General features: G+C 38.4%; 74 protein-coding genes and 2 tRNA genes (1 of these 76 running past the window's edge). 28 read left to right on the forward strand and 48 right to left on the reverse strand.

Annotated features, from left to right (window positions below):
• Window positions 1–59: 59 nt before the first annotated feature.
• Together ACYVHJ_RS11605 and ACYVHJ_RS11610 are read right to left on the reverse strand one after the other, a co-directional pair.
• Complete coding sequence (locus ACYVHJ_RS11605; RefSeq protein ID WP_460514937.1) at window positions 60–920, reverse strand: dienelactone hydrolase family protein; 861 nt, start codon at window positions 918–920, stop codon at window positions 60–62.
• A 157-nt stretch (window positions 921–1,077) separates the two neighbouring features.
• The gene (locus tag ACYVHJ_RS11610) at window positions 1,078–2,628 is read right to left on the reverse strand and encodes a sulfatase family protein (RefSeq protein WP_460514939.1); all 1,551 of its coding nucleotides are present in this window, start codon (window positions 2,626–2,628) and stop codon (window positions 1,078–1,080) included.
• A 447-nt stretch (window positions 2,629–3,075) separates the two neighbouring features.
• Here ACYVHJ_RS11610 and ACYVHJ_RS11615 point away from each other — a divergent pair, with 447 nt between their 5' ends.
• The 3 genes from ACYVHJ_RS11615 to ACYVHJ_RS11625 are packed head-to-tail and all read left to right on the forward strand — an operon-like array spanning window position 3,076 to window position 5,880.
• Window positions 3,076–4,188, forward strand: a complete 1,113-nt coding sequence (locus tag ACYVHJ_RS11615) for a Re/Si-specific NAD(P)(+) transhydrogenase subunit alpha (protein ID WP_339903388.1) — start codon at window positions 3,076–3,078, stop codon at window positions 4,186–4,188.
• A 1-nt stretch (window position 4,189) separates the two neighbouring features.
• Window positions 4,190–4,507, forward strand: a complete 318-nt coding sequence (locus tag ACYVHJ_RS11620; RefSeq protein ID WP_014021957.1) for an NAD(P) transhydrogenase subunit alpha part 2 — start codon at window positions 4,190–4,192, stop codon at window positions 4,505–4,507.
• Between the two features lie 5 nt (window positions 4,508–4,512).
• Window positions 4,513–5,880 carry an NAD(P)(+) transhydrogenase (Re/Si-specific) subunit beta gene (locus ACYVHJ_RS11625; RefSeq protein WP_460515433.1) on the forward strand — a complete coding sequence of 456 codons (1,368 nt, stop codon included), beginning with the start codon at window positions 4,513–4,515 and terminating at the stop codon, window positions 5,878–5,880.
• Between the two features lie 96 nt (window positions 5,881–5,976).
• Here ACYVHJ_RS11625 and ACYVHJ_RS11630 read toward each other — a convergent pair whose 3' ends face one another.
• Window positions 5,977–6,600, reverse strand: a complete 624-nt coding sequence (locus tag ACYVHJ_RS11630) for a class I SAM-dependent methyltransferase (protein ID WP_460514942.1) — start codon at window positions 6,598–6,600, stop codon at window positions 5,977–5,979.
• 125 nt (window positions 6,601–6,725) lie between these two features.
• The gene (locus ACYVHJ_RS11635; protein ID WP_460514945.1) at window positions 6,726–10,487 is read right to left on the reverse strand and encodes a DEAD/DEAH box helicase; all 3,762 of its coding nucleotides are present in this window, start codon (window positions 10,485–10,487) and stop codon (window positions 6,726–6,728) included.
• Window positions 10,488–10,753: 266 nt separating this feature from the next.
• On the opposite strand from ACYVHJ_RS11635, the gene ACYVHJ_RS11640 reads away from it, so the two are divergent.
• Both ACYVHJ_RS11640 and ACYVHJ_RS11645 read left to right on the forward strand, forming a co-directional pair.
• Entirely contained in the window at window positions 10,754–12,673 is a 1,920-nt protein-coding gene (locus tag ACYVHJ_RS11640; RefSeq protein ID WP_460514947.1) for a hypothetical protein, read from the forward strand.
• The gene (locus tag ACYVHJ_RS11645; RefSeq protein ID WP_460514949.1) at window positions 12,670–14,565 is read left to right on the forward strand and encodes a receptor L domain-containing protein; all 1,896 of its coding nucleotides are present in this window, start codon (window positions 12,670–12,672) and stop codon (window positions 14,563–14,565) included. The genes ACYVHJ_RS11640 and ACYVHJ_RS11645 overlap by 4 nt, the downstream gene beginning before the upstream one ends.
• Window positions 14,566–14,753: 188 nt before the next feature.
• Here the strand turns inward: ACYVHJ_RS11645 and ACYVHJ_RS11650 are convergent, their stop codons facing one another.
• From ACYVHJ_RS11650 to ACYVHJ_RS11665, 4 genes are all read right to left on the reverse strand, one after another.
• On the reverse strand, window positions 14,754–15,083 hold the full coding sequence (locus tag ACYVHJ_RS11650) for an L-rhamnose mutarotase (protein ID WP_460514951.1): 330 nt from the start codon (window positions 15,081–15,083) through the stop codon (window positions 14,754–14,756).
• A 13-nt stretch (window positions 15,084–15,096) separates the two neighbouring features.
• Window positions 15,097–15,930 (reverse strand): amidohydrolase family protein, encoded by an 834-nt coding sequence (locus ACYVHJ_RS11655; RefSeq protein WP_460514953.1) that lies wholly within the window; start codon window positions 15,928–15,930, stop codon window positions 15,097–15,099.
• A 17-nt stretch (window positions 15,931–15,947) separates the two neighbouring features.
• On the reverse strand, window positions 15,948–17,033 hold the full coding sequence (locus ACYVHJ_RS11660; protein WP_339901067.1) for a 3-oxoacyl-ACP synthase III family protein: 1,086 nt from the start codon (window positions 17,031–17,033) through the stop codon (window positions 15,948–15,950).
• 366 nt (window positions 17,034–17,399) lie between these two features.
• Window positions 17,400–18,035 (reverse strand): peroxiredoxin, encoded by a 636-nt coding sequence (locus ACYVHJ_RS11665; RefSeq protein ID WP_339901068.1) that lies wholly within the window; start codon window positions 18,033–18,035, stop codon window positions 17,400–17,402.
• A gap of 230 nt (window positions 18,036–18,265) precedes the next feature.
• Here ACYVHJ_RS11665 and ACYVHJ_RS11670 point away from each other — a divergent pair.
• Both ACYVHJ_RS11670 and ACYVHJ_RS11675 read left to right on the forward strand, forming a co-directional pair.
• Window positions 18,266–18,337: transfer RNA gene (locus tag ACYVHJ_RS11670), tRNA-Glu, on the forward strand.
• Window positions 18,338–18,364: 27 nt separating this feature from the next.
• Window positions 18,365–18,436: transfer RNA gene (locus tag ACYVHJ_RS11675), tRNA-Glu, on the forward strand.
• 137 nt (window positions 18,437–18,573) lie between these two features.
• Here ACYVHJ_RS11675 and ACYVHJ_RS11680 read toward each other — a convergent pair.
• The 3 genes from ACYVHJ_RS11680 to ACYVHJ_RS11690 all read right to left on the reverse strand — a co-directional run bounded on the left by ACYVHJ_RS11680 (window position 18,574) and on the right by ACYVHJ_RS11690 (window position 22,788).
• The gene (locus ACYVHJ_RS11680) at window positions 18,574–20,421 is read right to left on the reverse strand and encodes a chloride channel protein (protein ID WP_460514956.1); all 1,848 of its coding nucleotides are present in this window, start codon (window positions 20,419–20,421) and stop codon (window positions 18,574–18,576) included.
• A 497-nt stretch (window positions 20,422–20,918) separates the two neighbouring features.
• Complete coding sequence (locus tag ACYVHJ_RS11685; RefSeq protein ID WP_460514958.1) at window positions 20,919–21,437, reverse strand: DUF4943 family protein; 519 nt, start codon at window positions 21,435–21,437, stop codon at window positions 20,919–20,921.
• Window positions 21,438–21,489: 52 nt separating this feature from the next.
• Window positions 21,490–22,788, reverse strand: a complete 1,299-nt coding sequence (locus tag ACYVHJ_RS11690) for an alpha/beta hydrolase family protein (RefSeq protein ID WP_460514960.1) — start codon at window positions 22,786–22,788, stop codon at window positions 21,490–21,492.
• A 233-nt stretch (window positions 22,789–23,021) separates the two neighbouring features.
• Here ACYVHJ_RS11690 and ACYVHJ_RS11695 point away from each other — a divergent pair, with 233 nt between their 5' ends.
• Entirely contained in the window at window positions 23,022–25,259 is a 2,238-nt protein-coding gene (locus ACYVHJ_RS11695) for a bifunctional SulP family inorganic anion transporter/carbonic anhydrase (protein ID WP_460514962.1), read from the forward strand.
• Window positions 25,260–25,337: 78 nt separating this feature from the next.
• Window positions 25,338–26,132: a 3-keto-disaccharide hydrolase gene (locus ACYVHJ_RS11700; protein ID WP_339901077.1), complete on the forward strand. Its 795-nt coding sequence runs from the start codon at window positions 25,338–25,340 to the stop codon at window positions 26,130–26,132.
• A gap of 5 nt (window positions 26,133–26,137) precedes the next feature.
• On the opposite strand, the gene ACYVHJ_RS11705 is transcribed toward ACYVHJ_RS11700, so the two are convergent.
• Entirely contained in the window at window positions 26,138–26,842 is a 705-nt protein-coding gene (locus tag ACYVHJ_RS11705; protein ID WP_460514965.1) for a LytR/AlgR family response regulator transcription factor, read from the reverse strand.
• A gap of 1 nt (window position 26,843) precedes the next feature.
• Window positions 26,844–27,878, reverse strand: coding sequence for a sensor histidine kinase (locus ACYVHJ_RS11710; protein ID WP_460514967.1), 1,035 nt, complete (start codon window positions 27,876–27,878; stop codon window positions 26,844–26,846).
• 198 nt (window positions 27,879–28,076) lie between these two features.
• On the opposite strand from ACYVHJ_RS11710, the gene ACYVHJ_RS11715 reads away from it, so the two are divergent.
• Window positions 28,077–30,449 carry a TonB-dependent receptor gene (locus ACYVHJ_RS11715; RefSeq protein ID WP_460514969.1) on the forward strand — a complete coding sequence of 791 codons (2,373 nt, stop codon included), beginning with the start codon at window positions 28,077–28,079 and terminating at the stop codon, window positions 30,447–30,449.
• 529 nt (window positions 30,450–30,978) lie between these two features.
• Here ACYVHJ_RS11715 and ACYVHJ_RS11720 read toward each other — a convergent pair.
• Genes ACYVHJ_RS11720 through ACYVHJ_RS11735 form a run of 4 tightly spaced genes read right to left on the reverse strand, consistent with a single transcriptional unit; the run spans window position 30,979 to window position 37,250 of the window.
• Complete coding sequence (locus tag ACYVHJ_RS11720) at window positions 30,979–32,370, reverse strand: efflux transporter outer membrane subunit (protein WP_460514971.1); 1,392 nt, start codon at window positions 32,368–32,370, stop codon at window positions 30,979–30,981.
• A 5-nt stretch (window positions 32,371–32,375) separates the two neighbouring features.
• Complete coding sequence (locus ACYVHJ_RS11725) at window positions 32,376–35,516, reverse strand: efflux RND transporter permease subunit (protein ID WP_460514973.1); 3,141 nt, start codon at window positions 35,514–35,516, stop codon at window positions 32,376–32,378.
• Window positions 35,517–35,522: 6 nt separating this feature from the next.
• Window positions 35,523–36,635 carry an efflux RND transporter periplasmic adaptor subunit gene (locus tag ACYVHJ_RS11730; protein ID WP_460514975.1) on the reverse strand — a complete coding sequence of 371 codons (1,113 nt, stop codon included), beginning with the start codon at window positions 36,633–36,635 and terminating at the stop codon, window positions 35,523–35,525.
• A 42-nt stretch (window positions 36,636–36,677) separates the two neighbouring features.
• On the reverse strand, window positions 36,678–37,250 hold the full coding sequence (locus tag ACYVHJ_RS11735; protein ID WP_339904972.1) for a TetR/AcrR family transcriptional regulator: 573 nt from the start codon (window positions 37,248–37,250) through the stop codon (window positions 36,678–36,680).
• 358 nt (window positions 37,251–37,608) lie between these two features.
• On the opposite strand from ACYVHJ_RS11735, the gene ACYVHJ_RS11740 reads away from it, so the two are divergent.
• Window positions 37,609–39,858 (forward strand): hypothetical protein, encoded by a 2,250-nt coding sequence (locus tag ACYVHJ_RS11740; RefSeq protein WP_460514977.1) that lies wholly within the window; start codon window positions 37,609–37,611, stop codon window positions 39,856–39,858.
• 92 nt (window positions 39,859–39,950) lie between these two features.
• Window positions 39,951–40,343, forward strand: a complete 393-nt coding sequence (locus tag ACYVHJ_RS11745) for a hypothetical protein (protein WP_460514979.1) — start codon at window positions 39,951–39,953, stop codon at window positions 40,341–40,343.
• On the opposite strand, the gene ACYVHJ_RS11750 is transcribed toward ACYVHJ_RS11745, so the two are convergent.
• Window positions 40,333–41,256, reverse strand: a complete 924-nt coding sequence (locus tag ACYVHJ_RS11750; RefSeq protein WP_339906124.1) for an ROK family protein — start codon at window positions 41,254–41,256, stop codon at window positions 40,333–40,335. The genes ACYVHJ_RS11745 and ACYVHJ_RS11750 overlap by 11 nt on opposite strands.
• 178 nt (window positions 41,257–41,434) lie before the next feature.
• A complete protein-coding gene (locus ACYVHJ_RS11755; protein WP_460514982.1) occupies window positions 41,435–42,262 on the reverse strand; it encodes a CvfB family protein in 828 nt (275 codons plus the stop codon).
• 613 nt (window positions 42,263–42,875) lie between these two features.
• Here ACYVHJ_RS11755 and ACYVHJ_RS11760 point away from each other — a divergent pair.
• From ACYVHJ_RS11760 to ACYVHJ_RS11770, 3 genes are all read left to right on the forward strand, one after another.
• Window positions 42,876–44,306, forward strand: a complete 1,431-nt coding sequence (locus tag ACYVHJ_RS11760) for an alanine/glycine:cation symporter family protein (RefSeq protein ID WP_339900980.1) — start codon at window positions 42,876–42,878, stop codon at window positions 44,304–44,306.
• Between the two features lie 528 nt (window positions 44,307–44,834).
• Window positions 44,835–47,132, forward strand: coding sequence for an acyl-CoA dehydrogenase family protein (locus tag ACYVHJ_RS11765; protein ID WP_460514984.1), 2,298 nt, complete (start codon window positions 44,835–44,837; stop codon window positions 47,130–47,132).
• 6 nt (window positions 47,133–47,138) lie between these two features.
• Window positions 47,139–48,908 carry an SLC13 family permease gene (locus ACYVHJ_RS11770; protein ID WP_339900982.1) on the forward strand — a complete coding sequence of 590 codons (1,770 nt, stop codon included), beginning with the start codon at window positions 47,139–47,141 and terminating at the stop codon, window positions 48,906–48,908.
• A 110-nt stretch (window positions 48,909–49,018) separates the two neighbouring features.
• Here ACYVHJ_RS11770 and ACYVHJ_RS11775 read toward each other — a convergent pair whose 3' ends face one another.
• The 6 genes from ACYVHJ_RS11775 to ACYVHJ_RS11800 form a co-directional block, all read right to left on the reverse strand.
• Window positions 49,019–50,608, reverse strand: coding sequence for a sulfatase (locus tag ACYVHJ_RS11775; RefSeq protein WP_460514987.1), 1,590 nt, complete (start codon window positions 50,606–50,608; stop codon window positions 49,019–49,021).
• Window positions 50,609–50,635: 27 nt separating this feature from the next.
• Window positions 50,636–52,096, reverse strand: a complete 1,461-nt coding sequence (locus ACYVHJ_RS11780; protein WP_460514989.1) for an arylsulfatase — start codon at window positions 52,094–52,096, stop codon at window positions 50,636–50,638.
• Between the two features lie 223 nt (window positions 52,097–52,319).
• Window positions 52,320–53,585, reverse strand: a complete 1,266-nt coding sequence (locus tag ACYVHJ_RS11785) for a mandelate racemase/muconate lactonizing enzyme family protein (RefSeq protein ID WP_460514991.1) — start codon at window positions 53,583–53,585, stop codon at window positions 52,320–52,322.
• A 12-nt stretch (window positions 53,586–53,597) separates the two neighbouring features.
• On the reverse strand, window positions 53,598–54,509 hold the full coding sequence (locus tag ACYVHJ_RS11790; protein ID WP_460514993.1) for an SMP-30/gluconolactonase/LRE family protein: 912 nt from the start codon (window positions 54,507–54,509) through the stop codon (window positions 53,598–53,600).
• A gap of 115 nt (window positions 54,510–54,624) precedes the next feature.
• Window positions 54,625–55,662, reverse strand: a complete 1,038-nt coding sequence (gene cydB, locus ACYVHJ_RS11795) for a cytochrome d ubiquinol oxidase subunit II (protein ID WP_460514995.1) — start codon at window positions 55,660–55,662, stop codon at window positions 54,625–54,627.
• Between the two features lie 6 nt (window positions 55,663–55,668).
• Window positions 55,669–57,051: a cytochrome ubiquinol oxidase subunit I gene (locus ACYVHJ_RS11800; protein ID WP_460514997.1), complete on the reverse strand. Its 1,383-nt coding sequence runs from the start codon at window positions 57,049–57,051 to the stop codon at window positions 55,669–55,671.
• A 278-nt stretch (window positions 57,052–57,329) separates the two neighbouring features.
• On the opposite strand from ACYVHJ_RS11800, the gene ACYVHJ_RS11805 reads away from it, so the two are divergent.
• Together ACYVHJ_RS11805 and ACYVHJ_RS11810 are read left to right on the forward strand one after the other, a co-directional pair.
• A complete protein-coding gene (locus ACYVHJ_RS11805) occupies window positions 57,330–57,647 on the forward strand; it encodes an antibiotic biosynthesis monooxygenase family protein (protein WP_460514999.1) in 318 nt (105 codons plus the stop codon).
• A 63-nt stretch (window positions 57,648–57,710) separates the two neighbouring features.
• On the forward strand, window positions 57,711–59,432 hold the full coding sequence (locus ACYVHJ_RS11810; RefSeq protein WP_460515001.1) for an amidohydrolase: 1,722 nt from the start codon (window positions 57,711–57,713) through the stop codon (window positions 59,430–59,432).
• A gap of 33 nt (window positions 59,433–59,465) precedes the next feature.
• Here the strand turns inward: ACYVHJ_RS11810 and ACYVHJ_RS11815 are convergent, their stop codons facing one another.
• Both ACYVHJ_RS11815 and ACYVHJ_RS11820 read right to left on the reverse strand, forming a co-directional pair.
• A complete protein-coding gene (locus ACYVHJ_RS11815) occupies window positions 59,466–59,864 on the reverse strand; it encodes a DUF779 domain-containing protein (protein ID WP_339900995.1) in 399 nt (132 codons plus the stop codon).
• Between the two features lie 64 nt (window positions 59,865–59,928).
• Window positions 59,929–61,455: an aldehyde dehydrogenase family protein gene (locus ACYVHJ_RS11820; protein WP_339900997.1), complete on the reverse strand. Its 1,527-nt coding sequence runs from the start codon at window positions 61,453–61,455 to the stop codon at window positions 59,929–59,931.
• 180 nt (window positions 61,456–61,635) lie between these two features.
• Here ACYVHJ_RS11820 and ACYVHJ_RS11825 point away from each other — a divergent pair, with 180 nt between their 5' ends.
• Both ACYVHJ_RS11825 and ACYVHJ_RS11830 read left to right on the forward strand, forming a co-directional pair.
• Complete coding sequence (locus ACYVHJ_RS11825) at window positions 61,636–62,568, forward strand: AraC family transcriptional regulator (protein ID WP_460515003.1); 933 nt, start codon at window positions 61,636–61,638, stop codon at window positions 62,566–62,568.
• Window positions 62,569–62,884: 316 nt separating this feature from the next.
• Window positions 62,885–65,194, forward strand: a complete 2,310-nt coding sequence (locus tag ACYVHJ_RS11830; RefSeq protein ID WP_460515006.1) for a ligand-binding sensor domain-containing protein — start codon at window positions 62,885–62,887, stop codon at window positions 65,192–65,194.
• A gap of 80 nt (window positions 65,195–65,274) precedes the next feature.
• Here ACYVHJ_RS11830 and ACYVHJ_RS11835 read toward each other — a convergent pair whose 3' ends face one another.
• From ACYVHJ_RS11835 to ACYVHJ_RS11850, 4 genes are all read right to left on the reverse strand, one after another.
• Window positions 65,275–67,485, reverse strand: a complete 2,211-nt coding sequence (locus ACYVHJ_RS11835) for a DUF5916 domain-containing protein (RefSeq protein ID WP_460515009.1) — start codon at window positions 67,483–67,485, stop codon at window positions 65,275–65,277.
• Between the two features lie 101 nt (window positions 67,486–67,586).
• Window positions 67,587–68,819 carry an alkaline phosphatase family protein gene (locus tag ACYVHJ_RS11840; protein ID WP_460515011.1) on the reverse strand — a complete coding sequence of 411 codons (1,233 nt, stop codon included), beginning with the start codon at window positions 68,817–68,819 and terminating at the stop codon, window positions 67,587–67,589.
• A gap of 98 nt (window positions 68,820–68,917) precedes the next feature.
• Window positions 68,918–70,714 (reverse strand): RagB/SusD family nutrient uptake outer membrane protein, encoded by a 1,797-nt coding sequence (locus ACYVHJ_RS11845; RefSeq protein ID WP_460515013.1) that lies wholly within the window; start codon window positions 70,712–70,714, stop codon window positions 68,918–68,920.
• Window positions 70,715–70,727: 13 nt separating this feature from the next.
• Complete coding sequence (locus ACYVHJ_RS11850; protein WP_460515015.1) at window positions 70,728–73,949, reverse strand: SusC/RagA family TonB-linked outer membrane protein; 3,222 nt, start codon at window positions 73,947–73,949, stop codon at window positions 70,728–70,730.
• Window positions 73,950–74,153: 204 nt separating this feature from the next.
• On the opposite strand from ACYVHJ_RS11850, the gene ACYVHJ_RS11855 reads away from it, so the two are divergent.
• From ACYVHJ_RS11855 to ACYVHJ_RS11865, 3 genes are all read left to right on the forward strand, one after another.
• Window positions 74,154–74,756 (forward strand): TetR family transcriptional regulator, encoded by a 603-nt coding sequence (locus tag ACYVHJ_RS11855; protein ID WP_339903396.1) that lies wholly within the window; start codon window positions 74,154–74,156, stop codon window positions 74,754–74,756.
• A 299-nt stretch (window positions 74,757–75,055) separates the two neighbouring features.
• Window positions 75,056–77,131, forward strand: coding sequence for a tetratricopeptide repeat-containing sensor histidine kinase (locus ACYVHJ_RS11860; protein WP_460515018.1), 2,076 nt, complete (start codon window positions 75,056–75,058; stop codon window positions 77,129–77,131).
• Between the two features lie 239 nt (window positions 77,132–77,370).
• A complete protein-coding gene (locus ACYVHJ_RS11865) occupies window positions 77,371–78,759 on the forward strand; it encodes an arginine decarboxylase (protein WP_460515020.1) in 1,389 nt (462 codons plus the stop codon).
• 1,003 nt (window positions 78,760–79,762) lie between these two features.
• Here ACYVHJ_RS11865 and ACYVHJ_RS11870 read toward each other — a convergent pair.
• Window positions 79,763–81,514, reverse strand: a complete 1,752-nt coding sequence (locus ACYVHJ_RS11870; protein ID WP_460515022.1) for a c-type cytochrome — start codon at window positions 81,512–81,514, stop codon at window positions 79,763–79,765.
• 232 nt (window positions 81,515–81,746) lie between these two features.
• Between ACYVHJ_RS11870 and ACYVHJ_RS11875 the strand changes: the two genes are divergently transcribed.
• Window positions 81,747–82,286 (forward strand): hypothetical protein, encoded by a 540-nt coding sequence (locus ACYVHJ_RS11875; protein ID WP_460515024.1) that lies wholly within the window; start codon window positions 81,747–81,749, stop codon window positions 82,284–82,286.
• A gap of 159 nt (window positions 82,287–82,445) precedes the next feature.
• Here ACYVHJ_RS11875 and argJ read toward each other — a convergent pair whose 3' ends face one another.
• From argJ to ACYVHJ_RS11930, 11 genes are all read right to left on the reverse strand, one after another.
• Window positions 82,446–83,657 (reverse strand): bifunctional glutamate N-acetyltransferase/amino-acid acetyltransferase ArgJ, encoded by a 1,212-nt coding sequence (gene argJ / locus ACYVHJ_RS11880; protein ID WP_339904691.1) that lies wholly within the window; start codon window positions 83,655–83,657, stop codon window positions 82,446–82,448.
• Window positions 83,658–83,672: 15 nt separating this feature from the next.
• Complete coding sequence (argC, locus tag ACYVHJ_RS11885; RefSeq protein WP_460515026.1) at window positions 83,673–84,716, reverse strand: N-acetyl-gamma-glutamyl-phosphate reductase; 1,044 nt, start codon at window positions 84,714–84,716, stop codon at window positions 83,673–83,675.
• Window positions 84,703–85,908: an aspartate aminotransferase family protein gene (locus ACYVHJ_RS11890; RefSeq protein ID WP_460515028.1), complete on the reverse strand. Its 1,206-nt coding sequence runs from the start codon at window positions 85,906–85,908 to the stop codon at window positions 84,703–84,705. The genes argC and ACYVHJ_RS11890 overlap by 14 nt, the downstream gene beginning before the upstream one ends.
• A 2-nt stretch (window positions 85,909–85,910) precedes the next feature.
• Window positions 85,911–86,735 carry an acetylglutamate kinase gene (gene argB, locus ACYVHJ_RS11895; RefSeq protein WP_460515030.1) on the reverse strand — a complete coding sequence of 275 codons (825 nt, stop codon included), beginning with the start codon at window positions 86,733–86,735 and terminating at the stop codon, window positions 85,911–85,913.
• A gap of 295 nt (window positions 86,736–87,030) precedes the next feature.
• On the reverse strand, window positions 87,031–87,798 hold the full coding sequence (locus tag ACYVHJ_RS11900; RefSeq protein ID WP_460515032.1) for a PhzF family phenazine biosynthesis protein: 768 nt from the start codon (window positions 87,796–87,798) through the stop codon (window positions 87,031–87,033).
• Between the two features lie 16 nt (window positions 87,799–87,814).
• Window positions 87,815–89,266 (reverse strand): TrkH family potassium uptake protein, encoded by a 1,452-nt coding sequence (locus ACYVHJ_RS11905; protein ID WP_460515034.1) that lies wholly within the window; start codon window positions 89,264–89,266, stop codon window positions 87,815–87,817.
• A gap of 2 nt (window positions 89,267–89,268) precedes the next feature.
• Entirely contained in the window at window positions 89,269–90,615 is a 1,347-nt protein-coding gene (gene trkA / locus ACYVHJ_RS11910; protein WP_339903411.1) for a Trk system potassium transporter TrkA, read from the reverse strand.
• A 114-nt stretch (window positions 90,616–90,729) separates the two neighbouring features.
• Window positions 90,730–92,730: a 1,4-alpha-glucan-branching protein gene (locus ACYVHJ_RS11915; RefSeq protein WP_460515037.1), complete on the reverse strand. Its 2,001-nt coding sequence runs from the start codon at window positions 92,728–92,730 to the stop codon at window positions 90,730–90,732.
• 46 nt (window positions 92,731–92,776) lie between these two features.
• On the reverse strand, window positions 92,777–94,195 hold the full coding sequence (locus ACYVHJ_RS11920) for a Ca2+-dependent phosphoinositide-specific phospholipase C (protein ID WP_460515039.1): 1,419 nt from the start codon (window positions 94,193–94,195) through the stop codon (window positions 92,777–92,779).
• Between the two features lie 44 nt (window positions 94,196–94,239).
• On the reverse strand, window positions 94,240–95,220 hold the full coding sequence (locus ACYVHJ_RS11925) for an endonuclease/exonuclease/phosphatase family protein (RefSeq protein WP_460515041.1): 981 nt from the start codon (window positions 95,218–95,220) through the stop codon (window positions 94,240–94,242).
• A 132-nt stretch (window positions 95,221–95,352) separates the two neighbouring features.
• Complete coding sequence (locus ACYVHJ_RS11930; protein WP_460515044.1) at window positions 95,353–96,630, reverse strand: DUF445 domain-containing protein; 1,278 nt, start codon at window positions 96,628–96,630, stop codon at window positions 95,353–95,355.
• 259 nt (window positions 96,631–96,889) lie between these two features.
• On the opposite strand from ACYVHJ_RS11930, the gene ACYVHJ_RS11935 reads away from it, so the two are divergent.
• On the forward strand, window positions 96,890–98,245 hold the full coding sequence (locus ACYVHJ_RS11935; RefSeq protein ID WP_460515046.1) for a sensor histidine kinase: 1,356 nt from the start codon (window positions 96,890–96,892) through the stop codon (window positions 98,243–98,245).
• Window positions 98,246–98,247: 2 nt separating this feature from the next.
• On the opposite strand, the gene ACYVHJ_RS11940 is transcribed toward ACYVHJ_RS11935, so the two are convergent.
• The 3 genes from ACYVHJ_RS11940 to ACYVHJ_RS11950 all read right to left on the reverse strand — a co-directional run bounded on the left by ACYVHJ_RS11940 (window position 98,248) and on the right by ACYVHJ_RS11950 (window position 101,901).
• Window positions 98,248–98,964 carry an NYN domain-containing protein gene (locus tag ACYVHJ_RS11940; protein WP_339902702.1) on the reverse strand — a complete coding sequence of 239 codons (717 nt, stop codon included), beginning with the start codon at window positions 98,962–98,964 and terminating at the stop codon, window positions 98,248–98,250.
• Between the two features lie 149 nt (window positions 98,965–99,113).
• Window positions 99,114–100,547: a sulfatase gene (locus ACYVHJ_RS11945; protein WP_460515048.1), complete on the reverse strand. Its 1,434-nt coding sequence runs from the start codon at window positions 100,545–100,547 to the stop codon at window positions 99,114–99,116.
• A gap of 106 nt (window positions 100,548–100,653) precedes the next feature.
• Entirely contained in the window at window positions 100,654–101,901 is a 1,248-nt protein-coding gene (locus ACYVHJ_RS11950) for a TolB family protein (protein ID WP_460515050.1), read from the reverse strand.
• Between the two features lie 559 nt (window positions 101,902–102,460).
• Between ACYVHJ_RS11950 and ACYVHJ_RS11955 the strand changes: the two genes are divergently transcribed.
• A complete protein-coding gene (locus tag ACYVHJ_RS11955; protein WP_339902699.1) occupies window positions 102,461–105,526 on the forward strand; it encodes a SusC/RagA family TonB-linked outer membrane protein in 3,066 nt (1,021 codons plus the stop codon).
• A 19-nt stretch (window positions 105,527–105,545) separates the two neighbouring features.
• Window positions 105,546–107,216 carry a RagB/SusD family nutrient uptake outer membrane protein gene (locus ACYVHJ_RS11960; RefSeq protein ID WP_339902698.1) on the forward strand — a complete coding sequence of 557 codons (1,671 nt, stop codon included), beginning with the start codon at window positions 105,546–105,548 and terminating at the stop codon, window positions 107,214–107,216.
• 142 nt (window positions 107,217–107,358) lie between these two features.
• Here the strand turns inward: ACYVHJ_RS11960 and ACYVHJ_RS11965 are convergent, their stop codons facing one another.
• Together ACYVHJ_RS11965 and ACYVHJ_RS11970 are read right to left on the reverse strand one after the other, a co-directional pair.
• Window positions 107,359–110,628, reverse strand: coding sequence for a VCBS repeat-containing protein (locus tag ACYVHJ_RS11965; RefSeq protein ID WP_460515053.1), 3,270 nt, complete (start codon window positions 110,626–110,628; stop codon window positions 107,359–107,361).
• A gap of 386 nt (window positions 110,629–111,014) precedes the next feature.
• On the reverse strand, window positions 111,015–112,607 hold the full coding sequence (locus tag ACYVHJ_RS11970) for an aminotransferase class V-fold PLP-dependent enzyme (RefSeq protein ID WP_460515055.1): 1,593 nt from the start codon (window positions 112,605–112,607) through the stop codon (window positions 111,015–111,017).
• 362 nt (window positions 112,608–112,969) lie between these two features.
• On the opposite strand from ACYVHJ_RS11970, the gene ACYVHJ_RS11975 reads away from it, so the two are divergent.
• Complete coding sequence (locus ACYVHJ_RS11975; protein WP_460515057.1) at window positions 112,970–113,578, forward strand: Uma2 family endonuclease; 609 nt, start codon at window positions 112,970–112,972, stop codon at window positions 113,576–113,578.
• Window positions 113,579–113,693: 115 nt separating this feature from the next.
• Window positions 113,694–115,343 carry the 5' portion of a heparinase II/III domain-containing protein gene (locus ACYVHJ_RS11980; protein ID WP_460515059.1) on the forward strand. It continues 258 nt past the right edge of the window, so 1,650 of the gene's 1,908 nt are visible here — the first part of the coding sequence; its start codon is at window positions 113,694–113,696; the stop codon falls past the right edge of the window.

Consider the following 115,343-nt stretch of genomic DNA (forward strand, 5'->3'; position numbering starts at 1 on the left):
CCTCCGCTTTATCGTGGTACTGTAAGTTAAATGAAACTTCTTAAAAATTAAAACACTTACTATATTTGAAAAACAAAAGTGTCAACCATTTTCAGGACGAGACCGTCGGTTGCACCCGCCCATAAGGCAGCTTTACCTAGCCTACTATGCCCCAAGACAGCCACCTTTTTATTGTCAACCCAATCTTCACTTTCAAGGAAATCCATCACCCTGGAAAGCCCCCATGCCCAGGCAGCAATACTGGCCCAGGAATTGGGTTTTCTTTTTTCTTCGGGATATAAAGCATGAACACCGTCTTTAAACCCATCTGCATAATCGGGGTCGATCTCTCCGTAATACATGGTCGCCAAACCATAGCCTCTGCCTAAAATTTCTTCATAAGGCCAATTGTCTATTCGTTGTCCTCTACCCTTTTCTGAAGCTTGATTGTTAAAACTCCCCATTTTCTCATTATTTCTAATCCAGGTTTCCGGAACAGCCACCTTATTATCTGAAGAAATGGTGTGGTTACCATAAAAATTAAGTCCTAAAAATACCGGCACTTTCTTTCCAGAATTGGGATAAAAAACCAATAGATTGAAATCTAAAGATTGTCTTCCCCTTTTCAAAGTCAATCTAACCACCTGTCTAGTGGCTTCACCATTTAGGTAATTCTTATCTTCCAAGATTACTTTACTTGAAATTTGACCATCCCATTTAGGGGATTTACCATAAACATGATTTTCAAAAAGCCCCAAGATTTCCTTTCTTCGCTCCTCCCACTGCTTTTTGTTGCTAACAGCTTTGCCATTTTTCATGGTGAATAATTCCGGCAAACTATATTCAGGAACTTTTTCTTCCTCATAATTGGGGGAAAAATCCTGACTAAAAGCAGGGATCACAATACTTAATAAGCAAACGATTACTATAATTGGCTTCATTCTATACTTTTAATTTCAATAGGTAAATTATTATATATATTCAACGTTTAGAAAAATCATTATTAATAAACATATTACTGTCGATCAAAGAATTTTATACTTAATTCTCTCTTTGTCAAAAACTACTATTTTATTTTTATCTTCTAAGAAGAATAAGCTATTTTTTTAAATGGACAGTACTTTCAGACGCTCGGTATTGTTCCAATAAACCTTTCAATTCTTGTACTTTACCAGGAAATTCATTGAATAAATTAACCCTCTGCTCCACATCTTTTTCCATATCAAACAGTAATCCCTCTGTCTCAAAATCGTTATACCCTTTTAGTGCCTTAAAAGATGTCGGTAACTTCCTATGACCTCCTGTGGAGTCATTGATATACAACCATTTTCCTTTTCTAATTCCCCAAGTATTGGCATAGGTATTATGAATTGTTGCTTCCCTCAAGGGAGATGAATAATTTTCAGACATTAAAACAGGGCTTATGTCGTAACTATCCGGTGCTGCCATTTCCGGAAGGCTTGCACCTGAAATTTTCACTAAAGTGGTCATTAAATCTACCTGCGAAATTGTTTCTGTAGCTATTGATCCAGCTTTAATTTTTCCCGGCCATTTTATTATAAAAGGAACATGGTGTCCTCCTTCCCATACATCTCGTTTCAGACCCCGCAAATTACCCATGCTAAAGTGCCCATACCTCTCAGCCCTTTCCCAAGCATAGGCTTCGGGTCCATTGTCAGCACTAAATATTACTATTGTATTGTCTTCTAAACCTTTATTTTTAATGGCCTGAATAATTTGCCCTGCTACCCAATCTGTTTGCACCATAAAGTCACCATATGCTCCTGCTTCAGATTTACCATCAAATTCATCATTTGGAATAATAGGAGCGTGTGGTGAGGGTAAAGCAAAGTACAAAAAGAAGGGCTTTTTGGGATCTCTGTTATTTATATATTCTACTGCATTCTCAGCAAGGTTTGGCAAAACCTCATAGGGATTCCAACCTTCAACTTTTGGCCCGGGCCTAAACTCCCAGTTCCCTTCTTTTGTAGCATATCCAATATTATCAATATCCATTGATGCATTAGGAATAACCGGTAACCGATCATTTTTCACCCAAGCATAAGGAGGAAAATTAATGGTACCGTCGCCATAATAATAATCAAAGCCTCTATCAATTGGCCCACCGGTAATTGGCTGACTCCAATCTACATCTTCCGGTAAATAAAATTTGCGCTTTTGTCCCCATTGCATAACTTCTCCCGAAGGTTCATTCTTGAACACCCAATTCCAACCCAAATGCCATTTCCCAATGCAGGCAGTCTCAAAACCATTGTCTTTCAAAACTTGAGGAAGGGTAATATCATTGTCATTAAAAAATGGTACTCCGAAAGCTCCTACAATTCCATGCTGACGTCTCCAATGGTAAGTTCCTGTGAGCAATGCATACCTGCTAGGCGAACAGATCCCGGATGAACTGTGGGCATCGGTAAAGCGCATACCTTCTTCTGCAAGCTTGTCCAAATAGGGAGTTGGAATTTTAGAATCAGGGTTCTGAACATTTAAATCCCCATACCCCATATCATCAGCATAAATAATAACAATATTTGGGGGCCTTTCATTCTCACTAATCCCACAGGAAAAAACAATTAGGCAAATAGCGATAAATAAAGCATTTTTTATCAGTAAGGTAGTCATTGGGAATATCATTGGACTGTATTTAATTCAATATAAAGTAAATATGGCTAAACGCTATTAACTAAACCATTTTAAATGCGTTTAATCTTTGTCATAATCCTAGCTTACAAAGGTTAATCAGATTGTGAATGAGGTAATAGCCAATAAAGGAGTAGGTGTTCTATTTCTAAAGATGTTCAGGTGTGATTTTAAAAAGTGATATACTCATGTTTATTGAAGCCACTTTCTAACCAACGATATAATATTAATTTTTTAAAGAAGCTTACCAAATTTAATAAAAAATTCAATTAATCCGTTAAAAACCGAAAGTTTTAAAGGACAATACGATAAAATCCGTAAAAAAGTGCTTTTTTTGCACTGCCAAAGTTAAATGTTATTCTGAAGGCTTATTTATATGAAGCGAAGTGATTATTTGATTTTGGAAACTCAATGTTTGGAATACATCAATAAACCACCATTATGATTTTAGGAATTTTAAAAGAACCTTCACCGGAAACTAGAGTTTCTCTACATCCGGAAGCAGTAAAGGTCCTAACAGGAACAGGCAATAAGGTCCTGATTGAAAAAGGGGCCGGTGCGTCCTCTTTCCTTTCTGATGCCACATTTTTGGAAGCGGGTGCTGAAGTTAAAGAACGCCAAGAAGTTTTAAAAGAGTCAGAAATGATTTTTCAAATCACGCCCTTAGCACCTGAAGATTACCAATCATTAAATAAAGGAAAATATTTATTTGGTGTCTACCAACCATTGGTGGCAAGAGAGTTAATGAAAACCATTGCCGATACCGGGGTATCCTTGTTTAGCATGGATTCCATTCCAAGGATCACCAGGGCTCAAAGTATGGATGTGCTTTCCTCCATGAGTACTGTTTCCGGTTATAAAGCGGTATTACTTGCCGCTGCCAACCTACCGAGATTTTTTCCTATGCTCATGACAGCTGCAGGCACTATTGCACCGGCTAAGGTATTGGTTATCGGTGCGGGTGTGGCAGGTTTGCAAGCCATCGCAACTGCCAAAAGACTTGGCGCCGTAGTAGAAGCCTTTGACACCAGACCTTCTGTTAAAGAACAAGTGGAAAGTTTAGGTGGAAAATTTGTGGAAGTCCCCGGTGCAGTTGAAGACAAAGGTGCTGGAGGATATGCTGTTGAGCAATCTGAAGAATACAAGAAAAAGCAATCTGAGATGTTGGAGCAATCTATTGTCAAATCAGATGTTGTGATCACCACTGCCTTGATTCCGGGAAGAAAGGCTCCGATTCTTATTACTAAGCCTATGCTGGAAAAGATGAAGGCAGGAGCTGTAGTCGTGGATTTGGCCGCTGCTAATGGCGGAAACTGTGAAGGCACACAAAACAATGAAACTGTCACTGTCAATGGTGTAACAGTGATAGGAAATTCAGCTTTGCCTTCCACCATGTCTCAGGATGCTAGTAAAATGTACAGCAAAAACGTACAGAATCTTTTAAAATTACTATTAAAAGAAGATCAGTTGAATCTCAACTTTGAAGATGAAATTATTAAAGGAACCTGCATCACACATGATGGAGCAGTAGTTTATGAACCCTTATTAAAATAATATGGAAGCGATTATTGAATATATATCAATTAACCAACAAGAACTCTATATTTTCATTCTAGCGATATTTGTAGGTGTTGAGGTGATCTCCAAGGTACCTACAGTATTACATACCCCGCTAATGTCTGGTTCCAATGCCCTTTCGGGAGTAGTGATTGTCGGATCAATTATAGTTTTGGGAAAAACAGATCCATCAAACTACCTGGCCTTGTCTTTAGGCTTTTTGGCAGTATTGCTTGCTACCCTTAATGTGGTAGGCGGTTTTGCTGTGACCAATAGAATGTTAGAGATGTTTAAGAAAAAACCCGGTAAAAAATAGAAATGATGATTTTACAGATAATAGATATTTGCTACCTGATAGCGGTAGTACTTTTTATCGTTGGGATCAAGATGATGAGTCATCCGGATTCTGCGAGGAGAGGTAATAGCATTGCATTATCAGGAATGATATTGGCCATTTTAGCCTCTTTTTTAACACCAGGTTTAGATAATCTGGCACTGATTCTAATTGCCATGGTTCTTGGAACCATTGGTGGTATTTATTCCGCCAAAACTGTACAAATGACGGCAATGCCTCAATTGGTATCCTTCTTTAACGGAATGGGTGGAGCTGCTGCTGCTTTAATTGGACTGGTAGAATACGGCGACCTTCCCGTAGATGATATTGGTAAAGGTGCTGTTTTGATGTCCAGCTTAATTATTGGATCCGTTTCATTTTCCGGTTCTTTAATTGCCATGGGAAAACTTCAAGGGGTTGTAAAAGATATTCAAATCAATAAAATCTTAGGCTTTGCAGTCCTTGCCATTGCCGTGGCTTTGGCTGGTTATATTTTATCATCAGGTGCTCCACAACCAATATTAATCTATGTGCTGGTACTATTGTCCTTGATTTACGGTCTAATGTTCGTTTATCCAATTGGGGGAGCAGATATGCCTGTAGTTATTTCATTGCTTAATTCTCTTACCGGGGTTACAGCCGCTACAACTGGCTTACTGTATGACAATAAGGTAATGCTAATGGGTGGTATTTTGGTAGGCTCCGCAGGAATTCTGTTGACCTTATTGATGGCCAAAGCAATGAACAGATCAGTTTCTAATATATTATTCACCTCCTTTGGTTCTTCTGCTGGAGGAGCTGCAGCCGGTGTGGATGGCGAACAAGTGGCCAAAGAAATCAATGCCTATGATTCTTCTATCTTAATGGCTTATGCCAAAAGAGTAGTGATTGTACCGGGTTATGGCTTGGCGGTTGCCCAGGCACAGCATGCGGTACATGATTTAGAAAAAATTCTAGAAGAAAAGGGTGTAGAAGTTCTGTATGGTATTCATCCTGTGGCAGGTAGAATGCCGGGACATATGAACGTATTATTGGCCGAATCAGATGTCCCCTATGACAAGCTTATCGAAATGGATGACATGAACGAGAAGTTGCCCAATACAGATGTTGTCATGGTAATCGGTGCCAATGATGTGGTTAACCCTGCAGCCAATGACGATCCATCAAGCCCTATTTATGGAATGCCTATATTGGAAGTCAACAGAGCTGCCAATGTAATTGTAATTAAGAGAAGCATGAGCTCGGGTTATGCCGGAATTCAAAATGCACTTTTCTTTGAACCCAAGACGCGAATGCTTTTTGGGGATGCCAAAAAGGTACTCAACGAACTCGTTGCAGAAGTAAAAAACATGTAACATAAAAAGGCTGCTTTTGAAAGCAGCCTTTTTTTATGGTTTAAAGGAATTACAATTTTTTAAGTAGTACTCAAAAATTTCTCGTCTAGGCCAGTCTTACTTTTTCTTCCCTACAAACCTAATGACCGACCCCTTACCATTGTGGTACAAGCCCTCTCCCAACTCCACTTCTTTTTCTTCCAGCTGCAAAATTTCATAATTGGAAAAATCTGCTTTGATTTCCTCAACAGAAAAAAGTGAATCCAAATCTCTTGGGCCACCAATTTTCTCATTCTTAGCTCTATAGGCCAAATTATTTTTACTAAAAGCTTCAAAAATAATTTGGCCCCCTTTTTTTAAATATTTATCCAAATTTTTATGATATACTGATTTGAGATTAGCCGGAAAATGAGCATAGATAAGTCCAATCACATCAAACTCTTCTTGAGGGAAATTTACAGCCCCTAAGTCTCCTACTTGATAGTCTATGGTCACTCCATTCTTATTGGCCAATTTCAAGGCTTTTTTCTTTCCTTCCTCACTTTGATCGAAGGCAAAAACAGACCAACCGATTTTGGCTGCAAAAACCGCATTTCTCCCTTCCCCTTCAGCCGGTAATAGTATTTTACCCGCTTTTAATGCTTCGATTTTTTCCTCAAAGAACACATTGGGTTTTTCTCCATAGGCATAATCTTCTTCGCCATACCTTTCATTCCATTTTTTTATCCAAATATCTTCCATCTTCCAAACATTTTAAATTATTTACCGAATCCCTAATTGAGAATCCCAGCATCCTACAAATTATTTCAGCTCAAAAAGCACATCACAAGGTTGCTAAAACATATCAATTCCTTTACAATAGACAATCAATCAAACAAGGCCAACATTCCGTCTCCATCTAACGATCCAAGGAAGCTATCACCTTCTGCAATCACCTCCTTTGCCATTTTTGTTTTGGCCTGCTGAAGCAACATTATTTTCTCTTCTATTGTATTGGTACAAACCATGCGGTAGGCAATTACGTGTTTTTCCTGCCCCATGCGGTAACACCTGTCTATGGCCTGGTTTTCTACTGCAGGATTCCACCAAGGGTCTAGAATGTAAACATAATCAGCAGCAGTTAGGTTTAAACCTGTGCCACCCGCTTTCAAACTTATCAAAAACACCCGCTTGGCTTCATTATTTTGAAACTGATTGACGCGTGCTTCACGTTCTTTTAGGCTTGTCTTACCATCCAAATAAGTATATTCAATTTCGTTTTCCTTTAGCTTCTCCTGAACGATATCCAACATCTTCACAAACTGACTAAACACCAATATTTTATGATTGCCGGTTTTCTCTGTAATATGTTCAAGCAAAGTGTCTATTTTGGCAGAAGCAAATTGGCCTCCGTTGTTGGGAACAAGGGCGGTGGAATCGCAGACCTGTCTTAACCGGGTAAGCCCTTCTAGCACAAACATTTTGGAAGATGCTGCCCCTTCCTCTTCAAATTTTTTAAGAAGATAGTCCCGGTATTCATTTCGGTAGGCGTCATATATCTTCCTTTGTACAGCATCCATCTCACAAAACAAGTATTCTTCGGTCTTTTCAGGCAACTCGGTCAGCACCTCTTTTTTGGTCCTTCGAAGTATAAAAGGTTGAATCTTTCGCTGAAGTTCAGATAAAATCTCAGCATTACCTTTTTTCAATGGTAGAAGAAAATTGTTTGTAAAACCCTTAAAATTTTGAAAAAATCCTGGATTGACAAAATTCATCTGCGCATACAACTCCCCTAGCCCATTTTCAATCGGAGTACCGGTAAGTGCTACTTTGAATTTTCCTTTTAATTTTGTGATGGCCTTATATCGCTGCGAATTGACATTTTTTATGGCTTGTGACTCATCTGCTATAATGGCATCAAATTCGATCTGCTTTAATAGATCTAAATCATTAATTACCAACCCATAACTGGTCAAAACCAACTGATGCTTACTAAGTTCTTCCACCGTATCATAACGATCACCGTGATGGATAAAGTAATCGATATGGGGCGCGAATTTTTCAAGCTCACTCTTCCAATTAAATAACAGTGTTGTAGGAACTATGACAAGTACACGTTTCTGTGTTTTTTCCACCATTTTGCAAATCATGGCAATAAGTTGCAAGGTTTTCCCTAATCCCATATCATCTGCCAAGATTCCTCCCCATCCATATTCCTGTAGAAAATTTAGCCAATTTAGCCCTACATGCTGATAATTTCTTAAAGAAGCTTTCAACTGCTTGGGAATGGATGTTTGTTGAATTTCGGTAAAGGCTTTCAACCTTTCTTTTTTCTCTTCAATTTCTTGTAATACTTCTGGAAAGCTCGTCAATTCTGGAAGGTCATCGAGAAGGTTAAATTGGGTTTTGGCTATTTTAATCTCCTCTTTATCTGTCTCTCCCGTACGGAAAAGACGATTGAATTTTTTTATCCATTCTTCAGGCAAAATACCAATTGTACCATCTGCCAACTCAACAAAATTATTATCCTTTTCCAAGGCCCGTTTAATGTCTTTCAGCTTCACCTTGTTATTACCAAAAGCCACCTGAGCATTGACTTCAAACCAGTCTTGGGAGGAGCCATATTCCAGGCTGATTTCAGGAGGAAATGGAGAGTATTTTTTGATTTTTATATTCTCCAGTCCAAGCACCCTCACCCCATTTTTCTTAAGCAATTCAAAGGCCTTCATGAACCAAAGCTTGTCCATAAAGGCTTCATGTGTCAAATGAAAAAAACCTTGCCCTCCTCCTCTTTTAAAACTAGGATGCAAATCTCGCAGAAAAGCAAGGTATTCATCTTCTACGTCTTCATCTCGGAGATAAAGTGTCTTGGTGTCAGGATCTAAAATGGAATTACCTTCCAAAGGATTGGAAAAGGCATTTTCACCATATTTGACTGAAGGCCGGAAAATTACCAAGCCGGTCAATTCTGTAACATACAATTCCCTTGGCAATTTCCCTTTCCCTGCGGATTCTTGAAACAATCCTGCTTCATCTATAATTTCAACATTTTTAGACATTGGTAATAAAATATTATTAATAAAATTATCCAAATTGCTTTCTAAAACTTGTATCACAGGAAAATCCCTCAAAAACTCAAGCACTTTCATTTCTTCCGGACTTCGTAAATAAAAAAGCAACTGATTTAAAAAGGTTGCGTAAATAGGATTGCTCTCCAACTGTTCATTTAATTCTTCAAGGAGAAATTCTTGCTCACCGGATTTTAGAATGACTAGGACTTCAAATAACAAACCTACTTTGCGGATTTTAACAACCAATTTTGTGGGCAATACTTGTAACGTATGCCTTAAATTTCTTTTTTTAGGGTATTGGGATTCTTTCGTATACCCCTGAAAATAGTATAGTTTATAATCAGAAGTAAGCTGTAAAAATGCTCCAAATTGATCATGTATTAAGTGGACATCTTTCTTTTTAATGGCCCTATTCACCTTATTTACAGCCATGAAAATCTTTTCCAAATTCAAATTGTCTCCCAAACGCTTATCCTCTGGATCTTCCAAAAGTGTGAATTTTACGTTCAAAGCTTTAGGGTCATTTTTACTCCCCTTTGCCATAAAGGCAAAAATACTTTCTAAATCCCCACTGTAATCCAGTACCAAAGCAAAGGCTGCATTGTACCTACCCCATTCAGACTCATTCTCAATGTATTTGAGTTTCTCTTCTGTTAACTGGGAGGACTTAAACAAGTTTTTTTCCATGATTGAGGAAACCAAATCAACATTATAAAAACCCCTAATAGGTCCTTTAGGCATCAAAATAATTCCCTCAGTAGAAAAAGCAATCGTTAAAGCCTCCATTGGGTTTTTTATTTGTTCCTGTAAGCCAAAATGTTGTAAATAATCATCCATGGCTTGCCTTCTCTGAGAGCTACTTAATAAAAGTAGGTCCTTTAGTTTTGGATTTGTATACCTATTTTTAAGCCATTGCAAACCTTGTATTACCTGACTCCCTCTGTTGTTTGATCCATCAATTATGACTTTTCCATCTAAATATTCAACAGAAATTTCATGCAGCTGGCCATAAATGTTTACACTGTAATTGTAGCCATTTTCCAAAAAAATCACATCTTCCAACACCGCCTGAACAACTGTATCCGGAAGGGTTGGCATCATTTCAGCCAGATTTCTAATTTCTGGCTGACTGCATGGGATTTCTAAAGGATACGTCAATTTTATAGGTATAACCCTTGCCCCAGTCCCATTTTTATTGAAATCATCAAATGGCAACAAATTTTTATTGCCTTCCATAAAAGTTTTATCACCATTATTGACCTCTAAAAATAATATGGCTGCTGCGACATGTTTGCATTCCAAGTTTTCCAAAAAATAAAAACAATCACAATCACATGCCTCATCAACATAATAACCAATCTCATCATCCCATTCATTGTCCATTAAACCTATAGAAACTTGGTAGTATGGCTCAACATTACCTTTTACTAAAAAATAAAAACTTTCCAATTCAGTGTCAAAATAATCAAAAGAAACCATACCCTTTTGAAGAAGTAACTTCCCTCTTTCAATCAATTGGGATGACATTTCTTTCTTGAGAATTCTCAAATTATAGATTTGACTTTTAGTAAGTGACATGCATTAGTATTTTGGGGTAAAATAATGGGTTTTAACTATAGAAAAAAGGTTTCAATTTCTTTTTTTAATCCATCCTTAGTAATAAAAAAAAACCGGGGATGTTCGTCAACTTAATCCTATTCATGCTTAGTCCTATTATTTAAAAAAACAAACCTAATTTAATTTTTAAATGCAATAAAAATAATTTGAAATACATTTATCATTATTTAAAAAAATTTGTTTAGGTTTGTAAAAACTTTTTAGTTCAATAAATCTTTTTAACAAAAATGATTAATAAAACATTTATCCGTTACTTTCAACTTTTTAGGTTGATCGTTTTTGGAGCCTGCACCACAGAATATGAACTTCCTCTATCGGCCAATGGAAGCATAAGTTTTCAAGTCAAAGAAAGCTTTGTAGAAAATGAACAAAGTAGAAATCTGCAAACTCCTATCCAAGGGGTGAGCAACCTTGTGCTAAGTATCTCCACAGCAGATGGTTCCGAACAGGTATTGGATCGTAAATCTTTACCTGTATTGGGTTTTGGGGATCAACTCCTTATTGAAGACCTTGTGCTTTCCCCGGGAAGCTATCAACTTAGTGCTTTTTATTTAACGGATAGTAGTGGCAACATAATGTATGCTACTGCAAACGAAGGCTCCGAATATGGGGATTATTTAGCAGCCCCTCTACCTATTCCATTTGAAGTGACCGATAACGGATCCCAAAACTTAAGCCTTGAAATCATCTCCACTGCCGGAAAAAACCCGGAGTCTTTCGGTTATGAACCAGGTATGGAAGGTTTCCGGGAGACCTTTTATTTCTTCATTTCAGCAGTGCGTGAAAAGGTTGATGACTTTTTGGACTTTATCCCAGCAGAATTAACTGTTACCCAAAGAGACCATATTTTGACCCAGCAACTTAATGGCAAATTGAACAAGATTGTTCTACCAAAGAGCTCTGGCAATTTTGATCTTTCACTAACCTACGGCCCTTTCCAGCCTATAGCAAAGGAAATAAGTTACGATAGCCTACAAAAATTTGAGCAACTTCCTCTGATTCTTGAAATGACAAAAAAACGCGATGATGCGTTTTATATCGGTGGGACATTCAAAGGGAATATGACTTTGTCCACCCAAGCAGCCCTAGATTCTTTTGGCCTAAAGGGCTATGATATTATTGAGGGGAGTTTAACCCTAGGCAATACACCTGAGGATTCATCCGATCCCATATTAGACCTTTCTCCTTTGGCCACAATAGACCAAATAGATAATAATTTAAACATCATAAATAATCCTGAATTACAATCATTTAAGGGACTGAGTTACCTCCGATACATTTCCCAAGAGTTAGTAGTAAAAAACAACGCTCTTCTAGAGTCATTTTATGGATTGACTTCTTTGGAGAAATTACCAGGTTTGAACCTAACAAACAACCCTAGTATCCGAGACTTTAATGGATTTAGCCATGTGGCTCCTATGATAGCATCTTTACATATTGAAAATATGGAGCACTTTATTGGATTGGAAGGAGAAGGGTTTGAAAATGCAATCAATCTGAGAAGTGTAACTATTATTAGCAATCCTAATCTAATACATCTAAGTTTTCCTACACAAACTGAAACCATCCATTCTAGACTTTATGTAACTAACAATCCTGCATTGATCTCTTTCGGTGGTGGTGATGGCGGATTTAGAAATATATCGAACCTCGAATTAAATAATAACGAGAATTTGGAAAACTTGGAAGGTCTACTTCAACCTAAAGGTGAGGGAGTAAAAGATTTGATTATCTTAAACACTCCCAAACTTACTACCCTATCTCCTCTATTTTTAGCTGAACAAACCGGCGAAATACATTTGGAGAACAATACATCTTTAAAAGATATTACAGCAATTGCCACTGCGGACATAATTTTTGGAGATATCAATATTATAAATAATCCTAAACTTGAAAATCTTAATGGTTTCGAAGGTGGTAAAGTCCTTTATTACTTCGTTTATAAAGGAGAAGATCCCTATCCGGGATATGTCTGGACACCACCTGTGAAAATCACTATCAAAGATAATGTATCACTTGTCGATTTTTGTGGGCTAAAGGATATCAAGGTGACACTCGTTAATAACCTTCCATTTGGCACAGAGATTCAAGGAAATGCCTTTAATCCAAGTTTTGACAATATTCGTAGAGGGGAGTGCAAACCATGAGAGATTTTTCCTATAAATTCCGATCAGTCCTTTTTATTCTTTTAATCTCTCTTGGTGGAGGGTGGATATCCTGTGAAGAAGCAGAACAGCCAGGTGTAATAACAGACCCAGATGAAAAGGAAGACCTAAATCCTACTTCTGAAGAAATAGTACCCACAATTGTAATAAAGATTGGCAAAGTTTCAGACAATTCCTTAAAGCAACTTAAGGTAACGAACTACAGTAATGCAATGATCACTATTCAAACATCAGGTGGAGATACTACTGCTTACAATAGTACGCTTATTCAAGTCCAAGACAAGGGAGACCATTACTTGACAGAAAAAATCATTCTTCCGGAAGGCTCCTATCAAGTGGTTGCATTTTATGTGCTGGATGATAACAATGACATCGTAGAGGCAAGCCCCAAGAAAAGCTCATCACTGAGCAAAGATCAAAATTTATCATTGCCTTTGCCATTTGAATTAGAAACCATAGAAACTGAAAATGAGGAGGAAGCGGAGGTGGAACTTTCTCTGCAGGTGGTAGCTGCAGAAGGACATAGCCCCTCTGATTTTGGTTTTCAGTCATTTGACTTAAATATTGTAACTGCTAATTCCAATAAAATCTACATGGCAATGGTTACTGACCAGCGATTAATGGACTTTTTGCCCGGATCAATTGAAATTACGGCAGACGGGGAAATCATTACCCAAGAACTAATTGCGGGAATTAATGAATCTGCAACACTTCCCATTGCCGAAAGTTATGCTATACTATTGAAAAGTTTCAACTATGATGATTTCATTGATACCCTAACCTTTGATCAATTAAAGTCCTATGTTGAGCAGCCGTTGGTAGTTGAAATGGTAGAAGCAGAAATTAAATGTGTGGGTGGTGATTTCATCGAAGATTTGGTATTGACTACTCAAACAGAATTAAACAACTGGGCATTGAGATGCCATATTGGCATTTATGGGGATCTTATTATTCAAGGAGGTGATGGACAAGACCCTATCGTAGACCTGAGCCCTTTGGAATTGGTCACTCATGTCTATGGGGGTTTAAAAATTGAAAACACTTCAAACCTAAAAAGCCTCCATGGATTGCAAAACCTAAATCTTGTAGAAGGATGGGTAACGATTGATGGAAACGATAGTTTGGAAACACTTGAGGGTTTATCTTTATCTGAAAACCAGCAAGTACATTTAACGATTTCAAGCAATCCTAATTTATTAAATTTTCATGGATTGGAAAAAATAAAAAAATTGGGCTATGTATTCATCAATTCTAATCCAAAAATAGTCAATTTCAAAGGGCTAGATCAAGTACAAGAGATTTCTGGCCTGGAAGTTTCTTTCAATGAAGCACAAACTTCATTCGAGGGGCTCAATAATGTTCGTCTTATAGGTAATCTTGAAATTATAGGTCTAAGCATTACCAACTTTAATGGATTTCAAGGAGTAGAGTCCATCAGTTCCCTAACGCTGTACAACCTGTATGATTTAGAAGATTTTACAGGATTTACGGGCACCGTGACATCTTCCATAGATTTAATGAGTAATGGTATCAGGAAATTGGAAGGACTTACGGTGTCAGAGGAGTTAAGGAGTGTAAACATCAAAGATACCTCTCTTGGTAATCTTCGTGGATTGAGCAATCTTAAAAAAATAACTAGAAGCCTAACAATTCAAGATAATATTAATTTTAACTCATTGGAAGGACTCGATAACTTGGTCTCTGTTGCCGGAAGCATGATTATTCAATCAAATAATTATCTCACCAACTACTGTGCTTTATCAAAGCTAGTAAATGAAGGAACACATCCGGAAATAACGATTGCTGACAATGGTTATAATCCCACGCTAGAGCAAATTCAAGGAGAGGAATGTAAAGGGGAAATGGAATGGTGAAATTATCCCGGATAAGCAATTTGCTTATCCGGGATTACTTATTAAACCAGAAATATGGAGTAAAATTTACCTCGTGAAATGCTCCCAATTCTTGCACAAGTGCCTTGGAGTACCAGATTTTTTTTTTAAATCAGATTAAAAAACCATGTATTTTTGGAAGATAGAAGAAGTTATCAAAAATCACTGTTCTACAAGGAAAATATCTTTTCCATTAGTACCCATTTCTCTCCTTCTTTGGCCCAGGGTAAGCTTTTTTGAAAGGTTCCCATTAATTTTTCCCACGCCTGCACCTTTTCGTTGCTTGCGTCCATTTTAGCTTTTTCTTCAAAAGAAAAAGATGCGCCTACCTCCATTATCATAAATAGCCGATTACCAGTGAGGTAAATATCCATTACCTGAACATCTGCATCTTTAATACTAGAGATAATTTCTTTTGAGACCTTTTTGTGATGGTCAACATACTTTTCAATAATTTCCGGATCATCCTTTAAATCCAGGGCAAGGCAATATCTTTTCATAATATATATAAAATTAAAGTCGATAGAAATTAATGGCATTGGTTCGCCAAATCTTTTGCATTGCTTCTTCACTATAGGCGCCAAAATAACCTTCAACCAAACCAAGCACTTGTTCATAGCTCCCGGCCAATTGACAAACCGGCCAATCTGATCCAAACATTACCCTATCTTCCCCAAATGCCTGCATTATTACATCCATATATGGATAAAACTCTTTTTCATCCCAATCTTTCCAGGCTGCTTCTGTAATCATTCCGGACAACTTGCAAAAAACGTTAGGCATCTTTGCCAAGACTTTGATTTTTGCTTCCCAGTCCTTGATATGACCTGCTTTGATAGGGGGTTTGGCAATATGATCCAATACAAAACGTCCCTCCTCAAAATTAGAAACCGTTTGGATAGCCCCATCCAATTGATGTGGAAATACCAATAGATCATAGGTATACCCTGCCTTAAAAATTAACTTTAGTCCATTTTGAAAAGCTTGATTTAAGATAAAGTTAGGATCAGCTTCATCCTGAAGCACATGCCTAAATCCTTTTAACTTTTTATGACTTTTATAACTGTCAAGGGTAGTTTCCAAGTTTGGTGATTTCAAATCTAACCAACCTACCACGGCCAAAATAAATGGGTGCTTCTCTGCCAGTTTCAAAAGAAATTGGTTTTCTTCTTCATCTTGAACTCCTTGTACTTCTACGGTACCTTCCACCCCATTTCTTTGGAGGATAGGAAATAAATCATCCGGTAGGAAATCATGCTTCAATTGAAGCATCTCATCACCAATCCAAGCATACCTTTCACTGTTATACAGCCAAAAATGTTGGTGTGCATCAATTTTATTTATCATATTTCGGGTTTCTTGACTTAAGGGTGAATGTATACAATGGCATTAATATTCATTCCGGCGCCAACAGAGGCGAAAATTGAATGATCACCTGGGTTAAAGCTATGGCCTTCTTTTTCTCCTTTCGCGATTAAATCATATAAAATAGGAACGGTAGCTACAGAATTATTACCCAACTCCTGAATACTCATAGGCATAAGGTTTTCCGGTATCTCCTTCTTTTTATAAAGCATAAACAGGCGTTCTAGAATATTATGGTCCATCTTCGCATTTGCCTGATGAATCAACACATGTTGAATATCTTCTATGCCCTTACCTGCACGATCCAGACATTCTTTTAATGTTGCCGGCACTGTTTTAATTGCATATTCATACAGCTTCCTCCCATTCATCTTTAAAAATCTTGTATTGTCCGGGTAATTTGGATTGTAAGACACATCCATATTAAGCAAGTGCGCATGGTTAAGTGTGTCTGATCTAGTGAGGTGTGCGATAATCCCTTCTTTTGAGTCCCCTTCTTTGGCTTCTAAAATAACTGCCCCGGCTCCATCAGAGAAAATCATGCTATCAATGTCATGTGGATCAGAAATTCTTGACAAATTTTCTGCACCTATCACCATCACTCTTTTTGCATCACCGGATTGAAGGTAATAATTGGCTTGAATCATCCCTTGCACCCAACCCGGACAACCAAAAGGCAAATCATAGGCAACAGTGTATGGGTTTTCAATCCCTAGTTTGTGTTTCACCCTAGCGGCTAGGGTTGGACAGGTATCAATTCGAATATTATCTTTCAATATGTCCCCAAAATTATGGGCTACGATAATATAATCAAGCGATTCTCCGGTAATACCGGATGATTCTAAGGCGTCTTTAGCAGCCAAATGAGCCATATCTGAAGTCATCAAATTGTCTTCAAGATATCTTCTCTCCCTAATTTCTGTGATTTTTTGTAGGGTAGCTACAATATCCGGATTGGCTTTGACCAATCTATGGCCACTTGCATCGTAAAACTCTTTTGTTAAAAAATACTCATTGGAAATAACCTGGGTTGGTAAATATTTCCCTGAACCAACAATTATGCTACTTATTTTTTTCTTATCCATTAACTAATTGTTCTTTCTAAAATTCTAAGACTGCTAAAATAGGCATTAATACCATTTGGTTGATGAAATTTCCTGAATGATGTGCATTCTACTAACTAAAAAATCAAAGTAAGTCTGTTTCTAATCAATTCTACCATTTTGTAAGGTGAATATATACGATCAAGCCATTTATATTTTAATCTCCCTCCTTGAAATATTGCCTCACCTCTAGTATAAATACCCACAATATACAGGAATGACTACTTTATTCTAAAACATTATTTTTAACATCAATAATATTTGTAGAATATCGATCTGAGCAAGGGCTTTTACTTATAGGCGAAACCAATAAAAAAAGGCTGAATTAAATCAGCCTTTTAAATAATATTACAAATCCGGTTGTGGTGTAGTTCTCAGGTAAGGTTTAATCTCTTTAAATCCTTTAGGGAATTTTGAAGGGATGTCCTCCGTTTTAATTGCAGGGGCTACAACCACATCTTCACCTCTTTTCCAATCTGCAGGAGTAGCTACAGAATAATTAGCAGTCAATTGTAAAGAATCAATTACCCTTAATAATTCGGCAAAATTTCTTCCGGTGCTTGCCGGGTAGGTAATTATTAGTTTAACTTTCTTATCATTCCCAATAATAAAAACAGAACGAACAGTAAAACTTTCGTTTGAGTTGGGATGAATCATGTCATATAGCTCAGATACTTTTTTATCCTCATCCGCAATAATTGGGAAGTTTACAGTAGTATCTTGCGTTTCATTAATATCTTCGATCCAAGACCTGTGGCTGTCAGCTCCATCTACACTAAGGGCAAGCATCTTGACATTTCTTTTGTCAAACTCTTCCTTTAATTTAGACGCTGCACCCAATTCAGTAGTACAAACAGGCGTATAATCTGCAGGGTGTGAAAATAAAATCCCCCAACTGTCTCCTAGGTATTCGTGAAAATTAATTTCTCCTACGGAAGAATCAGCGGTAAAGTCCGGAGCAACGTCTCCTAATCTAAGTGCCATAATTGAATTGTTTTTAGGTTTTGAATTTAATTTTAGGTCTATTATGGAAACAGAAATGATTAAAATAAAGTTTACCGTTGGCTAAATAAATTAATTGAATAAATTTATTGCCTTATTTTCAAAGGATTGTGGGTAGTTTGAGAATATTTTTTTTGAGGGTTTTGGTTTGTTCTTGAAAGACCCTATATTTGCATCACCATTTAGAAAAAAGAGCACATCACTCACAAAATGGTCCGTTCGTCTAGGGGTTAGGACGTATCCCTTTCACGGATGAAACACGGGTTCGATTCCCGTACGGACTACATTTTAGTGCTCTTTTTTCTTTACTTGGTCCGTTCGTCTAGGGGTTAGGACGTATCCCTTTCACGGATGAAACACGGGTTCGATTCCCGTACGGACTACAACAAATTTTATTTGTTTGCCGCCAGGCGAGCAAATTTTATTTGTGGTTGTTAGTGGTTAAAGTGAATAAAAAAACCTGATCATTCGATCAGGTTTTTTTGTTACCTAATTTTGGAGTCAAGTCTCAAAATTTAAACTATTCAGAATAATCTCTTAACAATGCACGATAGTTGGTTAAGATTTTTGACCTGCTAATAAAACCTATAAAATTTCTTTCCTCATTTAGCAAGGGCAGTTGCCATACATCTGCTTCATCAAACATCTTGGTCACCTCCATTACCGAATCATCAGGAGAAATAATGAATGGAGGGGCAATGGCCAATTGACTGACGCTTGTTCCTTCTGCAGATTCTTTATTCAATAGAAAAGGACGGAGTTGCTCCCTGTTCAACAAACCCCAAAATTGGTTATTGACATCCACTACAGCCATACTGTTCTGATCACTGTTCCTGAATTTATGCAGTACCTCCTCCATGCTATCCGTGGTGCAAATTTGCACTGAAGAGGGGTTGATACAGTCTTTTAGTGAGATTTGGGAAAGGATATTTTGATCTTGCCTGGTTGTAAAGATGTCGCCTTTTTCAGCCAATTCTTTAAAAGAAGGGTTAATCGGTGAGAAGGACCTGTTAATGAGGTAAGAAATAACAGAAACGATCATCAAAGGGATAAATAAATCATATCCGCTACTAGATTCTGCAATAAGGAAAATAGCTGTCAAAGGGGCATACATGGCACCAGACATCACCCCAGCCATCCCCACCAACATAAGGTTGGTAGTGGGAACCTCAGTAAATCCCATCAATTCTAAAGAGAAACCAAACACAAAACCCAAAAGTCCTCCAGCCATAAGGGAAGGTGCAAAATTACCACCATTACCTCCCGAATAAAGGGTAATACTAGTGGCAAAGGCCTTAAGCAAAATTGTAAGGGATAAGAACAAAATAATAATTAGCTCGGAATTGCCGAAATAACTAAAGAGGCTGTCCTCTATGAGTAATTCCACTTTACCTTGATAAATGGTTCTTATATTGATGTATCCCTCTCCAAAAAGTGGAGGAAATAAAACGCAAAGTACAGACAACATCAAGCCTCCTAAAATGGCCTTTAGAAGCATTTGTTTTTTAAAGCCCTCAAAAAACTTGTGGACGAACTGCCCTACCAATAAAAAATACCTAGAATAAAAACCTGTAAGCACCCCCAGCCCAAGGAAGTAAATGACATTGATATAGTTGAATGTTTCCCTCGCTTGAAAATTAAAAAGTATGTCTTCATTTAAAATTATGGTGGAAAGTAAACTTCCACAAATGGACGCAATTACTAAGGGAATAAAATCCGTGAATACCAACCCGGTAAGAATAATCTCAAAAGCAAACATAATTCCGGCAATTGGTGCATTGAAGGCCGCCGATATGCCGGCTGCTGCACCTGCAGCCAATAATAAGGTGCGTTCTTTAAAGCCCAAACGATACCTTTGGGCATAATTGGAGCCAATGGCAGAACCTGTTACAGCTATTGGGGTCTCCAAACCCACAGATCCTCCAAAACCTACCGTTATTCCACTTTGGAGGATTTGGGAATACATCTTGGTTATTTTTACCTTACTCTGTTTCTTTGAAATGTCTTTCAGGACGAAAGAGATCTCTTTCTCCTCATCACCACTAAAAAAGTATTTGACAATAAATGCTGTTAAGGTAATTCCTATCAATGGAAAAATCCCATATATAAGTAACCTTTCTTCAAAGGGGACATCAGTGCTAATGGAAGATTGGATATAATGAACAAACACTTTCAAAATTACCCCTGCAGATCCTGCACTCAAGCCTACCAATATACCGGATAGGACTAGAAATTGAGATCGGGTCATTTTCTCGCTAACCCAAATTAAGAAAAGCTCAATAAAATTAAATTTCCTATATGGATATTGAATAAAATTCTTTTTGAATTGTAAAAAGTTGATATAAAGAATTTTTACTTTTCTGTTCATTTAATTTCTCAAATCATTAAGTTGAAATAAAGGAGCAAAGGATAAGCAGAGCTAATAGTGTAATTATAGGAGTATTAAATTAATACTTGCCACCTTCCTCCTCTCAGGCTAAGGTTTCTGTTTACCTGTTTCTGAGTTTTAAAACACTTATGACTCTGAATTTCACTCTTGATTATTAGCCAAATCCAGTTAAAATGACCAATTAATCTATTCAATTGTATTTTGGGTTTTTAGGTAAATTTTCAAGATTTAAAGTTAGCATAAATTTTACATTATTTGTAGCTGATCGCCACCTAGACTAAATGGGTTTCAAGAAAAATATTAAAAAGTCATTTTTTAATGCGTAAAGGCACTTAATTATAATTGGAAAGCCCCAATCCCTGTAATAAAAAATCAAAACATGTAGTATTGTTTCAATGACCATTGGGCTATAAAATAATAGCATGGCTTCGGGTACTGCAGGTATGGAAATTAATTTAGGTACGTTAATCCAAGGTTTAATGCCAACTCAAACCTGTATCAAGCAATGGGTCAACCTCCTTGAATTCTTCAAAACTTCGACCTTGATTATTCTGCCACCATTCCAAATAAGCTTGAGCCACTATGGGATGCGCATCCTCTTCCTGCACCAGATCGAATCCACCGCTCCTTTCTTTCACAACTGGATTTTGGGAAGGAAATTTTCCTATTAAATATTCGCTGTCTATCGCAACAGCACGAATCGATTCTATGGTCCATAATGCATACATTCCCAAAGAACATTCCTTATTAAAATACGAAGAAATCATATTCCGTGGGAAATTGGTGATTTTTTCGGTTTTATTTCTATAAGTCAACAGTTTAGGTATATCTGCTTCAGTAAAATCCGGCAAATCCATTGCTGTATATTCACCCTTGACCAATAGCGCAATATAATTCTCAACCTCAACATTTTGAAGGGGCTCTTCTTCATTATTATTGCAAGCCATAAAGGCTAGGAAATAAAAAAGCATCACAAAACACCTTAAACTTTTCATATTGTATATGTTCCGGTTATTTTAACCTAAATATAAAAAATATTAACCACATTTAAGGCGCTAAATGTTTCAAGGCTAGACCTATAGAGGTTCTAGGCTTAAAACCTTTCCAAGTTTCTTCCAATGAATCCTCGGTTAGATCTAGAAAAGATGAATAGTCCTTACCTTTTAAGTGAACCCCCAAGAAAGCTGTTACAAAATGTTGGTTGATATTGTTTATCCTTCTTTGGTCCCAAGCGGGTTCTGCATAACGCAAATACTCATCCAGATGCATCCCCTTTTGAAAAGATTCTGCCGGTGGTGGGTTTGGTGCTACGTTGTGTCGGGCATTCATATAGGTCAACAAGTACCGATTAGCATTGACAGCTCCATCAAAAATAGCCTTGATCCCATCCTCATAGCCCGAAATATCATCCTGATCACCTGCAATGAAAAAAACAGGCGTTTTAAGATTAGCTAATCCTTCACTATCCCAAACTCCCCTTGCCATACCCCATGGGGCAAAAGCCACTACAGCCTTAATCCTTGAATCAACAGACGCTGCATAAGAAGGATGAGCTATACTTCGTTCCATTATTAGGTCACTTCCTCCGGTCATTTGTTTAAAAAACCCACCAAAACCTGATGAAAAACCTGCGCCTGCTGCATTTAAGGCACCATATCCACCCATGGAATAACCTACTAAGGCTGTATTCTCCACATCAATCATCCCTGCCAATATGCCATCAGCCCCCTTCTTGCCCAATTTCTCCATTTCATTGAGTACAAATAAATCGTCTATTGGCCGATGATAAAGCGTACTAGAAAATTTACCCGGATCTTCAAAAGTGGACTCAGTATGGTGAATAGCTGCCACCACATAACCTTTAGAAGCCAGGTTTTCTGTAAGGTAGGTCATCAAATACCTGGAACCCACATAGCCATGAGAAACAATTACCAATGGGAATGCGCCTTCATCATTTTTGGGAAGTGCGTCTCGTTCTGCTCTTCCTTTAAATGAGAAAGGAGAAAGTGGACGTTTTTCGTCGTTTGCCAGTCCAATAAAATCCTCATAAGTAATTTCTGTGGGACTATCTCCTTCTGCCGGATACCAAACCTCAACCTTTAGCGGCCTGTCATAAATGGGTTTTTCTTCCTTTTTAAAATTGGCCACATCCGGCTGATCTTTATGTAGGAAGTTTAAAGTCTTTACGCCAACCTTATACTCTCCACGCTCTGCCAATTCCGGAGCATCAGGAAGCATATCACCATAAATAAAACCTGGAGGATTGGTTTGGCTTATTGCTGGTTTTAAAGAAAATAAACTGAAAAGAATTAAAGAAATAGCATAGGATAGCTTCGTAAATTTCATAAGTTATTTGGGTTATTTGCTTTCTATTAAAAAAATCTAAAGATTAAAGATAATTTTTTTCTTGGATATAAATATTTAAGAGTTAGAATAATTTATTGTTAATTCTTATTCTATTTTTGTTTCAAGGATTTTGTTTGGAGGGAAAATATTTATCCATCATTGGCCTTGAATCTTGTTGATGCTTATTATTTATTTCAACTATTATCGTATTAATTAACGTCAACTAAAAACGAATGGATAAGAAGGAAAAGAATACTTTAAGTCAAGGAATCTTTACAAACCTGTCAAAAGACATCCCTTCCGGGATTGTGGTCTTTTTGGTTGCCCTTCCTTTGTGTTTAGGAATAGCACTTGCTAGTGGTGCCCCTTTAATTTCAGGGCTGATCTCAGGAATGATCGGAGGTTTGGTTATAGGATTGTTAAGTAGGTCTCATACAAGTGTTTCCGGACCGGCTGCAAGCTTGTCCGCTGTGGTATTGGTTGCCATCCAATTGCTAGGTTCTTTTCAGGTATTTTTGCTTGCCTTGATGATAGGGGGCTTAATTCAGGTGGCTTTGGGCTTTTTAAAGGCTGGAGGAATAGCAGATTATATCCCTACCAATATTATAAAAGGCCTTTTGGCTGCTATAGGTTTAATTTTGGTTTTTTCACAATTGCCCTATGCCGTTGGGGTGGAAATTGATGATAGCAGGCTTTTAGATTATTCCCAAGATACATTCACAGGCTTTCAAGAAAGGGTTCAAATGGTTGTTTCTTCCATAGCTCCCGGGGCATTGGTATTATCTGTTATTTCATTGGGTACAATGATTTTTTGGGATAACACCCCACTCAAAAAGCTTAAATTATTTCCTCCGTCACTTTTTGTGGTCATCCTTGGGGTGGCCCTCAATCAATTTTTTAAGCTTTTTGTTCCGGAGTTATTCCTAGATGGGGTTCATCTTGTCAATATTCCTGAAATCAGTCACTTTAGCGGGCTCTTCACATTTCCTGATTTTTCGGCTATCAATGATGGTAAGGTTTGGACTTATGCCTTCACCATTGCAATCATAGGCTCTATTGCTACTTTATTGAACCTAGAAGCCACAGACAACCTGGATCCCCACAAAAGAAGAAGCCCACCCAATCAGGAATTGGTTGCTCAGGGAGTGGGTAATACTTTGACAGGTTTATTAGGAGGCATTCCGATTACTTCTGTAATTGTGCGCAGTTCAGTTAATATAGAGGCAGGAGCTGAATCCAAGCTATCCACACTCATCCATGGTTTTCTCTTGATGATTAGTGTGTTATTTCTCAGCAATATCATCAATCTCATTCCGTTAGCCTCCCTTGCCAGTATATTGCTATTAGTAGGATACAAGCTCACTTCGTTCCATATGATTCGGCAAATGTACCGCAAAGGCTGGCCACAATTTTTACCTTTTGCGGTGACCATAATAGCCATTCTTTTTACAGATGTGTTATTGGGTGTATTGATTGGATCTTCAATAAGCGTTTTTTTCTTACTTCGCAGCAATTTTCACAATCCTTATTTTATTGAGGCCACCAACCCCTCCAGCAAGAAAAAAACCATTCGACTAGAGCTTTCCAATGAAGTTTCTTTTTTAAATAAGCCTGCCATTAAGCGGACTTTATGGAATTTGCCCAAGGGGTCAAAGGTAATCGTAGATGCCTCTTTTTCTTCTTATATTGAACCGGATATTATTGAAATATTAGAAGATTATAAGCAGACCTTCGCCATAGAAAACAATATCGATTTTTCTATATTGGGGATGGGTGAGAACTTTACCGCGAAGAAAAAAATATTTTTGGACAGAAAAGATACCCAAGATCGAAGTGATTTAAACGCTCCCCATAAAATATTAAACTTCCTTGAGGAAGGAAACAAACGCTATATCGACGGAGATTTGGTTTCCCGAAGGTACCAAAACAAAAAGTTAAAGGATTTTATTAAAGTGGATCCCTTGGCCGTAATGGTCAACTGTATAGATATGCGGGAACCACTCAACATGCTTATGAACACGGGAATAGGAGATCTCATTCCTCTGAAAGTGGCAGGAAATTTATTGGACAATCACTTGATAGAAAGTATTGAAATTTCTTGTAGAAACCAGAAAGCCAGGCTGATTTTAATCATGGGAAATACTTCCAATAAGTTAATTTTAGCCTCATTAAAAAAACTGGTAGAAGATCCTGACTCCGGCATAAGTCCCCTATTGGTTCCTGCGATAAAGGAAAAGTTTTTGGTCCCTGACCAATTAAGCAAAGCAAACCTCGTGGAATGGACTGAGCGATTAATGACCTGGAATCTTGCGTATTCTAAAAACCTAATCCTTACCCAAAACAGCTACCTCAACTACGAGATATCGCGTGGTAATATTGGTTTATGTACGGCCATTTTTGACAGAAAATCAGGTAAAATAGATTTTTCTCCGCTTCATATTTCTGAAAAAGTAACCAATAATAATTCTTAACTTAGTTTTTGAAACAGTTTACTCAATAAAATAAGAAAAATGAAGTGGTCATTGATCAAAAACCAACAAAAATATATAATGTCATCGTTCACATGGTTCATCCTACTATTAATTATTTCTTCTTGTGAAAGAGGTGAGTCCAAAACCGCTGAAGGGATAACCGAAGAGCCATGGGAGATCATTTTCAATGGAGAAAACCTGGAAGGTTGGACCCCAAAGTTTCAGCACCATGAATCAGGAGATAATTATGCCAATACTTTTCGAGTGGTAGATGGCGTAATTCAGGTAAATTATGATGGCTATGAAAGTTTCGATGAGCGCTATGGCCATCTTTTCTACAAAAAACCCTATGCTTCCTTCCATCTCAAATTCGATTATCGTTTTACTGACCAATGGATGGAAGACGCACCAAGCTATACCTACAGAAACAGCGGGGTGATGTTTCATTCTCAAGCCCCTGAAACCATACTAAAGGAGCAAGACTGGCCGATATCCGTAGAATATCAAATGCTGGCAGATGCCGGAGATGGTAAGCCGAGACCTACCGGAAACATGTGCTCTCCGGGTACTGAAGTTTACTTTGAAGGAGAAATGGATCCCAGGCATTGCATAAACTCCAGCTCTCCTACTTTTCCATGGGATGAGTGGGTGCATGCAGAATTAATCGTATACAGTGATTCTCTCGTGATACATAAAGTAAATGGTGAAGAAGTTTTACAATATACCAAACCACAAATTGGAGGTGGTGTAGCCACAAGATTTGATCCTGCCTATAAAGTAGACGGAAAATTATTAAGAGAAGGATACATTGGACTACAAGCTGAAGGACAAGGAGTTGAGTTTAAAAACATAAAAATTAAAGCTATTCATTAATAATTTTATTTGAGAAACCTTTCAGCAAAAGCTTCTTTAAAAGCCCTGCCAATGGGTAATTTTTCCCCATCAAGTAAAGTAATCATATTGCCGGAAACCTTTTCTACTTGAGAAATATTTACAATAAAGGATTTATGAATGCGCACAAACTGCTGTTCATCCAATAAATCCAACCACTTTCTCATGGGTTCAGAAGACAGGTATTTTTTTTCCGGAAGAATAATGTCGCAATAATCTCCATCTGCTCGAAGGTATATGATATCCTGAAAAGGAATACGAATATGATCATAACCTAGTTTGACAAAGTGTTCCTTTCTTTGCTGCTCAGGTCTATTAGAAACATATTCTTTAGGCAAAGAAAAACCTGCAACGGGAACCTTCCCTACTGCCTTTACAAACCTTAAAAAAGAAAAAGGTTTCAATAAATAGTCCACCACATCGAGCTCATAGCTTTCTAAAGCATATTCGGAATAGGCAGTTGTAAGGATGATATAAGGCTTTTTATTGAGACTTTTGAGAAACTCTAAGCCTGTTAACCTTGGCAGGTGTATGTCCAAAAAAACCAAGTCTATGTCATTGGTATTCAAAAAACTCATGGCTAAAATGGGGTCACTAAAGGTTCCTTTTAGCTCTAGGCTTCCCAAGTCTTCTATGTATTTTTTTAATATCCTTTGTGCAGGTGGCTGGTCTTCTACTATGATACAGTTCATATCAGTCTTTGTTCAATACCATTTCTAAAGTTACCTTATACATTGAATCCGTCTGCTGAATCTCCAACTCATGCGCATCATGATAAAGCAAGTCCAATCTTTTTCTAACATTGCTTAATCCAATGCCTTTTCCGGCATTGGCATCCACATTATCGCCCTTGTAATTGTTTTGACAAACAAAAATCAATTTTCCACCCTCACTTATCGTCAACCTAATGTCTATCACAATTTGTTCCGATTGACCGGATTGACTGTGTTTAAATGCATTTTCTATAAAAACATTCAATATTAAAGGAGCGATTACAAATCCTGAAATTTGTTCTGGAGCCTCAAAGCTAACCTTCCCTCTTTCCTCTATCTGCATTTCATACAAGCGAGTAAAATTTCTCAGGTGCTCTATTTCCTTCGAAAGAGGAACTGAAGTTTCTTTGCATTCATACAGCATATACCGAAGTACTGAACTTAATTCAAGTATAATTTCCGGAGTTTTAGCAGATTTCACAACTGCATACGAATAAAGATTGTTCAGGTTATTAAAAAGGAAATGAGGGTTTATTTGGGACTTTAAAAAAGTCAATTCCCCTTCTTTAATGATGGCCTTTAACTCTTCTACTTTCCTTTGGTTTCGAAGGGCATCCCAAGCAAATTTAAAGCCTGATAAAATTACAATAACCGGCAATACTTGACCTAAACTAAACATCACACCGGGAAACCCTGCTCCCCTTGAGTCAGGAAAATACCATTTTTCTATCACAAATTCTTCCATAATAATGACCAGGGCAAGGATTATGATGGTTAGACCGAAAAAGGCTATGTATTTTTTTGAGTAATAAAACTTAGGTAATAAAAGGTAACTAATGCAAAGATTTGCAATGGTATAATTGAGAAAAAAAACAACATCATACCAATGAAAAGAATTGACTTTGCTCGGATGATTGCTATCAATTACATAAAAACTGAAAACCAAAGCATGTAAAACAAGCTGAAAAAGAAGCTCTTTTCTTGATAAGTGCTGAACTGTGGGATGCCTACTCATGGTATAAATATATGAATTGTGTAAGCCAAGAGACAAATTTTATGGTTGAACATCAAATATATCACTGTAAACAACAAGCTTTTCTTAGAAATCAAAATTATGTCGTTTGGCAGATAAATAGAGCCGTTTACCGAATACATTATTAGGATTCAGGATTTATTATCAAATTCAAATTACAAACCGAAAATATTTAACTTCATGAAAAGACTACTAACATTTGTCACAGTATTGTTTGTGACATTATTTTCTTCACTGGCACAGGATATTGAAGTATCCGGTAAAGTGGTGGAATCCAAAAGCAAAAACCCAATTGAGTTTGCTACCATTAAATTACTGGATAAAGCCTCAGGAAATCTTTTGGTAGGAACCACTACTAAAGCGGACGGTGGGTTGTTGCTGATAACCCAAGCGGAAGAATTTGTTCTTGAGATTAGTTTCATTGGATTTATTTCAAAGACGGTTGAAGAATATGAATTAAATAATGGAAAAGTTGATTTCGGTACAATATTATTGGAAGAAGATAGCAAATTAATGGATGAAGTAATTATCCGAGGAGAGCGATCGTCCACAGAGTTTAGGTTAGACAAAAGAATATTTAATGTAGGCCAGGATTTGAGTAGCACGGGGGCAAGTGCACTTGAAGTGCTTAATAATGTGCCATCAGTCACAGTGGACATTGAGGGTCAGATTCAATTGAGAGGGGCAGGTGGTGTACAAATCATGATTAATGGCAAACCTTCTGTTTTGGCCAGTGATGGTGGAAATGCATTGGGTACTTTGACAGCCGATATGATTGAAAGTGTTGAGGTAATCACCAATCCATCAGCAAAATACGACGCTGAGGGCACCTCCGGTATTATCAATATCGTCTTGAAGAAAGAAGAAAAGAAAGGGATTAATGGCTCTGTATCTTTAAATACAGGGGTACCTGAAAACCATAGTTTAGGGTTTAGTTTAAATAAAAGAACAGAAAAATTCAATCTCTTTAGTCAAATCGGTTTTGGTAAACGAAAATTCCCGGAAAACTATAAGGGCTATAATAGAAATGAAACGGCCAATACGGAAATAAATAATTATGGAGAAAGAGACAAGGGAGAATCATTCTTAAATATAATCTTGGGAACAGATTATCACATCAATGATAAAAACGTACTTTCACTCACCGGTAACTTTGCTTATGAATGGGAATCAGAAACTTCTTTAATAAACTATCAAGCCATTGGAGCAGACAATGTAGTTTCTTCTGCCTGGCAAAGAGATGAAGTGACTTCTGCAACCAATCCAAAATGGCAATTTGAGATGCAGTACAAAAAGGACTTCTCTGATAAAAAAGATCATTTTCTATTGGTAAGTGCTTTGGGTAGCTCCTTTTCAAAAGATCAAGAATCTTCCTTTAACAATACACCTGAATTTGGGGAAGAAGCCATGAGCGACCAACAGCAAACCCAAACGGACTTTGGTCAGGTGGAATACACTTTTAAAGCCGATTATACCGAGCCCTTTACTGAAGAAATAACCTTTGAAGCCGGTGGTCAATACCTGATTACTGACGTTGGCAATGATTATTCTATTAGCAACTGGGAAAACAATCAGTGGGTGGTCGTAACCGATTTGTCCAACTCTTTTCTATACAATCAAAAGGTTTTAGGAATTTACAGTACAGGTGCTTATGAGGGAGAAAAAGCCGGAATAAAGTTGGGCTTAAGGATGGAAAACACCGATTTGTTTACCCTTCTGGAACAAACTGACCAAGAAAACAACAGAAACTTCACCAACTTTTTCCCAACGGTTCATACCTCCTATAAAATGAGGGATAACTTTAGCCTTCAAGCCGGTTATTCCAGAAGAATAGCAAGGCCAAGACTATTTGATTTAAATCCTTATTATAATATTAGAAACAATTTTAGTATCAGAACAGGAAACCCGGATTTACTACCTGAATTGACAGATAGCTATGAGATCACAGGAATATTTGATCACAAAACCTTTTCATTAAGCTCTTCTTTATATCACCGATACATCACCAGTACTGTAGAGAATGTGACTCGGTTTGAAGGGGATGTGGCCATCTCCATGCCCATGAATATCGGTACAAACAAAACCACCGGATGGGAAATTAATGGTAAATACACTCCTTTAGATTGGTTGTCATTTAATGGAGATTTTAATTACAATTACTTCCATAGAGAAGGCACCTATGAATCAACAGATTTTGATTTTAATGCCGATCAATGGTCATCAAGGCTGACCACCAAAATTGAATTCCCTGCTGATTTTACCCTAGAGATGGTAGGAAATTATCAGTCTAAAAGACAAACTTTCCAAAGCTTAATGAGTGGATATGCCATGGCAGACATAGGTATTAGGAAAAAAGTATTGAAAGGAAAAGTGATCCTTAACCTGAGCGTAAGGGATGCTTTTGCCAGTAGAATTTTTGAAAGTGAAACCATTCAAAACAACTTTTCTCAATACAGCCACCGAATGCGTGGGCGTTTTGTGACTTTTGGTTTAAGTTACGGATTTGGAAAAGGAGAAGCCATGGAGTTTAGTGGTCAAAAAAGACGTTTTTAAAACATAACAAGCCTCTAAAAGAGTGGGTAAATAATTATAATATGCTTGTTATACAGTTGTCACAAACCTTGTTTTGTGGCAACTTTTTTTGTTTTATTGTAGCCTGAAGCTGAAAGAGGTATTTTTGCCCTAAATAGGCATTATACCATCTGTGACCTATTGAAGTCACTTCAAGATTTGCACTCCCTGCAATCCCAACATCCCATGAGAAATTTCAAAAAATCTTATTACAAAATCCGGGTCTAATAGTATCATTCAAAAATTGGAGAAGTCCATTTCGCCAGCGCTGAAAAATATTAAAGCAACGCCTAAAACAACGATGTCTAATTTTAAAGTAAATGGAAGAAATATATTTTTAAACTGTTAAAAACAATCCCTAAAGTAGCTTAAGGATTAATCTTCCAAACTACTTTAGGGAAATTAAATAGGATTGATAATCAATGGACTAACCAAGAATCCATTCTAAAAATGGAGACTTAAAACTATGGGTAGGCCTCTTCAACTCAACACAGCAAGGGGACGTTATTGACTACTGCCATCCCCCACCAAGGGACCTGTACAAGTTGGTCAAGGACTCAAGTTGAGTATACCTTGTATTAATCAATTTGATTTCAGAATTCAATGCATTTTCTCGGGCAGTAATCACTTCCAGATAATTTCCAATACCATTGTCAAGCAGTTCCTCAGAATAGTCGATGGCTACCTTGTAAGCATCTAACTCCAGTTTTAAGAGCTTTTCCTTTTCCTTGGCTGCTTGAAAATTATACAGGGCGTCAGAAACCTCTTTCTCTGCATTAAGAATGGTATTTCTAAAGTTTAAATACGCCTGCTCTTGTTGGGTCTTGGCCACTTCTAACTGGGTTTTTAACTTCCTTCCATTTAAAATTGGTTGTGTAATACCCGAAATAATATTGGCAAAAGCAGAATTCAAACTGAACAATTGATCCAATTCCAAACTCTGGATACCTCCGGTGCCTGTAATACTTAAGGAAGGATATAAATTGGTCTTTGCCACATTGCTTAATTCAAAGGCATTGATCAGCCCGTATTCTGCGGCAAATACATCCGGTCGGTTTCGCAATAATTGCACCGGAAAACCTATGGATAGTTCTTCAGGTAAGCTTTGCTCATCTAGGCTGCCTCTGGAAATTTCTTCAGGGGACCTAGCCAATAATATTGCCAATGCATTTTCAGTTAAATGCAAGTCCCTTTGCAAATCCACTTTCAAGGCTTTGGCGGTAAACAGTTGTGCTTCTGTTTGCTTCACTCCTACCTCGGTAACTATCCCTGCAATTTTTAATGAAGCCGTTGTTTCCAAAGCCTGTTTCCTGTTGCTGATAGTTGCGTTGGTCAGTTCCAATTGTTCGTCCAAAGCCAACAATCTAAAATATAGATTGGCAATGTCATTAATCAGCCTGGTTTTGACAGCCTGATGTGCAGCAACGGATTGCAAATAGGTGGCTTCAAAAGCTCTTCGCTGGCTTCTAATTTTTCCCCAAATGTCTGCTTCCCATGAAAAGCCAACTGAAACCTCATATTGGGTGATACCTCCATCAAAAAAGGAACCGAATTGAGAGTTTCTTGACAATTCTTGATGAGTTGCTTGACCTGTGCCAGATAAAGTGGGCAATTGCCCCCATTTTCCCTGCTTGTAGTAAGCCTGTGCTGCAAGAACCTTCTGTAATGCTGTCCTTATATCAATATTGGCAGCCAGCCCTTCTTCAATATAATCAACCAAGGCAGAGTCAGTAAACACTTCTCTCCACGAATAATCAGCCATCGTAATGCTGTCTTCAGACAGCAAATCTGTTCGATAATAACTTTCATCTACCAGATCATTGGCCTGCTGGTAATCTTTGGCCACAAAGCATGATGGTAAAATTATCAACAAAAAAGGTATATATAGACTATTTTTAAACATAGTAATTAAGCGTTTTCTAGAGCTTTGGCTTCCTTTTTAGGACTGATTTTTTCCTGAAGCCATTGAAATAAAATAAACAAAATAGGGATGACAAAAACGCCAAGCACAGTACCGATCAGCAAGCCACCTACAGCTCCTGAGCCAATAGACCGGTTACCCGCAGCTCCAATGCCATTGGCAAAGGCTAAAGGCAACAAGCCGATGATAAAAGCAAAAGAAGTCATGAGTATAGGCCTTAACCGTACTTTGGCCCCTTCAAAAGCAGCCTCAGTAATACTGGCTCCCCCTGCCCTGCGCTGCATGGCAAACTCTATAATCAAAATCGCATTTTTTGCCAAAAGTCCAATAAGCATAACCATGGCAATTTGAAAGTAAATATTAGCCTCCAATCCAAGGAAATAGGTAGTTAAATATGCCCCCATTACCCCAACTGGCAAGGACAATAAAACCGCCAATGGAATAAGGTAACTCTCATATTGAGCAGCTAAAATAAAGTACACAAAGAGTATGCTTAGCAGAATAATAAAGGTGGTTTGACTACTGGCATTGATTTCCTCTCTAGTCAAACCGGAATAATCCACGGCAAAATTTCTCGGCAATTCGGTTGCGTTGACTTCTTGTATGGCCTTGATGGCATCACCCGTACTGTATCCGGGAGCCGCAGCACCGTTGATGGAAACCGAGTTAAATAAGTTAAATCGGGTAACTGCCTGGGGACCATAGACCCGCTTAAGTGAAAGGAATTCAGAAATAGGAGCCATCTCCCCTTGTTTATTCCGGACAAACAATGAATTCAGGTCATCCACTTCGGCCCGATCTTGAGGCAGTGCCTGCACATAAACCCTGTATTGCTTACCAAACTTAGAGAAATCTGCAGCGTAAATACTTCCAATATACCCCTGAAGGGTACCCAATATGCTACTTACACTTACCCCTGCTTCTTTCGCTTTAGGAATGTTAAGTACCATCTCATATTGAGGATAACCTGTACTGAATGCGGTTTGTGCATATTGGATTTCCGGCCTTTCCATCAACTTACCCATGTATTTCTTAACCTCAATGTCCAATTCATTAAAGCTACCTCCGGATTGGTCTAAAAACTTCAATTCAAACCCAGAAGAAACACCAAAGCCTGGTATACTTGGGGGTGCAAAGAACAATATTTTTGCACCGGGAATCCCCGCTGCAATACCAAACATTTTACCTATAATGGCTTGGGCCGACAAAGAATCAGCACCTCTTTCCTCCCAAGGTTTCAAACGAATAAAGCCTAACCCAAAATTGCTTCCTTCTCCTGAAATTAAACTAAAACCATTGACCATCGAACCACCTTCCACTCCAGGTAGGTTTTCAATGGATTGCATCAGTTCATCAGTGACAGCAACGGTTCTATCCAAGGAAGCGCCTTCAGGTAGCACTATATCAGTAAATATCAGCCCCCTGTCTTCATCCGGAACAAAACCGGTAGGTGTATTTTCAGCTGCCCAAAAAATAGCACCAAACGAACCAAAAATGATTACTCCCGTAATCCATTTGAAGCGGTACAAAAATTTTAATGCCCCCACATACCTTGCTGTAGTGATTTCAAATGCTGTATTGAAACCGTTGAAAAAACGCTTGACTAAACCGGGTTTCTTACCTTGCTCTTCAGTGTGTGGTTTTAGTAATATAGCACAAAGAGCCGGACTTAAGGTCAAAGCATTTACTGCGGAAATAGCAATGGCCAACATTAAAGTAACCCCAAATTGCTCATAAAAGACACCTGTAGGACCGGTAATAAAGGTAACAGGAATAAATACAGCTCCCATTACCAAGGTAATTGAAATAATGGCACCGGTAATTTCTTCCATTGCTTTATGAGTAGCCTTCTTGGCATTTTTTACGCCACCCTCCATTTTAGCATGGACGGCTTCCACTACCACGATCGCATCATCCACCACTATTCCTATGGCCAACACCAATGCAAATAGTGTCAATAGGTTAACCGAATAACCCAAAACATTTAGGAAAAAGAAAGTCCCAACAATGGAAACAGGAACAGAAATAGCAGGTATTAAGGTGGACCTAAAATCCTGAAGGAAAATAAATACCACGATAAAAACCAATATAAATGCTTCGATCAAAGTGGTGGTGACTTTAGCGATAGAAGCGTTAAGAAAATCATTGGTATCAAAATTTATGAAAATTGACAATCCTTTGGGAAACCTAGGTTCCATATCATTCAAGGACGCTTTTACATTGTCTATGATTTCTTGCGCATTCGAACCGGGTGTTTGGTATACAGCCATACTTACACCGGGTTTTCCATTGGTATACGACATCACAGAATAGCCTTGGGCATCCATTTCAACATCAGCCACATCTTTTAACCGAAGAAATTGGCCATTTCCTAAAGCTTTAATGACTATATCCTCATATTGATCTTCATTTTTATAACGTCCGCCATATTTGATCACATATTCGAAAGCCTCTGCATTATTCTGACCGATTGACCCTGCTGCCGCTTCTAAACTTTGTTCATTAATGGCCGCAGTGACATCTGCAGGCATCAATCCATAAGCTGTAAGTTTATCAGGTTTCAGCCAAATTCTCATGGCATAATTTTTCGAGCCAAAGACCGTAACATCACCCACTCCCTTGATTCTTTTCAGTGAAGGAATAACATTGATATTAAGGTAATTCTGAATAAATGTGGCATCATATTCAGGATTGTCTGACACCATGGTGAAAAACATCAATGAGCTGGTTTGTTGCTTTTGGGTAATTACCCCTGACTGAACCACTTCACTTGGCAATAAAGGGTTGGCTCGAGCTACCCTATTTTGAACATTTACCGCTGCAATATCCGGGTCTACTCCTTGGCGGAAAAACACCTGAATGGTGGCTGCTCCACTGTTACTGGCTGTAGAAGTGATATAATCCATGTCTTCCACCCCATTTACTTGCTCTTCAATGGGTATAATCACACTTTCTAAAACTGTCTCTGCATTTGCTCCTGGATAAAAAGCCGTAATTCTTACTGTTGGTGGCGCAATGTCCGGATATTGACTGACCGGCAAGGCCAATAAACCCAATACACCGAGAATCAGAATTAAAATAGAAACTACTGTGGATAGTACCGGTTTGTCTATAAATTGTTTGAGCATTTTATTCTATTTAAAAGCTACTTTTAATTTTCCTGCTACACTATCAAAGGGTACTAGTCTAGGCGAAATCTTCATATCTCCCCTTACCTTATCAATTCCCTGATAAACTATTTTATCTCCCTGGTTCAGGCCTTCTTCTACGACTAAAAACTGTCCCACTTTGGCTTCTACTTTTATCAAAACCTCTTCAACCACCGCGTCTTCTCCTACTTTATATACATAAGTTTTACCTTGTTGTTCATAAATAGAAGCTTCCGGAATTACCGGCATATTTTCATAGCTGTTAGGTATTCGGATTTTTCCACTATTGCCATGTGCCAACAAGCGGTTTGGGTTTGGAAATGTGGCTCGGAAATTGACCGTCCCTGTCGATGGGTTTACCTGTCCCGTTACGGTTTCAATTTTTCCTTTGTGGGAATAAATTTGACCATTCACTAATTCAAGTTCCACCTCTGGCATATTCTCTAATTTGTCATCGAGAGATTCTCCGGCGGTGATTTGAAGCATGTTCAAATACTCCTTTTCATTCATGGCAAAAAAAGCAAAAACATTATCTACCCGTGAGACAGTGGTCAAGGGATCCGAAGGACTTACCAATGCACCTTGACGGTAAGGTATGGCACCTACATGGCCCGATACCGGACTTTTGATGGTTGCATAATCGATATTGGCAGAAATACTATTATAAGTAGCCAATGCCTGATTGTACCTTGCCTCAGCGGTTTTTAGCTGAACACTACCTATAATCCCTTTTTCAACCAAAGGCTTCAGCTTATCTACATCTACTTTTGTAGCGGCTACATTGGCCTTGGCAGCTGCGGCATCTGCATCCAAAGACTGGGTTTCAAGTTTAAACAAACCCTGCCCTTTTTTCACTGCTTGGCCTTCGTCTACCAATACCTGCGTAATATAGCCTGAAACCTTTGCCCTAACTGAACTACTCACTACCCCTTCTAAACTGGTGGGATAGCTGTCATAACCGGTAAGGGTTTTATTGGGAACTTCAAGTATAGGAATGCTCGGGGCCTGCTTCGTAGTCATGTTTTTGGTTTCTCCTTCCGAACAGGATTGACTCAGCACCGCAAGCATGATGAGTATTACAAAAGAAAATTTCTTCATTTAAATGATTATTTATTATGCTAGTTAAAAATTGGATTCTTCTTATACTTCTGCCATTCCGTACCACAACTTATTGATCAGTAGTTCTCGGTCTTTCTCATCCAATAGAATCGAACCGAAAACATTGATTTTCGAAGCCATAACTACACTCCCCATGTACATGGCAACATATATTTCGGGCTTGGTAGGTTTCAGGTATTTATTGTCAATTCCCTCTTTTAGAAATGTAAAATAGGCTCCGGTAAAATGATGCGGACTCCTTTCTTGATTGTAAGGTGAATTGATAAACTGTTCAAAGAACTGTAAAACCTTAGGGTTTCGGGTATAATAAAGGTAAAGGGCCTTCCACCTCGAATAAAATCGCTGCTTGTATTCTTTTTTTCCTTCCAATTGACCGGACACATGTGCTTCCACCTTGCTGCGGTAGTAACAATACATTTTTTTCATTAAGTCATCTTTGCTGGAGAAATAATGATAAACCGTTCCTGTGGAAACATTTGCCTCCTTGGTCAGTAAACTCATTGATGTCCCATGAAAACCAAATTTGGCCACAAGTTCGAGCGCTCCTTCATAGATGGCAATCTCCTTTTCCGGAAATTCTTTTATATCTTTCATAACTTTAGATCGAACGTTCATTCTATACGCAAAACTATGAACTAGAGTTTAGGCTACCAAGGGATAATTACCAATTTTTTACAAAAAACTATATTTCATTCTGTCTCAACGGAAAATGAAACAAAATTCAATAGAATATTTTAAGACAGAAAAAAATAATAAGTTGATATTTAACAATCAAGGAAAAGATATTTGATAAATTGACTAAATACAAAATAAAAGACAGCAGTAAAAACAAGAAATTAACAAAATAGTAAAAACCATTAATCCAGTAAAGATTAAAACAAAGAAAGTTTTGGAAAGAAAATTCTCCTTGGTATTCATTAAATTACAGCAAACTTGGATTAAAATGAAAAACATGAACCCTAAAAAAAAACCAAGATTTCATTGGATTGTTATTCTTACCATACTTATATCCAACAATACTTTTTCCCAAACCAATACCGGTGAGGCAAAATTAAGTCAAGCCTTTCATCTTACTGCCAAACCTTGGCTAAGGTCTGTGGTCGATAAGGATGATTTTCTTGAGTTAATTGAAGCAACTTGTGAGGTTATGGCGAATAATCAAAATCAATCAGGTGCAGTCATAGATCCCTATCTCAAACGGGAGCATCAATATTCAACCCCCTATTTTGCCTTTGGAGTTGGCGTATTGTTAAAAGCAGGGCAAGGGAAACAGCTAAAAGATGCAGGCATTAAAGCCATGGAGCATAGCACCTTGGCTTTTTCTAAAGGAAGTAAAGCCATTCCGGATGAGCACGGGGAGTTTTTTATTAGCCCCCTAACCAATGCACTTCATTTTTACAAAGCCCATGTCTCAAAAGAACAGTTTAAAGTCTGGACAGAAAGAATGGAAACACCATTATCTGAGGTAATGCAAAACTTTGATGGCAGAATTAACAATTGGCGTACTTATGCAATGAAAGGAGAATGGAGCAGAGTCAATCATAACCTAAGCGACAAAAAATTTGCTACTGAATTTATTGAAACTGCCTGGAATCAATACAGCCAAAGAATACGAATTGTCCATGACAAATGGAACATGTACCAAGATTGGAGCAGCGATCCTCAATCCTTAGCTGTAGAAGCAGTAGGTAGAGGAAACCTTATTGCCCTTGCTACAGAAGGTTACGATGGCCCTTCTGCATCTGAAATAATGAAAGCTATAAGAAAGGGCACATTTACGAGTCTCTTTACCCAGTCTCCGGATGGACAGGCTCCACCAAATGGCCGGACGGACAACCATATTTTCAATGATGTATTGTACCAATTGGCTTTTGAGGTAATGGCAGAAGATGCCTGGAATAATGGGGATCAATACCTGGCTGGTCAATACAGAAGAGCTGCCAATTTAGCTTTTAGCAGCATTCCTCGCTGGCAGAGGGATTCAGGTGCATTTAAAGGATCTTTTTTTATAACAAAAAATCATTTCGATCCCAAAGACCGAATTGGATACCAGCCTGCCAGTCAGTGGGGCAACTATACAGGGGCCTTGGTCCAGCACCTGGCAGAAGCTTGGTTAAGCCGAAAAACTGAAATCCCCGAATTTCCAGCTCCTGCAGAAATTGGTGGATACGCATTCACTACAGATGATAGCTTTGGAGCATTTTTTGCCAATGCCGGTGGTTTTCAAGTTATGGTAAATTTAAGGGGCGCTTCTGTACCCAAATATGGAAAGAGTTGGACACCATTGGGAACTGTAAGAATGGTTAAAAAAGGATGGGATGGTCGATTAGGCCCTTCTGACGGAGAGCATGATATTTCAAAAAACAGTTCATTCCAAATGAAAACCGGTGATGGGACACTCGTAGATAGTTATGGACCTCAATCAGGGATTAGCTTCGGCCCGGAATGGATGGAAAGAGGTCATTGGGTAAGAATTGCAGATGTAGCCTCCACCTATCGCGCAGAGGCAGAAATTAAGTTTGTGCACCCTTTATTGGTGAAATTTACCATACATTACAGCTATGTAACCGGTAGAGGTGGGCCCTATTTTAGCCAAGAATTTATACTAACCCCGGATCTATTGGTCACGAGATTGAGAAATGCTCAAAACCAGCCATTTGGATTGACTGTTCCTTTACTAGAAGATGATGGAAGGCCGCTAATCACCGCAATAACAGATAATATGGCCCATACAGGCTATAGTCAAAATGGCGATCGCCAATATTTTATCGGGTTAAATAAAGATGTCAAAACAGTTTCTGACGCCCCATCCATTCAAAGTACCTATGGTTGGTTAAAACCAATCAGGTTTGAAAGTCAAGAGGAATCAATCGACCTTATGGTATATCCAAAATCAGCCTCCGGCATGAGTGCCAAAACAATGTATGAAAATTTTGAGTGGACAACGGATGGATTTATCACTCCACTCGCAGAAATTAAAGGCAACCTTTATCGCGGAAGCAATGTAGCAGGAGGAGAAAGTGATGCCATGGATTTGGATGCAGATGGAAAACCGGATGTGGTATTCAGCCAAAAATGCGGCTTTATGTTACAATTAAAGGGCAATACGATTTATAGGGTAGAAACTGATAAAGAGGTTACCATGACCTACCAGGGGAAAGACTATACAATAGCTGCATTTCAACCCTTCACCTTAGATTGATAAAAAACCATTAATTTTATTCCATTCCATATAAAGCAACCAAACATTCCCATTAGTTTTGTGGTGTTATTTGGCACCCTTACAGTTCTCTTATGAATTTAAAACCACTGCTCCCTTATATTTGTCTATTCGTTTTGTTTATTTCTGCCGTTTCCTGTTCAGGCAAATTGGAAACAGGAAGCATTAATATGGAAAATTGGAAAAAAGACAGAAATGGGTGTCTTGGGTTACGGCTTCAGGATTTAGAGGAAATCAAGCAATTAAAAAACACATTCTTGGCAAAAAACAATCAAGAAATTATCCTGACTTTTGGTCGTCCGGACAGGGTGGAGCTTGTGGATAAAAGTCAAAGTTTCTTTATATATTTTTTAGAACCCTCTGATCGTTGTGAGCAGCAAACAGAAAAAGAACCTTTAAAGGTTCTTTTTCGACTCAATGCTATAAATAAAGTTAGCGAAGTAACGGTTACTACCCTTAATCCATAAAACACAAAGCTGCTGCACCCAAGGTGCCGGCATCATTCTCTAAGGTTGCTTTTGATATGGTCAAGTCTGATAAGTAATAGGCACTTAAATATTGACGGATTGTTTTTTCAAGCTCGGGCTTAATAAAAGGCAGGGCTGCGGATATACCTCCACCAAAATAAATTTCGGTAACATCCAGAATCCGAATCGTAGAAACCAATGCTTCTCCCAAAATGGCTCCCAATTCAGCAAAAGTCCTTAAGGCAATGCCGTTGTTGTTTTTAGCCGAAGCGACCAATAAATGAATACCAAGCTCCTTCCCTTCCATCTCACCAATTTCTTCAGGAAATTCCTCCATCATTTTCTGGGCCATATTCAAAATTCCATTTCTACCGATCAATGGCTCCAACCTGCTATTTCCTCTGGATAGCATGTGTCCTACCTCCATGGCGTTTCCTCTTACACCTTTAAACACTTTTCTATCCAGGATCAAAGCACTACCGATACCGGTACCCAGTGTAATGAACAGGTAATCGTCTGCAGTATTCCCTTTACCAAAATGAAATTCGCCCAAGGCTGCCGCACTTGCATCGTTCTCAAGATGGAAAATGATATCGGGATAATTTTCTATAAGCGCTGCTTTTAAGTTAAACCCGTTAAGTTCAGAAATCGCAGGAATCTCCAGGGTTGTAGTTCTATCTTTGCTCACGAGGCCAGGCAAACCAATACCCACGTGTTTTACTTCCGGGTTTTTCTCCAAATATTTCCCTACTACTTCTACAAAGGCTTTATTAAATCCTTGTGCACTTTTTCTTAATAAGCCTGTATCTTCTTTGCCAAATTCTATGATTCGGCCATTAGTGTCTACGAGACCAATTTTTACATGGGTTCCTCCCACATCTATGCCTAAAAAAACTTCAGTTTTGTTATCCATTCTATACTCAAATCAAATTTCAAGATGTAAATACCGCTAAGTCAAGCTTTTGATCAACGATCCGTAAAAGCATACCTCATGCTGATCAACAAAATACATGAATAGGGCAAAAATAGTAGATTTTCTTTCAAATCCTTTAATCAATAATATAATTAAAAAAAAACCTTTAGGAGAAGTCTTAGACCTTATAAATGCCATCCTCCTTAATCACAATCATTTTCTTACGATACAATTGACCAATGCATTGCTTGAAATGCTTCTTACTCATTCCAAAAACTTCTTTAATTTCTTCGGGGGAAGATTTATCCGTTAATGGCAAAAAGCCATTCTCCTTAAGCTTGTCATAAACTTGGTCAGCGCCTTCATCAAACTTTTGACGTCCTATGGGGGTAATGATCAGATCAATTTTATTATCTTCCCTGATTTTTTTGATAAAAGCCCTTACGGTGTCTCCTATATCAAGAGGCTTAAACACCTCATTGGCATAAATCAACCCCTCATAAAAACCATTGATCAGCACTTTATAGCCCAAATCAGTCAGGTCAAAAATCAAGGCACTTACTTCTTCGCCTACTTTAAAACCACTGGTATCCGAAAGAATAAAATCCTCATATTTACTTACCGCAATTAAACGAGAAGTTCGGTGATCTACACATACTACCACCAAAACCTTATCCCCTGGAGACACAGGCTGGCGCATTTCAGATTTTGGGAGAAACAAATCTTTTTCTAATCCCCAATCAAGGAAAGCCCCTATACTTGTCACATCTTTCACTTCCATGACAGCAAATTGATCAAGCAAAGCCAATGGTTTGTCTGTAACGGCTACAGGTCTATCCTCACTATCTGTGTAAATAAAAACTTCCTTTAAGTCTCCCTCTTTCTCTTCCCCATTCAGGTATCGCTTAGGGATCAATAGCTCATCCCCATCACTTAAAGCAAGATAAGCACCATTGTCCGTGAATCTATTGATCGGTAGGGTGCTGATTATTCCTAATTCTCTCATATTTGTATTTCCGTATCTTTTGTAATTGACTACAAATTGCGACAAAGGTAATGATTTTTAATAGGGAATTACCGAGGATTAAATAAGTATCCTAAAATGTGCCACACATCATCTATATCTTCCTGAACCGGGTTATATAATCATCTTTTTGTTATAATTTACGGTTTCAACCTATCGATATTAAATTAATCACTTAAAATTAGGAGTCCTTGGACTTACCACCTATCCTTTATATTAGATAAATAAGCGTGGTATTTTTATACCTTTTATTCTTCTGCTGATTCCTTTAAATAGAGTTTGAATAAGGTTAATTCAACGTTGAATGGAAATCCGGATAGGGAGTTTCATCCGGTATTTAACTTTTGATCAGTAATTTCCGGAAATCAGTTCATAAAAGACAACCTCAGATCTTTAGGCTTATCTAATAAAACATAGCTTGTTTTATATGAAATGGCCTTCGTCTAAGCAAATTCATAGATTTAAAAGCGGTCAAAATGAAAATTTAATGGTAAAATTTTAAATCGCGATTAATTTTTTACCTTCAAAATTATTATTACCCCTATTTTAGGTTTTCTTTGTGTAACAAAAATTCTTTTCAAGCCAAACAATCAATATGGAGTCTTTAATACACGCCCTAAACAACATCATATGGAGTAATGCATTAATTGTTCTTTGCTTGGGTGTCGGGATATACTTTTCAATTGTTACAAAATTTCTTCAGATCCGGTATTTCAGGGAAATGATCAAATTATTGTTTGGTGGAGAATCCTCTGACAAAGGAGTAACTTCATTTCAGGCCTTCGCAATCGCCATTTCGGGAAGGGTTGGAACAGGAAATATTGCGGGAGTGGCAACAGCTATAGCCATGGGAGGACCCGGAGCTATTTTCTGGATGTGGATCATTGCCTTTTTGGGAAGTGCTTCTGCATTTATAGAAGCCACCCTTGGTCAAATGTATAAGGAGGTTAAAGATGGTCAATATCGTGGCGGTCCCGCTTTCTATATTGAAAAAGGTTTGGGGATTAGGTGGTATGCAGTTTTGTTTGCCTTTGCCACCATTCTTAGTACGGCTTTCTTTTTACCGGGTGTGCAAAGCAACAGCATTGCCATCAGTGTAGAAAATGCTTTTAATGTCCCCGTTTGGATCACAGGTTTGGTGATTTGTGGTTTTCTGGCCCTAATTATTTTTGGAGGTGTAAAACGAATTGGAAAGGTGGCCCAAATAGTGGTTCCTTTTATGGCTGCAGCCTATATCATTATGGCCATTATTATTATGGCCATGAACTTCACGGAGATCCCCGGAGTAATTAAATTGATCATTACTTCTGCTTTCAATGCTGAAGCTACTTTTGGTGGTATTTTTGGAATGGCCATCTCTTGGGGGATCAAACGAGGGATATATAGCAATGAGGCAGGTCAAGGAACAGCACCTCATGCTGCCGCTGCTGCTGAAGTAAGTCATCCTGTGAAACAAGGTTTAGTGCAGGCATTTTCTGTGTATGTGGATACCTTATTCATTTGTACGGCCACTGCCTTTATGATCCTCTTCACGGGGCAATACAATGTAATTAATCCGGAAGGCGGCTTCTTGGTTGAAAACCTTCCTGGTGTTACCTATGGTCCCGAATTTACCCAATTCGCAATCAGCGAACATTTTCCTAATCTTGGTGCAGGTTTTATTGCCATATCCCTGGCATTCTTCGCCTTCACCACCATCATGGCCTATTACTATATCGCAGAAACAAACCTAAGTTTTCTTCAAAAGGATCAGCACCGTGATTGGCCTTTATTTGCACTTAGGGCTTTGATTATAATTGCAACCTTTTATGGAACCGTAAGGACTGCTGAACTGGCCTGGACATTGGGTGACATTGGTGTAGGCATAATGGCTTGGCTCAATATGATCGCAATTATTTTGCTTCGCAAACCTGCAATGGCCGCTCTCAAAGACTATGTGGATCAAAGGAAGAAAGGACTGGATCCAACTTTTGATTCTAATAGCTTAAATGTAAAAAATATCGAAGAGTGGGATAAAATCAATTGATATATCCTAAGAAATTTTCTCCCTGACTTTCCGCTTTAATGTTTAAGGTAAGAGGGGGGAATATTGGGCTTACCCTTAAAAAAAATGTTATTATCTGAAACTTAAAAACATTCAGTACCAAGTCCAAAGGCAGACCAGTCAATTGGCTGATTAAACCCGGAACATACAAAAGCCCTTTAATTCCGTGCTGAAATCGATATAAAATCAACCACTACGTATTTTTTTCAATTTTACCATTCCGATGCTAATCTAAAATTTCCAAACAACTTGAGTTTTTTTGCGATTGCTCCATTCCCTGAAAAAGCTCAGGTCATGCATCAAGAAGCTTATAGCCTCATAAGGGTTAAAATACTTGTTCTTTTTTTAATGCTTTGGTAGGAGCTCAGCTTAATCCTGATACTTCTTTCAAAACTTTAGGATAGGGATATAAGTTTAATTATTTAGGAAATCATTTTTTGGTCAGATTATTGAACTGGAAAGCAATAATTTCTTACCTTATTACTATTAAATTCTAAACCCAAACGTAGCATGGAAAAGATTTTTTCTCAACCAACCAATGGAAGTCTTGTTCTCCTTCCCACCTTGTATAAGGTATGGTCGGATGCCAATATTACCAACAGCGAACATGAGGCTTTTCAGTCTTTCTTTAAAAAAGCAGATTGGTTGAGCAAAGAAGACAAGGATTATTTAACCAATAAATTAGACCCTGAATTTCCTCCGGCAAGAGAAGAGTTGGAGCTGTGGTGGAAAACCATTAAATCAGCGGTTGCTGAAGACAAAGTTTACCCACACCTTTCCAGCATTGGAGTAGAAATATTAAAAAAGCATGCACCTAATGTTGCGCAAAACATCCCATTAGAAAAGGTTGAAAATGAACTGGCCAAGCTGGAAAACCAGTTGGGAATCATAGGCAAGTCCGCTGCTTTGACATTTAAGTCTAAGCATTCCAATCTCTCTACCTCCTATGAAACACAAGCAGCCTTTGCTACTGAAAAATTAACCTGCCTCTTAGATGGCAAAAGAAAACCCTTGATAGATGAAATCAAATCTTTTATATCTAAGAAGGAATTTGATTACGTAGATCCAGGAAATTTAAGAGAATACAGAGAGCAAGTACTTCTTTGGTGCAAAATGTTGGCTGACAAAGGTTATGGATCCATCGGCTATCCAGAAGAATTTGGAGGAGCCAATGACATGGAAGGATATTTTACAGTCATGGAAACCCTAAGCTATCGTGACCTGAGTACGGTAATAAAATTTGGTGTTCAATTTGGCTTGTGGGGAATGAGCGTTTATTCCTTGGGAACGAAAAAACACCACGAAAAATATTTAGAAGATATCGGAAGTTTAAAACTACCCGGTTGTTTTGCCATGACAGAAACCAATCATGGTTCAAATGTTCGTGGCATAGAAACTACTGCCACTTACAATCACCAAGAAAAAAATTTCACTATCCATACACCACATATAAATGCAAGAAAAGAATACATCGGCAATGCAGCCCTTCATGGGAGGATGGCCACTGTTTTTGCCAAGCTAATCATCGATGGAAAAGACTATGGGGTAAGTACATTCATCGTTCCATTACGGGATAAGGAAGGCAATACCTTACCGGGAATATCCATTACGGATTGTGGTAGAAAAATGGGCTTAAATGGAGTAGACAACGGCTTGATAAGTTTTGACTCCATTGTTATTCCCAAAGAAAACATGCTGGACAGGTTCTCCTCTGTTGATGATAATGGAGATTTTCAAAGCCCCATTGCCAGTGACAACAAAAGGTTTTTCACCATGCTGGGAACTTTGGTTGGTGGAAGGATAGGTATTCCTCGCTCAGCAATTGCTGCATCAAAATCCGGCCTTACCATAGCCATTCGGTATGCTGATAAGCGTAGGCAATTTGGACCCGATGGCACTGCAGAAGTACCCATACTCAACTACCGCATGCACCAACGAAGACTGCTACCTCTTTTGGCCAAAACTTATGCCTGTCATTTTGCCATGGAGTACGTTACAGATCGTTTCCTAAATAGGAAAGAGGAAGAAATGCAAGAAATTGAGGCATTGGCTGCAGGTTTAAAAGCTTATGCTACCTGGCACAATACCGACACCCTACAGGAATGTAGAGAGGCCTGCGGTGGTAAAGGCTTCCTTTCTGAAAACAGGATTGATGCCCTAAAAAATGATTCGGATGTATACACCACCTTTGAGGGAGACAACACGGTTTTGTTACAACTTGTAGCCAAGAGTAGGCTCAGTGCTTACAAAGAACAGTTTGAAAACATGAACTTGTTTACCATCATCGATTATGTGGTAGCCAAAGCCAAAACAAGCCTAACCGAAAAGAATTATATTATCACTAGAAATAAGGACGAGAGCCATCTTTTGGATTCTGAATTTCATCTGAATGCCTTTCAATACAGAGAAAACAGCATTCTAAACGCTGCAGCCAAGAGGTTAAAACGATTAATGGGTGAAGGAATGGATCCTTTTGATGCGGTGAATGTTGCTCAACATCACCTTTACACATTAAGTTTGGCATATATTGAAAGGGTTGTTTTAGAGAAATTTATTGAGAAAATTGAGCAAACGAGTGATCCTGAACTTAAACAAGTTCTCAAGCAACTCTGCGACCTCTATGCCTTGCATCAAATTGAAAAACACAATGGATGGTACTTGGAGCAAGGCTATATGGAAGGTGGTAAATCCAAGGCCATTCGAAAAATGGTCAATCAATTGTGTTGGAATATGCGTAAGAATGCCGTCCCATTGGTCAACGCATTCAATATTCCTGACGCATGTCTTGCTGCTCCTATAGCCACCTAGGTTTTTATGGAAGAAATCCAGGTATTTGTAGTTCTAGGGCTCTCCTTACTGTTTTTTATATGGGGAAAGATAAGGTATGACCTTGTCGCGCTTTCTGCGTTAATTTTGTTGGCCATACTTGGTCTCGTCCCTTATGATACTGCCTTTATGGGGTTTAGCCATCCGGCTGTCATTACCGTAGCTGCCATACTTGTGGTAAGTAAAGGGCTTGAAAATTCAGGAATAGTCAATGTAATTGTTGCATTTATGGAGAAGGTTGGAAATAACCTTAGCCTCCAGATTGCTACCATGTCCGGAGCAGTAGCCCTTGCTTCCGGATTTATGAACAATATAGGAGCCTTAGCTATATTTATGCCTGTTGCCATACAATTGGCAAGGAAACACAATTATTCTCCATCCGTCATTTTAATGCCCATTGCTTTTGCTTCTTTATTGGGTGGGCTTACCACCCTTATTGGCACCCCTCCCAATATCATTGTATCTTCATTTCGAGCCCAAAGTGGAGAGGCAGCATTTGGAATGTTTGACTTTACCCTTTTGGGAGCCGTGGTGGCTATTGCCGGTGTTTTTTTCATTTCTACAGTAGGTTGGCGATTAATTCCTATAAGAAGAGGCGAATTTTCCAATGAAGCTTTATTTAAAATTGAAAACTACATTACAGAAATTGTACTTAGAGAAAATTCTTCTCTAGAAAACAAGGCCATCCAACATATAACAGGAGATAAAGAAATAGATGTCAAGGTCTTAGGCGTAGTAAGAAACAAGGTTAGAATTCATGCGCCAAGCCCCTATTTTATCCTTATCCCCAATGACATTCTTATCATGGAGTCCAATACTGATGACTTGGAAGAATTTATTAACAAATACCAAGTTGATCTCGTGGGGGATGAAGATTTTTTAGAAGAGATTGAAGATAAAAATGAAATCGTCAATACTGAGGGAATCATACAAGAAAACTCATCATTGATTGGGCAGACAGCATCGAGTATACATATGCGTTCAAGGTTTGACGTTAATCTATTGGCCTTGTCGCGAGGAAATAGGACTCTGATAAAGCGAATCGATCATGAAGTTTTCCGCTCGGGAGATGTATTACTCTTGCAAATGAGAAGAGATAAAATCTCGGAAACTTTTAAAGAGATGCAATGCTACCCTTTAGCCAAGAGAAGCATTAAAATTGGTCAACCAAGACGTACTGCCTTGGCCCTGTTTCTCTTTGTCTTGGCTATTATTTCAGTAGTATTGGGTTGGCTTCCTGTTGCCATAGCTTTTACTTTGGCAGCCATGGGAATGGTTTTTAGTAAAATTCTTCCTTTAAAAAATCTTTATTCAAGTATCGACTGGCCTGTTATAATCTTGCTTGGCGCAATGATTCCCGTAGGGCATGCCTTTGAAAGCAGTGGTGCCGCCAATACCATTACCCAATTGATATTGTCAAGTGCCCAAAATTTACCTACATGGACCCTTCTTGGATTGATAATGCTAACGACCATGCTTTTGTCTGCTTTGATAAATAATGCAGCAACGGTGGTATTAATGGCCCCGATAGCCTTACAAATAGCTACTGCTTTACAGTTTTCAGCTGATCCGTTCCTAATGGCCATAGCCATAGGGGCCTCCTCCTCATTTCTCACCCCTATAGGACACCAGTCCAATACACTGGTTTTAGGTCCTGGAGGCTACCAGTTTGGTGATTATTGGAAACCAGGACTACCTCTAACCATCATTGTAATGGTAGTAAGTATCCCCATGATATTGTGGATTTGGCCGCTCTAGCAAGAGCGATTCCCAACTGCCTCAACGGCCTACTAAAATCAAATGCTAAAGACTAAAAAAAGGGACATTGTTTCTGCTTCAGTAACAATGTCCCCTATCCGGATTAAAGTCTATTCTGGAACTTCACTTCCCCACCAATCTTCATTGGGTTGCCAGTTTTTGTCCAAGAAATCAAGTCGCTGTCTTTCAAGTCGAGGCATCAATTCATTTTCCATATTATCGAGTCTTTCCTCGAATAGTGATTGATCGAAGGCTTCATCCGGCCTAGGCATCAATACTTCCTTATCATTCAAGTACTCGGTTAGTAAAGTAGATAAGGATGCCTTTATTTCAGGAGAAGCTTCTGAAAGTTCTTTTTCCTCAAATGGGTCATCAGGAATACGATACAATTCCTCATGTCCATCTTCAAAATACCGAATCAATTTCCAATCTCCTTTTCTCACCATGGCAGAAGGCACTCCTCCTTGGTTTCCATAATGGGGATAATGCCAGAATATAGGTCGCTGGTCCAAGGCTTCACCTTCAATCAGAGGCTTCAAACTTCTCCCCTCAATTTCCTGAGAAATATTCACCTCTTCTGGAAGATAATCCAATAAAGTAGGCAGAAAATCCGCACCTACTACCGGGTAATCAACAGGTGCTTTAGGTTGTGTTCCCGGAACTTTTATCAAATAAGGTACACGTACGCCACCTTCCCAATGATGTCCTTTACCACCTTTAACAAACAAGTTGGAGGTGGCAAATGCATCTCCTGCAACTACTCCCCCATTGTCTGAGGTAAATACCACGATTGTGTTTTCCGCAAGCCCCAATTTCTCAAGTTGATCCATCACTATTCCCACAGCATCATCTACATATTCTACCAGGCCTGCATAGTTGGGATTGTCCTGAACCGTTCTAAATGGAAGTTTCTCTCCCATCTCAAATCCCTTATCAGCGATCCCCATGGCTTCAGCTTTATCTCTATATTTAGCCCATTTTTTTTTGCTGGTTTGTACCGGAGCATGTACCGCATAAAAAGACAGAAAAGCCAAAAACGGTTTGTCTTTACTTCTGTCCATAAAGTTGGCTACCTCATTTGCCAATCGGATGGTAAGGTTCTCACCATCGGGGCCATTTTTTATTTTAGGGTTGGTGTAAGGCGCAAAAAAGCCTCCTGAAGGGGACCCCTTCTCCCAACCGCCAATATTTTCATCAAATCCATGATCCTCCGGATAGCTCCCTTCATCTCCCAAATGCCATTTTCCTGCAAAAAAAGTATTGTAGCCATTGGCTTTGAAGGCTTCTGCCAAGGTGGTACTTTCTTTTGGCAGCTGATACACATAATCTGCAGGAAGCATGGGGTCATGCCTCTTATGTGTCCTCCAATTCTCTCCTGTTTTCGCTCCAATCCAATCGGTAATGCCATGACTGGCGGTAAACTGACCGGTCATAATCGTGGCTCGGGCAGGGCTACATACCCTACTTCCTGAATAACCATTGGTAAATTGCCAACTGTCTTTGGCCAAGTTGTCAATATTGGGTGTCTCATAAAATGTGGACCCTGAATATCCCAGGTCCGCATAACCCATGTCATCCACCAGAATAAATAAGACATTGGGAGCCTTCTTTGAGATTTCCACTTTTTCTGAAGTACAGGAAAAGGTCCCCAGGCATAGCAAACATAGGCTTGCTAAACTCAATTTGGATAATTTGATCATTGTTTAAAGTCTTAATGTCTTAAAAATTTACTTATTAAGTTCAGATGCATACAATTTAAAAACCGGATTGGGTGTATGGTTTTCCTCCATCAATGCTTTGAATGACTTCACCAAGTCAGGATGCTGGTCTGCGATATTGTCTTCTTCCCCCGGATCTTCTTCCAAGTTGTACAATTCAATTGGAGGGTTATTGTCTTTTCTAAGATTAAGTCTAATGGCTTTCCATTTGCCTTTCCTAATGGCTTGTTTTCCTCCTTGTTCAATAAACTCCCAATACAAATACTCATGTTCTTCCTGTTTTTCTGCTTCGCCAAGAAGCGTAGGTTCAAAGGAAATCCCATCTGTATTTTCGGGCAATTCGCTTCCTGTCAAAGCTGCAACTGTAGGGTAAATATCCCAGAAAGCAGAAATATGATCTGTTTTGCCAGGTTTAATTTTTCTTGGCCAATTGGCAATCATTGGAACCCTGATTCCCCCTTCGTACAAATCCCTTTTGTAACCTTTCCAAGGACCATTGCTATTGAAGAAGTCGGGGTCTGCTCCTCCCTCTTTATGGGGTCCATTGTCTGAAGTGAAAATTATTAATGTATTGTCTCTGATCCCCAATTCTTCAAGCTTGCCTACAATTTCTCCTACTTGTTTATCCAGTAATTCCACCATGGCCACAAAGGCAGCCCGGGGCTCCTCCTGAGACATATAACCTCCAGTTTTATAGTTAGGTCCTTCATCCACTCCTTTATAGCGCGTTTCATCAAACCTACCCCGATAATTTTTCATTTTCTCTTCCGGAACGATTAATTCAGCATGTGGGATTATGGTAGGTACATACAGGAAGAAAGGGTTTTGACTATTTTCTGATATGAAATCCAAGGTCTTTTTATGGATAAGTTCAGGGCCATATTCCTCCAAATTTGTTCCGGCATTTCCTTCCAATACCAAGGAATCTTGATTGTCCCATAGGTGAAAAGGGTAATAATTATGGCCCATTCTTTGGCAATTGTATCCGAAAAAAACATCTACTCCTTGTTTATTGGGATCCCCTTCAGAACCAGGATACCCTAATCCCCATTTACCAAAAGCTCCAGTAGTATAGCCTTCTGCCTTTAAAGACTCAAATATGGTAAAAACAGAGTCGGGCAGCGGGTATTGACCTTCAGGCTGTATTTCATAATTTCCCCGTACCGGAGCATTTCCTGTATGTAACCCAGAAACCAAGGTACTTCTGGAAGGTGCACACACCGTAGAACCGGAATAATGTTGATTAAAAAACAAGCCTTCCTTAGCTAGTTTATCAATATTTGGAGTTGCAATATGTGCTTGTCCATTAAAGCTTAAATCACCATAACCTAAGTCATCTGCTAAAATATAAATGATATTTGGTTTAGATATGGTAGATTCAGGCGTTGTGTTCCTTTCCTGTTTTGAGTTACACCCAAATAAGGAAAGAGTAAGCAAGCCAAGACTTAAAAAGATAGAAGGTTTGTTCATATAAATTAAAGGTATTCAAAGGGTTTATTATATCATTTAATTGTTCATTCAAAACTAAAGTTTTATACTGCCATTTGAAATCAAGCTTTCCTCATACATTTTCAATTTAATTCCAAGCTTTAAAGTTGAATACCAGTATTCGGATCAGTCCATTCTTGGCAATATTTCGACTTCCGATATTATCGGCAAATTACATATTCTTTCCTTTAATTAAAATGATGATTTAACCCTTTACTATTTTATGTGCCTTAACAAAATCCGGATCCAGTGTAACTCCCAAGCCTGCTCCGGTTGGCACGCTTACTGTTCCATCGACACTCGAAAGGTCAGAAGTAGGACAATCCAAAGGTATATCTCGGTTTAGACCTTTAAACTCATGATATGGTCCTGCATTAGGAATAGCGGAAACAAAATGTAACATGTATAAATAGCCTAACCCGGAACCGGAGATATGTGGTGTGCATTCTTTTCCTGTGATTGCCGCCATTCTTGAAACCTTCATGGACCTAATCATTCCACCAAAATAAAATATATCGGGTTGAACAATATCCAATGCATCATTTTCAATCAACCATTTAAAATTATGAATGCTAGGCTCTTGTTCACCCCCGGCAATAGGTATCTTCAATGCCTTATTAACTTCTAATGTCTCTTCATACCAATCAAACGGAACTGGTTCCTCATAAAAGTCTAACTTATATTCTTGTAATATTTTACCAATCCTAACTGCCTCTTCTACTGAATATGAACCATTTGAGTCGGCATAAATGGTCATATTTGCACCAAATCTTTCTCTTACTAAAGGGATCAATTTCACTGATCTTCCCGAAGGAAAATCCCGGTCATTGCTCATTCTTCCACCTATTTTAAACTTCAATGCTTTGGCGCCGGTTTCCTGAACTTGGGCTTCAATTAAGTCTATAGATTCTTCGGCAGATTTTCCTCTATAATTATTCGCCTGATAAACAGCTATTTTAGGATTATGGATTTCACCAATAAGCTCCCCAATACTCTTATCAGTTAAATACCCTAACATATCTAAAATAGCAAATTCAAGAGTAGCTAATGGCACCCATAAGGCCAAACTTTGCAATTTGTAATTGCTTTTGTATACATAAACTTCTTCAAGTAGTGTTTCAAGATTTCTGGCATCCTTCCCAATAAAAAAGGGTTGAATCCGATGCAAAAATATAGGGTATAGGTAAATCATTTGCATATTATTGCTTACAGCTATCCCTTCTGCACCATCTTTAGACCTTACCCGGCAAATAAAATTATCCTCCTTCCTTAACAACTCAATTGAGGTGATCCATACGGGCTTTTTTAATTCAAAAATATTTAAAACAGGTGTTATTAAGGCCTGTTTCATCGCTTGGTTTTTAAAAAATTCTGGCGTTTCTCTTAAATCGGTTTTAACCCTAGCTCCCATTATTCCGGCAGCAGCTCCCAAACCTGCCTTATGGATAAATTTTCTTCTTCCTGAATCCATTTTAAAATTTAACTATTTTAGACGAATGGAATACAAACCTGTCCTGGCTGTTACGAAAAGTGTTTTCATATCCTGTCCGCCAAAAGCCAGGTTGGCAGGGGTTTCGGGAAATTTAATCGTACCTAGTAATTCTCCTTTTTCTGTAAAGACCAAAACACCTCCGGGTCCGGTTGCGAATATATTTCCTTCCGGATCAACTTTGATACCGTCAGGATTACCTTCCCCTGATAATTCAGATGCGTCAAAAAACACCTTACCCTTTCCTATTTTTCCAGACCTGCTAATGGGATATTTTATAAATTGCTTGGGTTGACCGGAATTGGCTACATATAAATTTCGCTCATCGGGAGACAAAGCAATACCATTGGGTCTGTAAAGGTCATCAGCTATCAATTCAATTTCTCCATTAGCGTATTTATACACACCATTGAAGGATAAGGTATCAGTGGCATCTTTTGGTCTACCATATGGAGGATCTGTAAAATATATGACTCCCTGGCTATCCACAATCACATCATTGGGGCTGTTCAATCGGGTGCCCATATAATTATCTACAATAGTGGAATAATTGCCTTCAGAGTTTAACATGCTTATTTTCCTACCACTATGTTCTGCAATTATCAAGTTCCCTTCATTATCATAGGTTAACCCATTGGAATTTTGACTGGGTTTTCTAAAGGAGATAATTTCACCGGTAGGCTCAAGCTTATAGATTGTATTGGCAGGTATATCACTGAACAGCAAAAATTGTCCCTCCTTGTTCCAAACCGGTCCTTCTGTAAATTGGAAGCCATCGTGAAGTTTAATAACTTGGCTGTTTTCATCTATTAGATCCAACAGTGCCGGATTTGCGATATCTAGATGCTGCCCATATATTGAAGAGAAGCAAAAGAAGGTTACGAAAATTATTAAGATCCTTTTCATGATGTTTTGGGTTTAAATATGTAGATAGGGTTTTGCTTCTGAAATATAAAACTAAACAGTTATATTTCATACAATTCTACAGAATATCAACACTTTAAAGAAAAGAATAGATCAATCAGTAGCTGGTTTCATCTATTTTTACTTTACCCCTAAAAGTTATGTATACAAAGGCAGTGTATCCCAGGACCAAAGGGGTACCAATGGCAGCAAATGTGAGCATTATTCCTAAAGATTTATCTGAAGAAGCGGCATTGTAAACAGTTATGGTATAATTCGGATCAAGGGTAGAATACAACAAGTTGGGATACAATTCTATGGCCACCAAAACAAGAAGCAGGCTTATTGTTAGGGATGAAAAAAGAAAGGCTTGCCCATACTTTTTCTTATTCGCCAATCTCGGCACATTGGCTATACAAAGCAAGGCGGCCAATGGAACGATAAAGAGTTCAGGGTTTCCCCTGAATGTATCGGATAAATGAGGTATATAAATGAGGGTATACAAAGAGGTGATACCAAAACTAACCATAAAGAAAATCATTCCTTTCTTTAACAAAAGGGTAAGTTTTGCAAACATTCTTCCTTCGGTTTTCAATAAAAGGTAAATGGCACCGTGTGACATCATAAGGGCAAGTGTAGAAATGCCCACCATTATTGCATAAGGGTTTAAAAAGCTTAAAAAACCTTCGCCTTCATACTCAAACCCTTCTCCGAGTGGCATTCCTAAAAGCACATTGCCAAGAACAATACCAAGTAAAAAAGGCAACATAATACTGGATACAGAATAGGAAATATCCCACATTTTTCTCCACCATAACATGGGTTCTTTACTCCTAAACTCTATAGAAACCGCCCGCATGATGATTACCAATAAAAATAACATAAAGGGAATATACATGCCAGAAAATAAGGTGGCATACATTACAGGAAAACCTGCAAACAGCGCTCCACCTCCAATGACCAACCAAACCTCATTTCCATCCCATACCGGACCAATGGCATTGAGGGCCAACCTTCTGCTTTTTTCTTTCTTAAAAAATAAGTGCCAGGCACCGGCACCAAAATCAAAACCATCCAAGATGGCATATCCAGAAAACAAGCCTCCTACTACTAAAAACCAAAGGGTGGGATAATCGATTCCAAATAAGGTCTCCATATTTTTTTATTTATCTGATGAAAAAGAAGCTGCTACGTCATGCTGAAAAGGACGGTCGAGCTCTTCCTCTTCATCATAAGGTCCGTGCTTAATTTTTTTATTGAGCAAGTAAAGAAACAAGAGCAAGAGTATGGTATAAACGATAAAAAATAGGATTAGCGAGAACAATACCTGATTGGCTGTTACTGTTTTGCTTAACGCATCACTGGTTCTTAGTAAACCATACACTACCCAAGGCTGTCTTCCCATTTCAGCGGCAAACCAACCCACTTGATTGGCTATTTGAGGTAAAATGACTGAAAAAGAAAACACCCAGAGCAACCACTTGCTTTCAAAAAGCTTTCCCCTGTACCATTGGAAACAAGCAACAAGGCTGAGTACAATCAAAAACATTCCGATGCTGATCATAATATGGTAAAACTGAAATACTGCATTTACCTGTGAGGGTCGGTCCTCCTCAGGAAAGGCATTTAAACCTGTAACCGGTGCACCAAAATCATAATGCAACAAATAAGATAAACCTCCGGGAATATTTAAGCCTGTTACGGTTTGTGATGATTTATCTACCCAACCGAACAAATACATGGGTGCAGCAGCATTTTCTTCAAAATGTCCTTCAAATGCAGCCAATTTAGCCGGTTGATTTACAGCTACTCCATTGGCAGAACTATGGCCTGAGATCAATTGAGCCAAAGAAAAAACGGTGGCCACTACCAATGCGATTTTAAAAGCTTTTTTTGAAATTGCTATATATCTTCCTTTTCTTAGGTAATAGGCATGAACACTCAAAACCAAAAAAGCTCCGGCCAAAAAGGCACCTTGCCAAGTATGCACCAATCGATCCATGCTGGAAGGATTAAATACCATTTCCCAAAAATCTATAATCTCTGCCCTGGCTTCCATACCTTCGCCCACAATATGAAAACCCGCAGGTGTTTGTTGCCAGCTATTTGCAATGACTATCCATACTGCTGAAAACATGGAGCCTAAAAAAACCCCTAAAGTAGCCACCCAATGAACCCAAGGTTTAACTCGATTCCAACCAAAAAGTAAAACACCTAAAAAGCCACTTTCCAAGGCAAAAGCAAAAATTCCCTCTGCCGCCAAGGCACTGCCAAATACATCTCCAACGTATCGAGAATAGGTAGCCCAATTGGTGCCAAATTCAAACTCCATCACGATGCCCGTTGCTACACCTATCCCAAAGGTTAAGGCAAATATTTTGGTCCAAAACTTTGCCAATATCTCATACTCTTTATTTCCTGTTCGCAAATAAATACTTTCCATTATGACCATAATCAGTCCCAGCCCAATACTTAAAGGAGGGTAGATATAATGGAAGGCAATGGTGAAAGCAAACTGTATTCTGGAGAGAATTTCTACATCCATTTTTTCTTAATTTAACTTATTTCACACCCAATATTAATCAAATCTATAAACTAGAATTATACGTTTAAAAAATAAAAAAATGGTGAATCTCTTAAACATAAAAAAGGTCCAAATGTACCTACAATTATGGTCTGAATATCAAGGTATAAAGTTAAAAAAACAGGTGAATTGATCAAATTAATAAAGGTTTAATTAATTTAATCTTATATTATGCAACTGCTTCTAACGATCCTATCAATCATGAGTTAAAAGCCATACAGACCTCAACATTTAAAGCCATGGAAAAAATTAGCCAAACGCTCAAACCTCCCTATTATGCCGTAATTTTTACTAGCATAAAAAGTGATCACCTAGAAAATTATGATGAAGAGGCATTGCGCATGGAAAATTTGGTTAAATCTCAACCCGGTTACTTAGGCCATGAATCAGCTAGCGCTGAGATAGGGATAACAGTGAGCTACTGGAAAGACTTGGAATCCATAAAAGCCTGGAAAAAGCAAAAAGATCACCGCTTGGCTCAAGTTAAAGGAAAATCTACCTGGTACAGTCAATATAAGATTCGTATATGTAAAGTAGAAAAGGAATATGGGGTGTAAACGTCCAAAGTTTACCTGTCATTTAAAAATTTAACCATGAAATGTTTATCCAAACTAACTGTAATGGACATAAAATTTAAACTACTGTTTTTTGTTGTATGGACATGCCTCATCACAGCCTGTACCTCGTCCAAAAATACAGAAGAGGCCACAATTGTATTCCAAGGGGGCACCATTTATACACAAGATCCAGCAAATCCCATTGCCCAAGCCATTGCCCTTAAAGATTCCCTTATCTTATATGTAGGTTCAAAAGAAGAAGTTGAAGCCTATATTGGAGCACAAACCCAAATTATTGATTTTTCCGGTAAAATAATGACTCCGGGATGGATAGAAGGACATGGCCATTTTATGGAAATGGGCTATAGTTATTTGAACCTTGACCTATCCACGGCCAATAGCTATGAAGAAATTGTTGCTCGTGTAAAAGAAGCAACCGCCACTACAAGTCCTGGCCAATGGATTATTGGCCATAGCTGGCACCAGAGCAAATGGGAAATCCAGCCTGATGAAACTATCAATGGCCTACCATTGCATAATTCACTAAGTAATAGCAGTCCAGATCATCCCGTAGTCCTCTTTCATGTAAGTGGACATGCTTTACTGGCCAATGCAAAGGCAATGGAAATTGCCCAAATTGATCCATTGAATCAAGAGTTGAAAAAAACAAATAAAATAGAAGGGGGTGAAATTATAAGAGACGATAATGGAAATCCAACAGGTGTTTTTAATGAAAATGCCATGAGCTTGATAAATAAACACCTCCCTAAAAATAGTTTAGAAAGGAATATCCAAGCATTTAGTTTGGCTCAAGAGGCTTGCCATAGCATGGGCATAACCGGGTTTCATGATGCCGGAGTAGGCAGTGAAACTTTGGAATTTTACCAAAAGCTACATGCTGAAGGCCGGCTTAAAACAAGAATGTATCTTATGCTCGCAGGCAATGACAAAGCCTTATTACAGGATTGGTATCAACAAGGCCCCATGCTTGACCCTATGCTTACTGTTCGTTCCATAAAATTAATGGCCGATGGCGCTTTAGGGACTAGAGGTGCTTGGTTATTGGAAGAATACTCAGACCAAAGCGATCATTTGGGTCATAAAACCTTACCGATGTCAGAGGTATATCAAACAGCCTTGAAAGGTATAGAACACGGGTTTCAGATTGCAACTCATGCCATTGGAGACAAGGCTAACAGAGAAGTACTTAATCAATACCAAAAAGCATTTGAAACAAAGGATGTCAAAGGTAGTCAGCACCGTTTTAGGATAGAACATGTACAACATCTACATCCTGATGACATCCCCAGATTTGCAAAACTGGGAGTGATACCTTCCATGCAGGCCATTCATTTATCTTCAGACAGACCATGGGCAATTGACCGCCTGGGAGAAAAAAGGATCCTGGATGGGGCATATGTGTGGCAATCACTTTTAACCACAGGCACAGTTTTAATCAATGGAACAGATGTTCCCGTAGAACCCTTGTCTCCTATAGAGAATTTCTATGTAAGCGTCACACGCAAAACACTTAAAGGAGAACCTGAGTCCGGATATGAGCCAGAGCAGAAAATGACAAGGGAGCAAGCACTTACATCTTATACTTTCTCTCCCGTTTTTGGTGCCTTTGAAGAAAAAATCAAAGGCAGTATCACACCCGGTAAATTAGCCGATCTGGTCATACTCAATCAAGACATTATGAATATAGGTGAAGATCAAATTTTAGATACAAAAGTACTGATGACCATTATTGGAGGTGACATTGTATATCAAATTGAGGAGTAATTAGAAAATAGAAAGTTTCTATTTACATGGTTTTCACTGTTCTAAATATTCCTCACCCGTCATAATGGGGGTTAGTCGGAGAAGTTCCTCGGAAGTAAACAATCGAGAACGAATCATAAACCGTATTCCCAATGGTATTTCTATGGAAAAACTACTTCCTCTACCCTTCACTACATCCAGGGTTAATTGGGTGTGTTTCCAATAGTCAAATTGATCTTCATTCATAAAAAAATCACACCCATATACCTTCCCCATCCATACGTCACTAGCTCCTACTATAAAATCACCTTTCTCAAAGCACATTGGTGAAGATCCATCACAACAGCCACCACTTTGATGAAACATTAAGTCGTTGTCATGAGACTTTTTCAATTGATCAATAATCGCTTTGGCTTCTTCGGTAGCCAAAACCCTTGGTGTATATTCTTTCATGGTAATTCCGCAATTAAATGAGAAAAAAAATGCCGGATTCATGAGACATCCGGCATTTTGTCAATTAAAAGAAACCCAACTTATTCTTATCATACGAAATCAACATGTTTTTGGTTTGCCTATAATGGTCTAGCATCATCAGGTGGTTTTCCCTACCAAAACCGGACTTTTTATACCCGCCAAAAGGAGCATGCGCCGGGTATGCATGGTAACAATTGACCCAAACCCTGCCTGCTTTAATTGCCCTAGGTACCTGATACAATTCATGGGCATCTCTAGACCATAAACCTGCTCCCAAACCATACATGGTATCATTGGCTATTTCAATGGCTTCTTCAGTAGTTTTAAATGTAGTTACTGAAGTTACAGGCCCAAAAATCTCTTCTTGGAAAACCCTCATCTTATTGTGGCCTTTAAAAATAGTAGGCTGTACATAGTATCCTTCTTCCAATCCGCTGTTTAGTCCTGCTTTATCTCCACCACACAATACCTGCGCCCCTTCTTTTTTACCAATATCCAAATAGGACATGATTTTCTCTAACTGATCATTTGAAGATTGCGCACCCATCATGGTGTCCTCGGCCAATGGGTGCCCCATTTTTATGGCTTTGGTTCTTTCGATAACTTTCTCCATAAAAACATCATATATATCTTCATGAACCAAAATTCTGGAAGGGCAAGTACAAACTTCACCTTGGTTCAAGGCAAACAATACGGCTCCTTCTACAGCCTTATCAAAATATTCATCATCGGCATCCGCCACAGATTTCATGAAAATATTTGGAGATTTACCACCCAACTCCATAGTCACAGGCACCAAATTTTCAGAGGCATACTGCATAATCAATCGGCCCGTGGTTGTTTCTCCTGTGAAGGAAACCTTGGCCACCCTTTTTGAACTGGCTAAAGGTTTTCCCGCCTCCGGACCAAAACCGGTAATCACATTTAGCACTCCCGGAGGTAAAATATCTCCGATCAACTCCATCAATACCATGATACTAGTGGGCGTTTGTTCCGCCGGTTTTACTATGGTACAGCAGCCTGCAGCCAGGGCCGGAGCAATTTTCCATGTAGCCATTAATAAAGGGAAGTTCCAAGGGATGATTTGGGCTACCACACCTAACGGCTCATGTAATGCTATACTGACAGTATTCTCATCATGCTCAGAAATGGTGCTCTCATCAGCTCTTATCACCCCGGCAAAATACCTGAAATGATCAATTACCAAAGGCAAGTCTGCTGCTCTGGTCTCTCTCAATGCCTTGCCATTGTCTACCGTCTCAATTCGAGCCAGCATTTCAAGATTGTCTTCAATTACATCCGCAATCTTATTTAACAATTTGCTTCTCTCTGCCGGAGAAGTTTTAGACCATGTATTGAAGGCTTCATGGGCAGCATCCAGAGCCAATTCAACATCCTTCTTGTTTCCTCTCGCTGCTTTGGTAAATGGCTTTCCATCTATGGGAGAAATATTGTCAAAATATTCACCCGAGGTAGGTGCCACCCACTTGCCTCCAATAAAATGATCGTATTTTTCTTTCACCTCCGGTCTTTCCACCGGCGTACTTTGGGATAATGTTTGTGTTGACATTTTTTTATTATTTTGAGTTTTATCAAATTTATAAGTAAATTAAAATTTAAAATCCACCTGAAACACCATCTTATCCACTTGAAAATTCATTCTGAGATATTCAACCAATAAGATGCTTTCAACGTGAAATACTAAAAGGCATATATATGCTAATTTGGTAACTTGAATGTTGATACTATTATGCCACAAAAACCCTTAATAGCCGGAGTCCCTTGGAGAAATGAATTGGACCTTAAAACATTGGTTGAAAACAGGACCACCTATTCATTGAATAATTGTGAACTTAATATTTTTGAAACACATCAAAAAGCCTCAAGTGTCAACCTTAGTTTTGGAGACTTGGTTTTGACCACCATGATTAAGGGTAAAAAAGTAATGCACCTTTTTGACAAACCCGGTTTTGAGTATTTGCCCGGAGAATCTGTTATAGTCCCACCCAATGAATTAATGAAAATAGATTTTCCCGAGGCAAAATTAGACAATCCTACCCAATGCATTGCCCTTTCAATCTCCCAGGACATGATTGAGAATACTTTTAACTTATTGAATGAAAAACTACCGGACAAGGAGTGGCAAAAGCAGTGGGGACTGGATTTGAATTATTTTCATTTGATAAATAATCAAGACTTATCTGAAATCATCAACCGATTTATTCGAATCGGTGTCAAGGAAAGGTCAAAAGAGAAAGATCTAATCGCTTCGTTAGCTTTAAAAGAATTGCTTATCCGACTTTCTCAAACACAAGCGAGAGATATACTTGAAAAAACCTACAAGTCTTTGGCAAACTCAAACAGAATCGCCCATGTTGTCAATTTTATCAAACAAAACTTACAAGAGAAATTTACCTTGGAGTCATTAAGCAATAAAGCTTGTATGAGCAAAACTCATTTTTCAAGAACTTTCAAAAATGAATTCGGTATCAGCCCAATGGAATATATTTTGGAGCAGCGGTTGAATAAATCCGCGCAATTGCTCCAAAATGTCAACCATCAAGTTCAAGATGTGTGCATGTTGGCAGGCTTTAATAATGTTACTTACTTTATTAGGGCATTTAAAAATAAATTTGGGCAAACCCCCAAGGTGTATCAGGCAAGGTATGTTTATTTAACTTAATTCCATTTATTTATATCATCTTATCAGGATATGCGTTTTGATGAGAAACTTTAGATGAATTTTTGAGTTTCCAAGCCCCAAATCTCCATTTTATAAGCAAACCTATATTTGTATAAAGTTGTCTTGTTGTTATCAGTACTAAAAAATAGCTGATTGTATATTTAGACAACCTAAAACACTTATATACTTTTTTTAGCCTTGTAATTTCCCTTCTATCAGTCTCTTCCAAACCAAATCGAGTGCAAAAAAACAGTCTGCTTGTGGTACATTCTTCTTGTAAAGTGGTATTTAACTAACAATCACAAATAATTAGACAATGAAGAAGACTTTTAAAGCCTGGCTTATTATTCTGATCACCCTGTTAAATGGCAATTTCCTCCTGGGGCAAGGGAATACCGAGCAATTCTGGAAGCCCGTAGAAGACAATCCCTATTTGCAGGAACGCAGGGAGATAATCCCAACTGATAAACCCATAGACCAGGTAGCAATATTGGATGAAGCTGTGTTTACGGTTAAAGAAGGTCAATTATTGCTTTTGCAAGGGCAGCAACTAGTACCGGTAAAAGGAGCTCCAGAAGCAGTCAATAAAATTGAAGTATTAAAAGGTGACCTATGGGTAAGCAGCAATTCAGGCCTTTATCTTTTTGATGCGAAAAAATGGAGTAAAATCAGCACTGAAAGAATTGTTGATTTCTGTGTGCACTTGAATCAAGTCCACGTGGCTACTTCTGAATCCATTTTTAAATATGAAAATGGGACCATAATAGATATTATACCAGAAGGAGGTTATCTGTCTAGTGATGTAACAATGCTTATGGAGGATGGTAGTCAGCTACTTGCAGATCCAGTAACCTTAGGCCCCATTACAGCCATTGAGAGTTATAGCCAAACCTTGCATATTTTGCAACCCGGTAAATTAGTTCAGTTGGCAGGGAAGGTAGTCAATGAACACCTGATTGATTGGGGAAATTTACCCTCAAAAAATACGCGAGACCTACTTAGTATAGGGAGCAAACTTTATATCAGTACAGACCGAGGTTTAGGCCTGTTGAGAGGAACCTCTCTTATGCCAATTAAAGGAACAGACGGCTTACCGGTTGAAAACACATCGCAAATGATCAGAGGATTTGACAGCGACATGTGGATAGGAACTCCGCGTGGTCTGATCAGAATGACCAATGATGGATTTCAATATTTTGGTTCAGGACTTTGGTTACCTGACAATAAGGTCAATAGTATATCAAGCACCAAGAATAAAGTAATAGCTGCCACTGATGGAGGACTGGGAATTATCCACTACGAACCTTTTACCCTACAGAAAAAAGCTGCACATTACGAACAATGGATGGAAGCTTACGGACATAAAAGAATGGGATTCACACATACTTTATCCAAAAGAAACGGAGAATGGATCCGAGAGATCAGTGACAATGATGGCGCCCATACGGCTACATATCTAGCAGCCATGAGTTATAAATACGCTGTGACCGGTGATGAAGCGGACAGAGAAGAGGCATTGGAAGCTTTTCAGGCCATGTTATTTCTTGAAAGGGTAACACCGATAAAAGGGCTAATTTCAAGAGCAGTATTCTCAAGAAAAGGAGACCCGGGAACGCTGAACAATAGAGGCTCTGGAGGCCTGCCAGCCAAATGGTATGCCACTGCTGACAGTTTATGGTACTGGAAAGGGGATGCATCCAGTGATGAGGTCATTGCACATTATTACTCAGTAGCTATCTTTCATGATTTGGTGGCCAAAGGAAAAGAGAAGGTTCTGGCAAAAGAGCATATGACAAGGATGACCTCTTATATAATGGATAACGGTTGGAAATTAATTGATGCTGATGGAGCAACTACCAGATGGGGCCGATGGAACCCTGAATATTTACTGAGGCCATACGGCTATGAAGACCGAGGTATCAATGGCCTGGAAGTACTGGCTTTCACTTATGCCACTTACGCACTAACCGGAGAAGAAAAATACAAAAAAGGATATGATCAATTAGTGAATTGGGGCTATCCGGAAAACACAATCAAACAAAAGAAAACCTTCCCTCCTTCACAAATCGCCCCATGGGATGATAACCTGGCACTAGAGTCTTATATGATACTTCTTCCTTATGAAAAAGATCCTGATTTGCGATCCACTTATTTAAGAAGTTTGGAAAGGACTTTTGAAATCAAACGTATGGAAAAAATTCCCTGGTTTAATTTTACCTATGCAGCCTTAACAGGAAATGATGCAGATCTCGGAGCCGCGACCCAACACCTCAGGGAATGGCCACTGGACTGTACCAACTACAGCTATAATAATTCTCATAGAGATGATTTGTTTGTAGAAGAAGGATACATTTCTTACGAAGGTGGATTAAAAGCCATATCGCCGCGCGAAGTAGCTGCCCTTAGAGAATCCAGAAGAGCGATTGTTTTGGATGGTGGCTCAAATGGTAATAGGGTCACAGAGCCTACCGGTTATTTAAGAGATTATTGGAAAGGTAGGTATTACGGTTTTATCAAAGCTCCAACAGTTACGGATAAAAAATTATTGACTGTGGAAAAATTTAGTGAAACCAACCTTGGTGCAAAACCCTATAATGGAACCAAAAGACCTGATTATTTAAAATAATTTGAATAAAATCAAAAGTTAAAATAGGTGACTTGGAAAGTTTAAGTCACCTATTTTTTTGACCTATTTTGATTTACCAATTATAAATTCAACCAATAGTTCAATTTCATCACAAAAGCTCTTTGTTTAGAGGCAAATGAATCCGGAAAATAATTGTCTGTATACACCATAAATAAATCCGAAACAGGGGCATATCGCCATTGTAAACGGGTATTGATATTGATGTTATCAATCTGATTATTGTATTGAATAAAAGTTGTCCAAAAGAGACTTCTTGTAAAGGTTAAGTCAAACCTCGGGCCGATTAAAATCAAATCCACATCTTTTTGAGGTTTGGGAAACCTAAGCCTACTGTAACCTAAATTCATAGATATATTTGCTGTATAGCCAACTCTCCATTGGGCAGTTCCAATGAAATTTGCCAAATGACCATTGTAGTATTGACCAGCTTGGCCTGTACCTTTTAATGAAAAGGCCTTCCTTGGATCGGTTCTCATTTCTATTCCAAAATAATTGTACCTATAAGAAGTGCCCTGAGCTAGAGGTTCTCCTCCTGTTCTAGTAGGGTCGAAAGGGAAAAATAAATAGGTATATTGATTATTGACACTGAGCGTTACTTCAGCATAAGAATGCAAGCGAATCAGGTAATTCAGGGTATGCAGTTCATCGGTAACTCCCAATGAGGGTGTCCACAAGGTCTCCGACTCAAATCCCGGCCCATGCCTATTGATAAGTTTAGAATCCGGAAAAAAAGTGTAGCTTATGATTGGTGCAATTCTCTGGTAACCAACTCTAGGAGTATACCCCACCAAAGGGTTGTAGTTTTCTCCCACATTGGAATAAGACAAACCTGCCATTAAGTTTACATCGGTAAAAGTAAGCTGGGCGTGACCTGTTCCTGTATTATTTAATTTACTTTCTTCAAATGTTTTGTGATAAAAAAACTTTCCCGTCCATCGGTTGTCTTTTGAAAACAAATTGTAATCAACACCTAACAGACGATTATGTTGCCCATTGACTAAATTCAATCCACCCTGTTCCATATCCATGGTTTCTCTATTGATAAGCATTACACCCACATTGGAGCGGTTAAAAACCTTACGCTGCAAGGCAGCCACTGTAAAGTTTTTTCCTGAGATACCTCTGAGGGGATCATTGGCGGTCTGCATATTCATCGCTCCTATTCTCCAGTCTTCATTCAGCTTACCACTTAATCTGGCTCCATACAGGATCTGATTTTGCACATTTTGACCAGTGTTTTCGTCCCTGTCCACGCCTATTCTTCTAGAGAAAAAAGGCCTAATTCTGTCTGTACCGAAATCAGCAAAAAGGTCAACATTCTCCAAAAAGAATTGTCGCCTTTCCGGAAAAAAGATTTCAAATCGGTCTAAATTTGTCACCTGTTCATCAACTTCAACTTGAGAAAAATCAGGATTAACGGTAAGGTCCAAATTCATCGCAGGACCTATCCCGATTTTAGCATCCCCTCCAAAAGATGGTTTCATGGGTTCCTTTATACCTTTAATGGAATTATTGGACGAAGCAACTGCTGCATAGGGGATTATGGAATAGTTCCCTCCCGATTTGGGCAAAGGTTCAGAAAAATGAAGGTTCCTAGAAAAAGCAGTATGCGTCACATTAAAAGTTTTAGGAATAGGGGTCCATGTGGTTTTCTCGGAGTATTTGCTGTCTATCCTATAAAAATTAATGTTCCAGTCTTTCGCTCCATCTTTGTACCTTAAGGTTGACAAGGGAATACCAATTTCCACAATCCAGTGGTCCTCATGTATCGTGGCCTCTGAATACCACTTATTGTCCCAAGCCAAATTGAAGTCGGTAGATAGCAACCCACCATTACCTACCATGGCCTCTCTTTGCACACCATAGGGATTAACTCCAAAAATATAACCATTGGTTTTGTCATTAAAGGTGTCAATTACAATACTGATTCCATCATTTTGATTGCCACGATAGTCTCTTCTTAAGGATGTGCTCACATATTTTTTTCGAGGCTCAGGATTTAAAAGTATGGCCGCTATATAAATGAATTTATCATCAAAGGCTACCTTTACTTTGGTTTCAGCAATGGCTTTTTCTGTATCGGTAGGAAAAGTCTGAACAAAATCACTTTGCCAACCTACATCTTTCCAAATTGGTTCATTGAGAATCCCATCTATGTGGACCGGATTCTCTGCCTTCTCCACAAAAATTCCGGGATGTTCAGCCTCTTGACCTAAAAGAATAATAGATGTTAATAATAAAAGTAGGAAGGTGAAAATTAGTCTATACATAAATAAAGGTGTTCAAAGGCTAAGTTAAGCCTTCAAACACCAAATATTTTATTAGTTTTACACTAATGGTATTCTAAAAAGTAATTTATAATAACTTTTAATTATTTATTATTCGTCACCCAAACATTTATGTAACCGGTGGGCAGCTCCATCACTACTTTTAAATCTTCGTATTCTGTCTTCAGATCTAAAATATCTTCCTGATCACCAAGGGAGACCTCTCCAATAAGTCGATAAATATCAGTTTCGCCATATTTGAATTGATTGGTGGCTGTGACCCATATTTTTGCCTTGGCCTTGGATGAATAACTTTTCCAGGATAGTTTGAGTGATTTACCATCTAATTCACCGGACAAATGACTGGCATAAGCTTCTCCCAAAAGCCCAGCACCATCCAGCTCCATGGCTTGGTTTTTAGGGATATTAATGTCCATAAAATGAGTAATGGTAGGAAAAATCGATACAATTCCGGGGGTTTGTTGAAAAACATCATTAAATTTTTTATTGGTAACAATCCAAGTTGCCCGCTCTTCATCAGTTTGCCCTCCATGTCCACGACCTCCAACTTTTCTTCCATGATCAGTCGTAATTATGATCATCCAATCCTCATTATGCGCCTCCATTCTCTTCTGTATCGCATTCCAAATTAAACCAACCTGCCTGTCGGCTTCCTGAATACCTGCATCCATCTGTGGGCTTTCCCCAAACCTGTGCCCCATGTCATCTGTATATTGTAAATACACCCATGTCAGGTCTGGACTTTTCTCCATAATATCGTTTGCTGCATAAGCAGCAACAGCTTGATCAATTCTTTTGATATAATCACTTTTATCGTCATGAGGGTAGGAAAGCGTATCTATTTCCAAGCCATCAAAATGGTAATCCAACTGCAAATGACCGGTTGCTTCTAAATTTTCTCCCACCAGCTTTGTTCTATTGTCCAACCAGGTAGAATAAACTGCTGTGGTTTTATGCGGATAACTGTTCTTAAAGTTCCTGAATAGGGTTGGGTAATTGTAATTTGGTTGACGAATTCCATTGCCTTTGACATTGTGTTTGTTTACCCAAACTCCTGTTAGCAAACTATTATAACCTACGGCTGAAATGGTAGGTGTTTCAGAATAGCCTCCTTTTTTACCTCCCACATAAGCATGACTATAACCGCCTTGGGAAGCAATTTCATCGAGGTTTGGTGTAGGGTTACGCTCCAAAAGCTCCCTTTGAATACCATCTAAAATAATAAAAAGGGTCTTTTTCTCTTGGGCATGGGCAGCCAGTGTCAGCATGTTGCCTAACACAAAAATAATGGCCAACCTTATTGTGTTTTTCTTCATCTAATTAGGGTATTAAATTTCTTTTTTAGGTAAAACAAAAGTAAGCTGTTGAAACCAAATGGTTCCAACAGCTTAACTGGCATTTTTTTTTCAACTAATTATTCCCAACCAAAAATTTGTTCAAGGTTTGGATTGAGTGTTACCTGTTGTATTGGTACGGGTCTGTAATAGTATTTGGGCTCAATAAAATTTCTAGATGTGACTTCAGTGACCATTGTACCGCCATCTTCACCATTTTCAAGATAGACCGTCACATTGTCATCTATGGTACCTGCTTTATAATAGATAAGCTTTTCGCCTAACTCATTTGCCTCTTTATTACTATCTTCAGGGATATCTGTATCTTCATCTACCAATTTCACATCCGGAATTCCATCCCCAGTTAAGTCAAAATTTCCCAAGCCGGAAAAATACATGCCTTCAGGAATATTTTCCAGCAATTTTCCTGCACCATAACGCATCAAGTCATCAAATCTATAACCTTCTACTGCCAATTCAACTCTTCTTTCCCTACGGATTTCTAGCAATACACCTGCCATTGGACCGGAAACATTGGGGTATTTGTTTTGCATGAAAGCATCAGGTTGGGAATTTGCCTGATTTATGTTCAATGATGGCATGCCTACCCTACTTCTTAGTAGATTGATGGAGGCATCCAAATCTGCCTGCGTTAAGGTTCCGAGTTCAGCTAAGGCTTCAGCATAGATCAAAAGCACCTCTGCATACCTGTACACAGGAAAATCCAAGCCTCCTAAGTCAAGGTTGTCGGTAGTATTACTGTAACCTTTATGCTGGTAGTAACCGGTAAAATTTCTGTTCAGTAAAGGAATATACGCACTGGTTTCCGGTTCTCTGACCCAGCCGGGATAAACCAAAGTTTGGTACAATCTAGGATCTCTGTTTTGAAATTCTTCTACGTAAGAAAAATTTTCAAAGCCCGGATTGTCAGTATAGCTAGAGCCGTCTGCCATCAGGTAAGCCTGAACCAAATCTCTAGCCGGAGATTGTTCATAAGTCCCAAAAACCCCGGTATTGACATCACTACTTTTGTCCTTATTACGGTCATAAGCATTAAACAATATCACTTCACTATTACTTGTCAAGTCTTGACTATTGAACAACGCCTTATAATCATTATCGGGATTACCGGTATTATAAATACTGAATTCTCCGGAATCCATAATAATTTTAGAAATTTCACTAGCCTTGGTCAGAAAAGTGTTGGCAGTACTCTGTAAAGCCAATTCATCATGATACTTTCTAAAAGTGCCCTCATAAAGAGCAAACCTTGCATAGAACTGTTTAACAGCCCAATTACTGGGAGTTCCCGTCGGGACATCTTCCCTTACATGTTGGCTGGCAAATTCCAAATCCTCCATGATTCCTTCTACTACTGTTTCCCTAGAATCTCTTCCTTTATACAATGCTTCATCTGTAGGAGAAAGCAATTGATCATACCACGGTACATCAGAATAACGCTGTACCATATTTGAATAAAAAATGGCCCTGTAGTACCTGGCTATTCCTTCAAAATGTTCAATCGCTTCAACACTAGCATCTGCTTGCCGGCTGTTTTCTAAGAAATAATTAATATTCCTTAACCTACCCCAATTCCATCCACCAGTGATGTTCTGAGAATTTGGAGTACCTGTCATGACGCTTTTTACTTCAACCGCTCCGGTGGTAGCAAGGTTATCACTACTTTGATCTGCTTGATACTCAAACATGCCAGGAAGGGACAATAATCCATTGATATACAGCTCTAAATCCTGTTCTGTTTTGAAAAATTCCTCCGGTGCAATGGATGTCTGAGGATACCTGTCCATAAAATCTTCATTGCATGAAGCAATCCAGAATATATTCAGTATGAATAAATAATATATGTATTTTTTCATTTTTATTTTTCGTTTATAGGTCAATGTTTACCCCAAATGAAAGCTTTCTTTGGAATGGGTATGCCCATCCATTGCCTCCGTTAATGGCTTCAGGATCAATAAAGGATTTGATAGCTGAAAACTCATAAAGGTTCTCTCCGGAAGCAAAAACCCTAATTCTACTGGCTTTAACTTTGGAAACCCAATGCTCAGGTAAATTATATCCGATGGTAAGGTTCTTAACTCTTACATAAGCCGCATTTAAAAGATAGCCGGTTTGAGAGATGTCTAGGCCTGAACCGTAATTGGCATCTGCAAGCCAAGCCTGTAATACTGGATAACTAGAGTCTGTATTTACATCTGCCAATCCTGCGTCAATATAAGATTGACTGTGCTGTGCACGCATGGCATCACTGTCTGCCGCGCCTCTATAAAAATCTAGATTCCATGGATAGATATTGGCATAGGGTTGCTGGTATGGTCCCCAGAAAAGATAATGCCTTGGATAATAATCCTGCTTGCCTACGCCTTGAAGGAATAGAGAAACATCAAATCCATTCCAAGCCACACTTAGATTTGCCCCCAACTGGTACCTAGGACGGCTGTTCCCAATTAGTTTAAGGTCTTTAGGGTCATTGGCAGAAAGTCCTTCCTCAATCTTTCCATCGTTGTTAAGGTCCACATATTTAGGCCAGCCGGGAACAATGTCCAAAGCACCCCAAGGGATAATAGCAGATTGATCCAGTTGACTGATTTCATCTTCCGAGGCAAAAAGCCCATCATTGGTAAGTCCCCAAATTTCACCAACTTCCTGACCTACGCGGTAATTAGAAAATAAGCCTTGTTCATTTTCAAATCTGGTAATATAAGACCTGGAATCTGACACAAAAAACTTAGAAGCGAATTCAATGGGCTTCCCATATCCTCCAAATTGATTTCTATAATTCAATGAAAGCTCCCAACCTTTGGTTTGCAAATCAGCAGCATTTTGCTGTGGAGGAGAAGTTCCCAAAACACCAGGCAGTTCTACCGGATTGGTCAACATGTCTTTGGTATCTCGAATAAAATAATCAAAGGTTGCGAAGAACCTGTCTTCCCATAAGCCAAAATCGACTCCGAAATTGGTAGTCACTACTCTTTCCCAGGTATAGAAATTAGGATCAACTGCCAATAATGGTGAACTGGAAACAACCACTTGTCTATTATTATCGATTAAATAACTGGAAAGCCCTGTTGGCAAAGATTGCAAATAGCCAAAATTTGACACATTTTGATTACCTAAACTACCATAGGACGCCCTAAGCTTAAACGTAGGATCAGCCGTTAAGTCATTAAAGAAACCTTCATCACTTATTATCCAAGCTCCTGAAAGTGAAGGGAAAAAGCCCCATCTATTGGAACTTGGAAACCTTGAAGAACCATCATACCTGCCATTAAATTCCAGAATATATTTGTTGTCATAGGTGTAATTGGCCCTTCCAAAAACACTCTGAGTTGCATAGGAACTATAGCCTGGGGTGATAAAAGAATCACCTGTAGTCAAACCAATATAAGGTAAAGATGAAGAGATCAACACTCTTCTTTCTGACTGTACAGAGGAATAGGAATAACTTTCCTGATTATAACCGGCAAGCAAGCTGATCGTATGATCTCCAAAAGTTTTGGTGTAATTGCTGTACAAGTCAAAAATAGTATTCTGTAGATTACCATTACGTTGAACCACGGATCCATCTCCACCTTCGGTTCTTACATCATCCGGGCCAAAGCCAATATTGTAACTTTTGGTATTCCAACCATAGATCCATTGCTCTCTTTTGAAACTGGCATTTCCAGTAACCGTTAAGTCTCCGTCCAAAAAGGTACCGATGGCCCTAAAGATATTGTGAAAACCAAACATGTCTTCCACATTCCTTCCTCCGTCAACCAATCGTGCAGCCAATCTACCCGCATCTGTATTAGCCCAGGTTCCGTCCGGGTTTTCTGCCACTTCGATCGGGGTAAGTGAATAAATATCAGTAATGTTATTGGTAGACTCTTCTCGCTTTGTTTGATAAATATTTAGGTTGTTGTCTAATTTCAACCATTTCTTAGGTGTGGCAGTAATCCTTGCTCTTAAAGAGTACCTGTCCCAATTGTCGGGTTGCAATTTATTCATCCCATTTTCACGAGTGTAATCACCTGAGACATAATATGTCATGGGCATCCCTTCATTATTGGAACTACCACTGATGGACAAACTTTGGTTGGTAGAAAAACTTGAATTATTGAAAAAGTAATCGTACCAATCATTGTTTCCCATATAAGCCCACTGGTTTGGGTTATTGGGATCAACTCTAACGTCTTCAATTGTAGGGTCTTCAGACCTTTCCTTGGCCCAAGAATAATGATAATCATTGAAATTTATATAATTCCAAGGTGTATTGCTTGTGGCTTGATCCATTACCCTGCTATATATATAGGGGTCGGTTACCGGCTGAGGCATTACGGTCGGTTTTCCCCAGGAGAAATTACTGTTATAAGAAATAACTTGCTTGCTTCCCCCCTGTTTTGTGGTAATCAATACCACTCCAAATGCAGCTCTTGCACCATAAATTGCGGCGGAGGCAGCATCACGCAAAACTGAAAATGATTCAATATCGGCAGGATTCAATCGTAACAGGTCATCATATGCTGCTGCCACGCCATCAATTACAATAAGAGGCCCACCTCCATTAATAGATGTATATCCCCTTATATTGATATTGGGAACACTGCCGGGTCTACCTCCGGAATAGGTGATATTCAATCCGGGACTTGCTCCTTGCAAACTTTGCATTACATTTCCCACCGGGCGGTCAATAATATCTTCACCAGAAACTTGGTCTACTGCCCCAGTAAGATTTATTTTTTTCTGGGTACCATAACCTACCACAACAACCTGCTCAAGTAAGGTTTCCTCTGCTACTAAAGTAATGTTAATATTAGTTCTGTTACCTACGATTACGTTTTGGGTCTCAAAACCTATGAATGAAAATACCAACTCGGCTTGATCATTGGCTACTTCTATAGTATAAAGGCCGTCTAAATCCGTGATACTCACATTTCCACTACCTTTTTGGTAGACAGAGACTCCGGGCAAGGGGATGTCTTCAATTCCATCTTTTACAACTCCAGTGACCACTACCTGTGCCTGAAGTGTAAAAACGTACAGCAGGAAATAGGCTAAAAGCCCAATTTTCAAACTGATTTTCTTAAGTAATTGTAAAATTTTAACCATAAATTTTAAATATTAATTGGTATAGATTAAGTGTTTCTGCTTAATGGGTGCAAGTTAGTTGTTGAATATTATCAAAATATTAACTGACTTTTAAACTTTGTTTATTGAATATTCATTCAATATAAATTATAATAAAATTAGTAATTTTTAGATTAAATAATAAATTAGAACAATTATTTTCGCATCTTTATTATTAACTAAATTATGAAGACAGATATTAGAACAGTTCGGAAGAAGGAAATTATTGAAGGATTCTATGAACTGTGTAAGCGGGAAGGTTTAGAAAACGTATCTATAGCAAAGATTGGAAAACAGCTGGGAATGCCTCCTAGCTTGATCATGCATTATTTTTCAAACAAGCGCTTACTGGTTTTGGGACTTATCGATCATATTTTGCATCAATATCAATTGATCTACAAGCCAATTCTTTTAAAATTTGAAAAGGACAGCAGCCTTGACCCCAACTTATTGGTAAATAGGCTATTTTCAAGAGAGTGGAATTTATTATTTGATGATGGTGTATTCTTTAGTTGTTACGCCTTCATTTTTAGGGATTCAACCATTAGAAACGAGTATAAAAAATTGCACTTAAAGTTAAGGGGCACCTTAAAAATAATTCTTGACAAGGATAAAAATCTTTCGCAAAAAGACACAGATTTGTTAGCTGAAAAAATTTTCGTTGTTATTGAGGGAGCCTACTATTATCTTTCTATGATTGAAGAACCCAAGGAATACCAGCAAAAGTTAAACATCTTCAAAAACCAAGTGTTGGAACTCATTCAGATGAAACAAGAAACTACGAAATAAATGGATAAAACATCCACGTTTCTGTTGGTACCATTAATCATTTCTTCCTGAAAATGATACGATAACAAGACCAAGACTCCTAGCAAAATTTCCAAACAAGGAAAAAAACTGGTGCCTAAAATAATCCCTATTATTCCTATTTCTCCAAAATAAAATGTACTTCAAATATTATTAACCGCAAATAGAATTTTAAGGCCTTCTTTTAACAAATTATTTAAGCCATAATCATGAAATAAGTCAAAATTTTAACCATACAAAAATTAGTCTTTTTAAAGAATAATAGATTAATTTGGGCAAATATGAAAAAACGAAGGACTTTTGTTTTTAATCTCGTGAATTATTGGCAACATTTTATTATATTTTTTATATGCACGCTAATTGGTACAGCTTGCAATAATACAATTTCTCAAATTGAAGAACCGTCCCCCGAAGTTACCGCTGCATTAGAAAATGCAAGCATTATTTTAAACAATGGTAAACTAAATCATTCCTTTCATTATTTTGACAGTATTTTTACGCGTACCCCTAATAAAACTTATTTGGATCTATGGGAAGGATATAATTTTTACGCTACGCATTATTTAAAATATGAGTTTGACCTCATCAAGGCAGAACAATATTTGGACAGTATGTATTATGTCCTGAAAAAGGAAAAAAGGCTAGATAATTACAGGTATGTGCAAACCAGATTTATGGAAGGAGATATTTTAAAAGCCAACCACAAATTTAACAAGGCTTTTCAGAATTTTTATAGCGGTAGAGAGTATGCCCTTGAAAATCTTGACAATTGTAATGTAAGTAATTTAACCTACAGGTTAGGAATTTTTCGTTATGACCAAAAACAATATCAAGAAGCCATCCCTTTTTTCAAAAAAGCCATTGAAGAAAATAGGGCTTGTTGGGGCAATGGCAATATCATTCAAAATATTAATGAACCTCAACTGTACAGAAATACAATGGCGCTTTGTTATGAGAGGATGGAAAAATACGACAGTGCGGCCTATTATTATGTGGATGCACTGGCCTACCTGGAAGAGGTCAAACCACACTATCCTGAAAAGGAATTGTTCATTAATTCTGCCATTGGTGTAGTAAAAGGGAATCTTGGGGGAGTGATGGCCCAATTGGGCAATAGATCTGTAGCTAAGAACCTTTTAAAATCCAGCATTAGTATCAATAGCCAACCCAATTATGACCACAGTGATGCACAAACAGCCAAGCTCAAATTGGCTGATATCTATATAAAGAATTATGAATTAGCCAAAGCCAAAAAATATTTAGATGAATTGGATAAAGAATTACCTCAAGCTGAAATTAAAGACAGAAAGTATTACAATTCCTTACTCCGCTGGTATTTAGTAAAAGAAGCCTATTTTGAAAAGGTAGGTGATACAAGGAATGCATTAAATGTCATGAAGTCCTACCATCACCTGAATGACTCATTACAATTGATAGACAATAATTTAAGATTTATAGACATAGAAGGGTCCTTCAGAAATGCAGCTCAGAAATATGAGCTTTCCATTTTAAATAAGGACAATAAAATAAAGAATATTTACCTGGCAACAGCTGCGGGTTTTACCATTCTTTTAACTGTTTTTTTAATTGTAAATTGGTATAATCTTAAAAAATCCATAAAAGCAAACGACCTTATCCTCCAAAATAACCATGAACTTCAAGACACTTTGAATGCATTGGAGTTGAGTCAAGCAGAAAATGCCAAAATCATGTACATGGTAGCTCATGATTTGCGAAACCCAATTGGGAGTACCTTAATGATCGCTAATTTAATTTTGGAAGACCCTGATATTAAAGTAGAAAATAAATACCTTTTAGAAAACATAAAAACGTCCTGCAATAATTCAATGAATCTTATTACGGAAATGCTTCTTCCGAATAAAAAAGAGAACAAGATAACAAAAGAATCTGTGGAAATTGACAGACTACTGAAATATTGCGTTGAAATATTGAACCATAAAGCCCAAGAAAAACATCAAAAAATTCTCCTAGATATTTTTCCAGCTTCTGCTTTTATCAATAAGGAAAAAATGTGGCGAGTACTAACTAACCTAATTGCAAATGCTATTAAATTTACCCCAGGTGAGAAAACCATTAACATTTTAATGAAAAGTGCCAACGGGAATCTAACCATTATCATAAAAGATGAAGGTATAGGCATTCCAAATTCAATTAAAGATCAACTATTTGAATGGGATACCATGGGTAAAAGAGAAGGAACTAATGGGGAGAAACCTTTTGGAATGGGATTGGCCATATCCAGGCAAATCATTAATGCCCATCAAGGAAAAATATGGTTTGAATCTCAAGAAAATAAAGGGTCAACTTTTTATGTAGAATTCCCAATTAAAAGTTAGTTTTATTAAGGAGATATAAAGGGTAAATGAACCAATGTAACCTAAGTTATTCTCCTTAGAATTTTGAACATCCCCCCTCCCATAAGGCAACTGATTAATAATTATATAACTCACAAAATTCCGCTACTATAAAAGCTCGAATGTGAAAATAAATTTTCCAGGGTTATATGGTTTGAATTACATTTTTTTAATGCAATTTTGAGGCTTAAAATAAGCTTAGCATTGAATAACCTCTTGGAATGAACAAATACATTGACTTAATAAAGCAGACTTTCGATTTCCCTACAAAAGAATTTGAGGTATCGGAAAATCAACTTCATTTTAATGGCGTTAACCTTCTGGATATCATTGAAGAATATGGCACTCCCCTAAAGTTAACCTACCTGCCTAAAATCTCTGAAAATATTCAGAATGCTAAAAAGTATTTTGGCAATGCCATGAAAACCCATGACTACCAGGGTAGCTACACTTATTGCTATTGTACCAAATCCTCTCACTTTAGTTTCGTAGTAGATCAAGCACTTAAAAATGGAGTGCATATTGAAACCAGTAGCACCTTTGATATTCCTTTGGTAAGAAACTTATACGAAAAAGGAAAGATCACAAAAGACACCTTAATCGTCTGCAACGGTTTCAAGAGAGATCTATACAAACAATACATTTCAGAATTACTCAATGATGGGTTTGTCAATTGCATCCCCGTATTGGATAATATTACAGAGATAGATTATTACTTGGAACATGTAAAAGTTCCTTTTAAGGTAGGAATTCGAATTGCTGCTGACGAAGAGCCAACATTTGGATTCTATACCTCCCGATTGGGAGTTAGGTACAATGATATCATCAAATTGTATGAAGAAAAAATAAAAAACAATCCCAATGTAAGCCTAAAAATGCTTCATTTTTTTATCAATTCAGGTATCAGAGACACAGCTTATTATTGGTCTGAATTGACTCGATTCATTCAAAAATACGTTGAGTTGAAAAAGGTAGCTCATGAATTGGACACCATGGATATCGGAGGTGGATGGCCCATCAAAACCAATGTATTTTTCGACTATGATTATCAATACATGGCCGACCAAATCATTAAAAATATTAAATGGATGTGCGCCAAAAACAATACCATAGAACCAAACATCCTTACTGAATTTGGAAGTTATACGGTTGGAGAAAGTGGTGCTGTGTTGTATTCTATATTAGATGAAAAGCTGCAAAATGACAAAGAGTTATGGTACATGATTGACGGTTCTTTTATCACCCAACTCCCAGATAGCTGGGGGCTGAATCAGAAATACATCATGCTCGCGGTGAATAATTGGGACAAAGAATATCACAATATTTCACTGGGAGGACTGACTTGTGACAGTATGGACTATTATAATTCCGAATCCCATCAATTCAATATATACTTGCCTAAAAGAGAAAAAAACAATCAACAATACATTGGTTTCTTTCATACAGGTGCGTATCAAGAATCTCTGGGAGGGTACGGTGGTATTCAACATTGCCTGATCCCCGCACCCAAACATGTAATAATTGATAGGGATGAAGAAGGAAATATCAGTCATCAGCTATTTGCACCGGAACAGGAAAGCAATGATATGATGAAAATTTTGGGTTATTGACAATCTCCAGCTCCTTAGTAAAAAAAAAGCGCTTCCTTTAAAGGGAAGCGCTTTTTTTTGTTGGATAGAAAACTCAACACGCATGCATTTGAAACTAACTACGTAGTTTTTTTAGTGGTAAAAATAAGCTATGAAAATCTTTTCATAGCTTAAGTCAATTAACAATAAACCCAAAATAACCAAAGTTGTAATAGAAGGATTTGAACCTACCATGATTTCTCATCTCCGCTTCCCCTACGGGGTATTACAATTACCATTTCTTCCGATTTGGTATTACAAATATACCTATAAATATTATTTTACAAAAGTATTCGATACTTTTTTATATTTTTTTTTAACTACCCTAAATAACTAAAATAATTGAGATAACTATTAAAATTATAGTACTTACCATAAAATTTATTATCAAGTTTTAGAAAACCCTGCCAGAAGAAATTTGAAAATGTTTATTTTTTTTCCACCTATTTATCATTAATAATTATGAAATGGTCATTAAAGCCCGAATGTTGCCTAATCGAAAAGCAATCTTGATTAGGAAACTCTAAATTATTGGTAAAACCCAGGTACTGTCCCCTATTCATTACTGAATAAATGAATTTTTAAGAAGAACAAGACCTGTTCAGGCCTTGAATCATTAAGCACACAAATTGAATCACAATGTAAATAGGAATTAAGTGCTTATTCATTCAAAAAATAGACTTTGATGAATCCATTCAATTAAGCTCATCCATGGAATTATAAAAAAAAAATTATTGAACCCAGCCCAAATTAAATTGTTTTTAAACACGGTTAAGTCATCACTGCTAACCCTTTTTAGCGCTTGCTAAGTTAGGAAAGGTAGTAGCATTATTTTTTGTTCGGGATTCCTACAGCTTCCACAAATTAAACCCCTCCCTAAACCTATCAATGACTGGTTTTTAAAACCAAGGGTAAGGAGCTAAGTGTCTTCAAAATGTTTATTCTCGGAATGATGATTTTTTCAAAACACTAAGTCGAACCCAGGTTATTGAGCGTCATTAAATGTTATTTTCCAGACATTACCTCCTAACTTCCATCCCCCATATTCAATTACGTATAAATTTTCATCAATCAAAACAGCGTCTACAGGCTGGGTAAAACCGCTAGCTATTCTAAATGTATTCATTTTATAATTTTCTTTTTCTTTAGAAAATTGTAAATCTAACAGCAATAGATCTTCCCCTTCTGAAGTAAATGGTTGCATAAGTGCTGACTTATTGCCATTGGTATACCTAAGAACCATTGCTTTACCTTTATATTTACCCGGAAGTGCATGCCCATTATCAGAGACTAGACCCAGTGGAGAAGAGTGTGGAGTAAATGTCGTCATCCCCAGACCCAAATCTGATGCATCTTGAATTTCACCGGTGGTTTTATCCCTAAATTTATCAGCATCCGGACCATAATTCACTATACTTTTACCAAAGTTAATACCCTCAGGTTTTTTAGGAAACTGAGGATCATTGTAAAAATCATCCGGCCATGCTGCAGCCCCTTCATTTAAGAATGGATCCTTAGATGGGTCGGGAAACCAATCAGAATACTGCTGTGGTGTTTCCATACCGCCCATAATCCAAGGATAGCCATAATGAAAACCTTCTCGCACCCAATACATGTCCTCATTTTGGTCATAATCACCGGAGTTGACTACAGCCAAAAGTCGGCCGTCAGGGTCTAATGTTAGGTCATAGGCATTCCTAAGGCCTTCGGCATATAGGTAACCATTATCCTTTAGGTATTTAAGATCATCGGGAAGCAGTAGGTTTTCTGCTTCAATGGGAATACGGAATATTTTAGAAGTAAGGGCTACATCACGCGCGTCGGGATAAGCTCCTAAATTATCTTGAACTTCTCCATGATCGGTTCGACTACCACTTACTACAAATATACTCTTCCCATCTTCACTCACCTGCAAAGCAGACCAACCATGGTCGAACGGAGTATTCGTCGTACCATATTCTGCGGTTGTAAACATCATGGTCACTTGGGCAAGGCCTGATTTATCCCAGTTTACCCGCACCATTCTTCCCAAAGTTCCTTTATCCTCGTTGACCCTAACATTGCCGGATAAAAACAATTGTCCATTGTGCATGGTGGCTCCTTGAAGCCTAGTAATTCCATGCGCTGACAATTCAAGCATCTTTTCCAATTGGTGTGGATCTTCCATAGGTAGCCTATAAACATCTCCTCCAATGGTGGCATACCAGATATATTGATCTGGCCCTTCCCATATTCTCACCACCCTGGGGACTACCTTAGTAAAATGTTCAATTTCCAAACCCGGCACAAGGGGTTCAGGGTTAATTGCATTCGCTTCACTAGACTGCATTTCATTAAGCTGCTGAATAAAGCTCACCAAAGCCCATCGTTGGTCTTCTGTCAATAGGTCCTTAAATGAAGGCATAACACCTTTACCTTCTGCTATTTTATAGAAAATTTCTCCACCCGATTGAGCTTGAACTGTTTCGGAAGTCAAATCTGCAGGCTGAGCACCCATTGCTTGCCCGGCCGCTCCATCACCCCTTCCTCCCGCCCCATGACATGTAGAGCAATAAATTTGAAATAAATTTTTTCCTTTTTCTATGCTATTATTATCTACATCAGGCTGTTGAGGCAATGCTATTGAATCAGGTACCAACCAAGAAGCTTCTGATATTACTTTATTTCCACTAGGATTTTGACAGGAAATAGTGGTCAACAAATAGCATAAAAATATCAATAGAAAACGGCCATTCATAATCTTGGGTTTATAATTAAATTATTCCCATAATTTAAAAAAATGTTGGTAAGATTATATCGTTTCCTAATTATTTCTGTAATAAAAGCAAAATTAATATCAGTCTTTACACTTTTCTTTCCCTTTTTTGTCAATGAATTACTACTTATTTCATTTTGAAACTAAGGAATGAACAATAAAAATTTACTAACTTGGATTACTCCGATATAAACAACACTTGTTATTGCAAATCATGAAAAAACTAGTAGTAACCATAATTTTATTGACCGGAATCAACCTTGTTTCCAAGGCTCAAATAGGTGCCAACCAAATTAATATTGGCTTTGATGCAGGAGGCGTGCTCAATGAATATTATCAATCCCAATTCCCGGCGGGCTTTGGGGCTTCCGTTAAAGGTTTATTGGGTATGGCCATGAACTCACAATTTTCAGTTTCAGGGCATTATTTGTATTTCCCTTTAAATTCAAATAATATTCTTCCAAAAGGCGAGAGCATAAGCTTACACCAAATCCCTGTATTTGTTGGATACAGAGTATATAGGGAATCTTTCTTCTTTGAACCCCAAATTGGTGCAGCATTATTGATCAACAGTAGCAAAAATCAATTGGGTAAAACCTCTTCCAATGACTTTGAATTTGCTTTTTCTGCAGAAATAGGATACGTATTTAATCAGTTAGAATTCAGTCTTCGGTATCAGCAATCAGGAGGCTCACCCTTTCAATTGGCTTTTTTGGGAGCCAGAGTAGCTTATGTCTTAGTTGGTATAAACTAGTTTCTCAATTTTCTTAAGTGCTCTCCATATATATAAAATGCCTCTAAAAATCACTTAGAGGCATTTTATCTTTACTATAGTTTTTTATTTTCGATCATTGATTTGACAATCAAAATATTTTGAAAGATTACAGCAAACCTTTCCCTACCCCTACTTTGATTAGGTGGTATAAACGGAGTTGAACATCACATAATCAGTGGTAAGGTCTGATCCCCAGCCTGTAGCTTCTTGCTTTCCGGTATTTAGTTCTAAATGCACGATTATATGAGATTCTCTAAGCAGTTTTTTCATATAATTCTTGTCAAATTTCGTCGGAGCACCTTTTAGAAGCACCTGAACCTGGCTGTCGGCATCTCCAAGGTACAAATTGGCTTTTTTGTAATTAAAGCTGATACCTGCATTTCCACAAGCTGCAATAATTCTACCCCAGTTGGGGTCACGTCCAAACATGGCTGTTTTCACCAAAGTAGAGTCAGAAATAGCCCTGATAAGTTTCATGGCCACATTTTCAGAAATAGCCTTTGAGACCTTATACTCTATGAATTTTGATGCTCCTTCACCGTCAGAAACAATTAGCTTGGCCAAATGTGTCAAAAGTTCTTTCAGCTTCTCTTTAAATTTAAGGTATAGTGGATCCTCTTCACTGGTTATTTTTTCATTTCCGGCCATTCCGTTGGCTAAAATGGCTACCATGTCATTGGTAGATGTATCTCCATCCACGGTGATCATATTAAACGACCTGTCTACGCAATATTTAAGTGTTTTTTGCAGCAACTTCTCATCAATGGCTATGTCTGTTGCCAAGAAAGAAAGCATGGTTGCCATGTTCGGGTGAATCATTCCTGAACCTTTGGCCACACCACCAATTGCTATGGTTTTTCCTTCCCATTCAAAATCTACAAAACCCTCTTTAGCAAAAGTATCTGTAGTTAGGATTGCATTGGCTAAAAAAGAACCTGCCTTGGCATCGTTGGATAATTTTGGCACCGTGGTTTTGATTCCTTCCACCACATCTTCTGTAGGAAAAGGCTCTCCAATTAAACCTGTAGATGCTACAATCACATCTTCCGGGGAAATTTTCAAGGCAGCAGCTACCGTATCGGCCATCGCTTCTGCTCCTTCTCTCCCCTGCTCCCCTGTACATGCATTGGCATTTCCCGCGTTGCAAACTATCACTTGGGCTTTGTTATTGGAAAGATTTCGTTGGGTAACCTTGATAGGTTCCGCCTGAACTTTATTTTGAGTTAGTGTAGCCGCTGCTGCCGCAGGTACTTCCGAAAATATGATGGCCAAATCCCTTCTCATGGATTTTACTCCGGAATGAGCCCCCCAACATTTAATTCCTTTTACACTGGTTATATTCTTAATCATTAGATATTTTTTATTTTATGGTTGCATTGGAACCTGTAGAAGACCAATGGATTCGTTCAATCCCAACATAATGTTCATATTATGAACAGCTTGACCTGCTGCACCTTTGACCAAATTGTCAATTGCAGCTATGACAATCGCTTTTCCGGTTCTTTGGTCCCAAAATGGATATACATCTGCGTAGTTACTTCCCCTTACTTCCTTTATCGAAGGCGCTTGATTTCTCAATCTCACAAAGGGCTTATTCTTATAAAAATCCCTGTAAAGAGCGGTCAACTTTTCTTGGTCCATCTCTGTATCAATGGCTATATAAGAGGTAGCCAATATACCCCTATCAACGGGTAAGAGATGAGGCGTAAACTGTAAAATAACGGATTTTTTCAGTAAAAATGAAAGCTGCTCCTGAATTTCTACAGTATGCCTATGTGTACCTATTCCGTAGGCTTTGAAATTGTCATTCACATTGGAGAAATGGGTGGTATTACTGGCCTTGACTCCGGCACCGGTAATTCCTGACTTGGCATCAATTATCGCTCCTGCTGTATTGCCAATGCCGGCTTCAAATAAGGGTGCAAGGCTTAAAACAGAAGCAGTGGGATAACAGCCGGGGTTGGCTATTAAGCTAGCTTCACTTATGTCTTTATAATGCAATTCAGGCATTCCATACACAGCTTGGTCAAATCCTTTATGGAAAGTATGGTCTTTTTTATACCAATCTTCATACACTTCCGGGCCTGACAATCTAAAATCTCCGGACAAATCGATGATTTTTACCCCTTCATCTATCCAACGTTTTACAAACTCCATGGATACACCATGAGGAAGAGCTAGAAAGACTACATCTACTTCAGCCACATTTACATCATCAGCTCCAATCAATTCAAAATCAATTATCCCTGTAAATTGACCATGCAAATCTGAAAATCGCTTCCCCTTATGACTTTCGGAGGTGATACTTACGATTTCCACTTCAGGGTGATGAATTAGAATCCGCGCCAATTCAGAGCCCGTATAGCCGGATGCCCCTACTATGCTAACTTTATATTTACTTTGTCTCATTTTGCTCAATTGATTCAATTAATCTTTCCAATTTTCCCAAAACTGTATCCACATCTTCATCTGGTATATTGAGAGGGGGAACAAGCCGAATCACTGATTCGGCAGTTCCATTCACTATAATTCCATCATCCAAAAGTGCTTTTACCAAAGGGGCCGCCGGGCGATCCAAAACAATACCAATCATCAACCCCATTCCCCTCACTCCTCTGATCATAGGGTGCTTGGTTTTCCAAGATTCAATCGTTTTTATTATCCAATTTCCTTTTTGAAGGGCTCTTTCAACCAATCCCTCTTCATGTATCGCTTTTAAAGTAGCCAATGCAGCCGCCGAAGCCAAAGGATTCCCTCCGAAGGTGGTACCATGATCTCCAAAGTCTATTGCATTTCCTACTTTTTCATTGCAAAGAAATGCACCAATAGGCACTCCGCCACCTAGACCTTTAGCCAGGGTCATAATATCGGGCTGAATACCAAAATGCTCTTTAGCAAAAATTTTACCTGTTCGCCCTACACCACACTGGATTTCATCAAAAATCAACAATACATTGTTCCGATCACACAACTCACGCACCTGTTCCAAATACTTTTTCTCTGCAGGAATAATTCCTCCCTCTCCTTGAATAGGCTCCAAAATGACTGCTGCTGTATTTTCATTTATTGCTGCTTTCAAGGCGTCGATATCATTGAAGGTTACCTGAGAAAAACCTTCCGGAATCGGAGCAAAACCCTGCTGATATTTTTTCTGACCTGTGGCTATAGTGGCCAGAGTACGTCCATGAAAGGAGTTTTTCATGGAGATGATTTCACCTCCTTTATTGTGCGTACTGGCATATTTCCTAGCAATTTTAATGGCTCCTTCAACAGATTCCGCACCGCTATTTGTAAGAAACACATGTTTTAACCCGGTCAAATCAACCAATAATTTGCTGACAGCAACTTGGGGAGGACTAACGAAAAAATTGGAGATATGCATTAATACAGCTGCTTGATCTTGGACAGCACCTACTACCTTAGGGTGACAATGCCCTAAGTTATTTACAGCAATTCCGGCCAGCATATCAATGTATTCTTTCCCATCAGCATCCCATAGCCTACTACCTTTGCCCTTGATAAAGGCCAGAGGAAAGCGTTTGAAAGTGGGTAAATAATTTTTCTTGTCTTCTTCGTACAAATACTCGTTCGAAATATGCATGCTTAAAGTTTAATTGTTGTTCCTATTGAATTATGCTTGATAAGATAACCTGAAATTTGTTCAGGACGGGTACCATTTAAAATTACTGCACTTTTAACGCCTGATTTAACGGCGTTGACACAGGATTCGATCTTTGGAATCATACCTCCGGATATGGCATTACCATAAAATTCAGGAATTGTAGTGGTATCTATTTCCCTAATTATTGAGTCCGGATTTGGATATTCCTTGTACAGTCCATCTACATCAGTCAATACAATATAAGCATCTGCTTGGATAGCAGCTGCAATTTTCCCTGCAAAAACATCTCCATTTATATTGTAATCCTTTCCTTCTTCGTCCGAGGCTATACAGGTGATTACCGGAGTAAAGGCATTATCCAATAAGGATTCGATTAACAATGGGTTAACCGTAACTATATCTCCTACCTGACCTAGATCCACTTTTAATTCTTCCCCATTTTCCTCTTTTCGTATATGCCACCTTTTTTGAGCAATCGATAACTTCCCATCTTTTCCTGAGAGTCCTACAGCTTTAAGCCCTTGCTTGTTCATTAAATTGACAAGGGAACTGTTAACTTCTCCTTTTAAGGTCTTTTCTATGCAGGACATGGCAGCTAAACTGGTGTGTCTGTGACCATCAAAAAATTCCGATTTTATTCCTGCTTCTGCTAAGGCTTTATTGATAAATGGTCCTCCTCCGTGAACCAGTACTACCTGAATCCCATGGCTTTGCAATACTTTTATTTTATTAGCAATGTCATGTTTCAATTCTTCACTGACCATTGCATTCCCACCGTATTTAATGAGAATTTTGCGATATTTCATTGTATATTTTATTTCGTCGAAATTAGAAATTCTAAAACTTTGCAAAAGAAAAAAGCAATAATTATACCAAGGAAAGAAATTTATACTGAAAAAATCATATAGAATGAATTCGTTTAAATATTGATACGGAATATTGAAATAATGAAAACCTGTCTACAGGTCTTGACAGACTGTCATGAAAAAAAGGATGTGTGCTTCACAATCACCCTTAGATATGTTTTAAAAAACTTTATAAAATCCAAAAAATCTTTTAATTCTTTGGATAAGGTATTTTTGCAAACGGATTCACTAAGTGTTAGGGTAGCTTTTCAAACTGACCCGACAAGGTCACTTCTTTACCATTGATTTTGGTGTAAAACCGCCCTCCCCTTTCACTTAATTGATCGGCCACCATCTCGTTCTTTTTAATTCTTGCAGCCCAAAAGGGTACTAGCATGGCATGAGAGGATCCGGTGGCATAATCTTCCAATTGATTGACATGCGGAACTAGTGTTCTACTTACGAAATCAACCTTATCTCCTAAGGCAGTAACTGCATAACCAAATATTTCAGATTCCCTTAACTTATCAAAGTCAGGTTTCATTTGTTTGACAGCATTAGCTGAATCGGTAAGGATCAGGTGTTTATTGGCAGTCTCATAAATACCTACAACCGGTATTCCCAACCCCTCTCTAATCGCTTCCGGACACTCAGGAATCTCCCTGTTAATGGGAATGGCTTCAAGGCTCATATGAAAAAAATCTTCTTCCACCGTCACAACGATTTCGCCTCCATCATAGCAGAGCATGATATCTTTTTTATTTAAATGATCGGAAAGAAATATTCCTGCAGCAGCAGCACCATGACCACAAAGGTTGATTTCAGCATCCGGAGCAAACCACCTCACATTGCATCTTCCTTCTTCGTCAATGTTAACAAAGGAGGTCGCCGGAAGCCCAATAACGTTTGCTTTTTGTTGCATGTCCTCTGTATCCAACATTTTATCACAGAGAAAAACGGCTGCCGGATTTCCTTTGAAACCCAATTCTTGAGAAGTAAAGACGGCAATTACGGCTTGTTGCATGGTTGAATTCGTTTAGTTAGTTGGCTCTCCAAAAATAGGGAGTGAATAATACCAATATAGTAAAGAGTTCCAATCTTCCCAACAACATCAAAAAGCTAAGAAACAATTTTGCAAATGGAGAAAAGAATGCAAAATTGTCTATAGGGCCTACCCGACCAATGCCCGGCCCCACATTTCCCATTGAAGTGGCTACCGCTCCAAAAGAAGTAATCATATCGTAACCAGCAATGGACATCACGATAGATCCTAAAACAAATATCATCAGGTATAATAAGAGGAAATTCATAATATGGGTAATGACCTTACCTGTTACTCTTTCTCCATTTATTTTTAAAGGCACTACCGCCCTAGGGTGCACGATACGTTTGAATTCGAGGGTAGAATTTTTCACAAAAGTAAGGTGCCTGATAAATTTTATCCCTCCACTTGTAGAACCTGCACAAGCTCCCATAAATAACATCATAAAGAATATGATGGTCAACCCATTGGTATACCCGGTATAATCGGCAGTAACATAACCTGTAGTGGTTATTAGGGAAACCACCTGAAAAAGCACATCCCGCAAAGATTTTTCAAAGCTATCATCGGCCAAGAAGTACACTGCACTAAAAATCCCCATAACCAAAAAACAAACACTTATAAAATAAGCCCTAAATTCATCACTGGCCCATACCCTTCTAAAATGGCCTTTAAAGGCAAAGTAGATCAAAGTAAAGTTTGTCCCTGCTAAAAACATAAAAAAAACAGCCGTATATTGAATGGCTGGACTATCAAAAAAGGCCATGCTAGCATTTTTTGTAGAGAACCCTCCGGTGGACATGGTGGTAAGGGAATGATTCATGGCATCAAAAAACGACATTCCTTCCAAATAATAAATTACAACCAAAAGAAGAGTAAGACCAAAATAAATAAACCATAGCCTTTTGGCTGTCTCTCTGATCCTTGGGTGTACTTTATCGGAAGTGGGTCCAGGTGATTCGGCCACAAAAAGCTCAATTCCCCCGATTCCTAACAAGGGGAAAATGGCAACCGTCAACACTATAATACCTAAACCTCCAATCCATTGGGTCATGCTTCTCCATAGGAGTATTCCTTCCGGCAACCGTTCTATGTCTGTAAGTATAGAGGCACCGGTGGTAGTAAATCCTGAGACGGTTTCAAATATGGCATCTGAATAATTGGGTATGCTTCCACTTAAGAGGTAAGGCATCATGCCAAAAACAGACATAATGATCCAGCTTAATGCAACGATCATATAGCCTTCCCTTTTCCGAATGTTTTGATCTTGTTTGGCAAATGAAAAGAAAAAAGTTCCACCAATGGTAAGACAGATTAATGCTGATCCAATTAAAGTAATTTGATCTCCACTTTGGTAATAATAGGAGAAAGCAACACTTGGAAACATCAGCACCCCCAAGAGCATCATTAATCCTCCCATGACTTTTAAAATGGCCTTGTAATGAATCATGGTTAGTTAAATAATTTTTCCAGTACAGGTTTGGCTTCAGGCAAGGCCAAAACAATGGCTTTGTCATAAAGCTGCAATTGAAATTGACCATCAGGAATAAAAACTTCTTCCCCTCTAATCACACCTGCTACCACAGCTGTACTGGGAAAATGTAGGGCCTTCAAGTTCTTCTTGGTTAATTTATTGTTTTTGGTTACGGCGTATTGCACAAACTCTGCTTCTACTCCCTGGATCCCCGATACAGCTTCCACTTGTCCTTTTTTCAAGTACCTACTTACGTGATTTGCCGCCACCAACTTTTTATTTATTAGCGAATCTACACCTATACTATGGGAAATATGGATGTATTCCCTGGTATCTACATGGGCAATGGTTTTGTAAACGCCATGGTTCTTGGCGCTTAGACTGGTAATGATATTTGTCTCCGAACTGTCTGTCAAAGCTAAAAAACCATCCATAGTTTCCAGACCTTCCTCAATCAAGAGATTGATGTTTTTATAATCTCCGTGAATAATCAGGGCATTATCCAATCTTTCTGCAAGCCATTTACACCGCTCTTTTTCATTATGGATCAAAGTTACTCCATAATCACCCTCTAATTCTCTAGCTGTTGAATAGGCCAAGTCGTCACCTCCAATAAGCATCACATCATGAATATCTTTTTCTTTATGATGTACAAGGTCTTTAACGGTATTTACAGATTTATTATTGGAAATAAAAAAAACGTGATCATTGTTTCGTATAAAAGTGTCTCCCCTGGGGATAATGGTTCTTTGGTCCCGGACAATGGCAATAATTCTAATTTCTTTAAAAATCGGGTCGGTACGGGTATCAGAGAGCTTTCTATTGATCAATGGTGAATATCTGTCCAGAGTAATGCCTACTACACTCAACCTTCCGTCTTCAAATTCAATCACATCCGAAAAGCTTGAACGTTTCATCAACCGTGATATCTCCTTACTACATAGCATAGAGGGAGAAATGATAGAGTCTATCCCGAGGTTTTCGAAATACACTTTATTCTCAGGGTATAAATAATCATGATTTCTCACCCTAGCTATTACTTTTTTAGCCCCCAATTGTTTGGCTAGTACAGCCGTACAAATATTGGTTTTTTCTGAGGTAGTAACAGCCAACATCAATTCTGCATTGTGAATGTTTGCCTTTTTTAAAACATCAATTGAAGCCGAATCTCCTTCTATGGTCAACACATCAAGTCTGGAACCAATATTGTCCAAAACATCTTTGTCCAAATCGATTAATATAATATTCTTACTTTCGTAATAAAGCTGTTCTGCCAGGTGAAAACCCATATCTCCTGCACCAGCGATCACGATATTTACTGCCATAGCGTCGTATTAAATATTCAAAGGTAATATTAATCAAAAAAGGTGCAAGACCAATAATTATTAACTGATTTCCTCATATTATAACTGCTTGCCAAATATTAATTGGATTAAACCTTAATCGAATTTTTCAAAAACCAGTGCAGTTCTGTTGGTCATATAGATGCTTAACTGTTGCTTTTGGTCTGTAAAATATGCCAGGGTATTGTCTATCCGGCCAAACCCTCCATACTGCTTGTCATCTGAATTCAGGACAAGCCTGTATTGGCCCATTTCCGGTGCTTTAAATTTGTAATCAGCAATGGACACCAGTGGGTTAAAAGAAAATGCAAACAACAAGCCAGCTCTTCGAAAGACAATCACCTTATTCGCCGGATCAGCATGCACCTGATCGGCAAAAGGCGCGCACAGCACCCTTTGCTTTTTAATAAGAGCAAGCATGGATTTGTCCCAGTGAAGCAAAAATTGATATTTTAGGTCTTTATCTTCTGCCAGGCTCCACTGCCTTCGTGCATACTTATAGCTCCAATTATTCCCTTCTCTTGGAAAATCTACCCATTCTGGATGACCAAATTCATTTCCCATAAAATTTAAGTAGCCCTCTCCTCCAAGGCCAATGGTGAATAGTCTTAGTAATTTATGTAAAGCTATTCCTCTGTCAATAACGATATTCTCATCCCCCACTTGCATATGAAAATACATCTCCTTATCCATAAGCCAAAAAGCGATGGATTTATCCCCTACCAAAGCTTGATCATGGGATTCGGCATAGGCTATTGTTTTTTCCTTATACCGACGGTCACTTAATTCTTTCCAAAACTCAAGAACATCCCATTCTTCGTCTTTCTTTTCCTTAAGCATTTTGATGTAAAAATCAGGCACCCCCATAGCAAGCCTATAATCAAATCCTACACCACCTTCTTCAGGCAACCTGCACAAGCCCGGCATGCCACTTACATCTTCGGCAATGGAAATGGCTGAAGGTTTCACCTCCTTTATAAGACTATTTGCCAATTGCAAATAAGTAATTGCATCCCAATCTACATCTTTCAAGAAATACTTCTCAAAATGATCAAAAGTGGTTAATCCGTGATGAAAATACAGCATGGAAGTAACCCCATCGAACCTAAAACCATCAAAATGAAATTCTTCCAACCAATATTTTAAGTTAGAAAGTAAAAATCGTTTGACTTCCCACTTCCCATAATCGAATAACTTAGAGTCCCATACCTCATGGTAACCTCTAGGACCGGAATGAAAATACTGATGGTCTGATCCATCAAACGCGTTCAAGCCTTCTGAGACATTCTGGACGGCATGAGAATGCACCACATCCATAATGACTGCTAGGCCAATTTGATGTGCCTTATTGACGAGATACTTCAAATCTTCAGGAGTTCCAAATCTGCTAGAAGGACAGAAAAAGTTAGAGACATGATAGCCAAAAGAGCCGTAATAGGGATGTTCCATTACTGCCATTAGTTGAATAGCATTGTATCCAAGGGCCTTGATTTTTGGTAATATTTTATCCGCAAAATCCACATAAGTACCTACGGTTTCCTCTTCAAGGCCCATGCCAACATGACATTCATATATCAACAAGCCTTCTTTGTTGTAGGCTGGAATAAAATCCCTATCCGTCCAAATAAAAGGTTTTTCAGGAGACCATATTTGGCCTGTAAAATCTTTACTAGTTTCATCCTGAACCACCCTTCTGATATAAGCAGGTATACGGTCTAAGCCTCCCTTATCTGAAATGACGTGTACTTTCACCAAACTTTCATGAACAAGTTTGTCTTTGTATGTATCATATGGCAATTCAATTTCCCAGACACCCCATTCATCCATTTTAAGGGGATGGCTATTTCTGTCCCAATTGTTAAAGTCACCAATCAAAAATAAAGCTTTGGCTTCCGGGGCCCATTCCCTATAAACCCATGCCTGCTTAGACTTGTCAAAATTAATCCCAAAATACTCATGACCCGAGGCAAATTCCTTTAGTCCTTTATTGGGTGTTTTAATTTCATCATATGCCCTTTGAAACCTAACCCATCTTTGGTAAATTTCTTCTTTGTAATCCTCTAACCATGGATCTTCTTGAACAATTTTCAGTTTCATATAGCTGTCTGCAAAAGTGATTGTATAATTTATTAAAAAAGTGCAGTTATTTCTTCACAGGGTAGCCATTCTTTTTCCAATGATCATACCCTCCTTCTAAATTGAACACTTGACTAAATCCTTTTTTTATCAATAAATCAGCGGCCTTCTTACTCCTGCCCCCTACTTTACAATATACCAGCACTTTCTGATTTTTATCTAGTGAAGCTATCTTGTCAGCAAAACCTTCTTGAAGAAAATCCATATTTACTGCTCCCGGAATTAAGCCTTGGGCCACTTCTTCTTTGGTTCGTACATCCAATATTACCGCATCCAACTCCTTTTCTGCCAATAAAAAAGTTTGAGGGTCAATATTGATAGCCTCCGTGCTTTCCTCGGATAGATTTTGAAGTGAAGCATTATTTTTTGAAACAAGCGGATTGATCCTTGCATAAGCTTCTTCCTCAAAATGAACTTTATATCCTCCCTCCCATCTCGGGTCTGCTTTATAATAATCCGTACTTACCAATTGCGCCCCACTTGAAAATGCCATTTCTCTTCTTTTCGTATCATTTGATCGGGCTTCTTTAGTTCCTGCATCCGCCCTTGTTCTCACGATATACCCTCTTTTGACATATTCTGATATTTGATCATAGTTTTTAATGGGATCATTGATGATATGTATGGCAGACATGGAATGTTCCTCAGGGACTTTCACGAAAATGAGGCCATCTCCTTTGGCGAGGTAGGATGCTACCTTTTGTTCCCCCTCATCCAAGATAAATATAAACTTCCCTCTGGCCTCATCCAGATTCGGCCAGCCCGATTCCAACACGGCTGTTTTTAGATCTTTATACTCTCCTTGAATGTTTTTAGGGGTGATCAATTTTTCAAGACCCAAAAAAGATTCAATTTCTTTGTCTAACTGGCCAAAGGCTACTTGGTCAAATTGAAGAGTTTGGGTAAAGCCAAGATCCGGATAATTCTCATCCTTTGCATTGATACTTATAAAAATTGGCAAATGATTGGGATGAAAAGAGGACCAAGTTTTTAAATCTGCCAAATAATCCCTGAATAAAGCATGGTGACTTAAAAAATCAATGTCTTGAACGTGAAACACTTTAAAACCCGGGGCATCAAAACCTTTGTCCCACTGCAATGAATCGACCATTCCTTTCCCCAAAGGATTGCTAAACCTCCCACCTTCAGGATCATAATAAATGTCTAATTCAAACAATCTAAGTCCGGCATTCAGCTGCTCCCAAAAATTGGGATGGCTATAATCCAGACTTTCTGCCATTGACGGATTTTCGTCCTTTATCCTTTTTAACAGAGGTTCAGGAATGGCCTTCTTATAGCTATTATGGGTGCCAATTAATTGGATTTCATTGATTGATAAGGGTTTTTGAACAGGGTTCTTTTCATTTTTATTATTGCAACTGACAAAGAATATTATTAGGCAAAGTGCAAGACACCTTAAAATCATAAGCATTTCTTTTTCTAACTTTAAATATATCGATTCTTACTCAATTATTTACCACGGGTAGAAAACTCTGCCCACAGCGGAAGATGGTCTGAAATCCTCCAAGACAATTGAAAAGGGCTCAATCCTTTATTTTTCTTAATGTGGGGGCCAAAGTCAAATACCCCACCATTAAGGTATCTAATAGAAAGTTGTGGGATTTTGAATTGATTTTCAAACCATGCAATCTGGGAATAAAACTTTGTTTGGTTGTCTAGTAATGTTCTGCGCACATCCCATAAATCTTCCGGAACAGATAATCCGGTTGAAACAAAGGCATCGTAACGAGGGTCTCCTCTCCTGTCTATATTGAAATCTCCTAGAAGTATAAGGCTTTGATCAAATGAACGCATATTGGAAGCCCAGTCCCGTAACCATTCAGCGATTGCCTTCAGCTCCCCTTCCCTGTCCGAGGCTTTTTTTCCATACAATACATGGGCACTGATGAGAATAAAAGTTTTATCTTCTACCTTAAAACCTACTGCATAAGGCGTCCTGGCAAATTGTCTATTAAAAGCCCCTTCTTTAATTTTTTCATCTTTTTGTTCCGGAACCACTAGCTCACATGCCAGACCGGATAATTTAACCTTCCGGGTATCAAATAAAAACCCAATCCTTTCATTATTTCCCTCATCTCCACCTGAAACATCAGTTAATATAAAACTCCAGTGATTGCCTAAAAGCTTAAGCATATGCCGAAAGGCTTTCAAATCTCCTTTTAGTTCCTGTACAGCTATGATATCAAATCTCGATATAATTTGGGCAATTGCCATAATGGAATGTAGGTCTCTTTTAGGAGAGTCAGAATCTTCTGCTTCCCACTTTTCTGTCAGCCCACCAAAAGCGCGAATATTCCATGTGGCTATTAAAATATTATGATCCAGCTTCTTAAATGGAAGCCCATTGTCTAAAACAGCATTGAGGGCTTCCATTTCTTCTAAAATATACTCTGGAGCGGAGCTCAAAATTTTTGAAGATTTCTGGTTCATGATAAAATTGATTATGAGAAACAATTTTAAATAAAAATAAGGTTTTTTATGCTTTATTAAAACCCTATGCAATATTCATTCAGAATATTAAAGAAATATAGTACTGTTAAGTGATGAATGAAAAATGTAACATTAGTGAATAAGCCACCTTAACAGCGCAATTAAAATCCCTACCATTCCGCCAACTACTGCTCCATTCAGCCGGATGTATTGCAAATCATTTCCTACCTTATTTTTAATCTGTAGCATTATGCCTTCATCATCCAGTTTTGCCAGACTACTTCTCACCATTCCCCCCAATTCCGGATGGTATTTTGTTACCAATTGGGTTATGGTGGACTTCATCCAAGTATCAATTTGACTTTTACTTTGAACATCCTCACGAAGTTCGTTTAAAAACCGTTGTAATTGCCGGTCAATTAATTGTTTTATAGGTGTATTTTTCTCTGAAAATTGTTCATGAATACTCTCTTGCAATTGAGACAATACTTTTTGAATCATGCCTCTGGTTTGCTCATTTAACACCCAGTTTCGCTTTAGTTTTTCCACATAAGCCAAAGTTTTCTCCTCCTCATTTTCGAGGTTAGCTGCAAATTCCAAAACATAGCCTTCCAACTTTTTCCTAATGGGGTGATCTCTGTCATTTTTCACTTCCTCCAATAGTGCCAAGACCAAATCCATAATCCGATCTATCATTAGATCCGGGTCAATTCCTCCGGTTTTCTTCCCTATCCATACAGCAGATTTTTTGACCCAATCCCTATTTGCATAAGAAAGCAGGGCATCTTTTAATTTTCCTAAAATCAACGCTCTTGTATCCGGTTCTTGAATAGAAAGCGCAAATTGATCCAGGGCTACAGCCATAAATTCATGGTGTTTACCTTTTACCATCACTTCATTCAACCAGACACCAAGCGGTTTGGCTATATCGGAACTTTGAAGCCTATCTTTTAATAATTTTTGAATCAATACAACGAGTTTTGGATGATCCAATTCACCGGACAACCTTATTACGACACCACTAAAAAAATCCAATAATTTTTTTCGATTGTTTTCAGATTCTAAGGCTTGCAAAACACCATCTGAGATTTTTATTTTAGTTAGCCTTTCGCTTAATACCTCCGGTGACAACCATTGAGTGGTTACTAAATCTACAATACCCTCCGTCAATTTTGATCTGTTCTTGACAATGATATTGGTGTGTTTTCTTACATAGGGTATAGGTATCTCATAAAAAAGTGCACTTACAGCAAACCAATCTGCCAGCCCACCAATAGTTCCAGCCTCAAACCCGGTAGCCAGTATACGCCAAATGTCCCCCTCAAGAAAGCTAAAATAGATACCAAATTCTAAAAATAGAAAACCGGATATGGCAATAAGTAAAGAATTTCTTCCAATTTTACTCTTCAAAATTATATGTTTATTGAGTTAAATTTAAATATGACCATTAAATAACCTCTAAACCAAGGCATTCGCTAAGATTGAGCAAAATTTGATCCATTTATATATTTGGATAATATAATAATGAGAATCTTGCTCAAGGAAATATTTATTTACTATTTTTAATGGCCGTTCCTTAATAGTACATATTAAGCTAATAATTTATGACTTTAATGAACAAACGGCCCCTTCCTAAAGGGATTTTTTTAATAAACAGCATTTAATCTTCATGTGGAATAGGTATATATTGTTTATCAAAAATATTTGTTTGGCTACTGAGCAAGACGCTAATCCCCTTAATTATTGGCGGGACAGACTCTTTATATCGGGAATTGCTTTTTTACTTCCGTTTTGCCTGATAGGTCTTATCCCCGGACTTATCATGTCCTACATAAATGATTTTCTACCCTTATTTATTTTTGATTCTATTGCTTTTATCGTCTCAGTAATGGTTGCATTGGTACCTAAAATACCTCTCATTGTCCGAAAATGGGCAATTTTCATGGTGTTTTATGGAGTTGGTGCTGTCCTTATTTTTTTTATAGGTAATTATGGTCCCGGCCTTATGTATTTATTGGCAGTCTCCATACTCATGATTTTATTCTTACCAAATAATCAGGCCTACACAAGTTTTTACTTTAACCTTGCTACATGCATTATATTTAGCTTGTTGATACACTTTAAACTTATTTCCAATCTACCAAATCTTCCCCATATCGATTTGGTCCACTGGATCACTGTATCTTCCAATTTAATATTCTTAAGTGCTATGTTTTCTTTCCTTATTCCCAAATTATTCTCAAGACTTGAAAACAGCTTAAAAGAACAAGTTTCACTTCAAAAGGAATTAAAAAAGGGTACCGTAAAACTAAAGGCATCTCTCGATGAAGTGGAATCTAAAAACCGGGAATTAGAACATTTTACTTATGTCGTATCCCATGACTTGCAAGAACCCTTAAGAATGATTTCCAGCTTCTTAGAATTGCTGAAAATTAAATATTATGGAAAGCTGGATGAAAAGGCAAATACCTATATTTCCTATGCTGTAGATGGGGCCAAACGGATGCGTTTACTTATTTTGGACTTATCAGAATATTCAAGGATTAATAAAATTACTGAAGATCCTATTTTCCTTGATCCAAAGAAAATCCTTGATGAATTACGAGTTACTTTTCAGGATGAAATTGAAATTAAAAATGCAGAAATTACGGTAGAAAACTTAAACCCATTTTTGGGTTACCCTAGCTTTTTTTCTATTTTGTTACAAAACCTTATCGCCAATGCTTTAAAATATTCAGAACCCAATCGATCACCAAAGATTCATTTTTCAATGGCGGAAAGAGAAAATGATTATGTATTTCAGCTCACAGACAACGGAGTTGGTATTGATGCTGAGTATTTTGATAAAATTTTTATACTTTTTCAAAGGCTACAGCAAAAAAACGCCGGAAGAGGAACCGGCATGGGATTAGCTATAGCTAAAAAAATTACTGATATGTTGGGAGGCGAAATTTGGGTTTCATCAGAGGTAGGAAAAGGCTCTGTATTCACCTTTACCCTACCCAATTACGAAAAAGTCAATTAAACCTACTCCTTGTTCCTAACATATATTAATTTCTCTCTACGTTCAACTTCAAAATTAGGAATTGCACTAACCAATGGTGTAAGTTTTTGAAAACCATAATTTCTGGAGTCAAAATTAGGTTGCTTTTTCTGGAGCAAATTCCCAATATCTCCCATAAAGGCCCAACCATCATCCTCTGCCAAGTCAGAAATGGTACTTGAAATTAACCGAATAAGCTTTGGATTAATTTTATCCAACTGTATAGAATTAACCTCTTTGTTTTTTCCATTTTCCTTGCTAACACTGGCCTGTAAAATCTCTAAATAAATAAATTTATCACAAGCAACAATAAAGGGATTAGGAGTTTTCTTTTCACCCATTCCAATCACCAACATACGGGATTCTCGCAATCTGGTAGCTAACTTTGTAAAATCACTGTCACTGGATACCAAGCAAAATCCATTCACCTTATCGGAATACAAAATATCCATGGCATCAATGATCATGGCTGAATCAGTAGCATTTTTGCCGGTGGTATAGCCATATTGCTGTATAGGGTTGATGGCATTTTCCAATAGCACATTCTTCCATTTTCCCAATTGAGGTTTTGTCCAATCCCCATAGATTCTTTTAATAGTCGGATTGCCATATTTGGCGATTTCCTCCATCATTTCCGTCACCTGAGTAGAAGGAACGTTATCAGCATCAATCAGTACGGCAATTTTAATGTCTTTTTCCATAAGGCTTTAGTATCGGGCATATAGGATTACTAACTAATTCTATCAGTCCTAATCAAGAATCCAGTCATGTTTTCATCTTGGTTTTCAATCTTAAAGATGATTAAAACAATACAAATCTAAACAATTCTTAATAGAATGGTTGTAATAAACTACTCACTTTGCTCAATTTTCTGTTTGATAAAATAGTCGTTATTATCATATTTCGACGCTTTGGCCCACTTGACATTGGTTTTTGGTAAATATTGCGCCAAACGCTTTTTAATCCCTTCATAGCCTTGTCTATCTGCAAGGTTGTACCATTCATTGGGATCTTCCTCCACCGCATACAACTCTTCAGCACCGTCTTCATAGTGAATGTACCTGTACTCCTTGGTGACTATCGCATGGTTATTTCTTGCCCAAGTAACGATTGCCGGTTTATCCCATTTTAGCTTGGGATTCTTTACTAGGGGATAAATACTTTCTGCCTCGATATTTTTGGGTTTTGGAAGCTTGGCTAAATCTGCTAATGTTGGATAAATGGAAAACAATTCCACGGGCGTTTTTACTTTTTCACCTTTTGGAATACCCGGCCCGGCATATATCAATGGGGCAGCAGTTGCGCTGTTCCAAAGGGCCACTTTTGCAAAGGTGTTTTTTTCTCCCAACCTATAGCCATGGTCAGACCACAGGACTACGATGGTATTTTTTGCATGTGGACTTTGTTCCAAGGTTTTTAGCACTTTCCCAATATAATGATCAACAAAGGATACACTGGCCAAATAGCCTTGAAGAATGTTTTTCCATTGCCCATTGGCCAAAGCCCATTCAGTGGTGGGCATCATTGGTAAATCGTCAATCTCAAGAGCAATTGGAGGTAAATCCTCACGGTCAGTCTCCAAGTAAGGAGGAAGGGTGAGTTTGGCAGTATCATACAGATCAAACCATTTTTTAGGAACATACCAAGGTACATGAGGCCGCAAAAAACCAACGGAAAGGAAGAAAGGTTGATCATATGTCCTATTGAGCCTTTCAGCAGCCCATGCTGCAGTATGATAATCCGGCATTTGCTTGTCTTCAGCCGGAAAAGGGCCCCAATCCGTGGATGTTCTTTTCTTGTCCCAATGAAAATTTTGCGTAGCATAAGGACCAAAACCATTGGCACGCCCACCACTTTCATCAAATATATGCTTGGGAGCATGCTTATGGTAAATCTTGCCTATCCCCATCGTATAATACCCATGCTCCTTGAAGTACTGGTGCATCATTTTAGCATCCTTAGTAGCCTTATTTGTCTCTTTAATATCGTTGTCATCAATAAATCCATAAATACCGGTGGTAGAAGGCCGTAAACCGGTCATTATGGCCGTTCTAGAAGGACTGCACATAGGGGATTGGCATTGGGCCTTGGTAAAAAGTAAGCCATTTTTGATAAGCTTATCCATATTGGGTGTTATGGCATCGGGATGTCCCATCCCACCTACAAAATTATTCAAATCATCCACAGCAATCATTAGAATATTGGGTCTATTCTGCTGACTTTTTCCGATGGTGCTGCTTAGACAAAAACTTATTAAAAACAATAAAAGGTACTTTTGGGGCATGGTTGGTTGTTAATTGTTAATGGGGTAATGGTTAATTGTTAATTGTTAATTGTTAATGAATTAATTGTTAATGAGATAATTAAAGAATTGTTAATTGTTAATTATTTCAAAATTTTAACTTCAAAAGGTAGGCTTGTCTGGAGCCGGTGTGTACAGAATTAAAACCTATCATATCACCATTTGGGCTCCACCTACAATGAATGTCACAACGCCAATGTCCTTTAAATGATTCTGGAGTTACAAACTGACCTAAGGTCCTCACAGCATTTGTTTTCATATCCATTAAATAGATTTTCTGTTCTCGAAATTTGTTCTCTCTGGCATAAATGTCTGTAACCATCCATTTGCCATCAGGCGAGAAAGTCCCATGTCCATCGAAATCCAATAAACCGTTTCCTAGTCTTTTATAATTTTCCTCACCGGTGGTGTATAATATATGAGCGTATTGGGTGTTCTCAAAGGATCCTGTCACCATCAATTCTTCATCGTTTAGCCAGTCAAAATGGGATCCTCCCCAACCGTCAGGAAAGCACCTTTGAAGCCCTGTGCCATCTGTATTCACTATCAACGAAGTAGTATTTCTATTGGGAATGGCTCTTGCCAACCAAAATAGTTTGGTTCCTTCTCTACTAAATAATGTATGGTTAAAATACTCTATTCCTTCCTCCGGAATTTCAGGTACAAGTTCTTTTACATCTGCAATAGAAACAAGAAGCTCAGACGTTCCTGTTTCCAGATCTATTAAAAAAATACCGTCATCCTCAGGAAACTGGACATCCTCTTGTTTATCTTGCCCTTCACCTCCATAACCATAATCACTTCTAGTGATACGTAATCTGGAAAAATTAATACTAACAGCCTTTTTTCCATCCGGAGATACCGCACTTACCGGATGGGGTATGGTTTTTATCTCTTCTTGGGTATGAACATTCATGATTATGGAAACAAATTTGCCTTCCCTTAGGTCATTGTATATGATTAAAGAATCAGGTGAGGAAGCCAGCCAATGCGCCATGCACCCTTGCTGAAAATTCCATGCCTTAGTCGTAGTAAGCGGCTTAAATTCCATGGTTTCCAGGTCAACCATACCAAGCGTAGCTTCGTCATCTTCCGTTGGAAGCCTATCTACAATATCTGTTTCCAAAACTGTTGCATACCGCTGATTGGCGCTGAATGAATTGATTCCATAATAACTTGCATATAGGTGTTCTTTCCCATTATCTACCAGTTGAATGGGCTCAGAAACTTTTGGAAAATGAACAAGATTGGGATTACTCTTCTCCTCATTGGAAGATCGCTCAGTACAAGAAATCACAATTAAACAACTAAGCAGGGTAAAAATTAAAGCTCTCATGGAATTGATTTTGGTTATTTGGTGGATTTCAGCTAGCTAAACAAAAGAATTGGCGTCACAAAATAGCATGAGAAAACGATCTTTTCAAACAAGTGGATTAAATAAGCCCAAATTTAATCACCCCATCAATCTTCCTTATAGACTCGGCTCTGTTTCAAGGCACCCAATTCTTTTTACAAAAAACCAAAACCGACTGAAGAATATCAAATCTAAGTTTGATCAAGTTTTTATTTCGATTTATAGGGTTGATTCATTTCCTACCAAACGCAGTAAAATCACCTAAGACCGCTCACACCTAACTATATTTTACATTTTTAAAATTTTAAGTATTAATTTATTTTATTCTTATTAATAGATTAATTATAATTTTTTTTACCAAATAATTAATAAAAACAATTTATATATTTTCAATTAATGTTTTTTATTTAATAAACTAAATTTAAAATAATTTAAACTGTTTTTTAGTTAACTTTTTATTATCATTATCATTTATTGTAATCATGTCAATTTTCAATTTATCGGTGATTTGCACCATTTTAAAAAACCTAAAATCAAAATTATGAAACAACCCTTATTAAAACATGTGAAACCCTTAATGCGATTGTTTTCGATGGCAATTATTATCCAGTGCGCAAGCATGGATTACCTAATTGCTGAAAATAAAAAGGGTAGAGAAAAAAGCTTAGAAAATTCCCGAAAGCAATTTTTATTGCCTAGTGGAAAAGGTTCTGCTTCACTTACAAATGTTGAAGCTTTTGCAAGTAGCATTTCATCCGATCGAGCAGATATAACTGTTACCGGAACCGTAACAGATCAGGAAGGAGAACCAATCCCGGGAGTGACAGTTTCCATACCCGGAAGTTCTTTCGGTACGGCTACTGACCTGGATGGTAAATACTCCATAACTGTTCCCGAGGATGCAACCCTTGTATTTTCATTTATTGGATTTGAAACGCAAAGCATAGAAGTAAACAATCAAAGCAATATTGATGTCACCTTGGCAGAAGATGTTGCCTCCTTGGATGAAGTCGTAGTAGTTGGTTATGGTTCTGTCAATAGGGAAAACCTCACGAGTGCGGTTAGTTCTTTGGATGAGAAGGATTTTGTAGCCGGCACAGTTTCTCCATTAATGGCCATTCAGGGAAAAGTTCCCGGATTAAGTATTCAATCCACCAATGGTGCTGATCCCAATGCAGGTGTATCGATCCAGTTGCGTGGAGTAAACTCAGTAAATGCTTCTCAAGGACCACTTATTGTCATTGATGGCGTACCAGGTGGAAACATCAACTCAGTAGTAAAAGAAGATATTGAATCAATAGAGGTATTGCGTGATGCCTCCGGAGCTGCTATCTATGGTACCAGAGCTTCCGGTGGCGTAATTTTAATTACTACCAAGTCTGCTAAATCCGGAGAATTAACTGTGAGCTATACAGGCGAGGTGTTCGCTACCACTGTACGTCGTTACAATGAACCTCTTGGTAGGGATCAATTTCTTGAGGAGGGCCTGGGTAATGACCTTGGACACAACACCGATTGGTTCAATGAAGTCACCAATGATACGCCTTTAAGCTACAGAAATGTATTAAGCTTTAGCGGAGGAGTGGAAGATGCCAGAATCCGTGCAACCATTAGTAATAACAATGCAACAGGTCTAGCCATAGGTTCAGACAGAAATGATTTACAAGCCAGAATCAATACTGATTTTACCTTGTTTGAAGGCTTCCTTAGGATTACAAACAATCTTTCCTATAGTGAAAGGCAGTCCAACTTTTCAAATAACGATATTTTCAGGATGGCCTTGCAGCTAAACCCAACAGAAACTCCCTATGATCCGAGCATGCCTCATGGGCTGAATGTATGGACAGGAGGATATGATTGGTATAATCCTGTAGCGGATATTCGCTTGATGAAAAATCAAAGAAAATATGAATATCTACTAAACACCACCTCCTTGTTGTTTAACCTGTCTGACAATTTATCTCTTACTGCCAGGTATTCCTTTAACAAAGGAAGTAATTATGGGACCTATTGGAGATCTGCCCAGCATAAGACCTCCCTGGATCAGGGAGTCGCAGGCTATGCCAGCCATAGTTATGGAGAATTTCAAGACAATACCTTAGAAGCTTTTTTCACTTATGATGAAACCTTTGACCTCCACACCATCAATGCTGTAGGAGGTTATAGTTTCCAGGAGTTTAATGGACAAGGTTTTTCTGCAAACAATTCAGATTTTGCTGTAGATGGTATAGAAGAACATGATTTGGGAACAGGTAGGTTTTTATCTGAAGGAAGGGCCGGCTTGGGTTCCTATAAAAACCCAAGGGTAAGATTAATGGCCTTTTTTGGAAGGGTGAACTACAGCTGGAACAATAGGTATTTGATTACTGCCAGTTTGAGAAGAGAAGGTTCCTCCAAATTTGCCAAAGGGAATAGATGGGGAAATTTTACTGCCCTATCCTTAGGCTGGAATATTCACAATGAACCATTTATGCAAAGCCAAAATTTATTCACCAATTTAAAACTAAGAGCCGGTTTTGGAGAGACAGGAAATGAAGGATTCGCACCGGGAGTGGCTACTAGAATGTATGGCCCCGATACCTGGTGGCTCATGAATGGAGAATGGAGAAGAACTTATGGAGTCTCCCACAACCAAAATACAGACCTAAAATGGGAAACCAAAAAGGAATACAATTTAGGGATTGATTTTGCCATTCTGGAAGGTAATGTGTATGGTAGGTTTGATGTTTTTAGAAGAGATGTTGATGACTTGATCTATGATATCTCTGTTCCACAACCTCCGGCAATCCATGATAAAACAACCATGAATGTAGGAATATTGAGAAATACAGGATGGGAAGCTGAAGTATCCTGGAATGCCATCAACAAATCTGATTTCAATTATACCACCACCTTGATTGGCTCTGCCTATAAGAGTGAATTGGTAAGCCTTTGGGGAAACCAGACTTTCTGGGACAGAAAAGGATTTCCTGCTCCGGGAAGCCCGGGTAATGCTGTAAGACTATTCCCCGGAGAACCTATAGGAAGGTTCTTTGTATGGGAACATGCCGGATTTACTGAAGATGGTAACTGGATGCTGAGAGGTGACGATGGAGAAGTATTTGACGTTACGGAAAGAACAAAAACTAATCAGGATAAAAAATTTATTGGTAATGCCATTCCGAAATTAATCCTTGCCTGGAACAATCAATTCACTATTGGGAACTTTGATATAAATGCTTATTTCAGAGGCTGGGCAGGACATGACATATTCAACATGCCTAATTTCTACTATGGAATACCTTTAGAGTCTAGAAATGTCTTGGTAGAGAATTACGAAGAACAAAAGCATATTACCGGGGAAAAAGAGTTGAGTGACTACTGGATCGAAGATGGGGATTTTTTAAAGCTTGATGTTTTATCCGTAGGTTATTCCTTTGATTTAAAAGGAAGTAAACATGTCAAAGGCTTACGACTTTATGCCACTGGGCAAAATTTATTCGTGCTCACCAATTATTCAGGGCTAAATCCTGAAGTAAACATTAATGGTTTGGATCCGGGATTTGAAGAAAGGGCAACCTATCCACAAACCAGAACTTTTATGTTAGGAGTACAAGCAAATTTCTAAAGCCAAAAAAATTAAGACAATGAAAATAACAAAATATATATTAATTCTATTTACTGTCATCATAACAAGCTGTTCTTTGGATGAAGTTTGGTATGACCGGGTAGTACCGGAAACCTTCTTCAAGACTGAAGGAGATGTATTGGCAGCGCTTTACCGCCCCTTTACCCACGCCAGGTGGTACTTGACAGGAGACAGATGGGTGGCTCAAGAATTTTCTGGAGACCACTTTGCACGTACTACCAAAGGTAGGCATTGGTATGATGGAGGCCGCTATGCTCGTTATCAGCATCATGAATGGACACCGGATGAATCTCAGTTGTTTGGAACTTGGAGAGGAACCCTACAAGGTGTAGCTCTTGCCTTGGATGTTAAGCAAGACTTGGGTAAATTAAACTACCAAGAACTAGCCCTAACAGAGGAAGATAAAGCAGCCCATCTTGGTCAGTTGGATGCACTGATTGCCTTTTTCTACTTAAGGGGACTGGATTTCTATGGCGGACTTCCCATATTTACTAGTTTGGATCAGGAAGATGTACCAAGAAGTACTGATAAAGAGACTTTTGATCACATTGAAGGTTTATTAAAGCAGGCACTTATCGACTTGTCTGTAAAAGAGGACGGTACACCTCAAGAAGGAGCCATTACCAAAGGAGCTGCAGCTGTGATGTTATCGAGGTTATACTTTAATGCTGAAGCTTATATAGGAATTCCTATGTATGCAGAAGCAGCTGAAATATCCAAAGCAATCATTGCCAATGAATATGGAAATTATAGCTTGGATACAGAATGGAGTGGCCCACACGACTTTGAAAATCATGAATCTCCTGAAATCATATGGTCCATTCCGTCGGAATTTAATCGATTAGAATACACTCATTACGGTCATATGTATCATTACAATTCCCGCGTTTACTTTGATGTGGACCTTGGTTCAAACAACGGTACTCATTTGCAACCCTCCAGAAAACCTGATGGCTCTTTGTATTCAGAAGATTTTAAACTGGGTTCACCTTACGAAAAATTTGAAGACACAGACTTGAGAAAGAAACCTTTCCAATACCTAGGCTCAGGAAGTTATGAGGGCATGTTCTTGGTAGGACCACAAATCTCCCCTATTACTGGAGACCAAGTGATAGGTAATGAGGAATACAATGACCAACCGCTTGAATTTGTAGATCAGGTAGCAAGATTCTCCGAATTAGGCTCCACCTATTCTACTATCGAGGAACTCCCCTCTAATATAGGCGCAGGTGAAGAAAATACAGGAATCCGCTTAGTTAAAATCCCCGTTGCTTCAAGCCAAGACCTTAACTTAAGATGGGCGGCAGATCACCCGGTTTTCAGATTGGCAGAAGTTTATTTAATGCTGGCTGAGTGTCAGTTAAGGTTAGGAGAAGCAGCTGAAGCTGCTGAATTGATAAACACGGTACGCCAAAGGGCTTTTGAAGGGGGCAATGACCCTAACCCGGCTAGTGCAGGAAATTTAGATTTATACAGAATGTCCGATGAATGGGGAATTGAATTTTTAGGTGAAGGTAGGAGAAGAACCGATTTAATCCGGTTAGGTTTCTTTACCACGGAAGAATGGTGGGATCACACTCCTTCTAATGCTGACCATCTGAAACGTTTCCCTGTACCAACTGCCGCGCTTTCGGCAAGTAATGTACTTGAACAAAACCCTGGTTATTAATCTTAAACAGTTCCCCTAAAAATGGGGTTTCATACAATCAAAACCGGCAGCTAAATTTTAGTTGTCGGTTTTTTTATGAAAAATGATAATTATAAATGGCTAATTCAATAATTATCAAATGTTAATTGTTAATTGTTAATTGTTAATTGTTGATTAGATTAAGGTTGTAAATTTCTGGATTTTCGTTGTTATAGGTTACTAAAAGGTGCCGGACTCCATCTATGGTAAGGATATCTAAACTACTTACTGCTTTTTGAGTAAAATCCAACCCTAACTGTTCTCCTTCAAAGATTGCACCTCCGACAGTAATTATATTCCCGGCTAAACTACCCAAACGGCCATGATAAGGAGAAAGCCCGAAATAATTCCCAGCTGCCAAAACTTCCTTCATACCGTCTCCATTAAAGTCAAACTTTAGAAAAGTAGTTAAAGGCGCAACTTGTAAAGGGGCATCAAAAGCCTTGAAGGTAAATTTACCTCCAGAATTAAAAAGGTATCCTGATGCCAAGTTGTTTACAGTAAAAAGACTTGCCTTGGCTAACTGCTCTTTGTCAAATATTTGCTCTATTGGTTGACCTGCAAAATCTTTGTAGGATGTGAATTTTCTTTTAAGAAAACTCATTTGCCCGGCCAATTCATCAAGTCCGGCAACAGGATAATATTCACCATCTTTCCAGTAGGCTACTATTGTTTCAGCTCTTCCATTTCCATCAAAATCTGCATGGTACATTTTCAAAGGATGTTCTTCACTAGCAATGAATTTGCTGTTTAATCCCCAATTACCAAGTAGATAATCCATTTCACCATCTGCATTGATATCATATGGAACAATTGCCCGATATAATCCGGTCAAATCCTGGTCGAAGACTTCATCGGTATAATCGGATAAATCTCCTTCGTTATTTCTAATAAACTTAGGCGTCATCCACTCTCCCACCACAATCAAATCTACCCAACTATCTCCATCGAAATCTGTCCATATGGCATCCGTGACCCTACCAATATTTTCAAGTGACTTGTTTTCAACCATTTCAAATGAATTGCCCTTATTATTCAACAGATAGGACTTCGGTATTATCCCAAAATCCTTCGATACAGCACCCCCGCCTACAAAAAGATCTAAATGGCCATCTTTATTATAATCATAAGCTTTTACTACAGCTCCATTTGCAAGCTGTGATGGAAAATCTTTTTTAGTGAAATCTTTCCCATCATTAATATAAAGCCTATCCCTTAAAGCTTCATTTTCTTCAGAAAACTCCCCTCCTGCAGATACCACAAATAAATCATTTCTCCCATCCTTGTTAAGATCTTCTATTATTGCAGAGACATCTTCCCGCAATGAATCAAAATCAATGGCCTCTGAATGTTTATCGATAAAACCTCCTTCAGCCTGGAGAAAAACCTTTGCAGCCTGAGATTTGGCTCCTCCAAAAAACACATCATCACTACCATTGCCATCCAGATCATTCACTGCCACAGCTGGACCCCGGTCAGAAATTTTATAAGGAATCAACTTTTGCTGATTAAAATCAATAAACCTGTTTTCTTGGTGTTGGTATTCCAATCCTTTTAAAGTGCTAAGTTTTTCAAACCATGGTTGAACTTTGGGAAAGAGTTGTGAATAATCTATATTTTGGCGATTTTCACCGGGTTTGAGTTCCAAACTTTGGTTGGCCGCCAACTCATACATTTTTTCATAGGTATTGTCCGGCCAAATGATAAGTAATGAATCAATTTTGTTTACTTCTCCATATCCAAAGTGTATCAATGGTTCAGAAGATGATTGGAAGCCCTTGGCTGTGAACAACTGCTTTACTTGCATCTCTCCTTGATGCCAAGAGAATACCTTGGTGCCAATGCCAAATGTATTGGGTGCGGTAAATTGAATTTTAACTTTTAAATAGCCTGCCTTTTCTTCCAGGTTATTTCTGTACACAGTTGCAGGCTCATTGAGGTTATTCGTTACCAAATCCAAATCACCGTCATTATCTAAATCAGCCCAAGCAGCACCGGTAGATAAGTTCGGTTGATCAGCCATCCACTTACCGGTTTGGTCGATAAATTTCAGATGGTCGCCACCTCTAAAAATATAATTTTTCACTTTCCCTGAAGGCATCTTATTGATTGCCTTTTGATCCAATTTATTGGAAGCATTAAATTGGCGTTCTACCTCATCACTTGAAATATAGTTGATATAATCATGGTCATTGGGTCGTCGGGAAATACCGGTGGATATAAATAAATCCTGTTTTCCATCCATATCATAATCTGCAAAAAGAGGACTCCAGCTCCAATCAGTTGCTGAAATACTACTATAAAGTGCAATTTCCTGAAAATACTCCCCTGCCCGATTTAATTGCAGCATATTCCTGGCATACTGAGGATGGTATTTTAAGCGTTCAATTTTTAAATCATGGGTATATATAGGATCATCACTCATGGAGGATTTAAGTACCTTCTCATCTTCAGGAAGCATATCAAGGGAAATAATATCCATAAATCCATCTTTATTGATGTCACCAACATCATTGCCCATAGAAAACCTGCTCACCTGACTGAATCTTTCTTTCAGTTGTTCTGTAAATGTTCCGTCTCCATTGTTGATATAGTAATAATCATCTTCATGAAAATCATTACTGATATATAAATCTGTGAATCCATCATTGTTGAAATCTGCGGTTGCCAACCCAAGTCCATACCCATTGGCCCCACCAAAAATTCCTGCTTCCTGACTTATATCAATGAATTTACCTCCCTCGTTTCTAAGCAACTTATCACCACTTTCCTCGATGCGGTCATGCCTTATGGTCGCTGGTCCATAGGAGTTATTTGTATGTACGGAATGATTCAATAAATACATGTCCAAATCGCCATCATTGTCATAATCAAAAAAAGAGGCCATGGTGCCATAATTTTGAAAATCCAATCCATAGGATTTACTTTCTTCAGTAAAGCTAAGGTCTCCATTGTTTATAAAAAGTTCATTTCCCCCCTTCAACCCGTGGATTCCTACTACTGCACATACATAAATATCAAGAAGTCCATCACCATTTACATCAGCCATGGTTACTCCTGTATTCCAGTCGGAAGCGCCTGCAACACCTGCTATTTCTGTGATGTCTTCAAATTCCATATTCCCTTTGTTTAAAAACAGCTTATTTGGAACTTGATTTCCGGAAAAATACAAATCCTGCAGACCATCATTATTGATATCCCCTATGGCCACACCACCACCATTGTAAAAATAGAGGTAATATAGAATACTTAAATTATTGGACTCCCTTAATTCATTAGTGAAATTAAGATGAGAAATTTCGGGTGGAATTGACTTGAATAGAAAATTTTCGTTTCTAGGCTCTGAGCATGCAAAAAGTGAGAAAAATAGTAGTGCAACTACGGCTATTTTCATTTTTCTATAGGGTAAATGATGAACCACTAATTTACTAATTTGAATTGAGGCAAAAGAAATTTAATTGAATATTTTATACTAATTCATAGCGGGAAGATGAAACACCAATATGATATAAGGAACCGAGGGGACAGGAGAAAACCAAAACTTTCGTTCGATCAGAAAGCCTTAATTAAAAACCCTTCCAGAAACTTATTCCGGCAAAATTGAGATTGAATAAAAAGCCCCCTTTAATTACAATTGGATAAGTCTTCCCATGTATAATAATAGTATGGGATACAAAGAATAAAAAAAAGTGTAATATTTTTAATGGTACTATATCGGGGAATATTTCACTATAACGCACTCCATAATTTATTCCTCTACTTTTTATTAAACAGCTGGTTCTAATATTGTCGCCGTTTTGCTTTCCATTCTGCCTTGCCGTATTCACCCAAACTTAATTTACCGTCCATAGAATCCTTACTCACTACTCCTGTAAATTCGAAATTTAGGCGTACTCCTTGGCGAGTATAAGAACTTCGAAATAAAATATCATTGCCATGAAGCGTACCGGTTAGCTCACGTGGTCCGAAACTAGCATGGTGGGTACCAAAAATTTCATTTCCTTTTTGTTCAAACATGAGCGTTTGGTTTACAATGCTTGCTACGAATTGAATCTCCAGGTCCCAAAGACCACTTAGGTTAAAGGCGGCAGGGAAAGTGGGCTTTTGCATCTGAGGTGGATTGGAAAGCAACTCATAAACGCAATTTGCGATTACCTTCTCCTCGCCTGCTACTAGTTGGGAAGTGTTGATCCGTATGTTAGGCTCCATATTTGGGGGGAAAGGAAGGTAACTCCCGGCACCACTAACAGCAATTCGGGGATTGTTGTCCCACAAAAGCTCTTCAACATCTTGGCCTGTGAGTGGAATTAAAGAAATATCCCATTCCACATGAAGAGAAGGTGATCGGTTTGACCTTCCTTTTGGGAGAATAAGCGCTGTCTTCACCCCTGGAACCTGCTCCAGACGATTAGAAATATAATCGGCCCAAGAAATCCACATTCTCCACTCTGCGGCATGATCCCGCTTTTCCCACATTTCTACTGCTGTCAGCATCCCCATTATCTCTTCACGTCCCACCTTAAACCCTCGTCCAAAACCATGGTGGGGTGCACTATTGATCCAAGAAGCTTGGACTAAATCTTTGCGGCCAATCAATAGGCCGGCACATTGTGGACCTCGCAAATATTTTCCTCCACTGTAGGCAACCATATCTGCCCCTTGAGCAATATGTGGATTGGGAACTTCTAGGCCCTCAGCCGCCGCATCTACAAGGATTGGTACCTTAAGAGTTTTGGCAAGTGCAGCGATAATTTCTAGTGAAAGGGGCCCCTCCTCAGAGGCGCCACCGGCCAAAACCAAAATCATAGCTGTTCGGGGACCCAAGGCAGCTTTCAATTCCTCAGGGGTATTTACCTCTATCATTCTCACTCCCACCGCCTTTGCTGCAGCATCGTAGGCTGAGCGAGAATAATAAGGAATAATTACTTCATCCTTCATTCCTTCCAGATTGGGGATTTGCCAAATCTTATCAGGGTCGCCTCCAGTCACGCATCCAGCTGTCGCAACAGTTATTGCAGCAGATGCACCGGAAGTCACCACGCCCCATTCCGCCCCTGTAATTTCTGCTAAGCGTAGTCCTACTCCATTCATCAATTCATCAATTTGAACAAAGTCCTTTACCGCCTCGTCCATCGCTACTTGTACTTCCGGCAAGACCCTGGTTGCACCTACGACCGTAACAGTACCTCGGGCATTAATCAGTGGGCGTACTCCTATCGAGTCATAGATACTTTTGCCAAGAACCTTTTTACTTGGGGACAGATTAGTGGTAGGCATTGACTTAGCACCATTTGTGCCTGCAAGCGCTCCTAAAAGCAGACCGCCAAATGGTAGGCTTGATAAAATACTTATTACTTTTCTTCTGCTAATCATGATCAATTTTTTTCAAAATAAAAGGTAATAGTATATAATTAGATTCTTGTCCGAATTAGAATTTAATTTTAATTCTCATGGATGAATAATTTAGCATTGATGTTTGAGGAAGATGTAAACCAATGAACGCATCCTGAATCACCAAAATTCTAACGATTATTTAACCGAAGGTATTCAACTGAAAGATCAACACTACCTTCAAAGACAATAAGCACAAATATTTCCAGTCTCTCTAAAATCCATTCTTTTCTTCCGATATCTTTTTTTTGATTTTCTTTTCGACTCAATGTAGAAGCATACTTTTCCCCATAATATAGAATACACTATCTCTAAAATAGTCCTAAAATCAGTATATTTATAGTATGGAAGTCAAAAAACCGGATAATGTCAATGAACCGGATTTGGAATATGGGAATTATTCTTATGCCGATTACCTAAAATGGCAGATGGAGGAAGTGGTCGAACTGATCAAAGGTAAAGCCTTAAAAAAAGCAGCTGCCACCACAAAACGTATCCATCAGCGAATTTCAATAAAGTTGGCTGCTAAACTCTATTACTTTTTGGAAGACAAATCATGTCAAGTTTACGATGCACCCTTCGATGTGCGTTTCCCAAAAGCGTCCAAAGCAGATCATCAAATCCATGATGTGGTTCAGCCGGATATCTGTGTAATTTGTGATCGGAAAAAATTGGATGATAGAGGCTGCATAGGAGCGCCAGACTTAATTGTGGAAATACTATCTCCAAGCAAGAGTAATACCGAATTGAAGCATAAGTTCGAGCTCTATGAGTCCAATGGAGTCCGGGAATACTGGATCATTCATGCTGAAACCAAGGATTTGTTAATCTATAGACTTACGAATGGAAAATACGTTCCATCCCTTTTGCTTACCTCCGGAGATGTGGCGGAGTCAAAAGTGATCCAAGGGTTTAAACTGAATTTGGAAGAGTTTTTTAGGGATATCGAATAGTATTTATAATCGATACTAAGATGAAAATTCCCCGGTAAATTCTATTTCTAGTAAAGTGATTCCGCACTTTGAAGGTATTTTTTCAATTATACATCACTATAAAAGTACAACTGTCTTGAAAAAAATAAATCAATTAATATTGCTAACCAGCCTACTCACTTTAACTTTTATAAGCGAGTGGGCTTATGCTCAGTTGCCAAGAAATCAAGATTCTCATACGTATCAACTCGAAAACCCGATATCAGTACAGTACCTGAAAAAGAATCTTCGAAAATCTCAACCTAGATTGGTACTAAATCAAGCCATTGAAAAGAAGCTTAGAGAAAAGCTTCAAACCGATCCACTTACTCAGCATATTTTTCAGGCAATCAAGTACAATACTGAATCAGTATTAGCAATGAATTTAATTACAGTTGACATCCCAGATAATCCACGGTCTCAAAAAAACCAGCTCGGTATTTCTAGAAATTTCCTATATCGTGTTAATAAGTTGGGAATGGTTTATTTCGTTGAAAAGGATCCGGAAATTTTGCAAAGGTTAAATGAAGAAGTGCTTGCTGCTTGCAATTTCCCTACTTGGAACCCAAAGCATTTTCTCGATGTAGGAGAAATGTCATTGGCTATTGCCTTGGCGCTAGATTGGACCGCAGGGGAATTACCGAAATCTACCATCACTTTGGCGAAACAATCATTAATAGAAAAGGGGATTATGCCCAGTTGGCCCGAAAATGGGGAAACTCCTCGATGGGTTAATGGAACTAACAACTGGAATCAAGTTTGCAATGCCGGTATGATTGCAGCCTCCATTGCCATTGCTGAGGAAAACCCGGAATTGGCAGCAAAAACCATGAATAGATCAATTGAAGGCCTGAATCATGCGCTTGCAGCATATGCTCCGGATGGAGCTTATCCAGAGGGGGCAACCTATTGGGGATATGGGACAATGTTTTCAGTAGTAACTGCGGCAATGCTGGAAAGCGCTTTTGGGACAGACTTTGGAATAAGTGAATATCCGGGCTTTAAAGAGAGTGCAAATTTCGGCCTTTTAACCTTGGCTCCTTCCAAACTATTATACAATTATGCCGATAGCCCGGACGTACCGGAGCTGTATACTGATTTTACCTTGAGTTGGTTTGCCTCCAAAACAGGAGATAAGAATTATTTGAATCATGAAAGATTTATGCAAACGCCTGAGGAGATAGGAAAGCTTTCACGGCTGGCAGGAGCAGGATTAGTTTGGACAGCACAATTCGAAGAAAAGGGATCAGGATTTATTCCTAATGCTTGGAAAGGTGAAGGAGCCAACCCATTGGTAATATTTACCGGTCAGGGAGAGAATAAAGAAGGTTATTATTTTGGAGGAAAAGGAGGTCGAGGATCGATAAGCCATGGGAATATGGATGCAGGTTCTTTCATTTTTGAATTAAATGGCGTTCGATGGGTAATCGATCCGGGCAATCAGAGCTATGGCTTACTGTCAAGAGCCGGTTTCGATCTTTGGAGCAGATGTCAGGAATGTGATCGGTGGAAATTACTTACGAAGAATAATTTTGGACATAGTACCATCTCAGTGGATAATAAGCGGCATGTGGTCGATGGTTTGGCTACGATAGTAGACTTTAAAGATGGAGAAAAGCCTGAAGCCACTTTTGACCTTACACCGACATTTGAAGGCCAGCTGAAAAGTGCAACAAGAAAATTTACAAAAGACAGCCCAAGATCAATTATCATCGAAGACCAAATTGAAACCAACGATGCTACAAAA

It is taken from the genome of Cyclobacterium sediminis (assembly GCF_054781075.1).

What these genes read in the sequence shown, in the direction of transcription:
- ACYVHJ_RS11605 (WP_460514937.1), bottom strand. Translation starts at nt 920, where the DNA reads ATGAAGCCAATTATAGTAATCGTTTGCTTATTAAGTATTGTGATCCCT.
- ACYVHJ_RS11610 (WP_460514939.1), bottom strand. Translation starts at nt 2,628, where the DNA reads ATGATATTCCCAATGACTACCTTACTGATAAAAAATGCTTTATTTATC.
- ACYVHJ_RS11615 (WP_339903388.1), top strand. Translation starts at nt 3,076, where the DNA reads ATGATTTTAGGAATTTTAAAAGAACCTTCACCGGAAACTAGAGTTTCT.
- ACYVHJ_RS11620 (WP_014021957.1), top strand. Translation starts at nt 4,190, where the DNA reads ATGGAAGCGATTATTGAATATATATCAATTAACCAACAAGAACTCTAT.
- ACYVHJ_RS11625 (WP_460515433.1), top strand. Translation starts at nt 4,513, where the DNA reads ATGATTTTACAGATAATAGATATTTGCTACCTGATAGCGGTAGTACTT.
- ACYVHJ_RS11630 (WP_460514942.1), bottom strand. Translation starts at nt 6,600, where the DNA reads ATGGAAGATATTTGGATAAAAAAATGGAATGAAAGGTATGGCGAAGAA.
- ACYVHJ_RS11635 (WP_460514945.1), bottom strand. Translation starts at nt 10,487, where the DNA reads ATGTCACTTACTAAAAGTCAAATCTATAATTTGAGAATTCTCAAGAAA.
- ACYVHJ_RS11640 (WP_460514947.1), top strand. Translation starts at nt 10,754, where the DNA reads ATGATTAATAAAACATTTATCCGTTACTTTCAACTTTTTAGGTTGATC.
- ACYVHJ_RS11645 (WP_460514949.1), top strand. Translation starts at nt 12,670, where the DNA reads ATGAGAGATTTTTCCTATAAATTCCGATCAGTCCTTTTTATTCTTTTA.
- ACYVHJ_RS11650 (WP_460514951.1), bottom strand. Translation starts at nt 15,083, where the DNA reads ATGAAAAGATATTGCCTTGCCCTGGATTTAAAGGATGATCCGGAAATT.
- ACYVHJ_RS11655 (WP_460514953.1), bottom strand. Translation starts at nt 15,930, where the DNA reads ATGATAAATAAAATTGATGCACACCAACATTTTTGGCTGTATAACAGT.
- ACYVHJ_RS11660 (WP_339901067.1), bottom strand. Translation starts at nt 17,033, where the DNA reads ATGGATAAGAAAAAAATAAGTAGCATAATTGTTGGTTCAGGGAAATAT.
- ACYVHJ_RS11665 (WP_339901068.1), bottom strand. Translation starts at nt 18,035, where the DNA reads ATGGCACTTAGATTAGGAGACGTTGCTCCGGACTTTACCGCTGATTCT.
- ACYVHJ_RS11680 (WP_460514956.1), bottom strand. Translation starts at nt 20,421, where the DNA reads ATGAACAGAAAAGTAAAAATTCTTTATATCAACTTTTTACAATTCAAA.
- ACYVHJ_RS11685 (WP_460514958.1), bottom strand. Translation starts at nt 21,437, where the DNA reads ATGAAAAGTTTAAGGTGTTTTGTGATGCTTTTTTATTTCCTAGCCTTT.
- ACYVHJ_RS11690 (WP_460514960.1), bottom strand. Translation starts at nt 22,788, where the DNA reads ATGAAATTTACGAAGCTATCCTATGCTATTTCTTTAATTCTTTTCAGT.
- ACYVHJ_RS11695 (WP_460514962.1), top strand. Translation starts at nt 23,022, where the DNA reads ATGGATAAGAAGGAAAAGAATACTTTAAGTCAAGGAATCTTTACAAAC.
- ACYVHJ_RS11700 (WP_339901077.1), top strand. Translation starts at nt 25,338, where the DNA reads ATGTCATCGTTCACATGGTTCATCCTACTATTAATTATTTCTTCTTGT.
- ACYVHJ_RS11705 (WP_460514965.1), bottom strand. Translation starts at nt 26,842, where the DNA reads ATGAACTGTATCATAGTAGAAGACCAGCCACCTGCACAAAGGATATTA.
- ACYVHJ_RS11710 (WP_460514967.1), bottom strand. Translation starts at nt 27,878, where the DNA reads ATGAGTAGGCATCCCACAGTTCAGCACTTATCAAGAAAAGAGCTTCTT.
- ACYVHJ_RS11715 (WP_460514969.1), top strand. Translation starts at nt 28,077, where the DNA reads ATGAAAAGACTACTAACATTTGTCACAGTATTGTTTGTGACATTATTT.
- ACYVHJ_RS11720 (WP_460514971.1), bottom strand. Translation starts at nt 32,370, where the DNA reads ATGTTTAAAAATAGTCTATATATACCTTTTTTGTTGATAATTTTACCA.
- ACYVHJ_RS11725 (WP_460514973.1), bottom strand. Translation starts at nt 35,516, where the DNA reads ATGCTCAAACAATTTATAGACAAACCGGTACTATCCACAGTAGTTTCT.
- ACYVHJ_RS11730 (WP_460514975.1), bottom strand. Translation starts at nt 36,635, where the DNA reads ATGAAGAAATTTTCTTTTGTAATACTCATCATGCTTGCGGTGCTGAGT.
- ACYVHJ_RS11735 (WP_339904972.1), bottom strand. Translation starts at nt 37,250, where the DNA reads ATGAAAGATATAAAAGAATTTCCGGAAAAGGAGATTGCCATCTATGAA.
- ACYVHJ_RS11740 (WP_460514977.1), top strand. Translation starts at nt 37,609, where the DNA reads ATGAACCCTAAAAAAAAACCAAGATTTCATTGGATTGTTATTCTTACC.
- ACYVHJ_RS11745 (WP_460514979.1), top strand. Translation starts at nt 39,951, where the DNA reads ATGAATTTAAAACCACTGCTCCCTTATATTTGTCTATTCGTTTTGTTT.
- ACYVHJ_RS11750 (WP_339906124.1), bottom strand. Translation starts at nt 41,256, where the DNA reads ATGGATAACAAAACTGAAGTTTTTTTAGGCATAGATGTGGGAGGAACC.
- ACYVHJ_RS11755 (WP_460514982.1), bottom strand. Translation starts at nt 42,262, where the DNA reads ATGAGAGAATTAGGAATAATCAGCACCCTACCGATCAATAGATTCACG.
- ACYVHJ_RS11760 (WP_339900980.1), top strand. Translation starts at nt 42,876, where the DNA reads ATGGAGTCTTTAATACACGCCCTAAACAACATCATATGGAGTAATGCA.
- ACYVHJ_RS11765 (WP_460514984.1), top strand. Translation starts at nt 44,835, where the DNA reads ATGGAAAAGATTTTTTCTCAACCAACCAATGGAAGTCTTGTTCTCCTT.
- ACYVHJ_RS11770 (WP_339900982.1), top strand. Translation starts at nt 47,139, where the DNA reads ATGGAAGAAATCCAGGTATTTGTAGTTCTAGGGCTCTCCTTACTGTTT.
- ACYVHJ_RS11775 (WP_460514987.1), bottom strand. Translation starts at nt 50,608, where the DNA reads ATGATCAAATTATCCAAATTGAGTTTAGCAAGCCTATGTTTGCTATGC.
- ACYVHJ_RS11780 (WP_460514989.1), bottom strand. Translation starts at nt 52,096, where the DNA reads ATGAACAAACCTTCTATCTTTTTAAGTCTTGGCTTGCTTACTCTTTCC.
- ACYVHJ_RS11785 (WP_460514991.1), bottom strand. Translation starts at nt 53,585, where the DNA reads ATGGATTCAGGAAGAAGAAAATTTATCCATAAGGCAGGTTTGGGAGCT.
- ACYVHJ_RS11790 (WP_460514993.1), bottom strand. Translation starts at nt 54,509, where the DNA reads ATGAAAAGGATCTTAATAATTTTCGTAACCTTCTTTTGCTTCTCTTCA.
- cydB (WP_460514995.1), bottom strand. Translation starts at nt 55,662, where the DNA reads ATGGAGACCTTATTTGGAATCGATTATCCCACCCTTTGGTTTTTAGTA.
- ACYVHJ_RS11800 (WP_460514997.1), bottom strand. Translation starts at nt 57,051, where the DNA reads ATGGATGTAGAAATTCTCTCCAGAATACAGTTTGCTTTCACCATTGCC.
- ACYVHJ_RS11805 (WP_460514999.1), top strand. Translation starts at nt 57,330, where the DNA reads ATGGAAAAAATTAGCCAAACGCTCAAACCTCCCTATTATGCCGTAATT.
- ACYVHJ_RS11810 (WP_460515001.1), top strand. Translation starts at nt 57,711, where the DNA reads ATGGACATAAAATTTAAACTACTGTTTTTTGTTGTATGGACATGCCTC.
- ACYVHJ_RS11815 (WP_339900995.1), bottom strand. Translation starts at nt 59,864, where the DNA reads ATGAAAGAATATACACCAAGGGTTTTGGCTACCGAAGAAGCCAAAGCG.
- ACYVHJ_RS11820 (WP_339900997.1), bottom strand. Translation starts at nt 61,455, where the DNA reads ATGTCAACACAAACATTATCCCAAAGTACGCCGGTGGAAAGACCGGAG.
- ACYVHJ_RS11825 (WP_460515003.1), top strand. Translation starts at nt 61,636, where the DNA reads ATGCCACAAAAACCCTTAATAGCCGGAGTCCCTTGGAGAAATGAATTG.
- ACYVHJ_RS11830 (WP_460515006.1), top strand. Translation starts at nt 62,885, where the DNA reads ATGAAGAAGACTTTTAAAGCCTGGCTTATTATTCTGATCACCCTGTTA.
- ACYVHJ_RS11835 (WP_460515009.1), bottom strand. Translation starts at nt 67,485, where the DNA reads ATGTATAGACTAATTTTCACCTTCCTACTTTTATTATTAACATCTATT.
- ACYVHJ_RS11840 (WP_460515011.1), bottom strand. Translation starts at nt 68,819, where the DNA reads ATGAAGAAAAACACAATAAGGTTGGCCATTATTTTTGTGTTAGGCAAC.
- ACYVHJ_RS11845 (WP_460515013.1), bottom strand. Translation starts at nt 70,714, where the DNA reads ATGAAAAAATACATATATTATTTATTCATACTGAATATATTCTGGATT.
- ACYVHJ_RS11850 (WP_460515015.1), bottom strand. Translation starts at nt 73,949, where the DNA reads ATGGTTAAAATTTTACAATTACTTAAGAAAATCAGTTTGAAAATTGGG.
- ACYVHJ_RS11855 (WP_339903396.1), top strand. Translation starts at nt 74,154, where the DNA reads ATGAAGACAGATATTAGAACAGTTCGGAAGAAGGAAATTATTGAAGGA.
- ACYVHJ_RS11860 (WP_460515018.1), top strand. Translation starts at nt 75,056, where the DNA reads ATGAAAAAACGAAGGACTTTTGTTTTTAATCTCGTGAATTATTGGCAA.
- ACYVHJ_RS11865 (WP_460515020.1), top strand. Translation starts at nt 77,371, where the DNA reads ATGAACAAATACATTGACTTAATAAAGCAGACTTTCGATTTCCCTACA.
- ACYVHJ_RS11870 (WP_460515022.1), bottom strand. Translation starts at nt 81,514, where the DNA reads ATGAATGGCCGTTTTCTATTGATATTTTTATGCTATTTGTTGACCACT.
- ACYVHJ_RS11875 (WP_460515024.1), top strand. Translation starts at nt 81,747, where the DNA reads ATGAAAAAACTAGTAGTAACCATAATTTTATTGACCGGAATCAACCTT.
- argJ (WP_339904691.1), bottom strand. Translation starts at nt 83,657, where the DNA reads ATGATTAAGAATATAACCAGTGTAAAAGGAATTAAATGTTGGGGGGCT.
- argC (WP_460515026.1), bottom strand. Translation starts at nt 84,716, where the DNA reads ATGAGACAAAGTAAATATAAAGTTAGCATAGTAGGGGCATCCGGCTAT.
- ACYVHJ_RS11890 (WP_460515028.1), bottom strand. Translation starts at nt 85,908, where the DNA reads ATGCATATTTCGAACGAGTATTTGTACGAAGAAGACAAGAAAAATTAT.
- argB (WP_460515030.1), bottom strand. Translation starts at nt 86,735, where the DNA reads ATGAAATATCGCAAAATTCTCATTAAATACGGTGGGAATGCAATGGTC.
- ACYVHJ_RS11900 (WP_460515032.1), bottom strand. Translation starts at nt 87,798, where the DNA reads ATGCAACAAGCCGTAATTGCCGTCTTTACTTCTCAAGAATTGGGTTTC.
- ACYVHJ_RS11905 (WP_460515034.1), bottom strand. Translation starts at nt 89,266, where the DNA reads ATGATTCATTACAAGGCCATTTTAAAAGTCATGGGAGGATTAATGATG.
- trkA (WP_339903411.1), bottom strand. Translation starts at nt 90,615, where the DNA reads ATGGCAGTAAATATCGTGATCGCTGGTGCAGGAGATATGGGTTTTCAC.
- ACYVHJ_RS11915 (WP_460515037.1), bottom strand. Translation starts at nt 92,730, where the DNA reads ATGAAACTGAAAATTGTTCAAGAAGATCCATGGTTAGAGGATTACAAA.
- ACYVHJ_RS11920 (WP_460515039.1), bottom strand. Translation starts at nt 94,195, where the DNA reads ATGATTTTAAGGTGTCTTGCACTTTGCCTAATAATATTCTTTGTCAGT.
- ACYVHJ_RS11925 (WP_460515041.1), bottom strand. Translation starts at nt 95,220, where the DNA reads ATGAACCAGAAATCTTCAAAAATTTTGAGCTCCGCTCCAGAGTATATT.
- ACYVHJ_RS11935 (WP_460515046.1), top strand. Translation starts at nt 96,890, where the DNA reads ATGTGGAATAGGTATATATTGTTTATCAAAAATATTTGTTTGGCTACT.
- ACYVHJ_RS11940 (WP_339902702.1), bottom strand. Translation starts at nt 98,964, where the DNA reads ATGGAAAAAGACATTAAAATTGCCGTACTGATTGATGCTGATAACGTT.
- ACYVHJ_RS11945 (WP_460515048.1), bottom strand. Translation starts at nt 100,547, where the DNA reads ATGCCCCAAAAGTACCTTTTATTGTTTTTAATAAGTTTTTGTCTAAGC.
- ACYVHJ_RS11950 (WP_460515050.1), bottom strand. Translation starts at nt 101,901, where the DNA reads ATGAGAGCTTTAATTTTTACCCTGCTTAGTTGTTTAATTGTGATTTCT.
- ACYVHJ_RS11955 (WP_339902699.1), top strand. Translation starts at nt 102,461, where the DNA reads ATGAAACAACCCTTATTAAAACATGTGAAACCCTTAATGCGATTGTTT.
- ACYVHJ_RS11960 (WP_339902698.1), top strand. Translation starts at nt 105,546, where the DNA reads ATGAAAATAACAAAATATATATTAATTCTATTTACTGTCATCATAACA.
- ACYVHJ_RS11965 (WP_460515053.1), bottom strand. Translation starts at nt 110,628, where the DNA reads ATGAAAATAGCCGTAGTTGCACTACTATTTTTCTCACTTTTTGCATGC.
- ACYVHJ_RS11970 (WP_460515055.1), bottom strand. Translation starts at nt 112,607, where the DNA reads ATGATTAGCAGAAGAAAAGTAATAAGTATTTTATCAAGCCTACCATTT.
- ACYVHJ_RS11975 (WP_460515057.1), top strand. Translation starts at nt 112,970, where the DNA reads ATGGAAGTCAAAAAACCGGATAATGTCAATGAACCGGATTTGGAATAT.